This window comes from Pseudoalteromonas sp. CST2 (assembly GCF_028599385.1).
Taxonomy (GTDB): Bacteria; Pseudomonadota; Gammaproteobacteria; order Enterobacterales; family Alteromonadaceae; genus Pseudoalteromonas; species Pseudoalteromonas atlantica.
Genome location: NZ_JAQREO010000015.1, coordinates 1 through 114,810, shown reverse-complemented (window position 1 = coordinate 114,810; position 114,810 = coordinate 1). Strand labels below are relative to the sequence as shown.

The 114,810-nt window shown below is 42.2% G+C and carries 117 protein-coding genes (1 of these 117 only partly in view); 76 read left to right on the top strand and 41 right to left on the bottom strand.

The window, feature by feature from the left end; genetic code table 11:
- The 6 genes from PSH41_RS16890 to PSH41_RS16865 form a co-directional block, all read right to left on the bottom strand.
- Positions 1-487 carry the beginning of a dipeptidase gene (locus PSH41_RS16890; RefSeq protein WP_096740415.1) on the bottom strand. The gene continues 710 nt to the left of window position 1, outside the view, so the window shows 487 of its 1,197 coding nt (coding positions 1-487); it begins with the start codon at positions 485-487; its stop codon lies off the left edge, out of view.
- A gap of 64 nt (positions 488-551) precedes the next feature.
- Positions 552-806 (bottom strand): YheU family protein, encoded by a 255-nt coding sequence (locus tag PSH41_RS16885; protein ID WP_004589625.1) that lies wholly within the window; start codon positions 804-806, stop codon positions 552-554.
- Positions 803-1,795, bottom strand: a complete 993-nt coding sequence (locus tag PSH41_RS16880) for a hydrolase (RefSeq protein ID WP_264390948.1) — start codon at positions 1,793-1,795, stop codon at positions 803-805. The genes PSH41_RS16885 and PSH41_RS16880 overlap by 4 nt, the downstream gene beginning before the upstream one ends.
- Positions 1,796-1,906: 111 nt before the next feature.
- Positions 1,907-2,053, bottom strand: coding sequence for a hypothetical protein (locus PSH41_RS16875; protein ID WP_004589623.1), 147 nt, complete (start codon positions 2,051-2,053; stop codon positions 1,907-1,909).
- A gap of 717 nt (positions 2,054-2,770) precedes the next feature.
- Complete coding sequence (locus tag PSH41_RS16870; RefSeq protein ID WP_273589560.1) at positions 2,771-3,193, bottom strand: TIGR02444 family protein; 423 nt, start codon at positions 3,191-3,193, stop codon at positions 2,771-2,773.
- On the bottom strand, positions 3,177-5,099 hold the full coding sequence (locus tag PSH41_RS16865; RefSeq protein WP_064384660.1) for an ATP-binding cassette domain-containing protein: 1,923 nt from the start codon (positions 5,097-5,099) through the stop codon (positions 3,177-3,179). Before PSH41_RS16865 ends, PSH41_RS16870 begins: the two co-directional genes overlap by 17 nt.
- A 132-nt stretch (positions 5,100-5,231) precedes the next feature.
- Here PSH41_RS16865 and PSH41_RS16860 point away from each other — a divergent pair, with 132 nt between their 5' ends.
- On the top strand, positions 5,232-5,435 hold the full coding sequence (locus tag PSH41_RS16860) for a YheV family putative zinc ribbon protein (protein ID WP_004589620.1): 204 nt from the start codon (positions 5,232-5,234) through the stop codon (positions 5,433-5,435).
- A 345-nt stretch (positions 5,436-5,780) separates the two neighbouring features.
- On the opposite strand, the gene PSH41_RS16855 is transcribed toward PSH41_RS16860, so the two are convergent.
- Positions 5,781-5,993, bottom strand: a complete 213-nt coding sequence (locus tag PSH41_RS16855) for a SlyX family protein (RefSeq protein WP_004589619.1) — start codon at positions 5,991-5,993, stop codon at positions 5,781-5,783.
- Positions 5,980-6,978 carry a WD40 repeat domain-containing protein gene (locus PSH41_RS16850; RefSeq protein ID WP_273589559.1) on the bottom strand — a complete coding sequence of 333 codons (999 nt, stop codon included), beginning with the start codon at positions 6,976-6,978 and terminating at the stop codon, positions 5,980-5,982. The genes PSH41_RS16855 and PSH41_RS16850 overlap by 14 nt, the downstream gene beginning before the upstream one ends.
- A 204-nt stretch (positions 6,979-7,182) precedes the next feature.
- Between PSH41_RS16850 and fkpA the strand changes: the two genes are divergently transcribed.
- Positions 7,183-7,929, top strand: coding sequence for an FKBP-type peptidyl-prolyl cis-trans isomerase (gene fkpA / locus PSH41_RS16845; protein ID WP_004589617.1), 747 nt, complete (start codon positions 7,183-7,185; stop codon positions 7,927-7,929).
- A 58-nt stretch (positions 7,930-7,987) separates the two neighbouring features.
- Here the strand turns inward: fkpA and PSH41_RS16840 are convergent, their stop codons facing one another.
- Positions 7,988-8,458 (bottom strand): Rsd/AlgQ family anti-sigma factor, encoded by a 471-nt coding sequence (locus PSH41_RS16840; protein ID WP_004589394.1) that lies wholly within the window; start codon positions 8,456-8,458, stop codon positions 7,988-7,990.
- 524 nt (positions 8,459-8,982) lie between these two features.
- On the opposite strand from PSH41_RS16840, the gene hemE reads away from it, so the two are divergent.
- Positions 8,983-10,047, top strand: a complete 1,065-nt coding sequence (hemE, locus tag PSH41_RS16835; protein WP_024033935.1) for a uroporphyrinogen decarboxylase — start codon at positions 8,983-8,985, stop codon at positions 10,045-10,047.
- A 68-nt stretch (positions 10,048-10,115) separates the two neighbouring features.
- Here the strand turns inward: hemE and sthA are convergent, their stop codons facing one another.
- Entirely contained in the window at positions 10,116-11,546 is a 1,431-nt protein-coding gene (sthA, locus tag PSH41_RS16830) for a Si-specific NAD(P)(+) transhydrogenase (protein ID WP_273589558.1), read from the bottom strand.
- A 13-nt stretch (positions 11,547-11,559) separates the two neighbouring features.
- On the bottom strand, positions 11,560-12,693 hold the full coding sequence (locus tag PSH41_RS16825; protein ID WP_055255265.1) for an acyl-CoA desaturase: 1,134 nt from the start codon (positions 12,691-12,693) through the stop codon (positions 11,560-11,562).
- A gap of 127 nt (positions 12,694-12,820) precedes the next feature.
- Here PSH41_RS16825 and fabR point away from each other — a divergent pair, with 127 nt between their 5' ends.
- The 5 genes from fabR to leuD all read left to right on the top strand — a co-directional run bounded on the left by fabR (position 12,821) and on the right by leuD (position 18,527).
- Positions 12,821-13,441 (top strand): HTH-type transcriptional repressor FabR, encoded by a 621-nt coding sequence (gene fabR, locus PSH41_RS16820; protein ID WP_004589390.1) that lies wholly within the window; start codon positions 12,821-12,823, stop codon positions 13,439-13,441.
- A 405-nt stretch (positions 13,442-13,846) separates the two neighbouring features.
- Positions 13,847-15,400: a 2-isopropylmalate synthase gene (gene leuA, locus PSH41_RS16815; RefSeq protein ID WP_004589389.1), complete on the top strand. Its 1,554-nt coding sequence runs from the start codon at positions 13,847-13,849 to the stop codon at positions 15,398-15,400.
- On the top strand, positions 15,397-16,473 hold the full coding sequence (leuB, locus tag PSH41_RS16810; RefSeq protein ID WP_004589388.1) for a 3-isopropylmalate dehydrogenase: 1,077 nt from the start codon (positions 15,397-15,399) through the stop codon (positions 16,471-16,473). Before leuA ends, leuB begins: the two co-directional genes overlap by 4 nt.
- Before the next feature lie 54 nt (positions 16,474-16,527).
- The gene (gene leuC, locus PSH41_RS16805) at positions 16,528-17,928 is read left to right on the top strand and encodes a 3-isopropylmalate dehydratase large subunit (RefSeq protein WP_024033932.1); all 1,401 of its coding nucleotides are present in this window, start codon (positions 16,528-16,530) and stop codon (positions 17,926-17,928) included.
- On the top strand, positions 17,928-18,527 hold the full coding sequence (leuD, locus tag PSH41_RS16800; protein ID WP_004589386.1) for a 3-isopropylmalate dehydratase small subunit: 600 nt from the start codon (positions 17,928-17,930) through the stop codon (positions 18,525-18,527). The genes leuC and leuD overlap by 1 nt, the downstream gene beginning before the upstream one ends.
- Before the next feature lie 83 nt (positions 18,528-18,610).
- On the opposite strand, the gene PSH41_RS16795 is transcribed toward leuD, so the two are convergent.
- A complete protein-coding gene (locus PSH41_RS16795) occupies positions 18,611-20,122 on the bottom strand; it encodes a DUF3360 family protein (RefSeq protein WP_273589557.1) in 1,512 nt (503 codons plus the stop codon).
- Positions 20,123-20,462: 340 nt separating this feature from the next.
- On the opposite strand from PSH41_RS16795, the gene PSH41_RS16790 reads away from it, so the two are divergent.
- Together PSH41_RS16790 and PSH41_RS16785 are read left to right on the top strand one after the other, a co-directional pair.
- The gene (locus tag PSH41_RS16790) at positions 20,463-21,449 is read left to right on the top strand and encodes a hypothetical protein (RefSeq protein WP_029773334.1); all 987 of its coding nucleotides are present in this window, start codon (positions 20,463-20,465) and stop codon (positions 21,447-21,449) included.
- 43 nt (positions 21,450-21,492) lie between these two features.
- Positions 21,493-22,086, top strand: a complete 594-nt coding sequence (locus PSH41_RS16785; RefSeq protein ID WP_273589556.1) for a hypothetical protein — start codon at positions 21,493-21,495, stop codon at positions 22,084-22,086.
- A gap of 1 nt (position 22,087) precedes the next feature.
- Here PSH41_RS16785 and PSH41_RS16780 read toward each other — a convergent pair whose 3' ends face one another.
- Positions 22,088-22,462, bottom strand: a complete 375-nt coding sequence (locus PSH41_RS16780; RefSeq protein WP_004589382.1) for a hypothetical protein — start codon at positions 22,460-22,462, stop codon at positions 22,088-22,090.
- Between the two features lie 98 nt (positions 22,463-22,560).
- Between PSH41_RS16780 and PSH41_RS16775 the strand changes: the two genes are divergently transcribed.
- Positions 22,561-23,004, top strand: a complete 444-nt coding sequence (locus tag PSH41_RS16775; RefSeq protein ID WP_024033928.1) for a tellurite resistance TerB family protein — start codon at positions 22,561-22,563, stop codon at positions 23,002-23,004.
- Between the two features lie 3 nt (positions 23,005-23,007).
- Here the strand turns inward: PSH41_RS16775 and PSH41_RS16770 are convergent, their stop codons facing one another.
- Positions 23,008-23,574, bottom strand: coding sequence for an NADPH-dependent FMN reductase (locus PSH41_RS16770; RefSeq protein WP_029773331.1), 567 nt, complete (start codon positions 23,572-23,574; stop codon positions 23,008-23,010).
- A 117-nt stretch (positions 23,575-23,691) separates the two neighbouring features.
- Here PSH41_RS16770 and PSH41_RS16765 point away from each other — a divergent pair, with 117 nt between their 5' ends.
- Positions 23,692-24,591 (top strand): LysR family transcriptional regulator, encoded by a 900-nt coding sequence (locus PSH41_RS16765; RefSeq protein ID WP_024033926.1) that lies wholly within the window; start codon positions 23,692-23,694, stop codon positions 24,589-24,591.
- Here PSH41_RS16765 and norR read toward each other — a convergent pair.
- Positions 24,584-26,140 carry a nitric oxide reductase transcriptional regulator NorR gene (gene norR / locus PSH41_RS16760; protein WP_273589555.1) on the bottom strand — a complete coding sequence of 519 codons (1,557 nt, stop codon included), beginning with the start codon at positions 26,138-26,140 and terminating at the stop codon, positions 24,584-24,586. The genes PSH41_RS16765 and norR overlap by 8 nt on opposite strands.
- Positions 26,141-26,300: 160 nt before the next feature.
- Here norR and PSH41_RS16755 point away from each other — a divergent pair, with 160 nt between their 5' ends.
- The 3 genes from PSH41_RS16755 to hmpA are packed head-to-tail and all read left to right on the top strand — an operon-like array spanning position 26,301 to position 29,004.
- Positions 26,301-26,570: a hypothetical protein gene (locus PSH41_RS16755; protein WP_096740297.1), complete on the top strand. Its 270-nt coding sequence runs from the start codon at positions 26,301-26,303 to the stop codon at positions 26,568-26,570.
- Positions 26,570-27,802 carry an NnrS family protein gene (locus PSH41_RS16750; RefSeq protein WP_273589554.1) on the top strand — a complete coding sequence of 411 codons (1,233 nt, stop codon included), beginning with the start codon at positions 26,570-26,572 and terminating at the stop codon, positions 27,800-27,802. The genes PSH41_RS16755 and PSH41_RS16750 overlap by 1 nt, the downstream gene beginning before the upstream one ends.
- A 20-nt stretch (positions 27,803-27,822) precedes the next feature.
- Positions 27,823-29,004 carry an NO-inducible flavohemoprotein gene (hmpA, locus tag PSH41_RS16745; RefSeq protein WP_337939969.1) on the top strand — a complete coding sequence of 394 codons (1,182 nt, stop codon included), beginning with the start codon at positions 27,823-27,825 and terminating at the stop codon, positions 29,002-29,004.
- 60 nt (positions 29,005-29,064) lie between these two features.
- Here the strand turns inward: hmpA and PSH41_RS16740 are convergent, their stop codons facing one another.
- The 3 genes from PSH41_RS16740 to PSH41_RS16730 all read right to left on the bottom strand — a co-directional run bounded on the left by PSH41_RS16740 (position 29,065) and on the right by PSH41_RS16730 (position 31,820).
- The gene (locus PSH41_RS16740) at positions 29,065-29,433 is read right to left on the bottom strand and encodes a hypothetical protein (RefSeq protein WP_004589374.1); all 369 of its coding nucleotides are present in this window, start codon (positions 29,431-29,433) and stop codon (positions 29,065-29,067) included.
- On the bottom strand, positions 29,433-31,052 hold the full coding sequence (locus PSH41_RS16735; RefSeq protein WP_273589553.1) for a S41 family peptidase: 1,620 nt from the start codon (positions 31,050-31,052) through the stop codon (positions 29,433-29,435). The genes PSH41_RS16740 and PSH41_RS16735 overlap by 1 nt, the downstream gene beginning before the upstream one ends.
- 108 nt (positions 31,053-31,160) lie before the next feature.
- Complete coding sequence (locus PSH41_RS16730) at positions 31,161-31,820, bottom strand: endonuclease (RefSeq protein ID WP_273589552.1); 660 nt, start codon at positions 31,818-31,820, stop codon at positions 31,161-31,163.
- 126 nt (positions 31,821-31,946) lie between these two features.
- Here PSH41_RS16730 and PSH41_RS16725 point away from each other — a divergent pair, with 126 nt between their 5' ends.
- Complete coding sequence (locus PSH41_RS16725; protein WP_054983318.1) at positions 31,947-32,297, top strand: VOC family protein; 351 nt, start codon at positions 31,947-31,949, stop codon at positions 32,295-32,297.
- Here PSH41_RS16725 and PSH41_RS16720 read toward each other — a convergent pair.
- Positions 32,272-32,988, bottom strand: coding sequence for a hypothetical protein (locus PSH41_RS16720; protein ID WP_273589551.1), 717 nt, complete (start codon positions 32,986-32,988; stop codon positions 32,272-32,274). The genes PSH41_RS16725 and PSH41_RS16720 overlap by 26 nt on opposite strands.
- Before the next feature lie 143 nt (positions 32,989-33,131).
- Positions 33,132-33,383, bottom strand: coding sequence for a DUF7218 family protein (locus PSH41_RS16715; RefSeq protein WP_029773325.1), 252 nt, complete (start codon positions 33,381-33,383; stop codon positions 33,132-33,134).
- A 231-nt stretch (positions 33,384-33,614) separates the two neighbouring features.
- Between PSH41_RS16715 and PSH41_RS16710 the strand changes: the two genes are divergently transcribed.
- Positions 33,615-33,995, top strand: coding sequence for a hypothetical protein (locus PSH41_RS16710; RefSeq protein ID WP_273589550.1), 381 nt, complete (start codon positions 33,615-33,617; stop codon positions 33,993-33,995).
- Between the two features lie 10 nt (positions 33,996-34,005).
- Here PSH41_RS16710 and PSH41_RS16705 read toward each other — a convergent pair whose 3' ends face one another.
- Positions 34,006-34,446: a PaaI family thioesterase gene (locus PSH41_RS16705; protein ID WP_004589367.1), complete on the bottom strand. Its 441-nt coding sequence runs from the start codon at positions 34,444-34,446 to the stop codon at positions 34,006-34,008.
- Between the two features lie 177 nt (positions 34,447-34,623).
- On the opposite strand from PSH41_RS16705, the gene lexA reads away from it, so the two are divergent.
- The 5 genes from lexA to PSH41_RS16680 all read left to right on the top strand — a co-directional run bounded on the left by lexA (position 34,624) and on the right by PSH41_RS16680 (position 39,883).
- The gene (gene lexA / locus PSH41_RS16700) at positions 34,624-35,241 is read left to right on the top strand and encodes a transcriptional repressor LexA (protein ID WP_004588213.1); all 618 of its coding nucleotides are present in this window, start codon (positions 34,624-34,626) and stop codon (positions 35,239-35,241) included.
- 472 nt (positions 35,242-35,713) lie between these two features.
- Positions 35,714-36,850: a cytochrome c oxidase subunit II gene (gene coxB, locus PSH41_RS16695; RefSeq protein ID WP_273589549.1), complete on the top strand. Its 1,137-nt coding sequence runs from the start codon at positions 35,714-35,716 to the stop codon at positions 36,848-36,850.
- Entirely contained in the window at positions 36,850-38,442 is a 1,593-nt protein-coding gene (ctaD, locus tag PSH41_RS16690; RefSeq protein WP_273589548.1) for a cytochrome c oxidase subunit I, read from the top strand. Before coxB ends, ctaD begins: the two co-directional genes overlap by 1 nt.
- On the top strand, positions 38,442-38,972 hold the full coding sequence (locus tag PSH41_RS16685; protein ID WP_004588216.1) for a cytochrome c oxidase assembly protein: 531 nt from the start codon (positions 38,442-38,444) through the stop codon (positions 38,970-38,972). Before ctaD ends, PSH41_RS16685 begins: the two co-directional genes overlap by 1 nt.
- 35 nt (positions 38,973-39,007) lie before the next feature.
- Positions 39,008-39,883: a cytochrome c oxidase subunit 3 gene (locus PSH41_RS16680; RefSeq protein ID WP_004588217.1), complete on the top strand. Its 876-nt coding sequence runs from the start codon at positions 39,008-39,010 to the stop codon at positions 39,881-39,883.
- On the opposite strand, the gene PSH41_RS20100 is transcribed toward PSH41_RS16680, so the two are convergent.
- Positions 39,783-40,094: a DUF2909 domain-containing protein gene (locus PSH41_RS20100; RefSeq protein ID WP_337939976.1), complete on the bottom strand. Its 312-nt coding sequence runs from the start codon at positions 40,092-40,094 to the stop codon at positions 39,783-39,785. The two genes, PSH41_RS16680 and PSH41_RS20100, sit on opposite strands and share 101 nt — an antisense overlap.
- Positions 40,095-40,108: 14 nt before the next feature.
- On the opposite strand from PSH41_RS20100, the gene PSH41_RS16670 reads away from it, so the two are divergent.
- The 13 genes from PSH41_RS16670 (at position 40,109) to PSH41_RS16610 (ending at position 52,595) form a co-directional block, all read left to right on the top strand.
- On the top strand, positions 40,109-40,849 hold the full coding sequence (locus PSH41_RS16670; protein WP_273589547.1) for an SURF1 family protein: 741 nt from the start codon (positions 40,109-40,111) through the stop codon (positions 40,847-40,849).
- Entirely contained in the window at positions 40,839-41,333 is a 495-nt protein-coding gene (locus PSH41_RS16665; RefSeq protein ID WP_055255278.1) for a hypothetical protein, read from the top strand. The genes PSH41_RS16670 and PSH41_RS16665 overlap by 11 nt, the downstream gene beginning before the upstream one ends.
- 30 nt (positions 41,334-41,363) lie before the next feature.
- Complete coding sequence (locus tag PSH41_RS16660; protein WP_273589546.1) at positions 41,364-42,353, top strand: COX15/CtaA family protein; 990 nt, start codon at positions 41,364-41,366, stop codon at positions 42,351-42,353.
- Positions 42,354-42,365: 12 nt separating this feature from the next.
- Positions 42,366-43,295: a heme o synthase gene (cyoE, locus tag PSH41_RS16655; RefSeq protein WP_273589545.1), complete on the top strand. Its 930-nt coding sequence runs from the start codon at positions 42,366-42,368 to the stop codon at positions 43,293-43,295.
- Positions 43,292-43,909: an SCO family protein gene (locus tag PSH41_RS16650; protein ID WP_273589544.1), complete on the top strand. Its 618-nt coding sequence runs from the start codon at positions 43,292-43,294 to the stop codon at positions 43,907-43,909. Before cyoE ends, PSH41_RS16650 begins: the two co-directional genes overlap by 4 nt.
- Positions 43,910-44,072: 163 nt before the next feature.
- Positions 44,073-44,345: an STAS domain-containing protein gene (locus tag PSH41_RS16645; RefSeq protein WP_004588224.1), complete on the top strand. Its 273-nt coding sequence runs from the start codon at positions 44,073-44,075 to the stop codon at positions 44,343-44,345.
- Positions 44,346-44,353: 8 nt separating this feature from the next.
- Positions 44,354-44,716 carry a response regulator gene (locus PSH41_RS16640; RefSeq protein ID WP_029773320.1) on the top strand — a complete coding sequence of 121 codons (363 nt, stop codon included), beginning with the start codon at positions 44,354-44,356 and terminating at the stop codon, positions 44,714-44,716.
- Between the two features lie 14 nt (positions 44,717-44,730).
- Complete coding sequence (locus tag PSH41_RS16635; protein ID WP_273589543.1) at positions 44,731-46,818, top strand: chemotaxis protein CheA; 2,088 nt, start codon at positions 44,731-44,733, stop codon at positions 46,816-46,818.
- The gene (locus PSH41_RS16630; RefSeq protein ID WP_004588228.1) at positions 46,815-47,300 is read left to right on the top strand and encodes a chemotaxis protein CheW; all 486 of its coding nucleotides are present in this window, start codon (positions 46,815-46,817) and stop codon (positions 47,298-47,300) included. Before PSH41_RS16635 ends, PSH41_RS16630 begins: the two co-directional genes overlap by 4 nt.
- Positions 47,301-47,348: 48 nt before the next feature.
- Entirely contained in the window at positions 47,349-50,057 is a 2,709-nt protein-coding gene (locus PSH41_RS16625) for a methyl-accepting chemotaxis protein (RefSeq protein WP_273589542.1), read from the top strand.
- A 60-nt stretch (positions 50,058-50,117) separates the two neighbouring features.
- Positions 50,118-50,948, top strand: a complete 831-nt coding sequence (locus PSH41_RS16620; protein ID WP_096740413.1) for a CheR family methyltransferase — start codon at positions 50,118-50,120, stop codon at positions 50,946-50,948.
- The gene (gene cheD, locus PSH41_RS16615; RefSeq protein ID WP_029774194.1) at positions 50,932-51,555 is read left to right on the top strand and encodes a chemoreceptor glutamine deamidase CheD; all 624 of its coding nucleotides are present in this window, start codon (positions 50,932-50,934) and stop codon (positions 51,553-51,555) included. The genes PSH41_RS16620 and cheD overlap by 17 nt, the downstream gene beginning before the upstream one ends.
- An 8-nt stretch (positions 51,556-51,563) precedes the next feature.
- Complete coding sequence (locus tag PSH41_RS16610; protein WP_273589541.1) at positions 51,564-52,595, top strand: protein-glutamate methylesterase/protein-glutamine glutaminase; 1,032 nt, start codon at positions 51,564-51,566, stop codon at positions 52,593-52,595.
- 3 nt (positions 52,596-52,598) lie between these two features.
- Here the strand turns inward: PSH41_RS16610 and PSH41_RS16605 are convergent, their stop codons facing one another.
- On the bottom strand, positions 52,599-53,624 hold the full coding sequence (locus tag PSH41_RS16605) for a polysaccharide deacetylase family protein (protein ID WP_248443676.1): 1,026 nt from the start codon (positions 53,622-53,624) through the stop codon (positions 52,599-52,601).
- Positions 53,625-53,666: 42 nt separating this feature from the next.
- Between PSH41_RS16605 and PSH41_RS16600 the strand changes: the two genes are divergently transcribed.
- A complete protein-coding gene (locus tag PSH41_RS16600) occupies positions 53,667-54,938 on the top strand; it encodes an MATE family efflux transporter (RefSeq protein WP_054983329.1) in 1,272 nt (423 codons plus the stop codon).
- Positions 54,939-54,947: 9 nt separating this feature from the next.
- Here PSH41_RS16600 and PSH41_RS16595 read toward each other — a convergent pair whose 3' ends face one another.
- Together PSH41_RS16595 and nfuA are read right to left on the bottom strand one after the other, a co-directional pair.
- Positions 54,948-55,217 (bottom strand): hypothetical protein, encoded by a 270-nt coding sequence (locus PSH41_RS16595; RefSeq protein WP_029774191.1) that lies wholly within the window; start codon positions 55,215-55,217, stop codon positions 54,948-54,950.
- A gap of 6 nt (positions 55,218-55,223) precedes the next feature.
- Complete coding sequence (gene nfuA, locus PSH41_RS16590) at positions 55,224-55,799, bottom strand: Fe-S biogenesis protein NfuA (protein WP_096042447.1); 576 nt, start codon at positions 55,797-55,799, stop codon at positions 55,224-55,226.
- A gap of 146 nt (positions 55,800-55,945) precedes the next feature.
- Here nfuA and PSH41_RS16585 point away from each other — a divergent pair, with 146 nt between their 5' ends.
- Positions 55,946-58,501, top strand: coding sequence for a M14 metallopeptidase family protein (locus tag PSH41_RS16585; protein ID WP_273589540.1), 2,556 nt, complete (start codon positions 55,946-55,948; stop codon positions 58,499-58,501).
- Between the two features lie 8 nt (positions 58,502-58,509).
- Here the strand turns inward: PSH41_RS16585 and PSH41_RS16580 are convergent, their stop codons facing one another.
- Entirely contained in the window at positions 58,510-59,187 is a 678-nt protein-coding gene (locus PSH41_RS16580; RefSeq protein WP_273589539.1) for a ComF family protein, read from the bottom strand.
- Between the two features lie 73 nt (positions 59,188-59,260).
- Here PSH41_RS16580 and bioH point away from each other — a divergent pair, with 73 nt between their 5' ends.
- The 3 genes from bioH to PSH41_RS16565 all read left to right on the top strand — a co-directional run bounded on the left by bioH (position 59,261) and on the right by PSH41_RS16565 (position 61,262).
- Positions 59,261-59,998: a pimeloyl-ACP methyl ester esterase BioH gene (gene bioH, locus PSH41_RS16575; RefSeq protein ID WP_273589538.1), complete on the top strand. Its 738-nt coding sequence runs from the start codon at positions 59,261-59,263 to the stop codon at positions 59,996-59,998.
- Between the two features lie 89 nt (positions 59,999-60,087).
- A complete protein-coding gene (locus tag PSH41_RS16570) occupies positions 60,088-60,396 on the top strand; it encodes a hypothetical protein (RefSeq protein ID WP_004588240.1) in 309 nt (102 codons plus the stop codon).
- Positions 60,397-60,401: 5 nt separating this feature from the next.
- Complete coding sequence (locus tag PSH41_RS16565) at positions 60,402-61,262, top strand: putative metalloprotease CJM1_0395 family protein (protein ID WP_273589537.1); 861 nt, start codon at positions 60,402-60,404, stop codon at positions 61,260-61,262.
- 83 nt (positions 61,263-61,345) lie between these two features.
- On the opposite strand, the gene PSH41_RS16560 is transcribed toward PSH41_RS16565, so the two are convergent.
- The 4 genes from PSH41_RS16560 to greB all read right to left on the bottom strand — a co-directional run bounded on the left by PSH41_RS16560 (position 61,346) and on the right by greB (position 65,428).
- The gene (locus tag PSH41_RS16560; RefSeq protein WP_248463135.1) at positions 61,346-63,667 is read right to left on the bottom strand and encodes a Tex family protein; all 2,322 of its coding nucleotides are present in this window, start codon (positions 63,665-63,667) and stop codon (positions 61,346-61,348) included.
- A gap of 211 nt (positions 63,668-63,878) precedes the next feature.
- Positions 63,879-64,460 (bottom strand): CBS domain-containing protein, encoded by a 582-nt coding sequence (locus PSH41_RS16555; protein WP_004588243.1) that lies wholly within the window; start codon positions 64,458-64,460, stop codon positions 63,879-63,881.
- A gap of 50 nt (positions 64,461-64,510) precedes the next feature.
- Positions 64,511-64,822, bottom strand: a complete 312-nt coding sequence (locus PSH41_RS16550; protein WP_029774183.1) for a hypothetical protein — start codon at positions 64,820-64,822, stop codon at positions 64,511-64,513.
- Between the two features lie 132 nt (positions 64,823-64,954).
- The gene (gene greB / locus PSH41_RS16545) at positions 64,955-65,428 is read right to left on the bottom strand and encodes a transcription elongation factor GreB (RefSeq protein ID WP_004588245.1); all 474 of its coding nucleotides are present in this window, start codon (positions 65,426-65,428) and stop codon (positions 64,955-64,957) included.
- 450 nt (positions 65,429-65,878) lie between these two features.
- Here greB and ompR point away from each other — a divergent pair, with 450 nt between their 5' ends.
- Positions 65,879-66,598 carry an osmolarity response regulator transcription factor OmpR gene (gene ompR / locus PSH41_RS16540; protein ID WP_004587537.1) on the top strand — a complete coding sequence of 240 codons (720 nt, stop codon included), beginning with the start codon at positions 65,879-65,881 and terminating at the stop codon, positions 66,596-66,598.
- Positions 66,599-66,603: 5 nt separating this feature from the next.
- Positions 66,604-67,920 (top strand): two-component system sensor histidine kinase EnvZ, encoded by a 1,317-nt coding sequence (gene envZ / locus PSH41_RS16535; RefSeq protein ID WP_024033891.1) that lies wholly within the window; start codon positions 66,604-66,606, stop codon positions 67,918-67,920.
- 45 nt (positions 67,921-67,965) lie between these two features.
- Here envZ and PSH41_RS16530 read toward each other — a convergent pair whose 3' ends face one another.
- A complete protein-coding gene (locus tag PSH41_RS16530) occupies positions 67,966-70,008 on the bottom strand; it encodes a glycoside hydrolase family 97 protein (protein WP_273589536.1) in 2,043 nt (680 codons plus the stop codon).
- 159 nt (positions 70,009-70,167) lie between these two features.
- On the opposite strand from PSH41_RS16530, the gene PSH41_RS16525 reads away from it, so the two are divergent.
- Positions 70,168-70,791 carry a methylamine utilization protein gene (locus tag PSH41_RS16525; RefSeq protein ID WP_273589535.1) on the top strand — a complete coding sequence of 208 codons (624 nt, stop codon included), beginning with the start codon at positions 70,168-70,170 and terminating at the stop codon, positions 70,789-70,791.
- Positions 70,781-72,007: a hypothetical protein gene (locus tag PSH41_RS16520; RefSeq protein ID WP_443197756.1), complete on the top strand. Its 1,227-nt coding sequence runs from the start codon at positions 70,781-70,783 to the stop codon at positions 72,005-72,007. Before PSH41_RS16525 ends, PSH41_RS16520 begins: the two co-directional genes overlap by 11 nt.
- Before the next feature lie 54 nt (positions 72,008-72,061).
- On the opposite strand, the gene speE is transcribed toward PSH41_RS16520, so the two are convergent.
- Positions 72,062-72,925 carry a polyamine aminopropyltransferase gene (gene speE / locus PSH41_RS16515; RefSeq protein ID WP_273589534.1) on the bottom strand — a complete coding sequence of 288 codons (864 nt, stop codon included), beginning with the start codon at positions 72,923-72,925 and terminating at the stop codon, positions 72,062-72,064.
- A gap of 197 nt (positions 72,926-73,122) precedes the next feature.
- Between speE and speA the strand changes: the two genes are divergently transcribed.
- From speA to PSH41_RS16495, 4 genes are all read left to right on the top strand, one after another.
- Positions 73,123-75,003 carry a biosynthetic arginine decarboxylase gene (gene speA, locus PSH41_RS16510; RefSeq protein ID WP_273589533.1) on the top strand — a complete coding sequence of 627 codons (1,881 nt, stop codon included), beginning with the start codon at positions 73,123-73,125 and terminating at the stop codon, positions 75,001-75,003.
- Between the two features lie 64 nt (positions 75,004-75,067).
- Complete coding sequence (locus PSH41_RS16505; protein ID WP_064384605.1) at positions 75,068-75,946, top strand: acyltransferase; 879 nt, start codon at positions 75,068-75,070, stop codon at positions 75,944-75,946.
- A 28-nt stretch (positions 75,947-75,974) separates the two neighbouring features.
- Positions 75,975-76,895 (top strand): acetyltransferase, encoded by a 921-nt coding sequence (locus tag PSH41_RS16500; protein WP_273589532.1) that lies wholly within the window; start codon positions 75,975-75,977, stop codon positions 76,893-76,895.
- Complete coding sequence (locus PSH41_RS16495) at positions 76,892-78,148, top strand: mechanosensitive ion channel family protein (protein ID WP_029773670.1); 1,257 nt, start codon at positions 76,892-76,894, stop codon at positions 78,146-78,148. The genes PSH41_RS16500 and PSH41_RS16495 overlap by 4 nt, the downstream gene beginning before the upstream one ends.
- On the opposite strand, the gene chrA is transcribed toward PSH41_RS16495, so the two are convergent.
- Entirely contained in the window at positions 78,108-79,262 is a 1,155-nt protein-coding gene (gene chrA, locus PSH41_RS16490; RefSeq protein WP_273589531.1) for a chromate efflux transporter, read from the bottom strand. The two genes, PSH41_RS16495 and chrA, sit on opposite strands and share 41 nt — an antisense overlap.
- A gap of 215 nt (positions 79,263-79,477) precedes the next feature.
- Here chrA and PSH41_RS16485 point away from each other — a divergent pair, with 215 nt between their 5' ends.
- The gene (locus tag PSH41_RS16485) at positions 79,478-80,110 is read left to right on the top strand and encodes an OmpA family protein (RefSeq protein ID WP_004587548.1); all 633 of its coding nucleotides are present in this window, start codon (positions 79,478-79,480) and stop codon (positions 80,108-80,110) included.
- Here PSH41_RS16485 and PSH41_RS16480 read toward each other — a convergent pair.
- Complete coding sequence (locus PSH41_RS16480) at positions 80,107-81,885, bottom strand: ABC transporter transmembrane domain-containing protein (protein WP_273589530.1); 1,779 nt, start codon at positions 81,883-81,885, stop codon at positions 80,107-80,109. The two genes, PSH41_RS16485 and PSH41_RS16480, sit on opposite strands and share 4 nt — an antisense overlap.
- Before the next feature lie 91 nt (positions 81,886-81,976).
- On the opposite strand from PSH41_RS16480, the gene PSH41_RS16475 reads away from it, so the two are divergent.
- The 5 genes from PSH41_RS16475 (at position 81,977) to pulA (ending at position 90,723) form a co-directional block, all read left to right on the top strand.
- Complete coding sequence (locus PSH41_RS16475) at positions 81,977-82,375, top strand: DUF3224 domain-containing protein (protein ID WP_004587550.1); 399 nt, start codon at positions 81,977-81,979, stop codon at positions 82,373-82,375.
- Between the two features lie 180 nt (positions 82,376-82,555).
- Complete coding sequence (locus PSH41_RS16470) at positions 82,556-82,738, top strand: hypothetical protein (protein WP_126008475.1); 183 nt, start codon at positions 82,556-82,558, stop codon at positions 82,736-82,738.
- Positions 82,739-83,356, top strand: coding sequence for a LysE family translocator (locus PSH41_RS16465; protein ID WP_004589230.1), 618 nt, complete (start codon positions 82,739-82,741; stop codon positions 83,354-83,356).
- 166 nt (positions 83,357-83,522) lie between these two features.
- Positions 83,523-86,396, top strand: coding sequence for a TonB-dependent receptor (locus tag PSH41_RS16460; RefSeq protein WP_273589529.1), 2,874 nt, complete (start codon positions 83,523-83,525; stop codon positions 86,394-86,396).
- A gap of 22 nt (positions 86,397-86,418) precedes the next feature.
- Positions 86,419-90,723 (top strand): pullulanase-type alpha-1,6-glucosidase, encoded by a 4,305-nt coding sequence (pulA, locus tag PSH41_RS16455; RefSeq protein ID WP_273589528.1) that lies wholly within the window; start codon positions 86,419-86,421, stop codon positions 90,721-90,723.
- An 88-nt stretch (positions 90,724-90,811) separates the two neighbouring features.
- Here pulA and PSH41_RS16450 read toward each other — a convergent pair whose 3' ends face one another.
- Complete coding sequence (locus PSH41_RS16450; RefSeq protein WP_273589527.1) at positions 90,812-91,561, bottom strand: MipA/OmpV family protein; 750 nt, start codon at positions 91,559-91,561, stop codon at positions 90,812-90,814.
- Positions 91,562-91,788: 227 nt separating this feature from the next.
- On the opposite strand from PSH41_RS16450, the gene PSH41_RS16445 reads away from it, so the two are divergent.
- Positions 91,789-92,328, top strand: a complete 540-nt coding sequence (locus PSH41_RS16445; protein ID WP_096740265.1) for a PH domain-containing protein — start codon at positions 91,789-91,791, stop codon at positions 92,326-92,328.
- Here the strand turns inward: PSH41_RS16445 and PSH41_RS16440 are convergent.
- The 3 genes from PSH41_RS16440 to PSH41_RS16430 all read right to left on the bottom strand — a co-directional run bounded on the left by PSH41_RS16440 (position 92,325) and on the right by PSH41_RS16430 (position 94,702).
- Entirely contained in the window at positions 92,325-94,103 is a 1,779-nt protein-coding gene (locus PSH41_RS16440; protein ID WP_273589526.1) for an alkaline phosphatase D family protein, read from the bottom strand. The genes PSH41_RS16445 and PSH41_RS16440 overlap by 4 nt on opposite strands.
- A 66-nt stretch (positions 94,104-94,169) precedes the next feature.
- Positions 94,170-94,514: a rhodanese-like domain-containing protein gene (locus PSH41_RS16435; protein WP_004589222.1), complete on the bottom strand. Its 345-nt coding sequence runs from the start codon at positions 94,512-94,514 to the stop codon at positions 94,170-94,172.
- Positions 94,514-94,702 (bottom strand): YgaP family membrane protein, encoded by a 189-nt coding sequence (locus PSH41_RS16430; protein ID WP_004589221.1) that lies wholly within the window; start codon positions 94,700-94,702, stop codon positions 94,514-94,516. Before PSH41_RS16430 ends, PSH41_RS16435 begins: the two co-directional genes overlap by 1 nt.
- A gap of 99 nt (positions 94,703-94,801) precedes the next feature.
- Here PSH41_RS16430 and PSH41_RS16425 point away from each other — a divergent pair, with 99 nt between their 5' ends.
- The gene (locus tag PSH41_RS16425) at positions 94,802-95,110 is read left to right on the top strand and encodes an ArsR/SmtB family transcription factor (RefSeq protein WP_024033876.1); all 309 of its coding nucleotides are present in this window, start codon (positions 94,802-94,804) and stop codon (positions 95,108-95,110) included.
- A 6-nt stretch (positions 95,111-95,116) separates the two neighbouring features.
- On the opposite strand, the gene PSH41_RS16420 is transcribed toward PSH41_RS16425, so the two are convergent.
- Positions 95,117-95,794 carry a nitroreductase family protein gene (locus PSH41_RS16420; protein ID WP_039972480.1) on the bottom strand — a complete coding sequence of 226 codons (678 nt, stop codon included), beginning with the start codon at positions 95,792-95,794 and terminating at the stop codon, positions 95,117-95,119.
- Positions 95,795-95,979: 185 nt separating this feature from the next.
- On the opposite strand from PSH41_RS16420, the gene PSH41_RS16415 reads away from it, so the two are divergent.
- Both PSH41_RS16415 and PSH41_RS16410 read left to right on the top strand, forming a co-directional pair.
- Positions 95,980-96,861 carry an ABC transporter ATP-binding protein gene (locus tag PSH41_RS16415; protein ID WP_029773142.1) on the top strand — a complete coding sequence of 294 codons (882 nt, stop codon included), beginning with the start codon at positions 95,980-95,982 and terminating at the stop codon, positions 96,859-96,861.
- Between the two features lie 9 nt (positions 96,862-96,870).
- Entirely contained in the window at positions 96,871-100,449 is a 3,579-nt protein-coding gene (locus PSH41_RS16410; RefSeq protein WP_273589525.1) for an ABC transporter permease/M1 family aminopeptidase, read from the top strand.
- Positions 100,450-100,728: 279 nt separating this feature from the next.
- On the opposite strand, the gene PSH41_RS16405 is transcribed toward PSH41_RS16410, so the two are convergent.
- Both PSH41_RS16405 and PSH41_RS16400 read right to left on the bottom strand, forming a co-directional pair.
- On the bottom strand, positions 100,729-101,415 hold the full coding sequence (locus PSH41_RS16405; protein ID WP_004589216.1) for a TorF family putative porin: 687 nt from the start codon (positions 101,413-101,415) through the stop codon (positions 100,729-100,731).
- A gap of 277 nt (positions 101,416-101,692) precedes the next feature.
- Complete coding sequence (locus PSH41_RS16400) at positions 101,693-102,856, bottom strand: hypothetical protein (protein WP_029773141.1); 1,164 nt, start codon at positions 102,854-102,856, stop codon at positions 101,693-101,695.
- A gap of 311 nt (positions 102,857-103,167) precedes the next feature.
- On the opposite strand from PSH41_RS16400, the gene PSH41_RS16395 reads away from it, so the two are divergent.
- From PSH41_RS16395 to rplQ, 18 genes are all read left to right on the top strand, one after another.
- Positions 103,168-105,138 (top strand): AsmA family protein, encoded by a 1,971-nt coding sequence (locus PSH41_RS16395; protein ID WP_273589524.1) that lies wholly within the window; start codon positions 103,168-103,170, stop codon positions 105,136-105,138.
- Between the two features lie 276 nt (positions 105,139-105,414).
- Complete coding sequence (rplN, locus tag PSH41_RS16390) at positions 105,415-105,783, top strand: 50S ribosomal protein L14 (RefSeq protein WP_004589211.1); 369 nt, start codon at positions 105,415-105,417, stop codon at positions 105,781-105,783.
- Positions 105,784-105,793: 10 nt separating this feature from the next.
- Complete coding sequence (gene rplX / locus PSH41_RS16385) at positions 105,794-106,108, top strand: 50S ribosomal protein L24 (RefSeq protein WP_004589210.1); 315 nt, start codon at positions 105,794-105,796, stop codon at positions 106,106-106,108.
- 16 nt (positions 106,109-106,124) lie between these two features.
- Positions 106,125-106,664, top strand: coding sequence for a 50S ribosomal protein L5 (gene rplE, locus PSH41_RS16380; RefSeq protein WP_004589209.1), 540 nt, complete (start codon positions 106,125-106,127; stop codon positions 106,662-106,664).
- Positions 106,665-106,674: 10 nt separating this feature from the next.
- Complete coding sequence (gene rpsN, locus PSH41_RS16375) at positions 106,675-106,980, top strand: 30S ribosomal protein S14 (RefSeq protein ID WP_004589208.1); 306 nt, start codon at positions 106,675-106,677, stop codon at positions 106,978-106,980.
- Positions 106,981-107,001: 21 nt separating this feature from the next.
- Positions 107,002-107,394, top strand: coding sequence for a 30S ribosomal protein S8 (gene rpsH / locus PSH41_RS16370; protein WP_004589207.1), 393 nt, complete (start codon positions 107,002-107,004; stop codon positions 107,392-107,394).
- Positions 107,395-107,407: 13 nt separating this feature from the next.
- Complete coding sequence (rplF, locus tag PSH41_RS16365; RefSeq protein ID WP_004589206.1) at positions 107,408-107,941, top strand: 50S ribosomal protein L6; 534 nt, start codon at positions 107,408-107,410, stop codon at positions 107,939-107,941.
- Positions 107,942-107,950: 9 nt separating this feature from the next.
- Positions 107,951-108,301, top strand: a complete 351-nt coding sequence (gene rplR, locus PSH41_RS16360; RefSeq protein ID WP_004589205.1) for a 50S ribosomal protein L18 — start codon at positions 107,951-107,953, stop codon at positions 108,299-108,301.
- A 9-nt stretch (positions 108,302-108,310) separates the two neighbouring features.
- A complete protein-coding gene (rpsE, locus tag PSH41_RS16355) occupies positions 108,311-108,817 on the top strand; it encodes a 30S ribosomal protein S5 (RefSeq protein ID WP_004589204.1) in 507 nt (168 codons plus the stop codon).
- Between the two features lie 2 nt (positions 108,818-108,819).
- Entirely contained in the window at positions 108,820-109,002 is a 183-nt protein-coding gene (gene rpmD / locus PSH41_RS16350) for a 50S ribosomal protein L30 (RefSeq protein WP_004589203.1), read from the top strand.
- 4 nt (positions 109,003-109,006) lie between these two features.
- Positions 109,007-109,441: a 50S ribosomal protein L15 gene (rplO, locus tag PSH41_RS16345; protein WP_004589202.1), complete on the top strand. Its 435-nt coding sequence runs from the start codon at positions 109,007-109,009 to the stop codon at positions 109,439-109,441.
- Between the two features lie 10 nt (positions 109,442-109,451).
- Positions 109,452-110,780, top strand: a complete 1,329-nt coding sequence (gene secY / locus PSH41_RS16340; protein WP_004589201.1) for a preprotein translocase subunit SecY — start codon at positions 109,452-109,454, stop codon at positions 110,778-110,780.
- Between the two features lie 22 nt (positions 110,781-110,802).
- Entirely contained in the window at positions 110,803-110,916 is a 114-nt protein-coding gene (gene rpmJ / locus PSH41_RS16335; protein ID WP_002959476.1) for a 50S ribosomal protein L36, read from the top strand.
- 125 nt (positions 110,917-111,041) lie between these two features.
- Positions 111,042-111,398, top strand: coding sequence for a 30S ribosomal protein S13 (gene rpsM, locus PSH41_RS16330; protein WP_004589200.1), 357 nt, complete (start codon positions 111,042-111,044; stop codon positions 111,396-111,398).
- A 12-nt stretch (positions 111,399-111,410) separates the two neighbouring features.
- Positions 111,411-111,797: a 30S ribosomal protein S11 gene (gene rpsK / locus PSH41_RS16325; RefSeq protein WP_002959471.1), complete on the top strand. Its 387-nt coding sequence runs from the start codon at positions 111,411-111,413 to the stop codon at positions 111,795-111,797.
- Between the two features lie 21 nt (positions 111,798-111,818).
- Positions 111,819-112,439: a 30S ribosomal protein S4 gene (gene rpsD / locus PSH41_RS16320; protein WP_004589199.1), complete on the top strand. Its 621-nt coding sequence runs from the start codon at positions 111,819-111,821 to the stop codon at positions 112,437-112,439.
- Positions 112,440-112,463: 24 nt separating this feature from the next.
- Complete coding sequence (locus tag PSH41_RS16315) at positions 112,464-113,450, top strand: DNA-directed RNA polymerase subunit alpha (RefSeq protein ID WP_004589198.1); 987 nt, start codon at positions 112,464-112,466, stop codon at positions 113,448-113,450.
- A gap of 39 nt (positions 113,451-113,489) precedes the next feature.
- Positions 113,490-113,891: a 50S ribosomal protein L17 gene (gene rplQ / locus PSH41_RS16310; RefSeq protein ID WP_004589197.1), complete on the top strand. Its 402-nt coding sequence runs from the start codon at positions 113,490-113,492 to the stop codon at positions 113,889-113,891.
- Positions 113,892-114,810: the final 919 nt, after the last annotated feature.

Sequence of the window (114,810 nt, the reverse complement as noted above, 5' to 3'; positions counted from 1 at the left end):
GGTCAAAAAAGTGCTGAAGGTTTTCCATTTTTCCTTCAATTGGCGAGCCATTTTCCATGCCCATCGCAATTGACAGTTTACCTTGCTCAAATTGCGCTTCTATATCTGCAGTTGAGCTAGCAATAGCAAATTTTTCAGGGGCGCGCTGTGCAATGGCTTCCATGCTATCAATCATTTGATTGGCTAGCTGGTAGCTTTTACCTTTGCCTTCAAATTCTAAGTGAGCAGGAATATAAATCGACATAAAAGGGGCGTTTAACCCCCCTTGTACTGCGCGAGGGTAGTCAAAGTCGCCGCCTTCGGTGGCTTTAGTTACATCAACCCATTTTTCGTGGATGCGATAAGGTACATCAATATGGGTGTCGATTAAAATAGTGTCTTTTGCTAGTTTTACTGCTTTGTCTGATGGGCTTTTTACTTGCTCTGCAAAGGCTTGTGGTGTTAAAGCTAGTGATATGGCTACCACTAGAGTGCTGAGTTTTATCATGTTTTGGCTCTTTGGGTAAAAAGCCATTGTGTACGTTCAGCTCAAAAGTTACAAGTGTTAGGCGCTAATCAAACGACTGTGCTTCATGCTCTTCGCTTTGCAGTGCTTTAAATTCATTTTTTGAAATAATAGTGACTGACTCATGTAGCTCAGAAAAAAACACCATCGCTTCACCATTTCTAAGCTGCTGATTAACCTGCGCTACTTTACTTTGAATACTCACTTCTTGCTCACCATAATCGGTGCCTTCACGAAGCACGTAGCTTTCAATTAGGTTGTAGAGGGTGTCTTTATCAAGTTGTTCAAAAGGGATAATCATAACTGCTTACTGCTCGCTTTAGTGGGGACGTGCTGGCCAAAATAATGAGGGACGGCTTGTTCAAGCCAAAATATCGGCCTAAACGGATTATTACCGCTAATAAACCCTACGTGGCCGCCTTTTTCAGAGACGCTCAGGGTAACATGCTCACTCACATCTTGCCTACTTGGCACGGCTTTAATCGACAACATTGGGTCGTCTTTGGCATGAATTATTAACGTAGGAATCGCAATATGTTTTAAGTAGGGCATTGCGCTGGCTTGACGATAGTAATCGTGTGCGTTTTCAAAGCCATGCAGTGGAGCGGTTAGTTGATTATCAAACTCTAGCAAATCGTCAATTTTCATTAACTGCTCAGAGGTAATAGGTATTTGCTGCTTAATTTGTGGCAATTTACGCTGCATTGATTTTTTCATTCTATCGAGCAAGTACTTTTGGTAAATTTTGCCTAAGCTTTTACGAATAACATCGCTTGATGATGATAAATCATAAGGAGCCGAAACCACGGCTGCAGCACTTAACGGGCAGTTTTCACGCTCTTCGCCTAGGTATTTAGCCAGTACATTGCCCCCTAACGAAAAACCAACAGCCATAATAGGGCGGCTGGGGAATTGCTCCCTTAAATGATTTATAAAAAAAGCTAAGTCGGCGGTATCACCACTATGATAAGCACGGGGTAAGCGGTTAACTTCGCTTGAGCAGTTTCTAAAGTGCATAAGTACTACGGCATAGCCTTGCTTTTTTAAGGCTTTCATCATGCCTTTGGCATAAAAGCTATTTATGTTGCCTTCAAGGCCATGTAAAACCACAGCAAGGGGAGCGTTTTCGTTATGAGGCAGCGACCATGCAAGTTCAATGAAATCGCCGTCGGGCGTATCAAGTTGCTCAAGTTCGTAGGACGTATTGTGAAATGGACGGAAAAAACGCGGCATTATGGTTTGAACGTGACGATTGGTCATCCACCATGCTGGTTTAAACTTATTGATCATGTTTGTACTACGCACTATGAAAAAAACGAAGCGTTAGTGTACCAAATTTTTCGCTTTATAAAATAAAAAGCGCCTAATCAGTAACCTGAGTAGGCGCTTTGTGCGTCGTGCTTAATGATGCTCGGGAACTTCAGCCTCGCTAATTTTTTTAATAAAGTAAAAAGCGTAAAATAGGCAAAGAGAAATCACTACGCCTAAAATTCCAAAAGACATAAATAAAACAGGGTCGCTAAAAAAGTCTCTAAAGAATACGTTCATGATTAATCTCCTCGTTCAGTTGATGGAGATATCATAAAGTGACTTTGCAAAGCATAATGTGATCGAGATCAAACTATTTCCCCGCGTGGAAAAAGTAACCAAGTAAAGTTGATGTAGATCATGTTTTAGGAGCTATTCAGTTTCTACTGCAGCGCCTATAGGCTTTGAAGAATCAATCGGCTTAAAGATTTTTTGCACAAAGAGAAAAGAATGAGAAGTAAATGAGAAAATATAGCCACAAGCCAGTAGCGGCTAGGCTTATATTTTTAGCAATAATAACTTGGTTTTTATTTTCCTCTAAAAGCGCAGCGCCTCTCCCTCTTTGTGATTAATTGTCTTAAAGATTTTTTGCACAAAGAGAAAAGAATGAGAAGTAAATGAGAAAAGATAACCACGAGCCAACAGCGCCTAGGCTTATATTTCTAGTGATATTAGCTTGGTTTTTATTTTCCTCTAAAAGCGCAGCGTCTCTAATCCTCTTTGTGATTAATTGGCTTAAAGATTTTTTGCACAAAGAGAAAAGAATGAGAAGTAAATGAGAAAGATAGCCACGAGCCAACAGAGGCTAGGCTTATATTTCTAGTGATATTAGCTTGGCTTTTATTTTCCTCTAAAAGCGCAGCGCCTCTTAACCTCTTTGTGAATAAATTACTTAAAGGTTTTTTTGCACAAAGAGAAAAGAATGAACATTTAGAAGAGGGTGTAAAAACTGCCAGCCTAAGAGGCTTTCATATACAGCTCAATATTGTTTGGCTTTACAGCTTCTAAAAAGCTAAGTTTATTTGCTGTATCAATCAGTATTTGCTGTTGTTGCTTTTCAAGCTTTAACTCGGCGCTTAATAGCTCTTGGCGTATTTTTGCATAGTCGCTGATACTTTCTTGATTAGCTTTTAAATACTTGCGCGTTGCACGCAGTGGCTTAAGTGCCTGCGTATCAAACTCATTAATCGACGCTATTAACGCACTGAGCTGCTCGGCATTAATGCTTAGCTTAAGTGAGTCTAAATACAGCAAAAATAAGCACAGATTAACGTTTTTACCTTGCTGGTTTTGAAGTGCCAGCAAGGTTTGTTGTTGCCCTGGCTTTGCGTACAAAGCGCAGGCAAATTGCCAAAAGTCGTTTTTATTGAGCAAGTTCATCGGCAAAGGCCTGCTCTTTTTCTTCCATTTCTTCAAGCGCCATCAGTAGCTCTTCTTCAGTGTCGTTTACTTTAGGGGTAAGCGTGGCTTGCTTAGCAATTAGCTCTTTTAATTGCGCTTTATTGTCGTCGTTGTAGAGTGTGTTGTCGCCAAGGGCTACTTCAACTTCGCTAAGCTCTGCAGTAAATTTATCGAGCTGCTTTTCAAGCTTTTCAATTTGCTTTTTAAGCGGTTGAATGGCTTTTCTAAACTCAGCTTCTAGGCGCTTTTGCTCTTTACGATTAACGCTTGGATTTGCTTTTGGCTCGTCAGGTTGCTGGCTTTTAGCGGCTTCTTTATTGGCATTGAGTAACCATTGGTAATACGCATCTAAGTCGTAACCAAACTGAGTGACTTTGCCATCATCGACTAAATAAAATTCATCGGCGGTGTTTTTAAGCATGTGGCGATCGTGCGATACGGTAACCATGGCGCCTTCAAAGCCTTGCAGTGCCATTACTAGCGCGTGGCGCATTTCTAAATCAAGGTGGTTAGTTGGCTCATCAAGTAGTAGTAAATTGGGTTTTTGATACACTAACATGGCTAGCACTAAGCGGGCTTTTTCACCGCCCGAAAACGGCGCCACGGGTTCAAGTGCTTTATCGCCAATAAATGCAAAACCACCTAAAAAGTCACGCAATGATTGCTCTGTGGCCTGTGGGTTTAAACGTTGAATATGGGTCACTGCGCTTGCTTTTAAATCAAGCGATTCAAGTTGGTGCTGCGCAAAGTAACCAATATTTAAGCCATGGTGCTGAACCACTTTACCTGCTTGCGGCTCAAGCTCGCCCGCTAATAGCTTAATAAGCGTTGATTTACCCGCGCCGTTACGACCGAGTAACGCAATACGACTGCCAGGAACTAGGTTTAGCGCGATATTATTTAAAATAGTAACATCGCCATAACCTGCTTTTGCTTTATCTAGGGTCATTAGCGGGTTAGGCAGGGCTGTTGGCTCGGCAAATTCAAAGTCAAATGGTGAGTCGGCATGTGCAGGTGCCAGCTTTTCCATACGTTCGAGTGCTTTAACACGGCTTTGTGCCTGTTTGGCCTTACTGGCTTTGGCTTTAAAGCGAGTTATAAACTGCTCAAGATGGGCAATTTGCTCTTGTTGTTTTTCAAACATTGCTTGTTGTTGTAACAAGCGCTCTGCTTTTTGGCGTTCAAACTGTGAGTAGTTACCTTTGTACACATTAATAAGCTGTTTATCGACATGCCAAATTTGATCAACCACGGCGTCTAAAAACTCGCGGTCATGAGATATAAGTACCAAGGTGCCTGTGTAGGCGCGTAAAAAGCGCTCAAGCCAGTAAACGGCATCTAAATCAAGGTGGTTGGTAGGTTCATCGAGTAATAGTAAGTCGGCATCGCGAATAAGTGCTTGTGCAAGGTTTAAACGCATACGCCAACCACCAGAAAACGCGCTTACAGGGTTTTCTATTTGGTGATTAGCAAAACCTAAGCCGTGCAGTAATTCGCCCGCTTTTGACTCTATGCTGTAGCCTTTAATATTTTCAAGCTGAATATGTACTTTGGCTTGGGTGTCACCATCGTTTGTTTGCTCAGCTTCACGCAGGGCAATGCGCAACGCATAGTATTCAGGGTGGCCTTGAAGTACATAATCAATGGCGCTTATTTCAAGGGCTGGGGTTTCTTGTTTTACAGAAGCAATAGACCAATCTTTAGGTATATTGCAATCACCCGCATCGAGTTGAAGCTCAGATTTTAATAAACTAAATAAGGTAGATTTACCACAGCCATTAGCGCCAACTAAGCCCACTTTGTGCTGAGGAAATAAAGTAGCCGAGGCATTTTTTAATAAGGCTTTTCCGCCACGAAGTAGTTCTATTTCTGAGATTTGGATCATGAATGCGTTACTTTACTGTGCCCTGGTTAAGTTGGCGCTATCATACCATAGAACGTATTGCTCTTATCAAGCGTATCAACATAGGAAGTTATACGATAAAATATGTGCAGTTCAAACCACAGGAAAAATGTTGTGAGACAAAAGAAGCGATTTATTGCTGGTGCATCGTGCCCTGAGTGTAAAGCCATGGATACCATGATGCTGTACAGAGAACATGATGTTGAAAAAGTAGAGTGTGTAGAGTGCGGCCACAAAATGGCGCAACCCGATAACGCTGTTCAGGCATCTACTCGCCAATTTGAACAAGTAATTGGTGTATTTAAACCGGGCGATTAACCCGGTTTTATTTTGCCGTGTGTTTAGGGCGTGTTGATCTTTGATGGTTGAATTTGCAGCAGTATGTTTGGTTTTTTAGGCAAGGCAGAGCCTATGAAGTGTGGTTGTTCCACATGAATAGGCGATAACGCAGCATAAATGACAAACATGCGCTGCCCTTTAGGTTCTGCCTAGGGGCGTGAGCAGGAGGCGGAAGCTTTGCTCGGTTTTTACTTATTCTTACATGGATGTAAGTCATTAGAATAACGCAGGAGCAGTTATCGAGCCCACTAGGTTACAAGCCTCGCGCCGCGATTTAATAGCCCCTAGATTGAACAAATTTCAATCCGCAAAGGTTAACATGCCCTAGTAATGTGGAGGAGGCGGCTCTTGCATTTGCGACATTAACGACGGCTGCTGCGCTTCTTTAAGTTTTTCTGCTAGTAACTCAGTTTGGCGCTTCATTTTTGCAAGCTGCTGTTGGTGTGCTTTTAGCTCGTCATTTAATATTTCTATTGTTTCGTCTTGAAAAGCAACTTTTGCCTCAAGCTCCATTAAACGATTTTCAATTGTGTTCATTTGCTTCTCGTATTGTAAAGTGCTCTGCAATTCCGCTCGAGCTCTCGGTTAACAACGACTTGCCGTTATCTATAAACGTTACATCTAGCACCACAGCCGATTTAGGCTTACTGCCTTCACGTGGTGTGACTTGCCAAGTTTGAATTTTCTCTCCGCTGGGTAACTGCCATAAGTCAACGCGCTTATTAGGCGAGCCTGTGGCCAGCAATGTGCCTTGTTCGTTAAAGCGCACCGCAGTAAAAATTTTCTGACGCGCAATATACGCCAGTTTACTCACAAGATCACCTGTAGTCAGCTTCCATACATGTGCTTGCTTCATACTATCTGCGGTAAATGCGTAGCGACCTTGTGGGTCTAGGGTTACTTGGGTAACACGAGTCGGGTGATTAAAGCGATGAATTACTTGCCCTGTACGTGTATCCCAAAAATAAGCAACGTAATCGTTTGAGCCGCTTAAGGCGTAGCGCCCATTAGGCGATAAATCAACGGTGTTTACTTTGTCTTGGTGGCCTAAAAACTCAATGCGGCGTCCGGTTTCTAGGTTTAAAAATACCACTACGCCGTCGCTTCTGCCGTATAAAACATTGCGGCCTTGGTTACTTATCGCAATATCGCGAATAGTGGCTTGTTGAATTTTATAATAGCCGCGGTTTTCGCCGCTGCTAATATCCCACACGGCAAAGGTGGTTTTTTCTGCGGTAACGGCCACGCTATTATCAAAGGCAATAGCCACAGCATACACTAGGCCTTCTTGTGATTGCTGTTGAAACCATTGATATTTTAGCACCTGCTGTTGATTATCCCACAGGGCGACCCCATGGTGAATGGAGGAGACTAGGCTGTATTTACCATCGTTAGATACTGCCGAGGAAAACGCACCCTGTGCTGCGTGTTCAAAGCGTTGTGCAGCTTGCTGTTTTTGATCGCTACAAGCTAGGGCTAATAAACAGCTAAAAGCGATTAAAAAAGTACGAAATATCGACATATTACAGGTATTTCCTCTTAACTCTTAGTGACTGAGAGGTTAGACTAGGTCACGTTGAAGGCCTAGGGTGTTTGTCTAATCACTATAATAGGTTAGGTTTTAATTTAGTTAGTTATTAAACAAGCAGCCTATCATGTAGGCCGTTAATCTTTAACTAGTAATAATACAATAAATGACAACTGCAAAGTGTGTCGGAGATTTAAAATGAAAAAGACGATTAGATTGTCATTGATTGCAGCGTCGGTTTTAGCGCTTACAGCTTGTAATCAAGAAGCAAAACAAGAACAAGCTGAAGTTAAATTAGACACTGTAGAGCAGCAACAAGCATACGGTATTGGTGCATCAGTAGGTAACTTTTTAAATAAAGACCTAGCTGATAAATCAGAGATTGGTATTGAACTAGACCAAGCACTATTAATTCGTGGTTTTGAAGACGCGCTTGCTGGTAATGCAAAAATCGATGAAGAAAAAATCCGTGAAGTGCTAACTGAGCTAGATACATCAGTGCGTGCAAAGCAAGAAGCTAAAGCTAAAGTTGAGTCTGAAAAAAGCAAAGAAGCAGGTAAAAAATACCTAGAAGAAAATGCTAAAAAAGAAGGCGTAACAGTAACTGAATCAGGTCTACAGTACGAAGTACTTAGCGAAGGCGAAGGCGAAAAGCCAGCAGCAACAGACGTAGTTAAAGTACATTACAAAGGTACTTTATTAGACGGCACTGAGTTTGATAGCTCTTATGCGCGTAACGAACCAACTACTTTCCCTCTTAACCGTGTAATTGCGGGTTGGACTGAAGGTTTACAGCTTATGTCAGTAGGGTCTAAGTACAAGTTCACTATTCCTTCTGAACTTGCTTACGGCGATCGTGACCTAGGTAAGATTCCAGCTAACTCAACGCTTGTTTTTGAAGTAGAACTACTTGAAATTCAAGATGACGAAGCACCTGCGCAATAAGCGGTAGCTTATAACGCAAAAAGGGACCATAACGGTCCCTTTTTTGTAGGCAATTTTATTAATCTGTGTGGTTAGAAAACAAATTATCTATTAGCTCATCTTCTAGTTCAAAACGTGCTTCTAGCGTTTCGCCAAGGACCGACAAATCGTTATCAAACTCTGCTAATAAGTCCTCTTTATCTACTTCTGCGTATTTATCGTTAAAATCTAAAGCAATATCTGTTGTGCTAGAAATGCGCGGGTAAATTGTATTTGCCAGCTCTTGGCTTTCAAGGCCCTTGCTTTCGCAGGCTTTTGCAATGTCATCGTACACTTCAAAATGGCCGGCAGATAAGTAATCCATTAAAATTTGGCAAAATGATTGAATTTGTTCTGGCTCTGGTAAGGCGTGATCTTTTTTGTCGTATGGCGAAAACCCAGCCATTTTACAATAAAGTACAATTAACTCTTGGCGCTCGTTTAACCATTTATCAATGACAGTATGGCTACCACCCCATTTTTGTTGAGCTTTCTCTACGCGCGTCAGCATTACTGTTCTCCTAAGCTGGGTCACTTTTATGGTTAAATTTAAATTTTCTTATACATCAAGATATATTTTATTTAAGTGTATATCAACAAGTAAAAGGTATGAGCTGGTGCATGTGTGTATTTATTGTAGGTAAATTATTATTTTATTGCAGGCAAGAAAAAACCACCGGTTAAGGTGGCTTAATTTCTTGTTTTGGCCTGTTAATACAAGCTTTCTTATTGTTATAGAAGATTTTTGTTATTTTTATTATAAATATTTTTGTTATTGTTGTTTAAGATTTTTATTATTGTTCTTGTTAACGCGGGACAAACAATACCAAGGTTTTTGTTATGTTGCAAACATATTAACAAAAAGTTTTTATTGTTAGTTCTTTTTGGTTATTTAATGCTCAAATGTGACTAAATAAGCAACAAACTAGGTTCTGTTAGCTGTAACACATGTTTTACGAGCTTAGCGATAGAGAGCCGGAGAATATGGTGGTACAATCTTGAACAATTTCTATAAGCCTCAGGATTATTTACGCTATGAGCGAATTAAAAAACGACCGTTATTTACGTGCACTTGCAAAACAACCCGTTGATGTAACACCGGTATGGATGATGCGCCAAGCAGGACGCTATTTACCAGAGTACCGTGCTACACGTGCACAAGCGGGCGATTTTATGAGCCTGTGCCGTAATGCTGAGCTTGCGTGTGAAGTAACACTACAACCACTTCGCCGTTACCCGTTAGATGCTGCTATTTTATTTAGTGACATTTTAACTATTCCCGATGCTATGGGTTTAGGTTTGTACTTTGAAACCGGTGAAGGCCCTAAATTTGAAAACCCTATTTCGTCACTTGCTGATGTTAAAAAGATTCCTAAGCTAGACCCAACTGACGAGCTTGGCTATGTAATGAACGCAGTAAGTACTATTCGCCGTGAACTTAAAGGCGAAGTGCCACTAATTGGCTTTTCGGGTTCACCGTGGACACTAGCAACTTACATGGTTGAAGGTGGAAGCAGTAAAGTATTTGGTAAAATTAAAAAAATGGCGTTTGCAGAGCCGCAAACACTACACTTACTACTAGATAAGCTAGCTGATTCAGTCATTGATTACTTAAACGCACAAGTAAAAGCTGGTGCGCAATCGTTAATGGTATTTGACTCGTGGGGCGGCGTATTAAGCCCGCGCGATTACAACGAATTCTCACTGCAATACATGCATAAAATTGTTGATGGTTTAATTCGCGAATACGACGGCCGTAAAGTGCCGGTAACGCTATTTACCAAAAATGGTGGTCAGTGGATTGAAGCAATTGCAGCAACAGGCTGTGATGCAGTAGGTCTTGATTGGACTATTAATATTGGCGACGCTAAACGTCGTGTAGGCGATAAAGTTGCATTGCAAGGTAATATGGACCCGTCAATGCTTCACGGTACGCCTGATCGTATCCGCCAGGAAGTAGGCACTATTTTAGAAGACTTTGGCACAGGTGATGGCCACGTATTTAACCTAGGCCACGGTATTACACCAGATGTAGACCCAGAAAACGCCGGTGTATTTATTAATGCAGTACATGAGCTAAGCGCGCAATACCACAAATAACAGCAGTGGTATTAATAGCTATTAAAAAGCCCGCTAATTAGCGGGCTTTTTGCTGTGTAGTAATCGGGTTAAGTAAATAACCTATTTAATCCATTTAACGCCGCAACACGGTAGGCTTCTGCCATCGTTGGGTAGTTAAATGTGGTATTTACAAAGTAGTCAACAGTGTTGCCTGCCCCTTTTTGTTCCATAATGGCTTGGCCAATGTGAACAATTTCTGAGGCACGCTCACCAAAGCAATGCACGCCAAGTACTTCTTTAGTTTCACTGTGAAACAATATTTTTAAACTACCAACTTCTGTGCCCGCAATTTGCGCACGAGCTAAGTGCTTAAACTGAGCACGGCCAACTTCATACGGTACTTTTGCAGCAGTTAGCTGTTGCTCTGTTTTACCTACCGAACTCATTTCAGGAATGGTATAAATACCGGCCGGTATATCTATAATTAGCTTATCTTCGCAATTACCACAGGCAATAGCATCGGCAGCTATACGGCCCTGATCAAACGCAGCACTGGCAAGGCTAGGGTAGCCAATTACATCGCCTACTGCGTAAACGTTGTCTACCTCAGTTTGGTACATTTCGTTGACTTTAAGCTGGCCTCGACCATCGGCTTTTAAACCAATAGCTTCAAGGTTTAGCGTATCGGTATTACCTGTGCGCCCGTTAGCAAATAAAATACAGTCGGCTTTTACACGCTTGCCTGATTTTAAATGCATTACAACGCAATCTGAGCGCGTTTCTATACGGTCAAACTCTTCGTTATGACGAATAACAATACCGCTATTCCAAAAGTGGTAGCTAAGCGCGTCAGAAATTTCTGCATCCATAAAAGCTAATAAGCGGTCGCGCGTGTTTACTAAATCTACCTTAGCGCCTAAGCCCTTAAAGATTGAAGCGTATTCACAGCCAATAACACCCGCACCGTATATAAGTACACGTTGTGGGTCGTGCTCTAGGCCTAAAATAGTATCGCTGTCGTAAATACGTGAATGGCTAAAGTCGACTTCAGGTGGGCGGTATGGGCGTGAGCCGGTAGCAATCACAATAGTTTTAGCGGTAATACGCTCTGCTGAGCCATCAAAGCGCTTAATTTCAACCGTGTGTTTATCTACAAAGCTCGCATCGCCTTGGTACATATGAATGCGGTTACGATCGTAAAAGCTGCTACGTAAGTTTGACTGCTTAGAAATAACAGAACTTGCATGGCTTAAAATATCAGGAAACGTTAAGCGGCTAGGGCGCTCGCCAACATTAAAAAGTGGGTTTGCTTTGTATTCAATATAGCGGCTAACCGAGTGGCGTAATGCTTTTGAAGGAATTGTTCCCCAATGTACACAGCCACCGCCAACAGCTTGTTGGCGCTCAATAACCGCTACTTTTTTATCGTTTTTAGATAGGTTCATGGCGGTGCCTTCACCGCCAGGGCCCGTACCAATAATTATTGCGTCATATTGGTAAACTACGGGTGCTTTTTTTTGTTCTGGTTGTTTGGCCACAGCCACTCCTAAATTAATTAAAAGAGGCTTTTAATAACCTCGCATTAAGTGCTAGCCATGCCTGTTTTTGATTTTCCCAGGCGGCTTCCAGCTCATGGTATTGTGTCATTAATGCTGATTGTTCACACTGCTTTGCCATGTTATTTTTTTTAGCTTCTAACACTTGTTTTTGTAGTGAACAGTAATTTTGCAGCTTTTTCAGCAGTAAATCGTACTCTTGTTGTAATAATGTAAGCTTATCTTGCGCTAAAGGCAATTTTGAAAGGCGCGTTTGCGTTTTACTCATTAGCGTTTCGGCTTTGGCTTTTTCTATGCGCTCAACCGGGGTGCGCTTTAATTTACTGGCTAAACCGAGTGCTGCTAAAGAGCGGATCATCCATTTTGTTGGGTCGTAATGAAACCACTTAATACCGTTACGGTAATCGCTTGCAAAAATATGGTGGAAGTTATGGTAACCCTCGCCATAAGTAAATAACGCTAAAAAGCCATTATCGCGTGCAGTGTTTTTCTCAGTGTATGGGCGTGAGCCCCAAATATGAGCCAATGAATTAATGAAAAAGGTAAAGTGCTGGCTCAATACTAAGCGTAATAAACCTGCAAGTAGCAGCATACCCCACACATCGCCTACTAATAAACCAAGCACAAGCGGTAAACCGACATTCATGGCTATAACAAGCTTTAAGTAGTGTTTATGTTGCCACATAACAATTTTATTGCGCTGTAAATCGCGACAATTACTGTAATCGTTATAACTGTCGCCTTGGTAATCACGTAGCATCCAGCCAATATGGCTGTACCAAAAGCCGTTAGTTGCGGCGTAAGGGTCTTTTACTGGGTCATCTACTTGGCCGTGGTGTATGCGATGATCGCTACTCCAGTGCAACGCACTGTTTTGCAAAGCAAATGCGCCACCAAGAGCAAAAATAAATTCTATTGCAGGGTGTACGTTATAGGCTTTATGCGCCCATAATCGGTGGTATCCGGCAGTGATAGAGAGGCCTGCGTAAAACATACAGCCTACAAATGCAATCCAATGCGCGCTGGTAAATCCGTAATTAATGCCGTACCAAGGTACAAGTGTGACAGCCGCCAAAAAGGTTAGGCTAAAAAATAGGACGTTTGTCCAAATAATCGGTGGTTTATTCATCGTTTTTACTCTCAGCGTACAACTGTAAGCTAAAATAGTGTTTCAATCTCTTGGCGTCAAGTATTAGACTAGACAATTCGGCTAATTATCATTAAAACTTCATATAAAATTACTCAGGGAGCTGTGGATGTCGGGTGTTAGAGCACAACAGAAACAAAAAACACGACAAGCCTTAATTGAGGCGGCATTTAATCAGCTTAGTGCTGATCATAGTTTTTCTAATTTAAGCTTACGCGAAGTTGCCCGCGAAGCCGGTATTGCCCCCACCTCTTTTTATCGCCACTTTAAAGATATGAACGAACTAGGTTTAACCATGGTCGACGAAGCAGGCTTGACCCTTCGCCAACTTATGCGCCAAGCCCGCAGACGTATAGCCAGTGGCGGCAGCGTAATAAATACTTCGGTTGTTACCTTTATGGAGTTTATTGATAACTCAAGCAACCAATTTAGATTACTGCTGCGCGAACGTTCTGGCACCTCAAAAGCCTTTAGAGCCGCCGTAGCGCGTGAGGTAAAACACTTTATTTTAGAACTTGCGCATTATTTAGAAAGCGAAACCAAGTGCGATTCAATCCACGCTTATATTCAGGCCGAAGCCATGGTAACACTGGTATTTAATGCCGGCGCTGAAGCACTCGATATAGAAGGTCAACAACGCGAAGAACTCATTGAGCGGGTAATTTGGCAGCTGCGTTATATTACCCGCGGTGCAGGTCATTATATACGTGAAACAAATAATCAGGTTTAGCTTAAAAAATTAGCAATAAGTTAATCTAAACACGCAAGTTTACTCAACACATTAATTTAAGCTAAAAAGTGTAGCTGTGTGATTTATAAAACCCGAATGTGCTATTTTTAGGTATATAAATTTCTTTAATATAGGGTTTTCATTCCCTTGTTTGGAATATTTATGCTTGCACCAACAGCTTTGTAATGTTAAAAATAGGCCTCACTGAACACACACACAAGAAACAAGATGCAAAATATTCGTTTAATTACACTAAAACTTAACCTCTTACTGCTATGGTCAGTGAGCGGGGATTAGTGTGTTTGCATCGAGTTAAACACTAAAAACCCCGCAATTGCGGGGTTTTTTATTATCTCGCGGCTGGGATAAATTGAAATTTGGGTAACAGAGGAATGAGGGGCAGTTATGCAAGACAAAGATAAAGTATGGATTTTTGATACCACCTTACGTGATGGCGAGCAGGCACTTAAAGCAAGCCTTACAGAAGACGATAAAATTCAGCTAGCGCATACTATTAGCCGCTTGAACGTGGATGTGATGGAAGTGGGTTTTCCGGTTTCGAGCCCCGCTGATTTTCGCTCGGTGCAACGTATTGCAACCGAGGTTAAAGGCCCAATTATTTGTGGTTTAGCACGTTCAGTAGCAAAAGACATTGAAGCCTGTGGTGAGGCACTTCGCACAGCACAGCAAAGCCGTATTCATACTTTTATTGCCACAAGCCCTTTGCACCTTGAACACAAATTACGTATGAGCCTAGACGATGCAACGGCCATGGCGGTTAAATCAATTAAATTAGCGCGTAACTACACTGATGATGTTGAGTTTTCGTGTGAAGATGCAGGGCGTACGCCGCACTGGGATTTATGTAAAATTGTTGAGCAGGCAATTAACGCTGGTGCCTCTACTATTAATTTACCTGATACCGTTGGCTTTGTAACGCCAGACGAATACGCCGCAATGATCCGCCATTTAATGAATAACGTGCCAAATATAGATAAAGCGCGTTTAAGTGTACATTGTCATAACGATTTAGGTTTAGCTGTAGCTAACTCGGTAGCCGCGGTACAAGCCGGTGCTCGCCAAATTGAATGTACAATAAATGGTATTGGTGAGCGTGCGGGTAACTGCTCGCTTGAAGAAGTGGCGATGATCATGAAAATGCGCAAAGACCACCTAAACGTTCACACCGATATTAAAAGCGAAGAAATTTATCGCGCATCTCGCCAAGTGGCAAAAATATGCAATATGCCGGTACAACCAAATAAAGCGATTGTGGGCGAAAACGCCTTTGCACATAGCTCGGGCATTCACCAAGATGGCGTATTAAAAGCGCAAAATACTTATGAGATTATGTCGCCTGAAAGCGTCGGTGTGCCAAATAACCAATTAAATATGACCTCGCGTTCGGGTCGTCATGTTATTGAGCACCGCTTAGAAGAGTTAGGTTATCAAAAAGCTGACTACGATATGGACAGCTTATACGAGAGCTTTTTAGCGTTAGCTGATCAAAAAGGCACCGTATACGATTACGACCTTGAAGCCATGATTTACTTTAATCAAATTAACGACAAAGACGAAAAATACCAATTAGAGTTTGTAAACTCAGCGTCTAACTCACAGTCGGTAGCCAGCTCTACCATTGGAATGTTAATTGATGGCGAAGCAAAACAAGAAGCTGCTACAGGTAATGGCCCTGTTGAAGCCTCATTTGCGGCTATTGAGCGCTTAACTGGTATGAGCGTTGAAATGATTGAATACAATTTAGAAGCCACTGGTCAAGGCGCAAGTTCGCTTGGTCAAGTAAACATTATTGCTAAATACGATGGTCGCCCTTATCACGGTGCGGGTATTGCTGCGGATGTGGTAGAGGCGTCGGTACGCGCCATGATCCGTGTTTACAACTTAATTTATCGTGCACAAAAAGTGTCTGATTTAAAACAACAAAGGAAAGCAGGATGAGTAAAACAAACTACAGCGTTGCCGTATTAGCAGGCGACGGTATTGGCCCAGAAGTAATGGCAGCAGCAGAGCAAGTACTTGATGCTGTAAGCAATAAGTTTGGTTTTACCCTGAACCGTCAGCATCATGCTATTGGTGGCGCAGCCATTGACGAATTTGGTGAAGCATTACCACCAAAAACGCTAAGCGCGTGTGAAAACGCCGATGCCATTTTATTTGGCTCGGTAGGTGGCCCAAAATGGGAAAACCTACCCCCTAACGAGCAACCTGAGCGTGCATCGCTTTTACCGCTTCGTAAGCACTTTGGTTTGTTTTGTAACTTACGTCCAGCACAACTTTTACCAGCGCTTAGCGCAGCATCGCCATTACGTGCAGATATTAGCGAAAAAGGCTTTGATATTTTATGTGTACGCGAACTTACTGGCGGCATTTACTTTGGTGAAAAAGGCCGAAGCGGCGAAGGCGCTGAAGAAGCTGCATTTGATACACAAACTTACTCGCGTAAAGAAATTGAACGCATTGCCCGTTTTGCCTTTGAAGCAGCAAAATTACGTAGTAACCATGTAACGTCGGTTGATAAAGCAAACGTGCTTGCATCAAGCGTATTATGGCGTGAAGTAGTTACCGAAGTAAGCAAAGACTACCCAGAAGTCAGCCTAGATTACATATACGTAGATAACGCAGCTATGCAATTAGTTAAACAGCCTAGCCAGTTTGACGTGCTACTTTGCGATAACTTATTTGGTGATATTTTGTCAGATGAGTGTGCGATGATCACAGGCTCAATGGGCTTATTACCATCGGCCAGCTTGAATCAATCGGGCTTTGGTTTGTACGAACCAGCCGGTGGGTCAGCGCCAGATATTGCTGGCAAAGGGGTTGCAAACCCGATTGCGCAAATTTTAAGTGCTGCACTTATGCTACGTTACTCATTAGGGCAAGACGAAGCTGCGCGCACCATTGAAAAAGCCGTAGCCGAAGCCGTAGAAGCAGGCGTTGGCACGCCAGATATCTACCCACAAGGTGGATACAGCACAAGCGATGTGGCAGCTGCCATCGTTTCACGTATTTAATATATAAATCGCAGCACCGTTATGCTGCGACTTAACAAAGTAGGGAATTAGCAAGTGGCCCAAACGTTATACGACAAAATTTGGCAAGCACATACCGTTGCCAGCATAAACGAGCAAACTGATTTACTTTATATTGACCGTCATTTAGTACACGAGGTGACATCACCACAGGCTTTTGCAGGTCTACGTGAAAAAAACCGTACGGTACGTTGCCCAGAAAAAACCTTTGCAACAATGGATCATAACGTATCGACTAAAAGCCGATCACTTGATGCCGCAAGCGAAGTCTCTAAAAACCAGTTAATGGCACTTGATGCTAACTGTAAAGAGTTTGGCATTGTACTTTACGATTTAAACTCAATTAACCAAGGCATAGTGCATGTAATGGGGCCAGAACAAGGTATTACCTTGCCTGGCACTACCATTGTATGTGGTGATAGCCATACCTCTACGCATGGCGCGTTTGGCGCATTAGCGCACGGTATTGGTACTTCTGAGGTTGAGCATGTATTAGCAACGCAAACGCTACAGCAAAAAAAGGCAAAATCGTTAAAAATTCAAATTAACGGTGTGCTTCGCCCAACTGTAACCTCTAAAGATTTAATTATGGCGGTTATTGGTAAGTTAGGCACAGCTGGCGGTACAGGTTATGTTGCTGAATTTTGTGGTGAAGGCATTGAAGCACTTTCAATGGAAGCCCGTATGACGTTATGTAACATGAGTATTGAAATGGGTGCAAAAGCAGGTTTAATAGCACCAGATCAAATCACGTATGATTACTTAAAAGGTCGCCCATTTGCACCTAAAGGCGCTGACTTTGACGCCGCAGTTGAATACTGGGAAACCTTAAAATCAGATGAAGGCGCTGAGTTTGACTTGAGTGTTGAGCTTGAAGCTGACGACATTCAGCCGCAAATTACGTGGGGTACAAGCCCAGAGCAAGTAATTGGCGTTGATGAGTGCATACCAGATCCTGACCAAGAACCAGATTTAATTAAAGCCGATGCTATACGCAGCGCACTTAGATACATGGACTTAAAAGCCGGCGATAAATTATCAAGCGCAAAAGTAGATACGGTCTTTATTGGCTCATGTACAAATAGCCGTATTGAAGATTTACGTGCAGCGGCAAAAATTGTTGAAGGTAAGCAGGTTGTAGCTGGCATTGAGGCACTTATCGTACCAGGCTCCGGCCTTGTTAAAAAGCAAGCCGAAGACGAAGGCTTAGCCGATATTTTTAAAGCGGCAGGTTTTGAGTGGCGCGAGCCGGGCTGTTCAATGTGTTTAGCAATGAACGATGACCGCTTAGAAGCGGGCAAACGCTGTGCATCTACGTCTAACCGTAACTTTGAAGGCCGCCAAGGCCGTGGCGGGCGTACGCACTTAGTGAGCCCAGCAATGGCAGCGGCTGCTGCAATACATGGTCACTTTGTTGATATAAGAGGAGAAGCCTAATGAGCGTATTTTTTAGTGGCTTAATGGCCCCACTTGATAAAAACAATGTAGATACAGACCAAATTATTCCAAAGCAGTTTTTAACATCAACCAGCCGTGATGGTTTTGATGCAGCATTGTTTTACGATTGGCGTTACCTAGAAAACGGCGAACCAAATCCTGATTTTATTTTAAACCGCCCATGCTACCAAGGCGCGCAAATATTATTAACGCGCGACAACTTTGGTTGTGGCTCATCACGCGAGCATGCACCGTGGGCGCTTAAGCAATATGGTTTTGAAGTAATTTTAGCGGAAAGCTTTGCTGATATTTTCTTTAATAACTGTGGCAACAACCAAATGCTAGCCATTGCGCTACCAGCTGATACGCTTGAGCAATTGTTTGTACTTAGTGAGCAACACGACGATATAAACATTCAAATCGATCTTGAAAATCAAACACTAACAAGCGATAAGTTTGCGCCAATTAGTTTTGATATTCGTAAAGACGTAAAAGAGCGTTTATTAAGTGGCTTAGATTTTATTGGTGTGACCGAAACGCTAAATCCACAAATTGATGCGTTTGAAAAACAACTTGCTGCTGAGCGCCCTTGGCAGTAACGAAAAGCAATTAATTACATATGAAAACAAAGCGCGGCTGAGTATATAAGCCGCGCTTTTTTTATGTTTAAGTTTTCTAATTATTAATGTCTAAAATCTGCCATTAGCGCAGGTATGCCTGGCAGCATACCAACAATAGCCATAACGGTAGTTAAAATAACAAACATAATTAGCGGAATAACCCAACGGCTCATTTTAGTTAAATTAGCACTGCGCTCTTTACAGCCAATTAAGCCTAAGTTATCAAGCAGCATAGTTAGAGACCAACCAAAAGCAGGGTTAACCAAGCTTGACGCAAATACAACAATAGCGGCCGATTGCGTTGTTTTACCTTCGCGTGTCATTTCCATACCCGCCTCAAGCAGCGGAATAAACACACCTACAATAAGCGCAACACACAGCACAGGTTGCCAAATGGCTAAATCCATCGGGTAGCCCCATAAACCCGCAATAATACAAAATACGGCTGTTAAAATGGCGCCTGCTGGAATAGGGCGTTTAGCAATAGCGGCAGGGACAATGTAAGTCCCCCACGATGAGGTAAAGTTAGCACCACCGGCTAGCGAGCCAAAGGTTTGTCTAACCGATGCGCTTAGCATGGTGTCGTCTATGTTCATTTGAACTTTTTCAGTGCGTTGCGGGTAACTAATTTTTTGAAATACTTGATGCCCTAAAAAATCCGGTGACCACATAGCCACAGCCAATACCGCAAACGGCAGCACAACCACAAAGCTTTCAAGCGTAGGTAAGCCAAGCATCCAGCCTGTGTTTTCGCCCCACCAATAAGCTGGGTTCATATTTGGTAAGCCCGGCGCGGTATTAAATTCAAACGGCGCACCGAGTGCAAATGCAACCACACCGCCAATAAGGCAGCTAAGCGGCACAGCTAACCAGCGCTTTTTAAAGTGCTCAAGTAACGCATACAATAAAATGGTCGCCAAAATAACAATAAATGCAATGTGCGCCATATCAATGGCCTCAGCCCATGCAAACAGCTTTTTAACCTGCGAAATTGTGCCAATAAAGCCTAAATATATAAGTAAGCCCCCGCACACGCCTTTACTCGTTAAGCGTGCCAGCAAGCTCCCTCCTTTGGTTATGGCTAAAATAAAGCCAAAGGCACCAATCAGTAAGCCAAACGCCATAGGGTGGCCGCCAGCGGCAACCACAATAGGAATAAGAGGAATAAGTGGCCCATGAGTACCCGCTAAGTTAGCGGTGGGTAAAATAAAGCCCGAAAACAAAATAATAAAAATAGAAACAATCAGTAATTCATAGCGTACGTTTTCTAACACAAACGCATCGCTTAAACCTAGTGGCGCAGCAAAAGTAGCGGCAATAGCACCCACCATAACGACTTTACCAATGGTACCCGCCATGGCAGGAATCGTGTCTTCAAATTCAAAGCGGTAGTCTCTAAATGGTAAATTAGGCCGCCAGCGCTTGGGCTGCATAATTTGCAGCTCGTGCTCTAGGTATTCGTCGCGGGTATTAAACTCTGAACTAGCTTTATGCTTATTTTGATAGCTGTTGGCATCACCTACGTGCGGTGCGCTTGTTTTTTCTGGCTCGTTACCCTTTGGGGTTACTGACATAGTCCCTCCTGTTACTCGTTGCTTATTTATTAATACGGCTTTTGTTAAAGCAAATGAATAGTGAAGGAGCAGAGTAGATCAGCTTTTACTCAGGAATGTATAGGCAAAAGGTCGTGTATGGCTTTATTTTATGCTAAATCATTGTGTTTTTATTCTTAAATGTAAAGTATATTTTGTTTAAAATCAGTGTGTTGATTTGTTTTTTATGTGTTCTAATTTGGTGAAACATTGTAAAAACAAGGCTGTTATCCTTTAGTCTAAGTAGTGGTTTATGTATTTTAATTGAACTGAAATAGCACATCTGCTAGGTTCAATGGTTACTCAAATAATAAGAAATACAATGCAAATTCAATCCCCTAAATCAATTGGTATTCTACTTGGTACGCTTTACGGCATATTTATGCGGCTGTTTGTAGAGCTGCTTGATACTTATAATTTAAGTAGCCTTGTATCTATTTCATTTATGTTTTTAGTGCCCGTTGCAATTGGCTATATTCGTATTCATTTTGAATTTAAAAGCTCAAATACATTAACTAAAAGGCAAATGGTGACAATTGCTTGGCAGCCAATTTTTGTTTTTTTACTTGTAAGCGTTATTACACTGCTTGAAGGCAGTATTTGTGTGGCAATGGCTCTGCCTGCCTTTATGCTCTTTGCAAGTATGGGTGGTTTACTGGCAGGCTTTATTAAAAACCGTCAAACAAAAAACGCTAACAGGCCTTTACTTTCAATAGCTTTGCTTCCTGTATTGCTCTCACCGATTGAGGTAAATTATTTACACTTATCAAAAACGTACGAAGTCACCAACTCTATAGTTATTGAAGCGCCTATAAATCGTGTATGGCAGCAGCTTGCTAATGTAAGCACCATAGAGCCACAAGAATTGCCATTTTCGCTTACCCAATTAATAGGTGTACCTAAACCTTTAGAGGCAAATATGAATGCTACGGGGGTTGGGGCTGTTAGAACCAGTAAATGGCAAAAAGGAGTTGCATTTAAAGAAGTGATTACGGATTGGCAGCCAAATAAACAGATGCTTTATAGATTTGAGATAGACCCTGATGCTATTCCCGATGATGCACTCGATAAACACGTAAAACTAGGCGGCGAATACTTTTCACCTCTTTATGGTGGGTATGCGTTAAGTGAAGATAAAAGCGGCAATACTATTTTAACTTTAAAAACGACTGTGCAAGATAATACAAATTTTGGTGTTTATTCGCGAATATGGGGTGAGGTGATTTTTCAAGACTTCCATTATTCACTTTTAACATTAATGAAAAACAGAGCAGAAAAGCCACTTGTCGCAGCTATTTCCCATTATTAACTTAAACCGCTATGGTATGAAAAAACTATTATAAGAGTACTTTATGAAATTATTTACGGCAGCAACGTTATTACTTGCCTCATCAGCGGCTATTGCGCGCCCTGCGCCTTTGGTATCTATACCAACACACGATGCATTTTTTAATAATATAGCTGCGCATTGTGGTAAAGCGTTTGAGGGCAAAGTAAGCGTAGATAACTCAAAAGGCCCAAGCTCATTTGAGAATAAAAAACTAATCATGCATGTTCGTAAATGTACTGATAGCGAGCTGCAAGTACCATTTCATGTGGGAGATGATGCATCGCGTACATGGATCATTACTAAAACGGGCAGTGGTTTGAGCTTAAAGCACGATCATCGCCATGAAGATGGCAGCGACGATGTTTCAACTATGTATGGCGGTCATACCCTTGATGCGGGTTTTGCACAAATGCAGTCTTTCCCGGCCGACCAATATTCTAAAGAGTTATTTGTAGCACAAGGGATAGCGCAGTCGGCAGGTAATACATGGCAAATGTATATTTATCCTGAGGTTTTTACGTATCGGTTAATTCGCCAAGGGCGCGAGTTTAAGGTGGACTTTGATTTAACTAAACCAATTACTCCACCAGCAGCGCCGTGGGGCTACGAAAAATAAACTATTTTTCTTTTTTCTCGGGTGCGTCACATTGTAGTAAAACGTTTAATGGTGGTTGATAAGCGCGTGGTTTAGTAGGAAAACGTTCGTACTCTTGCACGCCTTCAAGCACTTTTAACATAAAGGTTCTGCCGCGACATAATCTGTCTGCGTGGCGCAGTAAAAACATACTTTGATTAGCAAAGTGTTTGTAGTCGTCTGATTGTATTTCTATTTTATAGTTGTCTTCACCAATTTTGGTTTGGTAGTAATGTACTTTGTTATCAAAGTCGTATGACTTTTCTTTTTCGCCCACTTCTGCAAAGGCGCTCCCTATACCAGAAAAGGCTAGCAATGCAGCGCCAACAACTAAATGCGGTGTGTATAAGCCTTTCATAAAAATGTATCCTTTAATTTGCGAACTTAATACCCATTAATAAAGCATTAAGTGCGATGTATTTAAGTTAAGTCTAACACCCAAAAAGAGAATATGTGATGTTCAAACAAATAAAACAACTGTTTGCCGCTTTTGACGAGCAACAGCCAAGCATAGAGCAGCATGATCTAAAAACAGCGGTTGCTGCGCTGCTTATTGAAGTAATGCGTGCTGATTCTAAGCTCGACCATAATGAACAACACACCCTGACTGTAACCTTAAAAAAATACTTTAATTTAACAGAATCGGAAGTTGATGAGCTCACCAACAATGCCGCTGGTAGCTTAGATGGGGCTATTGATTACTTTCAATTTTCTAAGCAGATTAACGATCACTGCAGTGCGGCGCAGCGCATTGAAATAATTGAGCTATTATGGCGATTGGCGTATGCCGATGGAGAGATAGATCCTCAAGAAGAGTATGTAATACGCAAAGTGGCTGGGCTTTTATATGTAGCGCACACCGATTTTATCGCTGCTAAATTAGCAGCGACACAATCGTAAAAATTAGCTTAATTTACTAGCAACAGAAACGAGCTGCTGCGTTAATACGCTAACTTTTTCTGCTGTGGTTGGGTCGCTAATTTTTCCATCTTCGTCAAATACAGTAAATGCTGATGGGATAGCGAGCTGATCGGCAAGTACTAACGAGCCAATCCCGCTTAAAATATCGCGTACATGGTTTAGGCCGCGCAAACCACCTAAACCACCCGGTGATGTAGCAAATAACGCCACTACTTTGTTGCGAAATGCGGGTACTGCGCCTTGCTCAGTTCGCGATGCCCAATCAATTGCATTTTTAAGTGCAGCAGTAATAGAGCCATTGTATTCAGGGCTTGCTAGTAAAATACCATCAGCATTACGCAGTTTATCTTTCAATAGTTGTGCATCGGTGGGTGTGCCTTGCGCTTCAATGTCTTCGCTAAATAATGGCAAATTTAACTCGGCGAGTGTAATTACTTCCACTTCAGCACCGGTTTGCAGAGCAAAACGAGCTGCTTCGTTAATGAGTTTTTGGTTAAAGCTATCTTTACGCAGACTACCCGCGAGCGCGATAATTTTTGGTGCTGACATAATTTAGACCTTTTATTGGTTGGGTATGACACTAATGTAGCAAATTTTTGCTTGTAGAAAACCCGAATAAACGCAACACTTATGTGCGTATATGCACATAAGTAGAAGGCGGGTAGCGTGGCAATAAAATTTGACGACTGGCAAGACGTAAAAGTTGCCTTTGAAGTGGCAAGGCTAGGTACTTTGACCGCCGCAGCAGAGGCATTGAGTGTGCACCATAGCACAGTGTTGAGGCGCATAAATAACTTAGAGAAAAACTTAAATGTACGGTTATTTCATCGCCATGCGCGCGGATATAAAGTAACCGAAAGCGGGGCAAAATTATTTGAAACCGCACAAGCAATAGATAACTCACTCGAAGGTTTACATAATGCCATTGCCGCAGCCGATAGTGAGCTCAGAGGGAGCTTGTTACTGACTACCGTAAGTGGTTTTATGGATATGCTAAGCAACGTGTGTGAGCAGTTTCAAACATTGCACCCGCAAGTGCAGCTAGAAGTGATTTTAGAGCAAAAGCGCCTAAGGCTTGACCACGGACAAGCTCATATAGCAATACGTGTAGGCCCCAAACCTGATGAAGGCGACTATATAGCGCAGCACTTAGCTAAGCTATCGGCCGGCCTCTATGCTCACAAACGTTATATTGCTAAACACGGCATGCCAAAAACCTTAGATGACTTAAAGCAGCATAATTTTATATCTGGTATTGCGGGATTTAATGCGCGTGTACCGTACTTTAGCTGGGTTGATGAGTTTATTCCTCAGTCGCAAATTAAATTAAGAGTATCAGAAACCTCAGAAGCGGCGCGCGCGGTTATTAAAGGCTTAGGCATAGGGGGGTTGCACCAAAGCGCGATAGAAAATAACCCCGACGTAGTGCCTATATTGCACGACAAATTACATTGGGAGTTTGACTCTTGGTTGGTTACTCACCATTTAGTACACCGCACCGCGAAAGTACAAGCTTTTGCTGGCTTATTAAAAACCTACTTTAGTAACATGCCACACGTTAAATAGTTTTTTTAACTTTAATGCCTAGGCGTTTGGCAAGCCTAACTAGGTTGGCTCTGTCGAGTTCAAGGGTTCGTGCAGTAGCTGCCCAATTATAATTATGCTGTTTTAATTGCTCGGTAATAACCGTAAATTGCAAAGATTCAACGGCCTGTTTTAAGGGCTGATGATGAGCAATGTGGGCGGTAATTGGCGTGCTAACGTGCGCGTTGTTGTTTGGTTGTTGGGCTAAATCGCAGTGCTCGCTAGTAATTGTTATTATTGGGTTTTGCCACTGGCTATGTTTAGCCTTTAATGCGCTGCGGCTAATAACATGTTCAAGCTCGCGTACATTACCAGGCCAACTGTATTGGTTGAGCAATACTTGCGCTTCAGTGCTTAGCTTTAATTGTTTAATACCTAATTTACGGGCAGTTTGTTCAATAAAATAACCAGCCAATAAAGTTATGTCGTGCTCGCGTTTATTAAGTGGCGGCACGGTAATAGGGTAAACACTTAGCCGGTGATATAAATCGGCTCTAAAGCGGCCTTGCGCTACCTCATGTTTTAAATTACGATTAGTGGCTGCTATTACCCTTACATCCACATATTTTGGCGTGTCTTCTCCTACTGTTTGTATTTCACCACTTTGCAACACCCGTAATAGTTTGCTTTGCATAGCCAATGGTAGCTCGCCAATTTCGTCTAAAAATAACGTGCCACCATCAGCTAACTGAAACTTACCTTGGCGGGCATTTTGTGCGCCAGTAAATGAGCCTTTGGCGTGGCCAAAAAACTCACTCTCTGCAAGGTTTTCGGGGAGTGAGGCACAATTTAAGTGAATCAGCGGTTGATCTTTTCGGGCAGAATTTAAGTGAATATTACGCGCTACTAGCTCTTTCCCTACGCCCGTTTCTCCTAACACCAATACACTAAAATTAGAGGCTGCAACGAGTTTTATTTCATTTTTTAGCGTTTGCATTACAGGGCTTTGGCCAATAATTTCGCCGCCATCGCGAGTAAGTGCATCACGCGTTAGCGCTTGTACAAGGGCGTTTGAATGCTGAGCATGGTGTTTGTAATGGGCAAGCTCTAGGGCTGTTTTAAAATGCGCACTGCACAGTGTTTGTAAGGTGCTGAGTGTATCTGCACTAATACTGCTAAAGGCATTTGCGTTTAAGCTGTCGAATGTAAGCACGCCTAGCAAAGTGCTTTTATCGTAAAGGGGTAAGCCTAAGCAAGCATGCACAGGAATATCGCCCGTTTTGGCCAGCAGTAGGCCGTCGTACGGGTCGGGCAGGGGGCAGTCGTGTGCAAACTGTAATGCGTGGCTTGCACTACAAATGGCCGCTAATCGTGGGTGCTCTGCTATTTTAAAGCGCCTACCAAGGCTGTCGGGCATCAGACCTTTGATGGCTAAGGGCTTGAGTTGCTCGCCCTGCACAACAAGTAATGCACTGGCATCACTAGGTATTACACGTTCAACCGTTGCCAATAATTGATCAAAGCTGTGCTCGTGCAGCGTGCTTTGGGCAAGCTCTAAAGCCACTTGGGTAAGGTTGAATTGCTGATTCATGTCAAAATGACCTATTCGTGTTTTTATGATTTAAATTAGAGTGTGTCATAAAGACTCAATTTGTAAAGTTTTTATATTTAACTTGCTGAATATTAATATTTTATTTTATTGGCACACTATGTGTAATAGCTAAGTAACGTTAATGGTTACTGAGGTAGTTATGAACACACTTACACTAAATAATGTAAACAACCAGGTTGAGTTAGGCGTATTTTTTAGAACGCTATTATTTACTGCTAATACAGTATTAGGGCTTAGCGCTATTTGTATGGTTGTGAGCATTTTAATTAGTTACCCGTACGCAGAGCACTTTTCGATGCAGGTACAAATATCAGCGCATATTAGTACGATTGTAGTGGCAGCTATTTTAAAAGTTAGTTATGTGCTGCGTTGTGTTGCTCAACATGGTTTAGGGCAGGAAGTACGCTAATGCGCCCACTAAATTTAACAGAGCCAATGCCTGCACGCGTGGCTATTCATCACGTAACAAAATGGCCGTTATGGATGCTTGCATTTAGACCCTACTTTTTAGCAGGCGGTTTGCTGGCATTTTTATCGATAGGGTATTGGCTACTTATTTTAACGGGCTATGCTAGTTGGCACTTAACCATGCCAGCCACACTTTGGCACGCGCACGAAATGCTATTTGGCTTTGCAGGAGTGGTAGCAGTCGGTTTTTTACTTACGGCGGCACAAACTTGGACGGGCGTTGAAAGTATAAGTGGCAAAGCACTTATGCTACTTACTTTTGTATGGATAAGTGCTCGTTTAGCATTTTTTATAAAGCTGGCTGATTTTGCTAATGCTAATTTATGGCTTGTTACTTTGCTACAGCTAGCATGGTGGCTTGGGGCAATTACGGCACTGGCTAATATGCTATTAACAGCACGCAGTAAAAATAATTACCCGTTTTTAGTTATTTTAAGCGTGTTGTGCGCCCTTAATACTCTTTATTTACTACTTGTTTTAAATAACAACATGCAGCTTGCATTAGCTGTGGTTGACACTGCGGTACTGGTTGTCAGCTTACTGGTCGGCATTGTAGCAGGGCGGGTTATTCCTTTTTTTACAGCTAAAGGCTTAGCGCTTAGCGAGCAAGTACGCACTCCTAATATTGATAAAGCACTGCTGTATTTATCAATATTGGCAATTACTTTATTTTTTATCAGTAAATTATTTTTAAGCTCAATTAGCCCTGCATTCATTGTTGCAATAGTGGCTGTGCTTCACTTAATTCGAGCAAAACTTTGGTGGCATGCAAACGTGCTAAAAGTGCCTTTATTATGGTCTTTGCATTTTTCTTATTTTGCTTTAGGTGTTGGCTTAATGATGATTGCACTGAGCTTTTACATTAGCGAAATACATTTTAAAGATGCGCTCCACCTTATCACTATTGGCACAATAGGGATGATGATTTTAGCCATGATGACCCGTGTATCACTTGGGCATACAGGGCGTACGCTTAATACACCTAAATATATATCTGTTGCTTTTGCGCTTGTGCTGGTGGCAGCTATTACTCGCTCCATACTCCCCTTAATTATTGCGCCACACTTTGCTTGGCAGATCAGTGCCTTGCTGTGGCTAGTGGCTTTTTTGTTATTTTTAATTTACTGCACACCTATATTAACGCGCCGTCGTGTTGATGGGCGCCGTGGTTAGTTTACCTACAGGACTACATTATGTTATCTGATAAAACCATTGAGATTGTTAAAAGCACTGTTCCGTTATTAGCACAGGCTGGCACGGTTGTGACCGATCATTTTTATAAGCGACTATTTAGCCATAACCCAGAGCTTAAAAATATTTTTAATATGACCAACCAAAACACCGGGCGCCAGCAATTTGCTTTGTTTAACGCCTTAGCGGCATACGCCCAAAACATTGATAACTTAGCGGTGTTAAAAGAGGCATTAGCGCGCATTAACCATAAACACACCAGTTTAAATATTTTACCAGAGCACTACCCCATTGTTGGTGCTCACTTAATTGGCACCTTAAAAGAGCTAATACCAGAGCAGTTTACGCCGGATGTAGAATACGCTTGGCGTGAAGCTTACGCACTGCTTGCTGATATTTGTATTACCGAAGAAGCGGCTTTATATGAGCACAGTAAAAATAAACACGGTGGTTGGGCGGGCACGCGCCAATTTGAAATAACCAACAAGCAAGTTGAATCAGCACTCGTAACAAGTTTTACACTAACGCCTATAGATGGCAAAGCGGTGATTACCCATAAACCAGGCCAGTATTTAGGGATTAAAGTTAAACCAGAGGGCGCTGAATATGAAGAAATTCGCCAGTATTCTATTTCACAAAAAGCCAATGGCAAAAACTACCGTATTAGCGTTAAAAAAGAGCTACAGCCAAAACCTGGCATGGTGTCTAATTATTTACACTCACTAGCTCAAGGCGACGTAGTTGAACTATACCCGCCTGCAGGTGATTTCTTTTTACGAAATAGTAAAAACCCAGCGGTACTTATTTCAGCAGGGGTAGGGCAAACCCCAATGCTTGCGATGCTCGAAACGCTATTAAGCGATAACCCTAAGCAAAATATTATGTATTTACATGCGTGCGAAAATGCGCAGCAGCACTCGTTTGCACACTATTTAAATGAATTAAGTACGGCTTATAACAGCTTGCAAACTATTACGTGGTTTAATCAAAGTAGTGAAGGGGCTGATTTTACAGGGTTAATGGACTTAACTGCTATAAAAACACAGTTACCTCTTACAAATGGTAATTTTTACTTATGTGGCCCCGCTGGGTTTATGGCGTTTGTGAAAAGCCAGTTACTGGCACTAGGTGTTAAAAACAAGCATATTCATTACGAAGTGTTTGGTCCGCATCAAGACTTATAAACCAAGTGAAAAACGATAAAGGCACACAGTATTAATGCTGTGTGCCTTTTTAATAGTATTTTATTGTGCTTTACAACTTACGTTTTTAAGCTCAATAGACATATCTTTTTTAGGATAATAAAGCACGCACTGCTTGCCGATTATTTGTAAAACAAACTTTTCTGGCTTGATATTATGCGCGCCCATTATGGGCATACCATTTGAGTCTTTACTATTTCCATGGCTTAATAATAGCTCGCTGCGTTTAGTAAAAACGGTGTCGGCCAGTGTAACTAGTGTGCCGCCCTTTGCTTTTATAATCGCTTGCTGGAGCGTGGCTATAACGCCTGGGTTTACCTCGGTAAGTAGTGCAGGCTTAGCAGTGGCATTACTCATACTGTTACAGCCTCCAATAAATAATAAGGTTAATATTGCCAGTAGTTTAGCCATTACTTATCCTTATTTAACGTAGGCCAGGTTAAATCCATATTGCCACGGTTAACGTTATTAGGTGCGTTTAAAGGTAATAGCTGCTTGCTATCGCCAGCAGCGCTTTGTACTTGCGTTTTAATACTCGCAGCGGCGGTGCTAACAGGGCACGTGCCGTTATTATCAATATGATAAAGCGCAGTAGAGAGTATCCCCTCGTTTGGATCGCCTAATTGATTATCAAAGTCGTCACTGACTACACAGCCTTTTACATCAGCATCAAACTGCGGTGTAGGCGTTGGCGTAAAGCCTGCTGCATATTCACCAAACCCTTTACTGTTAATACCGCTAAATTGAATGGTGTAATAGGTGGTGCCACAGTTATGTGTTGGGGTAAAACCGTATGGTTTACCGCAGGTTGTGTCGCCAATGAGCACTACCTCGGCGTCAATGCCTTTTAAGCCATTAATAAAGGCTTCTGAGGCTGAACACGTACCCGATGTACTAAGCACATACACCTTAGATAGGTTTAAATCGGGGAGGCTTTCGCCAGTGCTAAAAAAAGTTGAGTAATCAATTTCTTCATCTATAAACGGAAAAGGCGACTCTACCGGTTGTTTATCGTTTTGCTGAGTTTGGTAATAAATACGGTTTTGAATGTTGGCGCTGCCCGCCACCATGTAAGCCAGCTGCGAAGAAAGCGCTAATAAACCGCCTCCGTTATATCTAAAGTCGATAACAAGCTCTTCTACGTTATCGGTTTTAAATTTATTAACGGCAGCAATTAAGCCTTCTTGGGCAATACCTATATGGCTATTAAACTGCATGTACCCTACGCTAGTGCCATTTGCAGTGGTAATAGTTTTTACGTTTTGAACCGGTGTTTGCTCTATGTTGCCGGCAGTTACGTTAAAGGTTTTTTCAGTGCCATCGTTACTGCGCACAACGATGGTGTGCGAGTCGCCATTAGTGGGGCTAAATAAGCCTTCGTTTAAGGTATCTACGCCTGCTTGTGTGCTGGTATTAATGCTTACGCCATCAACTTCAAGTACAGTATCGCCACGTTGAAAACCAATTTGGCTTGCTGGTGAGTCGTCTTCTAGGTAGGCAACACGTAAAATTCTATCAGCTGGGTCGCCAATAAATGCCCAATTTATACCATAGCCTGAGGTTACACCTGATTGCGCTTCTTGAAAGTAGTCCTCAGAAGGCTCTGAAAAATGAAAATTATCTTTTTTAGCACCAGAGTCGGTTAGTTCTTCGGTTTTTAGTTGGGCAAAATAATCGGCCACTGTAGCAAAGTTTTCAGGGTCGTTATCGGCTATTTCATCATACCAAAGGTAGGTTTCGTCGCTCCACGAGCGAAGCCAAAGCTTTTCGTAAAGGGCCGAACCGGCTTGGTCTGGGTAAGGCTCATTATTATTAAACGGATCGTTACCTGTGCGTGGGTTTTCGCAAAAGTTTTTTAACTCCTCCGATGGCTCAAATACACCTGCCGTCCAAGTTGGGGCTGTGTTTGCAGGAGGTGTGACGACTGGGTCGGGCGTTTCATTCATGCTGCTACCACCGCCACAGCCCACAAGCGTTAGGCTTGAAAGTGCAGCAATAATAGCGAGTGTTGCTTTATTATTTTTAAACATACAAAACTACTTTTTGTAAATAAGTTGTTTAAAATACTACAACACCCGCTCATTTATTCAACGTATTCGCCCCTAAATTATGTAAATGAGTGTATACACTTAGGTGTGCTACAGCTTACTTGCGCTGCTTTTATCTGCAAATGCTTGTTTTTGCCAGGCATCAAATAGTTTTTGTTGTTTGTCTGATATTTTTAAGCCGTATGTTTTTTGCATATAGGCGTAGGTGTCGGCAATGCGCTTACGGGCATAAAAAGGAGGCTCTACAACGCGTTGTTTAAAGTTAACCTTTACTTGGCAGCGGCCATATTGGGTAGCGTTTTCGCTAAGCATACCAAAGCGATAGTTAGAGCGATCTGCGTTAATTTCGCCAATTGCGGGGGCTAAATTGTTTATATCGGCTTCCATTTTTCTAAATTTAACACTGACCTTGCGACAGTTTTTACGACCACCGTTTTGCCAGCATTGTAACTGGTGACCAAATTCCCACGCCGGCACTATATGCTCCCACTCTATACGCAGTGCACGTACATTAACTTTGCCAGAGGAAGTTAACGTATTACGTGGAATATAACCACAGTTGCTAGGGTCGGGGATTAGCTTTTTACCTTGTTTTTTAATGTCGCAGCCGCAGTAAAGGCTTTTGGCGTTTTCGGGTAGGGTTTTAATTAAGTGCCTTTTAGCCGTTGAAAAACGGGTAAATTCTTCACTCGATGCAGAAAAACAAATACAACAAGCCACAAAGGCCAAAATAAATTTAAGCATATCCATCACATACGTGAACTACAGGAGGCGCTAGTCTAAAGTTTTGCTGCTAAAAGATAAAGCCTGAACAAATTTTAATCCGCAATGCTTAGTACACTCTATACTGATATAAAAAATAGCGAGGAGATGACTATGCTAGGTGCTTTTTCAATAAGTTTAACAGTTAAAGATATTAGAGCCTCAAAAGCGTTTTACGAAAAGTTGGGCTTTAGCGAGTTTGCAGGTGAGATAGAGCAAAACTGGCTAGTGATGAAAAACGGTGAGCATTTAATTGGCTTGTTCTCGGGTATGTTTGATAAAAACATGCTGACCTTCAATCCTGGCTGGGATCAAAACGCACAAACCGTTACAGAGTTTAAGGATGTTGATGCGCTTAGCGAATATTTTCAAAACGCTCATATCCAGGTTGAACCTGTGGGTGATAAAAGTTTTATTATTACCGACCCAGACGGCAACCCTATTTTGATTGACCAACACGTGTAAGTTTTTTTAGCCTAACGTTTTGTATTAATAAAATAATACCGCATAAACAAAATAGTACGCTGGTGGCTGCAAAACTGATGAGAAGCGGGTTGTTAAAATCTTCTCGCTCGTCGTAATCCATTATGTGTAGCATCCAAAAAAAGTCGAATATGCGCCATAGTGTGCTGCGAACGGTGATAACTTTGCCGTTAATTGCATTTAAATACAGCGTGGTATTAAAGGTGTCGTTAAATTGTACTTGCCACACATTTGTTTTGTATCCCACCTCTCGAGTGCCTTGTTTTAAAAGCGTTGTGTTAATTGGCTTAGCGTCGATGAGTAAATGCGCTTGTGCATTAGCGGTAATTTGTATTTTAGTGGGTGCCTGAAAAGGGCGCCCCGTTAAACCATTAAAGCTCTGCTGCTCGTCAGTATTAATAACAGTAATAAGCGGGGTCGTTAAAAAGTGCTCAAATACTATTTGCGTGGGGTTAGGCACTTGGGCAGTAATATTATCGAGTGATGTGGGGTAGTCTGCTTGAGTAAATGGGTTTGAAAGTATGCGCTTAGCAAGGTGCTTACCGTGTACGTATTCAAGTGGTATCGCGCTCATTACTAAGCCGCCTAAAAGCCAAGCTAAAATTTGTAAGGCAAGTAAATAGCCTAGCCACTTATGTAGTTTTCGAGCGCGCTTAAATAGTTGTTTTTTCATTTTGTGCTTCTTATTATTTTTAGCGTTAGTGTATTACAGCAGCCCATGCTTTTACTGCGGCATTTTGTCGCAGTTATTCATAAGCTTACTCTAACTTTATAAAAATAATAAAAAGGAGCGGTAAAAAATCAGTGAGGCTGTGTTTAATGCTCACGTAAGGCATTTATTAGCCCTTGTTTGCTCATTTTTGAGCGGCCACTAATGCCGAGCTCTTTAGCTTTATTGTACAGCTGCTTTTTAGTGCGCTGCTCATACTTTGAGGCTTTGCCGCCTTTAACTGCGGTTTTATGAGTATTGCTATTAGCAATGCGCGCGGCTTTTTGTTTGCTCATGCCTTCATCTCGCAGCGCATCGTACTGATCGTCGTTTTTAATTTGCGGGCCATGATCTACCATAATTGTCCTCCTGAAGCGTTTAATTACACAGAGTGTGTATAACTTTCATACATAAACGGTAAAATTAAGCGTAACTAGCCTAACCCGTTTTATAAGGCAAATTAGGTGCCAATGGCGTTTAAACAGGTATTTTCTATTAATAAAGCCATGTTTAGCGCTTAGTTGATTTGGTATAAAAGTAAAACTGCGTTAAAGTTTGCGATGAAACTATAAGAGGGTAAAAAGCAGACAATGTCGGAAATTCAATTTTTAAATGTAGATCTAGAGCTTGAGTCTAAACAAGATATTAGCGCCCTAGTGGCAGACTTAAAGAAAAACGCGATGGTTTTGCATTATGACAAAGACGAATATCGTCAATTGGCGCGTATTGAAGCCTCAGGTGATATAACCACGCCAGACAAAGCAATCCACCACTTATGTGAATTAATAGAGTCGTGTTCACGTAATGCGCTTAAGCAGTGGCTAAGCTGTTCGCGCAGAACGTTTGATATAGGCTTTGAGTCGGGCACGTCACCTAAGTGTTTTAACCAAGCTCTACATGCAGATACACTGCTACGCATATCTGCCATTGGCGCTGGTATGGAAATAACGATTTACCCTATCGAAAAGTAGCCATAGTTAATTATTTGCGCTCGACAACCGCTGCGGTCATTTTTGATACGCAGCAAAGCTCGCCGCGGCTATTGGTTATTTTTATTTCCCATACAGAACTGCGCTTACCAATATGAAATGCACGAGTAACGGCGGTTAAAGTGCCATTTCGAGAGGCCTTTAAGTGGCTGGCGCTAATTTCCTGTCCAACACAATAAAATTTTGTAAAGTCCACTACAAAGTTAGCGGCGTAGCTTGCTACGGTTTCGGCAAGTACCACATTTGCGCCACCATGTACCATACCAATAGGATTATGATGCTCAGGAATAGCAGGCATGGTAGCCACTAGGTAATCATCTCCTATTTCGGTTATTTCTATGCCCATGGTTTTCATTAGCGTGCCTTGGCCGTTTATTCCCTCATCTAACTGTTTGCAAAGCTCTAATGTGATGGGTTGATGCCAAATACTCATAATTACTCCTTTATATTGAAAGCAAATTTATAGCATTTTAAATACTGAACGTCTGTAATTACCTAAAATTTATCCAAGTGCGGTGTATTTAGCTATTTTAAAGCACAATTTAAATTTGCGATTTTTATTTAACTGTATATACTCACAGTTAAATGTACTGTATGGAAAACCAGTTGTATGCGACCATTAACTAAACGCCAAGCTCAAATACTCGAACTAATAAAAGTTTTTATTAAAGACACTGGTATGCCTCCTACACGTGCCGAAATTGCGCAAACACTCGGTTTTAAAAGTGCCAATGCCGCAGAGGAGCACTTAAAAGCGCTTGCCAAAAAAGGTGTTATTAAAATGAAACCAGGCGCAAGCCGTGGTATTCAATTGGTTGAAGAAGAGGAGCCTGAGCAACTAGGGCTACCATTAATAGGTAGAGTTGCAGCGGGTTCGCCTATTTTGGCGCAAGAACATGTTGAGAGTCACTGTAAAATAGACCCACTTATGTTTAAACCAGCCGCCGACTTTTTACTGCGTGTTAACGGCATGAGTATGAAAGATATAGGTATTATGGATGGCGACTTACTTGCCGTACACCGTACTCAAACAGCTGAAAACGGCCAAGTTGTGGTTGCGCGAGTAGATGAAGACGTTACCGTAAAACGCCTAGAAAAAGCAGGCCGAAAAGTATTATTACACGCCGAAAACGAAGAGTTTACGCCAATTGAAGTAGACCTTGAAAACGAGTCGTTTAATATTGAAGGGTTAGCCGTTGGCGTAATAAGAAATGCCGATTGGATGTAATTTTTAACTATTTTTAAGTAATATCTATAAATGCGCACTTTTTAGTGTGCATTTTTGTTTTAAAAACAAACCTTCCGCCATCTCAAAACGCCCTAAAATTATTTAGACTGTAAACTTTTTTTCACTCATACTTTTATCTTCCTAAGCGTGTTACATCCCTTAATTTTGCTCGTATCTTGGCTGTTAAATAACAATTTAATACGTCGTCATTTAGTCAATTTTAAAATATCACTTGATTGTTTTTTATACTAAAACTTGCTTGTTGTACGTTTTTTAGCTAATCATTAATGTGCTGGACTAACAATAACTCACAGCTTTTTAGTTATGAGAACACACAATATACACAAACCTTTTGTTGTCCTAGCGATACCAATCAAAAATAAGATTGGTTAAAAAATAAAAATAACGAATTGGCGTTTAAGCCGTATGCCTCTTCGCTTTGCATTCGCAATAGCATCAAAGGAGCCGTCACATGGGTAAACTGACCTCTACCTTGTGGCTTGTGTTGATTATGTTCCCGCAGCAAGTGCTGGCTAATAGCCAATACAATATGCGCAAGGGCGTAACCGATATAAGTAATAATGTATATCAGCTACACATGACCATATTTTTAATATGTTGTGTGATTGGGGTGATAGTGTTCGCAATAATGTTTTGGGCACTGATTCATCACCGTAAATCTAAAGGGGCAGTTCCTGCCCAATTTCATGAAAGTACCAAAGTAGAAATTCTTTGGACCGCCATTCCGTTTGTTATTTTAATTGCCATGGCAATCCCTGCCACTAAAACCCTCATTGCGATGGAAGATGCCAGTAAGGCCGACTTAACCATTAAAATTACAGGGTCACAGTGGAAGTGGCATTATGAATATATGGGCGAAGACGTAGAGTTTTACTCTATTTTATCTACCCCTCAAGACGAAATAGCCAACCTTGCTAATAAAAACCCCAATTACTTACTTGAGGTTGATAAACCTTTAGTACTGCCAATTAATCAAAAGGTGCGTTTTTTAATGACCTCTGATGATGTTATTCACTCTTGGTGGGTACCCGATTTTGCCGTTAAAAAAGATGCCAATCCGGGGTTTATCAACGAAACGTGGACCAACATTAACGAAGAAGGTATTTACCGAGGACAGTGTGCAGAGCTGTGCGGTAAAGATCATGGTTTTATGCCCGTGGTGGTTGAAGCTAAATCGCAAGAGGACTTTAACACATGGCTTGCAGATGCTAAGCAAGCTAAGCAAAAAGCCGCACTTGCTGATGCAGCACTGCTTGAGACAACAATTCCTAAGAAAGAGCTAATGACACTTGGTGAGCAAGTGTATATGGCAAGTTGCGCTGCGTGTCATCAACCCACAGGTATGGGCTTACCGGGCGTATTTCCTGCGCTAAAAGGCAGCCCCATTGTTTTGGGTGATATAAAAGATCACATTGATGTAGTGATTCATGGCCGCCCAGGAACTGCAATGCAAGCATTTGCAAAGCAGCTCTCAATTAAACAACTTGCAGCGGTAATTACCTATAAACGTAATGCGTGGGGTAATGAAACGGGTGATGTCATCCAACCTAGTGAAATTCAGGCAGCACTTGATGCGGAGGCGAACTAATGAGTAGCATAGTAGAACAACCTAACGCCAATGACGCTCACCACGGCCACCACCCAGCCAAAGGTTTTAAACGTTGGTTATACACAACAAACCATAAAGATATTGGCAGCCTGTACTTAATTTTTTCGCTGACTATGTTTTTAATTGGCGGTGCAATGGCCATGGTTATTCGGGCTGAGTTATTTCAGCCAGGATTACAATTGGTAGATCCACACTTTTTTAACCAAATGACCACAGTACACGGTTTAATTATGGTGTTTGGTGCTGTAATGCCAGCCTTTACGGGACTTGCTAACTGGATGGTACCGCTCATGATTGGCGCGCCAGATATGGCACTGCCCAGAATGAACAACTGGAGCTTTTGGATTTTACCCTTCGCTTTTTTAATTTTATTGGCATCGTTATTAATGCCTGGAGGCGGCCCCGCATTTGGCTGGACGTTCTATGCGCCGCTTTCAACAACGTACAGTAACGACAACACCGCAATGTTTGTGTTTGCAGTGCACATTATGGGGATTAGCTCAATTATGGGCGCAATAAACGTTATTGTGACCATTGTTAATTTACGTGCCCCAGGCATGACATGGATGAAGCTACCATTATTCGTTTGGACATGGCTAATAACCGCATTTTTATTAATTGCTGTTATGCCCGTACTGGCCGGAGCGGTCACTATGGTGCTCACCGATAAATACTTTGGAACCAGCTTTTTTGATGCGGCAGGTGGCGGCGATCCGGTGATGTTTCAGCACATATTTTGGTTTTTTGGCCATCCCGAAGTGTACATCATGATTTTACCCGCCTTTGGTATTATTTCGACCATAGTGCCTACATTCTCACGTAAAAAACTATTTGGTTATGCCTCAATGGTTTACGCAACCTCCTCTATTGCATTACTGAGCTTTATTGTGTGGGCGCATCATATGTTTACGACCGGTATGCCCGTTGCTGGCGAGCTATTTTTTATGTACGCGACCATGCTGATATCGGTGCCTACAGGGGTAAAAGTATTTAACTGGGTAGCCACTATGTGGCGAGGGTCAATAAGTTTTGAAGTGCCCATGCTATTTAGTATTGCCTTTATTGTGCTGTTTACTTTAGGGGGCTTTTCGGGGCTGATGTTGGCTATAACCCCTGCTGATTTTCAGTATCACGATACTTACTTTGTGGTGGCGCACTTTCATTACGTGTTAGTTACGGGGGCAATATTTTCGATTATGGCGGGGGCTTATTATTGGCTGCCTAAGTGGACGGGCAACATGTACAACATTGCCTTGGCTAAGTGGCACTTTTGGTTGTCGCTGGTAAGCGTAAATGTATTGTTTTTCCCTATGCATTTTGTGGGGCTGGCAGGCATGCCGCGCCGTATTCCCGATTACGCCCTGCAGTTTGCTGATTTTAACGCAATCATAAGCATAGGTGGGTTTGCCTTTGGGTTATCGCAGTTACTCTTTGTGGCGGTGGTAATTAAATGTGCCCGAGGGGGCGATAAAGTCCCTGCAAAAGTATGGGATGGTGCTGAAGGCTTAGAGTGGGAAGTGGACTCTCCTGCGCCGTATCATACTTTTTCTACGCCGCCGGAAATTAAATAATGACACATGCACCGCTATTAAAGCGCCTAATTCTTATTTGTATAGGTATGTTTGCTTTTGCATTTGCCTTAGTGCCCTTATATGACGTGTTTTGCGACATAACTGGGCTTAATGGCAAGCCGTCGCTTGAGCAAGCTAAACAAAGTACACAGGTTGCACAAAACCGAGAAATAGGTGTGAGCTTTACAACCCATGCGCAAAGTGGTGCGCCGTTTATTGTTAAATCTAAAGAATACAGTGTTGATGTGAAACCAGGTGCCATGCGTGAGGTAATGTTTAGCGCAAAAAACACCAGTGATATTGATAAAGTAATGCAAGCGGTACCTTCTGTATCGCCCGGAAAGGCAGCCAAGTACTTACATAAAATAGCGTGCTTTTGCTTTGATCAACAACCCCTAAAAGCGGGTGAAGAACTTGAGTTTAAGCTGCTGTTTTATGTTGATACTGCACTGCCGAGCGATGTAGAAGAGCTAACTTTATCGTACACCGTATTTGATATTAGTGAGCAGCTAGTAGCAAGTAATAACTAGCCTGCATGTCTAGTGTAAAACTAGGAGCAAGTAACATGAATCAAGATTATGAAAACTACTACGTACCCGAGCAAAGTCCTTGGCCCATAGTGGGCGCGGTGGCGTTATTTTTTATTGCAGTGGGTGCGGCTTTAACAGTCATGAACTTAGAAAGTGAAGGGGGGAGCGGTGTGTACCTGCTATATGCAGGCATTGCAGTGCTGCTGTATATGATTTTTAGTTGGTTTAAAAATGTAATTAGCGAGTCTGATCAGGGCTTATATTCAGCGCAAATGGACCGCTCATTTCGACAAGGAATGAGCTGGTTTATATTCTCTGAAGTTATGTTTTTTATGGCCTTTTTTGGCGCATTATTTTACGCCCGCATACTGTCGGTGCCTTGGCTTGGCGGCGCTGGGAATAATGCGATGACCAACGAGGTGCTTTGGCCTACCTTTGAGGCCGTATGGCCACTACTAACCACACCCGCAGGTGAAACCACGCAAGCTATGGGGTGGCAAGGCTTACCCCTTATTAATACGCTTATTTTATTAGCGTCTTCGGTTACTTTGCATTTTGCTCACGTAGCCATTGAAAACAATAAACGTAAACCGCTAAAAGTGATGCTAGGGGCAACCATTTTATTGGGTGTGTGCTTTTTAGCATTGCAGGTAGAAGAATATATTTATGCCTACAACGACTTAAACTTAACACTAGATGCAGGCATTTACGGGAATACATTCTTTTTGCTGACAGGTTTTCATGGCATGCATGTGACCCTTGGCGCCATTATTTTGTTTGTTGTATTTGTGCGTATTTTAAAAGGCCACTTTACGAAAGATAAACATTTTGCGTTTCAAGCAGCGGCTTGGTACTGGCATTTTGTTGATGTGGTGTGGCTGTGTTTATTTGTTTTTGTGTATGTGTTGTAACGGCTAATGGTGAGTGATTAGCCTTTATAAAACCAAGTTTTATAGCGGCTATCACCATCACCAAAACCACCACAGAAAACAGCACGCGACGGCCTAAAAAATGCGACATAGGCCGACCGCCAGATTTATCGGTCACCATAATAAATAGCGCTCTAAACAAGTTGAAAAGTATAAATAGTAACAGCAGCACAATAATAATTTTAATAATCACTGGGTTGACCCTTTATGCAGTTAATTTTAAGGCGTAAACAAAAGCTTAGCTCATTTATCGCACTTTGCGTTGTGGTAGCTGTGGTGCTGGTATGTGTACGTTTAGGGTATTGGCAATTAGCAAGGGCTGAGCAAAAGCAGCAACAGCTAACAGCTATAGCTAACATGCAAACCCAAGGCGTAATGAGCTGGCAGCAATTACAGGCAATGCCTTCAAAGTGGAATAAAACAGGTGTAGTGGTTGAGCTTGTTGGAAAAATAATAAATCAGCAATACTGGCTTTTAGATAACCAAGTTTACCAAGGGCAAGTCGGTTACGATTTATTGGTGTTATTTAAGCCAAGCCAAGCAAGTGACGCTTTACTCGTTAATTTAGGGTGGGTAAAAGCGCCTATTTCACGCAGTGAATTACCTAACATCCAACTTCCTAAACGTAATATTACGCTTAAAGCGCAGATAAAAGAGCAAAATTTAACGAGCTTTAACTTACAAACCAATTCGACAAAACAAGACCTTCAAAAACGAATTCAATCAATAGATTTACAAAAGCTAAGTGAGCAGAGTAATCAATCGTTATTTAATTTTATGGCTTATCGTCAAGGTGCAGGAGATGCGCTAGCTATACCGCATTATAAAGCGGTGGTGATGAGTCCGCAAAAGCACCAAGCGTATGCAGTGCAATGGTTTTTAATAGCCTTAGCCTGTGTAGTGGTGGCCATTTTTGCCAGTAAAAAGAGGACTAACAATGAAAAATAACCCCTTAGTTTTGTTTGTTGTATGTTGCGCTGTACCGCTAGTACTTGCATACGGTGCGCTAAAACTAGACTGGTTGCCGAGCGCAATTACCAATAATGGCGAGTTTTTACAGCGCGAAGTAAAGCTTGAAAACTGGCAGCAGCACAACCCTAAGCAATGGACAATTGCGCTTAATTACTCCAATAAATGTAATGCTTCGTGCAATGAGCAGCTCAATGCGCTTGATAACTTATATATCGCCTTAGGAAAAAATCAGGGCAAGGTTGATATGGCTGTAATGGGGGCGCCTAAAGTTAAAAACATTCCTTGGAAAACCTTTAACGCGCAACAAAATTTGCAGCCCGCTAGCTTATATTTAATCGATCATATGGGGTTAGTGGTGCTTGAGTATCCGTTTAAAGAGCAGCCACAAGAAAACCGTTTAGTGCAAAAAGGTTTATTAAAAGATTTAAAAAAACTGCTTAACTATTCTCGTTCAAGCTAATTAATAGCGCATTGTTAATGGGAGATTCCTATGTATAAAAATTATAAAAACTGGGTACTTGCAACGGGGTTACTTGCGCTGTTAGTAGTAGGGCTAGGTGCTTATACACGTTTAAGTGACGCAGGTCTTGGTTGCCCTGATTGGCCCGGTTGCTATGGCTTTTTAACTGTACCAAAGCATGAAGCCGATATCGCACTGGCTACCCAAAGTTACCCAGATATGATGTTTGAAACCGCCAAAGCGTGGAAAGAAATGATCCACCGTTACTTTGCAGGCGCGCTGGGGTTGCTTATTTTAGCGCTATTTGTGTTGGCTTTTGTAAAGCGCCATTACTCAAACACGCCGGTTAAATTACCGCTAGCCTTATTGTTGTTAGTTATATTTCAGGCTGCGCTGGGTATGTGGACCGTTACAATGAACTTACAACCGCTCATTGTAATGGGGCATTTGCTGGGGGGATTTAGTATTTTATCGCTAATCACTCTTTTATACCTGCGTTTAACTACTAAACCCATAGAGGGTGGAGATAGTAGCGCTAAACGCTATTTTTCATTGAGCTTAGTTGCATTGACTGTGTTGGTTATTCAAATTGCATTAGGAGGATGGCTTGCAGCAAATTATGCAGCGCCACACTGTAATGGCTTACCGCTGTGTAGTTATGCGCAGCCATTTTCACTCAGTAGTGTGTTTCAGCTGCCGCTTGAGCACAGTAATTATGAGTACGGAGTGCTATCGCAACAGGCGCGTATGTCTATTCATTTACTACACAGAATTTGGGCGCTAGTTACATGTATTGTGTTGGCGCTAATTATGTGGCGTATATACAGTCAGGCGCAATCTGCAAAAATAAAACACTGTACTGTCAGCGTGCTTGTTGCGCTACTTTGCCAAATTAGTTTGGGGCTTGCGGTGGTGCATTGGCACTTTCCGCTTGGAGTGGCGCTGGCGCACAATTTAATGGCAGCTATCTTGTTATTGACTATGGTTAGGTTGTGTTACTACCTAAAAGCACGCACTTAAAGGGGAATAATTATGGCACTCACACTCGACAAAAAAGAACTACAGGTTATTAGCGGACACCCTTTTATTCAACGTGCTTATAATTTACTGCAAGATTACTTAGCTATTAGCAAGTTTAAAGTAGTGGCTATGTTGGTACTTACTGCTTGGGTTGGCTTGGCACTGGCGCCTGATGTAGGGCGAGGCATTGCAGTACAATTTATTAGTTTATTAGGCATTGGTTTGCTCTCTGGCGCTGCGGCGGTAATAAATCATGTTGTTGATAGCGAAATAGATACAAAAATGGCGCGTACACGCCACCGCCCTGTAGCCAAAGGCCGGCTTAGTAAAACCCATGCGTTAAGCTTTGCAGGTGTGATAGGGGTTGCTGGTTTTATAATGCTAATGCTTTGGGCAAACACTCTAACGGCCGTACTTACTTTGTTTGCATTAGTTGGGTATGCTTTTATTTATACCTCTTTTTTAAAGCGTGCCACACCGCAAAACATTGTAATTGGTGGCTTAGCTGGCGCAATGCCGCCTTTATTGGGTTGGGTTTCTGAAACCAATCAAATGGCAGCCGCGCCATGGTTACTAGTAATGATTATATTTACGTGGACCCCACCGCATTTTTGGGCACTGGCAATAGCACGCAAAAGCGATTACGAACGCGCTAAAATTCCTATGTTGCCAGTGACTCACGGTATCGATTTTTGCAAAACCTGTGTTGTGGCTTACACCATATTACTGGCGCTTGTATGTGTATTACCTTATTTAATTGGTATGTCGGGCGGTATTTATTTAGTAGGCGCATGTGTGCTCAATGCACTCTTTTTGTATAAAGCGGTTAAGCTTAAATTAGCCCCTAACGATGACACCGCAATGGACTTATTTCGCTTTTCAATTGTGCATTTAATGGTACTCTTCGTGATCTTATTTATAGATAAATGGCTCCCTTTATGAAGCAGTTACGGATTAGCTTAGTTGTAATTTTTTCGTTTTTATTAGTCGCTTGCTCAGAGCAAAATAGTGCACCCGATGTGCAAGCCTTAGTGTATGAGCAAGCCAAGCCTCTTTCTGATTTTACACTTAACGACCAAAACGGTGAGTTAGTCACCAAAGCGCAATTTTTGGGGCAGTGGAACTTAGTGTTTTTAGGCTATACCAGTTGTCCAGATATTTGCCCATTAACGCTTGCTAAACTAAACAGCGTGTATAAAAAGTTACATAACGAATACCCACTGCAAATTTGGTTTATGTCGGTAGACCCTCAACGCGATACGCCGGTAAAACGCAAAGCGTATATTGATTATTTTAACCCTGACTTTTTAGCTGTTTCGGGTGAGCACAAAAACCTATTCCCGGTGGTTAGAGAGCTTGGCCTAATTTATGCCATTAGTGACTCGCAAGAATCAGAATATGCGGTCGATCATAGTGCTTCTGTGGCTTTAGTTGATGAAAATGGAGCGGTAAGAGCCATATTTAAGCCTGAGTTCCAACAAGGAAATGTGCCCCTTATTAATACCACTCAACTCATTAGCGAATTTAAACAAATAACGGATTACTATAAAAACTAGTTTTAAACTTTTCACGCATTTTAAAAGGAGATTAGGCTCCTTTTTAGCTTTTTAGCGCCACTTTTAAAAGTTTTATTAATTTTTTTGAGCCTTTTATGGCAATTTTAATAACTAAGGCTAAGCTTTTGTTATGAATTGAATTGACAGGGAAAGTCCTGAAAAAATGCTAAAACTTCCAAGCGAACTTGCGATTATGCAAGTAGAGACTCTTCACCAAGATTTATTACAAGAACTCAATAGTAACAACGATATTTGTTTAGATGTCAGTGAGGTTGTTTCAGCCGATACCGCGTCAATTCAACTTTTGTGTGCCTTACAAAAACACCTACTTACCATACACCATAAAATTGTATGGGTAGGCAGCAGTGATGCACTTCAAAACGCCATTAATCAACTTGGCTTAAGTCAATATTTAACACTTGAAAGTAAAGGTTAGAGGTTTATATGAAGAAAATTTTAGCGGTTGATGATTCTGCGTCAATGCGTCAAATGGTGAGCTTTACGCTTAAAACCGCAGGGTTTGATGTTACCGAAGCAAAAGATGGCAGCGAAGCCCTCGCGATTGCCAAGCAGCAAAGTTTTGATGCGGTAATTTCAGATGTAAATATGCCCATTATGGATGGCATTACGCTTATCAGAGAGCTCAGAGGCCTTCCTGATTACAAGTTTACGCCGCTACTTATGCTAACCACAGAGTCAGGATTAGATAAAAAAGTAGAAGGTAAAGCAGCTGGCGCAACAGGCTGGATTGTAAAGCCTTTCAACCCGGATCAGTTACTAGCGGTACTTAAAAAAGTAATTCGTTAACTGAGGAGTGCGGCGTGAGTATAGATTTAAGTCAATTTTTTGAAGTGTTCTTTGAAGAAAGTTTTGAAGGCCTAGATACAATGGAGGCCGAGCTATTAAATTTAGAGCCCGGCGAAGAAGACTTAGAAACAATAAATACTATTTTTAGAGCTGCGCACTCAATTAAAGGGGGCAGTGGCACCTTTGGCTTTAACTCTGTGGCTGAGTTTACCCATGTGCTAGAAACCCTACTGGATCAAATACGCCAAGGTGAGCGCGAACTCACCACCGAGCACGTTAATTTATTGCTTAAAGCTGTTGATTGCTTGCGTGGGTTACTCGGTGAGCTGCAAGCAGAGCAAGAGCCTGATTTATCACACGCTACAACCTTAAAAAAACAGTTTGAAATTGTACTGGAAATGCAAGCCGATTCAGCCCCAAGCGAGGCAAGCGAAGTAACGGCTGCTGCTGAGGTAAATACCTTTCAAATTGATTTTAAACCGCATCATCACCTTTTTAAAACAGGCAACGAGCCTTTATTTATGATCAGCGAATTAGCTGAACTCGGCGAGCTTGAAACACAGGCCTTTTTAGACGATATCCCAGATATTAAAGATTTAAGCAGTGACGAGTGCTACTTACACTGGCGCTTTTTTTTAAATACCAGCGAAAAAGAAGCCGCCATTAAAGAGGTATTTGAATGGGTAGAAGATGATGCCGATATAAAAATAGAGCTCTGTGGCGGGTTATTTGATGAAGACACGTCTCACACCGCAAACGCTGATGAAAAGAGCAACGACAGCACAGCTCAAACACCGCCTATTAGCGATGCTAAAAAAGCACCCGACAAACCTAAAAGCAAACCCACAGCCGATAAAAAGCCAACATCAGCACCAGAGTCTACCTCCATAAGAGTAGGAATAGACAAAGTAGACTCGTTAATAAACATGGTCGGTGAGCTGGTGATAACACAAGCCATGTTAAATCAGTTGAGCGAGCAAGAAATTAGCGAATCGACCATTACGTCATTACAAGAAGGTTTGGCACAACTGGCGCACAATACCCGAGACCTGCAAGAAAATGTTATGCGTATTCGTATGTTACCGATTAACTTTGTATTTAGCCGGTTTCCGCGCTTAGTGCGTGATATAGCGCAAAAACTAAATAAACAGGTGGAGTTAAAATTATTAGGCGAGCAAACCGAGCTAGATAAAACGGTAATGGAAAAAATATCTGACCCCATGGTGCACCTAGTCAGAAATTCGCTCGACCATGGCCTTGAAACAATTGAACAGCGGGTTGCCGCAGGTAAAGACCCAGTGGGCACTGTGACCTTAAATGCCTTTCATCAAGGCGGCAATATCGTGATAGAAATAATGGACGATGGGCAAGGCTTAAATACGCAAAAAATTAAAGAAAAAGCCATTGCTAATGAGCTAATCACCGCTGATTGTAATTTAACAGATGATGAAATTAACGAGCTTATTTTTATGCCCGGCTTTTCTACCGCCGATGCGGTTAGCGACTTATCTGGGCGTGGTGTAGGAATGGATGTTGTTAAGCGCAATATTCAATATTTAAATGGCTCGGTTGAGGTTTCATCAGCGCCTGGCGTTGGCTCTACCTTTACAATTAGGCTGCCCCTTACACTTGCCATTTTAGATGGTCAATTAGTTAAAGTTGCCCAGCATACTTATATTATTCCGCTTATTTCTATTGTTGAATCACTACAGATTGATATCACTAAAGTAAGCCGAGTGGGTAAAGACTTAGATGTACTAAGGCTGCGTGACGAATACATTCCTATTTTACGCTTATATCAAATTTTTAATCATCAAAACGCCATAGAGTCATTAGACAAAACCTTGTTGGTGGTTGTTGAAACCGACAACCAAAAAGTGGGTTTGCTGGTAGATGACTTACTTTCGCAGCAGCAGGTAGTCATAAAAAGTTTAGAGGCTAATTACCAAAAAGTAGATGGGGTGTCTGGAGCAACTATTTTAGGTGACGGGCGTGTATCGTTAATTGTTGATATTAGCGGCTTAATAAAATTATCAGGGCTTAAAAAACCAGGTAGCCAAGAGCTAATCATAGAATCTAAAACACCTCTGGAGGCTTCATGATTAGTGAGCAAAGCGAGCTAAACAACAAAATTGATTTAGGGCAACAGCAAGGCGTTAAGCAGTTTTTAACCTTTATTATGGCTGGCGAAGAATACGGCGTAGATATATTAACCGTGCAAGAGATCAGAAGTTGGGAAGAAATTACCGTACTGCCCAACGCGCCGGATTTTGTTAAAGGAGTGATAAACCTTCGCGGCACCATAGTGCCAATAATAGATTTACGCTTACGTTTTGGCCTGCCAAGCACTGAATATGGGCCATTAACGGTTGTTATTGTTGTAAAAGTTATTTTTGAAAACGATTCAAAAATAATGGGCATCGCAGTAGATGCGGTGTCAGATGTTTACAGCATTGCAGAGCAAGACGCCAAGCCCGTCCCCAGCCTGTCTGATTCGAGTAATTGTGAATATGTCGCAGGGTTGGTGAACGTGGGCGAAAAAATGGTCTCGTTAATTGATTTACAAAGAACAATGGATATATAGCCACAGCGCTATGTAGCAACAAAAACAAACATAAAGGTGGTGATGGGCATGGGATGGTTTAGTAATCCGAAGCAGTCAGAATCAAGTAATGACTTAATCGTTAATGCATTAAATAAATCATTAGCGGTTATTGAGTTTGAACCCAGTGGCAGAATAATTACGGCTAATTCAAACTTTTTAAATGCAATGGGATACCGTTTAGAGGAAGTGCAAGGGCAGCACCACTCTATGTTTGTTGAACCAGATGAAGCACAAAGTAGCGAGTATAAAAATTTTTGGCAACGCTTGCGCGGTGGTGAGTTTATTTCTAATGAGTTTAAGCGTCTTGCTAATGGAGGGCGAGAAGTATGGATCCAAGCTACCTATAACCCAATTATTGATAGCCAAGGGCAAGTGCTAAAAGTAATTAAATTTGCTACCGACATTACCGAACAAAAGAAACAGGCCGCTGAAGCGCAAGGCCAACTTGAGGCAATTAGTAAATCTCAGGCGGTGATTGAGTTTAATCTTGATGGCACAATTATTACTGCCAATGATAATTTTTTAAATGGTTTAGGCTATCAACTTAGCGAAATAAAAGGCCAGCATCATAAATTATTTGTCGACCCAGAATACGCTAAAACAAACGAGTATAAACAATTTTGGGATAAGTTAGGACGAGGCGAGTACGACTCGGGCGAGTACATGCGAATAGGCAAACAAGGGCAAGAAATATGGATTCAAGCCTCTTATAACCCTATTTTTGATTTAAACGGCAAGCCTTATAAAGTTATTAAATACGCCAGTGATATCACCGCGCAAAAACAGCTAGAGCGCGAGTCTAAAAAGGCTGCCGATTTAGCAAGTGCGTTAACTGTTTGCCAAGCCAATGTAATGATTGCCGATAAAGATCTAAATATTGTATTTGTAAACGATCAGGTTAAGTTAATGCTCAAAGCGCGAGAAACTGAGTTGCAAGGTGTGCTACCTAGTTTTTCTGTTGATAATTTAATAGGCACGTGTGTTGATGATTTTCATAAGCACCCAGCTCATCAACGCGAACTATTAAAAAACTTAAAACAACCTTATAAAACTGAGTTACGTTTAGCGGGGCTTATTTTTAGTTTAATTGCTACACCGTGGATAAACCATGAAGGTAAGCATTTAGGCACTATTGTTGAGTGGGAAGATATTACCGATAGCGTAGAAAAAGCAGAGCAAGAACGTGCTGAAGCACAAGAAAACTTACGAGTAAAACAAGCGCTTGATACCGTAGCAACAAACACCATGATAGCCGATGCTTCAAATGTAATTGTATACATGAACAACGCGGTTAAATCGATGATGAATATTGCTGAAGATGATTTGAAAAAGGAGTTGCCAAACTTTGATAGCACCAATTTAATGCAGCAAAACATTGATATATTCCATAAAAATCCGGCTCATCAACAAAACCTACTAGCTAAGCTTACAACAACTTACCGAGCCGAAATAAAAGTAGGCGGGCGTACCTTTGGTTTAGTTGCAAACCCTATTTTTACACCAGAACAAGAACGCATAGGCACCGTAGTTGAGTGGGAAGATAGAACGGGCGAAGTTGCAATAGAAAAAGAAATTGCACAATTAGTCAGCGATGCAGGTAATGGCGATTTAGAAACCCGAGTAGATGAAAAAGGTAAAGAAGGCTTTTTCTTACGCTTAGCGCAGGGCTTAAACAGCTTAGTTGAAATTGTGGATGATGCCGTTAGTGATACCGCGCAAATGCTTGATGCAATGGCCAATGGCGACCTATCAAAACGCATAGAAAAAGAGTATCAAGGCTCGTTTGATAAGCTCAAGCAAGATGCTAATACCACAGCAGATAAATTGACCGATGTGATTAACCGAATTAACTCATCGGCCACGTTAGTAGCCAGTGGCGCAGAGGAAATTTCGCAAGGCAACGCTGATTTAAGCCAGCGTACCGAAGAACAAGCTTCATCACTTGAAGAAACCGCGTCAAGTATGGAAGAAATGACCAGTACTGTAAGGCAAAATGCAGATAACGCAAAAGTCGCTAACGATTTAGCCGAAGAAACCTGCGAGAAAGCAATTCAAGGTGGTGAAGTAGTTAATAGAGCTGTAACGAGTATGTCGGCCATTAACGAGTCAAGTAAAAAAATTGCAGACATTATTGGCGTGATTGATGAAATTGCCTTTCAAACTAATTTACTGGCACTTAACGCCGCTGTTGAAGCAGCCAGAGCGGGTGAGCAAGGCCGTGGCTTTGCCGTTGTTGCTGGTGAGGTGCGTAACTTAGCGCAGCGCTCAGCTGGAGCAGCCAAAGAAATTAAAGAGCTTATTAGAGACAGCGTTGCAAAAGTTACCGATGGCTCTGTGCTTGTAAATGAGTCGGGCGAAACACTCAGAGAAATTGTTTCAAGCGTACAACGTGTTACGCAAATGATTTCGGATATTACCGAGGCCTCTGAAGAGCAAAGCGCAGGCATTGAGCAAGTTAATAAAGCGGTTGCCCAAATGGATGAAATGACCCAGCAAAATGCGGCACTTGTAGAAGAAGCGTCTGCGGCGGGCGAGTCAATGGCTGAGCAAGCAAACGAGATGCGTCAGTTATTGCACTTTTTTTCACTCGGGCAGCAACAAGGCATGAACACATTGTCAAATACGCACTTTGAACGCTCAGCGCCCCCTGCGCGCCAACCTAGTGGCTATTTAAAAAATACCCAACCCAAAGGCGAAAACTTTATAGACTCAGCAGATGAATGGGAAGAGTTTTAGTCATTACTGGCTTGCTAGTTAATACCCTAGCAAGCCTGCTTTACAAGGGATGGTATGACAATGAAAGAATTTTTATGTACCGATAAAGATTTTAAAGACATTGCCACTTTAGTTTATAACGCGTGCGGAATTGTACTTGGCGATCATAAACGCGAAATGGTGTATTCCCGCTTAGCAAGAAGGGTAAGAGAGCATAAACTTAAAAACTTTTCTCAATACTTAGAGTACTTAGACAATAATAAAGAAGCTGAGTTTGACGCATTTATTAATGCTATTACCACTAACTTAACCTCCTTTTTTAGAGAGCCCCACCACTTTGAGTTTTTAAAAAACACCATAGTGCCGCAGTTACTTAGCAGTAACAAAGTAACAAAACGAGTACGCGTATGGTCAGCGGGTTGCTCTACAGGCGAAGAGCCTTATAGCTTAGCAATAACCCTTGCCGATTTATTCCCAAGTTCTTGGGATGTAAAAATTTTAGCAACCGATTTAGATTCTAATGTATTAGCCAAAGCACAAGCGGGTATTTATACCGCGGCTAATGTAAATGGCTTAGAAAACAATGTACTTAAAAAGTGGTTTTTAAAAAGCAAAGATGGGCAAACATATAAAGTAAAACCACAGTTAAATAAGCACATTTTTTTTAAACGCCTTAACCTTTTACAAGAATGGCCTATGAAAGGGCAGTTTGACTTAATTTTATGTCGTAACGTGGTTATTTATTTTGATAAAGAAACAAAAGACACCTTGTTTAAACGTTATGCAAATGCACTTAATCGTGACGGTTATTTGTTTTTAGGGCACTCAGAGAGTATGGGAAAAGAGCATTCTGAGTTTAAAAATTTAGGGAAAACCATGTATCAAAAGCAACACAATGCACGCACAGTTTAGGCCGGTGCTCCCAGGGTTTGAACATATAAAACGTTACTGGGATGCAGGGCGCACAAGCGTGGTGGCAAAAATATTACCTGGCGAATTTTATGTCTCAAAAAATGATGAGCTTATTTCTACAGTGCTTGGGTCGTGCATAGCCGCGTGTGTTTACGATGAAAAAGCCGGTATAGGTGGCGTAAATCATTTTATGTTGCCGGTAAAAAAAGGCCTAGAATTAAACAGTGCCCATAGTTTGAGCTGCCGCTACGGAAATTGGGCAATGGAATACCTGATCAACGAAGTACTCAAAGGTGGTGCTGCGCGAAAAAATTTAAAAATAAAACTCTTTGGTGGCGGCAAAATAATTAGCGCAATGACCGACATAGGGATAGGTAATATTAGCTTTGCCAATGCGTATATTCAGGAAGAGTCGCTCAATCTTGTTGCACAAGATATGGGGGGGCCGTGGCCTCGAAAAATTTTTTTTCATCCGCATACGGGCAAAGTCCACGTAAAAAAGCTGAAGAATTTGCACAACAATACAATTGAAAAACGCGAAGTGCGCTACCTGCAAAACCTTAAGCAACAAGATAAAGCCACCGAGACTAACATAGAGCTGTTTTAGGAGCCGTAATGGTTAAAGTTCTGATAATAGATGATTCACCACTGATAAGGCGTTTGCTGAGCGAAATATTATCTCAGGCTAGCGATATCGAGGTTGTTGGCTGTGCTGAAGACCCTTATCAAGCACGAGAAATGATTAAATTGCTCAATCCGGATGTGCTTACCCTCGATGTAGAAATGCCAAAAATGGACGGCATTAGCTTTTTAAGAAACCTAATGCGCTTAAGACCTATGCCCGTTGTGATGATTTCTACACTAACCCAGCAAGGCTCGCCTATCACGTTAGAAGCACTTGAGCTTGGTGCAGTGGATTTTATTGCTAAGCCAACCGTGAATGTTAAGCAGAAAATGAGTCAATATGCATATGTTGTGCAGCAAAAAGTGCGTGTGGCGGCAGGTGCAAGGGTAAGAAGTTTTAAAAAGGTAAGCACAGTGAGCGAGCCTTTACCTAGCAATGCACAATTTTTATTAAACAAGGTAATAGCGATAGGGGCTTCAACAGGGGGCACAGAAGCAATAAAAGAAGTGCTTATAAAAATGCCGACCAATTGCCCTGCGATTGTGATTACCCAGCATATTCCTCCGGTATTTAGTACCTCGTTTGCCCAGCGTATGGACCGCACCTGTGCAATTAACGTAAAAGAAGCGCAGCACGGCGACAAGCTCACTGCGGGATGGGCTTATATAGCCCCAGGTGGTTTGCACTTAAGTATAAAAAAAAGAGGGGCAAGTTTATATTGCGAGCTTGATGATTCTGAGCCTGTTAACCGCCATAAACCGGCGGTAGATGTATTATTTAACTCGTTACTTGAGTGCGGTGCAAAAAACATTGTGGCAGCGCTACTAACCGGTATGGGGAGCGATGGAGCAAAGGGCTTGCTTAGCATTAAACAAGCGGGTGGTTACACCATTGCACAGGATGAGTTTTCTTCTGTGGTGTGGGGAATGCCCAAAGCGGCGGTTGATTTAGGTGCCGCTCACGAAATTGTTGCGCTTGATAAAGTAACCCAACGCTTATTGCATCAGGCTATAAAGGTGTAATTGCTACTGAATAACCCATGGCTGCGAAAACCAATAGTAACTACCAGGGTGCTCAATAGAAGGGGCGGTACAATTAAAGCGTGAACGGCCTTTATTTAGCGCCTTTGGAGAGTCAATTTTTACAGTTGTGTCGTTTATCCAAGTTAACTTAGCCTGCCCCACACTTGAGACATAACACGCAAACTGACTTTTATGAAAATCACCCATTTCAAACTCAATGCTGAGCGTTGGTGGGTTTTGTGAGGTTACACTGTCTTGGTAATCTAGGGTTTTAATACTAAACGCCCGAGAGTTTAATTTTGTAATTAGCGTATCTAATTTACTGTAAAAGCCGGAGGCTGGAAAACGCGGTAAGCGGGTAAAGTTAGCGTTTTTATTTACAGCGCCTGAGTGCTGACCAATGCCAATAAAGCCAAGCTCTTCTACAAGCGCTTGTAGTTTGTTATTAAACTCACCATACGGGTACGCTAGGTATTTATAGTCGTGGCCTATTTCTTCTTTAATACGCTGTTGAGAACGCAAAATATCTTGTTTTATACGTGCTTGCCATTGTGCATCGCTCTCACCTTTTAGCTTAATATGCAGGTAGTCATGCTGGGCAGTGTGATTGGCAATTAACGCCCCTTTGCCTGCGAGCTCTTTTAATTTATCCCACCCCATTACGTAGCCTTTACCTTCATCAATAAGGGTCGGGTTTACAAAAATAGTATAGGGGTAAGCAAATTTTTCTAAAATAGGCGCTGCCTGTTCGTAGTTATTGTTGTAACCATCGTCAAAGGTGATAGCGACTGTTTTCTCAGGTAAGGTTTTGCCTTGTTGTATAGCGCTTATTAGCTCATTTAGTGCAATAACATTAAAATTATGCTCTTTTAAGTAGCTCAAATGCTTGGTAAACGTATTTGCGCTTACACTGGTCACAGCCGGAAGGGTTTCGCTTACATGGTGATACTGTAAAATAACCGCCGCATGAGCACGTACTGATAAACAAATGAGAGTAATTAAAACTAAATGAAACAATTTCTTAAACATAATAAGGCACACCATAAAAGCTTGCTGTTGCTAGCGGGTCCAATGATATTATCAAATATTACTGTCCCACTGTTAGGAATTGTTGATACCGCTGTTATTGGCCACTTAGGTAGCGCACATTACTTAGCGGGCATCGCACTTGGCTCAGCTGTTATTTCTATTTTATTTTGGCTCGCCGGTTTTTTACGTATGAGCACCACAGGGTTAGTGGCCCAAGCATACGGGCAAAATAACTTAACACAGTTAGCAGCGCTTTTAAAACGCAGCTTATTACTTGCCGTGTGTGTGGCGTTAGCGCTTATTGCCTTATCGCCTTTGATAAAACAAGCCATTGCATTTTTATCAGGCGCAAATAGTGAGGTTCTTGCTCAAGCATATCAGTATTTTAGTATTCGTATATTTAGTGCCCCTGCCGCACTTTGTAATTTAGTGCTGCTTGGCTGGATGCTTGGCGTACATTATGGGCGTGGGCCTTTTTACTTGCTGTTAGTGACCAATATTACCAACATAGTGCTCGATATATATTTTGTGGTGTATTTAGACTGGGCAGTAGCGGGAGCAGCGTGGGCGTCGTTAATTGCAGATTACAGCGCGTTGGCTTTTGCGTTGCTACTAGTGATTAAGCTCGCTAAAAAGCAAGGCGTGGAGCTAAGCGTGCCTAACTGGCTCAGTGTTAGCAAAATGGCAGAGCTACTTAGTTTAAATAGAGATATATTTATTCGCTCTTTAATTTTGCAATTATGCTTTAGCTTCATGACCTTTTATGGCGCCCGCATAGGTGAAACAACGCTTGCAGCGAATGCCGTGTTACTTAACTTTTTAATGTTAGTAAGCTTTGCGCTTGATGGAATAGCCTATGCAAGCGAAGCCAAAGTTGGTCAAGCTAAAGGCCAGCGAAGCGTTAATAACATTAGATTATGGGTAAAAATAAGTGTGTTTTGGGGGATGCTTTTTGGCGTGTTATACAGCGTATTTTTTGCTGTATTTGGCAGCGCTATTATTAAGCTTTTAACCAATGTACCCGAGGTAATAGAAGCTGCGACAAATTACTTACCGTGGGTAATAGTATTGCCTATGTTAGCAATGAGCTGCTTTTTGTTTGATGGCGTATTTGTAGGGCTTACACGGGCAAAAAATATGCGTAACAGTATGATTCTTTCTGCTGCTGTTGGCTTTTTTGGGGTGTTTTGGGTGTTTATAGAGTGGCAAAATAATGCGTTATGGCTGGCTATGAGTTGCTTTATGCTTATGCGCGGCGTTACGTTAATTATTAAGTATTTGCAGTTAAAAGCAACTAATCAGCTGCTAGATTAAGCGAACGTGTCATTTCCATAGGTCGGGGTCGTGATCTTTTGGCCCCATATCTTTTAAAACTTGCGAGAAACGATTGGCAAAAATACCGCTATAACCCCATGCAGCAAAAAATAATGCCGGGATTAAAATAACCACACCTATAATTTGTAAACTAAAGTGGGTGTAGTAGCCAAGGGCAATAAATATCACGGCTAGCACAAACAGTGCTAAGCCGCGAAAAAAGCGCGTTAAACTCAACTTAGGGTTGCTCCCTAAGCGATAAATAAGCGGCTTTAACATTATTGCTTAGTAATAAGAGTGATCGCCCGCTTGGTGCTCGGTAATGTCGGCAACACCGGTGATTTCATCAAACTTTGCAATCATTTCTTTCTCGATGCCTTCTTTAAGCGTTACATCGATCATAGAACAGCCATTACAACCACCACCAAATTGAAGTACTGCAATACCTTCAGCGGTTACTTCAACTAGGCTTACTTGGCCACCGTGGTTAGCTAGCTGTGGGTTTACTTCGGTTTCTAGCATGTGTTGAACACGCTCATTTAGCGATGCGTTATCGCCTAGTTTACGTGCCTTTGCATTAGGCGCTTTTAAAGTTAACTGAGTGCCCATTTTGTCGGTAACAAAATCAATTTCAGCTTCTTCTAAAAAAGGAGCGCTTTCTGTATCTACTACGGCATCAAAACCATTAAAGTTAAGACGAATATCGCTGTCTTCTACGGCGTCTTCTGGGCAATAAGAAACACCACATTCCGCTTGTGATGTACCAGGGTTTACAACAAACACACGAATATTAGTTTGTTGTGCTTGATCTGCTAAAAGTTTAGCAAAATGCGCTTGTGCTGTTTCGGAAATAGAAATCATAAAACCGTCTATACTTGACTAAATTACTCGGATACTGCATATCATACTCCGCTCATCGTGTTGCGGCTAGTGTTGGGCGTAAAAAGTTGGCATCTATTTTAAGCAATGCTAGCGTGCAAATAACAAACATTTTTAGAGTGATTTATATGCGCTGGATAGTAACTATAATGGTGGCAATGCTTAGCTTTTCAAGTATGGCAAAACCACTTTCGTATTATTTTGAACAAGATGTAGAGTTTGATAAAACAATACCCACCCCACAAGACGTACTTGGTTACGAAGTAGGTGAGTGGCATGTAAGGCACGACCAACTGGTGCGTTACATGGAAATTCTAGCGCAAAAAAGTAATCGTATAAATTTTGAAGTAATAGGGCGCACACACGAGCAACGTCCGCTTGTGATGCTAAGTATTAGCAGCGCTGAAAAACTAGCTAACTTAGAGCAAATTCGCCAAGCGCACTTAGCCCGTTTAACAAACAGTGAGCAAGCTAAAAACACACAAAATGAGCCTGCTGTAGTTTGGATGGGATACAGTGTGCATGGCAATGAGTCATCAGGCAGCAATGCCGCTTTATTGGTTGCGTATTACCTTGCTGCAGCGCAAGGCCCAGAAATAGAAAAACTATTAAATAATACCGTTATTTTGCTCGACCCTTCACTTAACCCCGATGGCTTGGCTCGCTTTGCTAATTGGGCTAATAGTAATCGGGGGATGAACTTATCAAGCGACCCTAAAACGCGTGAACACGTAGAAAGCTGGCCAAGTAGCCGTACAAATCACTATTGGTTTGATTTAAACCGCGATTGGTTATTACTACAACACCCAGAGTCGCGTGCACGCATTGCTAAGTTTCATCAATGGAAGCCAAATATTCTTACCGATTTTCATGAAATGGGCCCAAATAGCAGTTACTTTTTTCAACCTGGCATTGCCAGTCGCAAGCACCCAATTACCCCAGATGAAAACGTAACGCTTACTAAAGCCATAGCCAATTACCATGCTAAAACTTTAGATAAAAATAATGCCCTTTATTTTACCGAAGAAAGCTTTGACGACTTTTATTACGGCAAGGGTTCAACCTACCCCGATGTAAACGGCGGTATAGGTATTTTATTTGAGCAAGCCAGCTCACGTGGGCATGTACAAGAAACCATAAATGGTACGCTTACGTTTCCTTTTACTATTAAAAATCAGTTATTAACAAGCCTGTCAACCTTTAAAGCAGCGGTAGATAACCACGAGGCGCTATTAACCTATCAGGCTAAATTTTATAACCAAGCAGTTGATTTAGCACATGATGAAAGTTTTGAAGGCTATGTGGTTGAGGGCGCTAAAGACAACACCCGGATTAAACTATTTTTAAACCTGTTAAAGCAGCATCAAATTAACGCCTATCCACTTACAAAAGCGCTAAAAGCCAATGGCAAAAACTTTAGCACTCAGAGCTATTTTGTGCCGTTAGCTCAGCCACAGTTTCGTTTAGTAAAAGCTATTTTTAGTGAGCAAAAAAGTTTTGCCGATAACACATTTTATGATGTGTCAGGCTGGACACTCGCCCATGCTTTTAATTTAGAGTTTGCACAAGTAAAAAGTAGTTGGGGCTTAGAAGTAGCCAGCACTGCGTGGCAAAAAGCAGTTAAACCATCATTTGCTGCGTTAAAGCAAAGTTATGCATTTGGCTTTGCCTGGGACGATTACTTAGCGCCTAAAATGCTAAATAGCTTGCTAAAGCAAGGCATTAAAGCGCGTGTCGCGTTAAGCGCCTTAACAGCTAAAAGCAGCACCACCGAAATAGACTTTGCACCTGGCAGCATTATTGTCCCCGCAGGGCTGCAGACGAACCCTGATTGGGTGGCTATTTTAAACGATGCTCAAACCCAGTTTGGTATTGCGATAAAGCCTATTACCACTGGTCTTACAGGGAAAGGCGCCGATTTAGGCTCGCGCACTATGGCGGTATTAAACGAGCCAAAAGTACTGCTTGTGGGCGGTAAAGGCGTAAGCCAATACGAAGCGGGTGAAGTATGGTATTACCTTGACCGCTTTGTTGGTATTTCTCCGACCATAGTAGAAATGGAGCGTTTAGGTAGCTTAGATTTAAATAATTACAGCCACATTGTACTAGCTAATGGCAATTATTCAGGCTTACCCGATAGTGATAAAGTTGCCATTAAAAGCTGGGTAAGAAAAGGCGGCGTAATTTGGGGCCACAAAGGCGGCGCTAAATTTTTAGCTGATCAGCAATTACTTAAGGCTAATTATTTATCTAGGCAAGATGTAGCCAGCACTTTTAATACTCAAGGGCTAAATTACGCAGATAAAGATCATTTAGCTGGGCGACAACGCATAGCCGGCGCTATTTTTAATACCGATGTAGACACCACGCATCCACTAACGTTTTCGCTTAATCGTGAAACGCTGCCTGTATTTAAAAATAGTACCTGGTTATTAGAAAAATCATCCGCCCCGTTTGTAAACATACTCACTTACCCGCAAAAACCACTATTAGCAGGGTTTACCGATGGCGTAAATGAGCAGCAAATTGCCGGTGCAGCAGCCATGATGGCCCACTCATACGGGCGTGGCAGTGTTATTGCGATGACAGATAACCCTGTATTTAGAGGATACTGGTACGGCACAAGCCGATTACTCAGTAATGCTTTATTTTTTGGCCACACATTTAGAGTGAGAGGTGATTAACTACACCTTTAAAGTGGCGTTAAACATGTAGCAAAAGCCCAGACTTGTTTAGCGCCCGCTTGTTTTAATACTCGGGTAGCCGCGTTGAGCGTGGCGCCTGTGGTCATTACATCATCTACAATAACCACCGTTTTACCGCTCATATCTTGTGTACATACAAAGGCATTTTTTACATTTTTAATCCGCTTGGATCTAGATAATTGTGACTGTGCTTGCGTGGCTTTATTGCGTATTAGCGCATTACTTATACAAATATGTTTTGCCAAACACGGTTGCCACACTTGGCTTACCTGATTAAACCCGCGCGTTAAAAAGCGCCCTCGGTGCAAAGGTAAAATAATAGCTATGTCGGGCTGGGTAGTTAAATTTTCAAAAAACACCGATAGTTGGCGTTTAATTACTTGTTGCAGCGCTTTTTTATAGTGAATTTGATTATTAAATTTGAGCCGTTTAAGCCAATGCTCAAAAGGGGGCTGATAAAAAGCACAGGCTAAGAGCTTATCAAATTCGCAATGCGGAAACATTTCTACAATATCCGGGCGGTGCAATAAATTACTGTGTTTATTTAAATCAAACACGCTTAAATCCGTTAAGCAATAGTCGCACAACCCCTCTTGAGCATTAATAACTTCCTGACATTGCACGCAATAAGAGGGAAATAACCAATTAAAAAATGAGTGTTGCATTGGCTGCTCCTTGCGTTGCTTTCGTCAATGTAAGCGTTATGATGTGGCTAAGTTTGGTTAAGGTTAGGCAAATATGCAAAGCGAGTTAGTTTTATTACATGGTTGGGGCATGAACCAAGGCGTATGGCAATTAGTGCAGCCAGAGTTGACGTTTTTATACAGTGGCTCGGTGCGCAGCATTGACCTGCCTGGCTTTGGCAACAGCAATAGCTGCCCAAGTCCTTATAATTTACACGATGCAGCTGAAATCGTAAGCGAGCAACTTAGCCCTGGCTCTATATTAATGGGCTGGTCGCTAGGAGGATTGTTTGCACTTTTTATTGCTAAACATTGGCCAAATAAAGTATCAAAAGTAATTTTAGTTGCCTCAAGCCCTTTTTTTGCCGAGGCAGATGATTGGCCCGGCATAAAAGCCAGCGTGCTTGAGCAATTTAAAGAGCAATTAGTTAATCAGCGAGAAAAAACCATAGAGCGCTTTTTAGCTATTCAGGCCATGGGTAGTGAGTCGGCACGCGATGATATAAAGCAGCTAAAGCACTTGCTAAATCAGTACAGCGCGCCTAAAAGTGAGGCATTAAGTGCGGGCTTAAATATTTTACAAAATGATGATTTACGCAACGTATTTGCGCATTGCCCAGTGCCTGTAAAAGCGATATTTGGCCGTTTAGATGCGCTGGTACCTTACAAAGCAATTAATAAAATGGCAGCACTAAATACTGAGTTTGAATACGAAGTACTAGACAAAGCCTCCCATGCACCGTTTATTTCTCATAAAAAAGAGTTTTTATCTGCCGTTAAATCAATGCTTTAAAATAGCCTAAAGAAAGGTACTGTTTAAAGCTTTATTTTGCCCATGAAGTGAGCGATAATTAAACAATATTTATTTTTTGGAGGTACAGCATGGCTATTGGTTCAGTATTTAATAGTGGTGTAGAAGGGTTTAATCGTGCAAGCCAAGGTATAGAACGAGCAAGCGCAGAGATAAACCGTGCCACCATTGAAGAGCAAGACGATACGCAACTAGCCCAACAGCGCCAGTTAACAGCTGCGCGACCTGAAGAGGCTGTAACAGCGCCTGTTGCACAACCAGCTCGGGTTGACGAAGCGCTTGTTAATTTAAAAGTTGAAGAGTTTAATGCCAAGGCAAACACGCAATCTATTCAAACTGCAGATGAAGTGCTTGGTACGCTAATCGATATTAAAGTTTAAACGTTATGAATATTGTCACGCCATTTCCGTCTATCAATATAAACACTGCCAATGTTTATACGGAAACCGCTCGGCGTGACAACCAACTGCGCGAAGTTATTCCTGCCCCTGCACCCAATAGCGCCAGTAATACCGAAACCAAAGCGCAAAGCGATGCTGATAAAGCAAAACTGCCAAGCAGTGCAGAAGCCGCCACCTATGATGCAACCGGTAAACTCAGTGATGAGCAAGCTGTTGAGCAGCGCCAGCAAGGCAGCGAAGATTCAGATAGCGAACAGCAACAAAACCAACAAGCAAGCGAAGAGACACCCGAAGAAGAGCAAGAACAGCAACAGCTAGAATTAGAACAGCAGCAAATTGAAGAGCTTAAAGCGCGCGATACTGAAGTGCGTGTGCACGAACAAGCTCATGCATCGGTGGGTGGGCAGTACGCAGGCTCACCAAGTTATGAATACCAACGCGGACCAGATGGCACTAATTACGCTGTTGGCGGTGAGGTACAAATTGATGTATCTGAAATCCCCGGCGATCCGCAAGCCACTATAGATAAAATGCAAACGGTACGTGCAGCCGCACTTGCCCCTGCTGAACCTTCTAGTGCCGATAGAGCCATTGCCGCTGATGCAACCCAAAAAATGGCCGCAGCGCAAGCTGAATTATCAGCCCCTGCTGACGATGAAGCGCAAGCACAAGAGCCACAAGGTGCGTTATCAATAAACGAAACCAGCACCGCTGAGTCTCAAAGCGATACTAATTCCGAGCAAGCACGCGACCCTGAAGTAGACGCACGAGCTGGTCGTATAGCTAATTTTTATCAAATGACTAGCTCACCCCAAAACGAGAGTGGTTTTTCTGCGTTTGGTTAACACCAGCTAAGCATTATTAAAAAAGCCGCTCAATGAGCGGCTTTTTAGTTTAAGGAGTCATCACTTAGTGAAGTAAACGGGTATTATTTTTTTACTTTTGCATTAGCAAATGCATCGGCAAAGGCATTACCCATCATGGCGTTACCGTTATCGCGCTTTGGTTTTGCTGCACGCGGTTGCTGGCCCTGATTACTGCGTTGCTTTTGCGGCGCGGCAGCGGGTTTATTGCTTGTGTCTATTTCATCATCTAAGCGCATAGTAAAGCTAATGCGTTTACGTGGGGCATCTACCTCAACCACTTTTACTTTTACAATGTCACCGGCTTTTACTACTTCGCGCGGATCAGAGATAAACTTATTAGTAATTGCTGAAATATGCACTAGGCCATCTTGGTGAACACCAACATCAACAAACGCACCAAAGTTAGCAACGTTAGAAACCACACCTTCTAAAATCATACCGGGTTTTAGGTCTGTGATTTTTTCTACACCGGCTTTAAATTCAGCAGTTTTAAACTCAGGACGAGGATCGCGCCCAGGCTTATCTAGCTCTTTAATGATGTCGGTAACGGTAGGTAAACCAAACTTCTCGTCGGTGTAGTCATTAGCAACCAGCTTATTTAAAAACTCGCTATTGCCTATTAAGCTATTTACATCAAGGTTGTTACGCTCACAAATAAGTTTAACAACAGGATAAGCCTCAGGGTGAACTGATGAGTTATCAAGTGGGTCTTTACCCTGATTAATACGCAAAAAGCCTGCTGCTTGTTCAAACGCCTTAGGTCCTAAACGCTCAACTTTTTTAAGTTCGCTACGCTTAGTAAACGTGCCGTTAGTGTCGCGGTAATTTACTATATTTTGCGCTAAGGTTTTATTTAACCCCGATACGCGAGTAAGAAGCGGCACCGAGGCCATATTTAAATCAACACCCACTGAGTTTACACAGTCTTCTACCACTGCGGTCAGTGTTTGGCCTAATTGGCTTTGCGATACATCGTGCTGGTATTGGCCTACACCAATTGATTTTGGCTCAATTTTAACAAGCTCGGCAAGTGGGTCCTGCAGGCGACGCGCAATAGATACCGCGCCACGCAAAGACACATCTAAGTTAGGAAATTCATTCGCTGCAAATTCAGACGCAGAGTAAACAGACGCGCCGGCTTCGCTTACCATAATTTTGTTTAATTTAAGCTCAGCATTGGCCTTAATAAGTTCGCCTACTAGCTTGTCAGACTCGCGTGATGCGGTTCCGTTACCAATCGCAATAAGTTCTACTTTATGCTGGCGACATAGTTGCTCTAATGTACGTAACGATTTTTCCCAGTGATTTTGTGGTGCGTGGGGGAAAATAGTTTGGGTTGTAAGCAACTTACCTGTGCCATCAACTACGGCAATTTTACAGCCAGTTCGCAAACCAGGATCTAGACCAAGCGTGGTACGCGGCCCAGCAGGGGCGGCCATAAGTAAGTCTTTTAAGTTTTTAGCAAATACATCTATAGCGCCGGTTTCGGCTTTTTCTCGCATGGCTGCTAAAAATTCATTTTCTAGGTGTAGGCCAAGCTTTATTTTCCATGCCCACTGCACAACACTTAATAGCCATGCGCTAGCTGCTTTATATTTCACATCTAAGCGGTAGTGATCAGCAATCATTTGCGCGCATAGCTGGGCTGAATTTTCGCTGCTTGGCTCTGGGTTAATACTCAGCTGCAAAATACCTTCGTTACGCGCGCGCAACATAGCAAGTGCGCGGTGAGAAGGGACCTTTTTAAGAGGTTCTTGATGGTCAAAGTAGTCGCGGTATTTGCTACCGGCTTGCTCTTGGCCGTCAATAAGTGTGCTTTGTATAGCGCCGTGTTGGCTAATGTGGCTTCTAAATTTAGCTAATAACTTGGCATCTTCTGCAAAGCGTTCCATTAAAATAAATTTAGCGCCATCAAGGGCTGCTTTGGTATCAGCAATGCCTTTGTCGGCATTTATAAACTGCTGCGCTTGTTGCTCTGGCTCTAAGTTTGCGTCGTTAAATAGCGCATCGGCAAGTGGCTCAAGGCCTGCTTCAATGGCTATTTGCCCTTTGGTACGACGCTTAGCTTTATAAGGAAGGTATAAATCTTCAAGCTCAGTTTTACTTTGTGCGCTGGTAATATCGGCACTCAGTGCTGGCGTTAATTTATTTTGCGATTCGATGGTTGATAAAATAAAGCTGCGGCGCTCTTCAAGCTCGCGCAAGTACGACAAACGTTGCTCTAAAAGGCGTAATTGCGTGTCGTCTAATCCACCGGTAATTTCTTTACGGTAACGCGCAATAAAAGGAACCGTTGCGCCTTCATCAAGTAATTTTGTAGCAGCAACAACTTGTTGCTGTTGTGCATTTAGCTCAGTGGCTAAACGTGCAGAGATATCGCTCATGCATAAACCTTTTAATACAAAAAATAAAACCAGAAAATCCCTCTGGTACTGTTATACCCAGCTTATTAAAGTTGCTATTTAATGAGTTTGGTAGGTATTTATTAGTTGAATAATATCACAGCAGGTTGTAATAAAAAGCTCTTAAAGCAAGCAATTTTGCTTGCTTTAAGATGGTTGGCTTGGCTGAGCTTACAAAGCGTAAAAGCGCGCTTTAGTGAGGGTGCTCTACGCTTTCTAAAACATCACTAAACGTGTGAGCAATAGGGGTAATATGCACTGGAATGTGTAACGTTTTAGCTATTTGACGCGCCGAAATTAACCCGCATATTTCGTTATTAGTGGTTGTTGCTAATAAAAACATGCTGCCTTGATGCTCCATTGTTTGTAGTGCATCGCCAATACTTGCATAGCTTAGGCTTTGCATACTTACGCCATTAAGTTGGCTAATAGGTGTCATAATGTAGCGTAAGCTCACTTCATTGCGGCTGGTATTTAAACGCTGTGCAATGGCCGTAATTTTAGCGCTTTGTAGGTCGGCACTTGAAACAATACCAATTAATTTTTGCGCATCATCAGTCACCAATACATAGTCAGAATGCTCTGCTAGTACTTGTTTAAGCGCCTCGCTGATAGGAGTGTCGTATTGAGCGCGAATTGGCGTTTTTTGGGTAAAGTTATTGATTACGGTTAAAGCCGGAGATGTTAAATCAATAGTGGCTTGTTGATCTTCAAACGTGCTTGCAATAACGCCATGAGAAATATTTTGGGTACGTAATTCTTTAAAGTTAGACATAGTAGTCACCTTATTAGTTATAAAATTTAATCAAAAAGTAAAATTGTGAATTAAATTAAATAGCTAGGTGGACCACGTTGATATGCCGTACTAAAAGGACGGTATAGGTTTGTACTTTGGTAAAAAGATGAAACAGCATTAGGTAGCGGTTGAAACAACCTAATAGCAAATGCATTAACATGAGAATCTAAGTCAATGTCGGGGGTTGCTTGGTCAGGAAATTCACAAGCGATAAAATGATTAGATACACTGGCGTTATCTATACTTACTTCGGTGGTATTGGCATGCAGAGTCAAACTCACACTCATTAAAAGTGCAAACAATACGGCATTACTACATATGCGCTGTACTAAGTTTGACATAGCCACTACCTTAAAAATCAGGTTAAAGATAAACCTGCTAAACCAATATATATCCTAATGAGATATATTACACAATAAAAAATTTACCTGATCTGAATCAAAGTAGTTATTTATTAATAATGTTATGGGGGACTATTTTTGATATTCAATACTATTTACATACCATTCTTTTTTACCTTGCGGTGTAGGTACCTCAAAATCATCGTCTACTTGTTTTTTTATCAGGGCGCGCGCCATAGGTGAGTCAATTGATATGTAGTCTTTACGGTCGTATATTTCATCAGGCCCTACAATTCTAAATTTTTTAACCTCGCCTTGCTCGTTTTCTATTTCTACCCATGCGCCAAAAAATACTTTACCGTCTTGCTGCGGCGAGTAATCAATAACTTTTAAATCGGGTAAGCGTTTGCGCAAATACCGAACACGGCGATCAATTTGGCGCAGTAAGCGTTTATTATATTGATAGTCTGCATTTTCTGAGCGATCGCCAAGGCTTGCCGCCCAACTCACTATTTTAGTGACTTCAGGGCGTTTAACGTTCCATAAATGGTCGTGCTCTTGCTGTAATTGTAAGTAACCTTCGCGGGTTATTAAATTTGTTTTCATGGGCTTTTATTCATTAACTCTAATGCTGTGCACGTTATTAAAATTGCTAAAATTTGTCGAGTGTAAACTTTAGGGCGTGTTGTTCTTTGATGGTCGAATTTGCAGCAGTGTGTTTGGTTTTTAGGCAAGGCAGAGCCTATGAAGTGTGGTTATTCCCCATAAATAGGTGATAACGCAGCATAAATGCCAAACATGCGCTGCCCTTCGGGTTCTGCCTAGGGGCGATAAACTCTTTGTTACTCGGTTTTTACTTAGCCCACTAGGTTACAAAGCTCGCGCCGCGATTTAATCGCCCCTAGATTGAACAAATTTCAATCCGCAAAGGTCAACACGCCCTAATAATACAACTTTGAAATGTTCAGTAACAATCTAAGCGCGCAATTAGATTTTGATTATTAAGTTTTTCATTTATATTAACTATTAATTGGAAATAAAAATAAGAAACACGCAATGGGACACGAAACCACAAAAGTATTAGTTGTAGATGACGATATGCGCCTGCGCAGCTTACTAGAGCGTTATTTAGTAGAGCAAGGCTTTATTGTTAGAACCGCCGCAAACTCAGAGCAAATGGATAGACTTATTGAGCGAGAGAACTTTCACTTAATGGTGCTTGATCTAATGCTACCAGGCGAAGATGGTTTATCTATTTGCCGTCGGCTACGCCAAAAAGAAAACGAAATCCCTATTGTGATGCTGACAGCAAAAGGCGATGAGGTCGACCGTATTATAGGCCTTGAACTAGGCGCAGACGACTACATCCCGAAACCGTTTAACCCGCGCGAATTACTGGCTCGCATAAAAGCTATTTTACGCCGCCGCGCCAAAGAAGTACCGGGCGCACCCGCAGCAGAAGAAAACTTAATAGCCTTTGGTCAATTTACGCTTAATTTAGCCACGCGCGAAATGAGCGAGGGCGATAAAACCATTTCACTCACCAGCGGTGAATTTGCCGTACTTAAAGCGCTTGTATCGCACCCGCGCGAGCCACTGAGCCGCGATAAACTAATGAACCTTGCCCGTGGGCGAGATTACAGTGCGCTTGAGCGCAGTATTGATGTGCAAGTATCGCGACTGCGCCGCATGATAGAAGTAGATGCTGCCAACCCGCGCTATATTCAAACTGTATGGGGTTTGGGTTATGTGTTTGTTCCTGACGGTGATAAGTAGTTTATATGGGATTTTTTCCGCGTAGTGCGTTTGGCCAAACTGTATTTTTAGTGGCCGCTTTACTGCTAATTAACCAAATAGTGTCGTATGTAACGGTGAGCTTTTACGTTGTAAAACCAACCATAGAGCAAGTAAATTTAATGCTCGCTAAGCAAATTAAAACGGTATTTATAGACTGGGAAGACGGCGTAGAAATAAACGACGAAGTATCTGAAAAGTTTTTTGAAATTACAGGTATAGAAGTGATGACGCAGCGCGAGGCAATGCGCCAAGGGCTGGGTCAAACCCGAGAATACTCGATGCTGTCGCGTAGTATGTCTGAGCAATTAAATGGTTCTGCTCGGGTGCGTATTAGTCAAACCGACCCGCTGATTTATTGGGTAGAAGCGCCGCAAGCACCCGGTTACTGGGTAAAAGTACCGCTTAGCGGGTATCAAGAAAATAACCTTGAATTTTTAACGTTTTACTTATCAAGTATTGGTTTTTTAAGTGTGTTAGGCGGCTGGCTATTTGCTCGGCACTTAAACCGCCCATTAAAGGCGTTGCAGCAAGCAGCCGTGAAAGTGGGTAAGGGCGATTTTAGTAGTAAGCTTGAAGAAGAAGGCTCCAGTGAAGTAATAGAAGTTACCCGTGCATTTAACCAAATGTCGCGCGGTATTGCTGCTCTTGAAAACGATCGCCGTTTACTCATGGCCGGTGTTTCTCACGATTTACGCACCCCGCTTACTCGTATCCGCCTTGCCACCGAAATGATGAACGATGAAGATGACTACCTTCGCGAAGGCATTATTTACGATATTGAAGATATGAACGGCATTATCGATCAATTTATTGAGTATTTACGCCACCACAAAACAGATGAGCTTGCTTGCGAAGATATAAACGCGCTAGTGACTGAAGTGGTTAATTGTGAGCTTAAACAGCAACGCGTTATTACCTTTAAAGGCAACCCCAGCGTAGGGCTTGTTCCGTTAAGTAGTGTGGCTATTAAGCGTGTAATTACTAACATGATTGAAAACGCGCTGCGCTATTCCGATGGCGATATAGAAGTATTAAGCTACTTTAATTCAAACAAAAAATACGTTGTGATAGCGGTAAACGATAACGGCCCCGGTATACCAGAAAGCGAACTAGAATCGGTGTTTGAGCCTTTTAAACAGGGTGACACTGCGCGTGGTAGTGAGGGGAGTGGTTTAGGCCTTGCCATTATTAAGCGTATTATTGATATGCACGATGGTAAAGTTAAGCTAGAAAACCGCCCAGAAGGCGGCCTAAGTGCACAAATTTATTTACCTATAAAAATACAAAACTCTGCACAGTAAGCTGTGCAGAGTTGGCTATTTCCATAACGTTAATAGTATTAAAACTTAAAGTGCTTTAAAGCGGATTGCTGTACCACCACTTGTTGCTAGTTTTAAAGTTAGCTTATCGTTTGCGCTAACTACGCGCTTTTTGATATCTAAATCGTACGGATTGTTTTTCCATTCAGCGTTTTTACCGTCTTGGTATATGTGCGCTTCAAACTTTTTACCCTTTTCTAAAAAGTCGAGTTTTACCTCAATAGTTCGGGCTTTCTCGTCGGTTACGGCGCCTAAGTACCAATCGTTTCCTGAGTATTTATCGCGTTTGCGCTCTTTACGGGCAAAAACAATAAAGTCGCCCACTTCGCCATCAAGCGCAATACTTTGCTGCCAATCGGTTGGTACGTCTTGAATAAATTGAAATGCATCAGGCTTGGCTAAATAGTTTTTAGGTAAGTCGGCGGCCATTTGAATTGGGCTATACAGCACAACATAAAGTGCAAGTTGCTTGGCAAGTGTTGTTTGCGGGCGGTTTGTATCATCGCCTAAGCCATTAAAGCCCATATCGAAAATGCCAGGGGTAAAGTCCATAGGCCCTGCCAGCATACGGGTAAAAGCCAGCATAGGAATGTGCTCTGGTGGGTTAGGTGGCGTGCCCCATGCATTAAACTCTTGGCCGCGTGCCCCTTCGCGCGCAATCCAGTTTGGGTAGGTACGGCGCAGGCCGGTGTCTTTTATTGGCTCGTGGGTGTTAATACTAATTTTATGTTTAGCAGCCAGCTCTACGTTGTAAAGGTACTCGTTAACCATAAATTGGCCGTCGTGCCACTCATGACGGGCAATGCCGTTTTCGTCTATGCGTTTTATGTGACCGCCATCCGCTACATAGCCCGTTTTAACTTGGCTTACGTTTGATTTTTCGTAAAGGGCAAAGGCATCCTCCATTTGGTCGCGATAGTTACTTACATTACCCGATGTTTCGTGGTGGCCAATTAACTGCACGCCTTTTTGTTTGCCGTATTGAGTAAGGGCCGCTATATCAAAGTCGTCGTAGGGTTGTGTAAAACTAAATACATCGCCATTAAAAAACCAGTCACCGTCCCAGCCTATGTTCCAGCCTTCTACTAGTACGCCATCAAAGCCATATTCTGCGGCAAAATCCATGTAGTACTTAGTGGTTTGTGTTGTGGCACCGTGTTTTTCGCCGCTGCCCCAGGTTTGCGTGTTTATATGCATGCCCCACCAAATACCCACGTATTTGCCAGGTTTTACCCACGACACATCGCCTAGTTTATTAGGCTCGTTTAAATTTAATATTATGTCTGAATTGACTAAGCCCACCGCGCTGTCGGCAATTTGAATAGTGCGCCAAGGGGTATTAAACGCACCTTGTTTTTTAACGGCAATGCCGTCTGACCACGGTGTTAAATCGGCATTAAAAGTGCCTGGGCGACGCTGATTAAGCACCATGCCTGCGTAATCCACTAAGGCTGCTTCATGAATGCTTATATGGGTACCGTCATTGGTTTTTAAGGTAAACGGCGTGTGTGCAAGGGGGACGTCATTTAATGCGGTGGTGTTGTAAACGTATTCGTATCGGTTCCAGCCGCGGGCGGGTATCCACCATGCGGTGGCATTGTTGTTATTGTTAATGGCAAATTCGGTGAGTTCTTTGGTAATGTGTGTTTGCTCAAAGCCTGCTTGTTTTGGTACTTCGTATCTAAACCCAACGCCACTATCAAAAGCTCTAAAGCGCACTGTGTAGGTTGCAGCGTTAGGCTCGCTTTTTGTAAACGTAACCGCAACTTCGTTGTGTTTATCAGTAACCGTTTGTCGCTCGCCCCAAGGTTGTTGCCACTGGGTATTTACGCTTTGCTGCTTAACATGGGTAATTTTAAAACCATCGCTAAATGCGGCTTGGGTTTTAAATTCAAAACCTAGGCGCGATGCGTTTATAGCTGGTTTGTTTTTAAAGCTAATAACGTAGCTTGGTGCGCTATTTTCATCTGAAATAGTCACTTTTATTTGTGAGTTTGGTGATTCAACTACAGCGGTTTGTGCAAAGCTATTGCCAGCAAACGCCAGTAGTAAAAGTGCGGATGTTCTCATTGTGTGTCCTTTGATGAGTCGGTGGTGACCTTTAAGGATAATGGCACTGAGTTGTTAATACGACTGTCTACATACGTATTCAATGTTTTAAAAAATAGAAAGAATTTAACGGTTTAATCGGTCTATAATGTAAACAAATTGATAATAGCGATTAGCCCCATGATAAAACCCTTACTAAGTGTGTTACTGCTATGTATGAGTACTTGCGCAGCAGCAACAACAATAACTATAAAAAATGCCAATAATCAGCCTTTAGCAAATGCGGTAGTGTGGCTAAGCGGGGCATCAATTCAGGCCGGCAATCAAGCAAGTAAAGCCTACGCAATGAGCCAACAAAACCGCGAGTTTACGCCGCGTACGTTAGTTGTTCCGCAAAATGCAAAGGTAGAGTTTCCTAATGCCGACTCTATCATGCACCACGTCTATTCGTTTTCTAAAGCTAAAACCTTTGAGTTGAAACTTTACAAAGAGCAGCCTAAAGCGCCCATAACGTTTGATCAAACAGGGGTGGTTGAGCTTGGCTGTAATATTCATGACTGGATGCTGGGCTATATTGTGGTGGTTGATAGCACCGTTTTTGCAATTACCGACGACAATGGAAGGGTTAGTTTAGCTGCCCCTAATGGGCAATACAGCATGAGTGTATGGCATTCTGGCTTTAGCGATATAAGCAACGTAGAAACCCACAGCGTTAATGTAAGCGATTCACCTATACACTACACCGTAAAGCAGGCCATAGCCGAGCAAATAGACTTTGCTACGGATGAATTTGATGACTATTAAGCGCAAAAATACAGTATTACTTGGCCTATTTTTTATGAGCCTACCGGCTTTTTCGCAAGTTAAAGGGCTTATTCAGGTACGTGCGGTTGCAAGCGATGATACACAAAGCTTTCAAGATGGCGGTATTGGTTTATATCGCCATGGAGATAGCAGTGATAGCATTTTGTTATCGCAAGGAATTATAGACTTTAAGGCCGATTTAAGTAGTGCGTGGAGCGCACATGCCGTTGTTAATGCTAATCAAGAGCCGAAAACCACATTAGGTTTAAGCCAAGCGTATTTACAGTATCAGCCGTTAGTAAACAGCCGTTATAAATGGCATGTAAAGCTCGGTGGGTTTTATCCTAGTATGTCGCTAGAAAACCCCGATATAGGCTGGACCTCGCCTTACAATTATACTAATTCGGCCATAAACAGCTGGCTTGGCGAAGAGCTTCGCACCATAGGTGGTGAGCTTAGCATTAAGCGCCCAGGTAAACGTTTTAATTCTAAGCATAGCTTTAGTGTGAGCGCTGCTATCTATAAAGGGAACGACCCAACAGGGACGCTGCTATCTTGGCGCGGGTTTGCGCTGCACGACAGGCAAACAACTTTTAACGAAAGTGTACAATTTGCACCTATTGCGGCATTAAATAGTGACGAATTACGTTGGCAAGCTAACCAAGTACTGCCTTTTGAAGAAGTAGATGGCCGCTTTGGCTACTATGCCGGTGTGCATTGGGATTATTTAAAACGCTCGCAGTTTAGGTTTTATTATTACGATAATAACGCCGAGCCCAGCATTTTTAATCGCACAACAGGGCAGTATGCTTGGCATACTCGCTTTGGCAGCTTAGCGTGGTTATATAAATTTACAGGTAAAACCCGTTTGATTGCCCAGCTACTCGATGGTAAAACCGAAATGGGGGCTAATAAGCTTATTTATAACCGTTTTTATAGCCATTATTTAATGCTCAGCCATAAAGCGGGTAAGCATAGGTTATCGCTTAGGTATGATTATTTTAAAGTAGACGACGATGACACCACCGCGTTTGACCCTAACGCCAGCCACGGCGAAGGCTTAACAGCTACATGGCGTTACCAATTAACCGATACGCTACAAATAGGTGTTGAAGGCTCGGCGCTGCATAGCTTTGTACAAAATAGACCTGGTAGTGGGTTTGCTCAGCGAATATCGCAGCAGCAACTTATGGCTAACGCTCAATGGCGTTTTTAAAGTACCAAAAAGGGAGCTTTTAAAGCTCCCTTTTAGTTTCAAAAAAAGTGTGAATTATTTTTTATTAAATGCGCGTTTCATAAAGTTTGGTGTAGCAAGTGCGCCGTGATGAATACCGCTGTTGTAGTATTCGCTTTGCTGTGCAACTTGCTCGGCATCGGCTTCTCTAAAGCCATTAAATGCTTGTGATTTACGAGCAAGCGTTACTGACCATAAACCGCTTGGGTAAATTGGCTGTGGAAATGGCAGTGTTTGCAAGTCGTTAAAGCCCACACTTAGCATGGCCTCGCGCATTTCTACTAGCAGTGGCATATGCATTAATGGCGATTCGCTTTGCTGCACTAAAATACCACCAGGGCGTAATGCATTTAAGCAGCTAGTGTAAAACGCGTGGTTAAATAATCCCTCGCCTGGGCCTACAGGGTCTGTACCATCAACAATAACAACATCAATAGACTCGCCCGCAGCGTCACGCATGTATTTTATACCATCATCAAACATAACAGTTGCGCGTGCATCGTTGTTAGACTCACAAAGCTCTGGGAAGTATTTTAACGACATTTGCGTGACTACTTCGTCTATATCTATTTGCGTTACGGTTTCTACACCTGGGTGTTTTAAAACTTCACGTAATGTACCGCAATCGCCGCCGCCAATAATTACCACGTTTTTAGGATTTGGGTGCGCTAAAAGTGCAGGGTGGCTAATCATCTCATGGTAAAAAAAGTTTTCGCGGGTAGTTACCATAGTACAGCCATCGATGATCATTAAATTACCAAAGTCTGTGGTTTCGAACATTTCTACCTTTTGAAAAGGAGACTGTTTTTCATCCAACTTTTTGTTAATACGTAATGAAAATGCGCTGCCATCGCGGTCGCTAATTTCTGTAAACCACTTACTTTGATCTAAATTTGCCATAGTTGCTTTTACACTTTTTAAGTTGAGTATGAAAAAGGGGCAATTCTGCCAGTGCTTCGCGTTTTGCTCAATGAAATTTTAACTGCTTTGCCAATAAAGTTAGCCAGTATCGAGTTAAAGTTCAATTTTTGTTAGCGTAGGGGGTAGTGACGTATTAAAATGCGCCTTTATAGCTAATTGATTAAAGAAGAGTTGCCATGACTTGGGGTTTAGAAACAGCACGCGCTACATATAATGTTGCTCATTGGAGCGATGGCTATTTTGATATTAACGCACAAGGCGAGCTGGTTGCCTACCCAGATGGTGACCAATCTAAAAATGCGATTTCTTTAACGCAGCTCACAGAGCAATTTAAGCAGCAAGGTTTAACATTGCCGGTGTTGGTGCGCTTTACCGATATTTTAAAAAATAGAGTAGATACACTCACCCATGCATTTACCTTAGCGTGCAGCAGCCGCGAGTACCAAGGCAAGTACACGTGTGTATATCCTATAAAAGTTAATCAGCAACGCTCGGTGGTCAGTAAACTATTGGCGCACCCAAGTGGTTTAGTTGGCCTAGAGGCCGGTTCAAAACCTGAGCTTATGGCAATTTTAGGGGTAGCCGATAAACCCATTACTATTGTGTGCAATGGCTATAAAGACAGTGAGTTTTTACGTTTAGCCTGTATTGGTCAAGCCATGGGGCACAGCGTTAAAATAGTCGTCGAAAAACTCTCAGAGCTGACGACCTTACTTGAAGAGATAGATAACCTAGGCATAGAGCCTGCCATTGGTATACGTATTCGCTTAAACTCAGTAGGCAAAGGTAAGTGGCAAAATACCGGCGGCGAAAAAGGCAAATTTGGCTTAACTGCAGGCCAAGTGCTTAGTGCTGTTGAGGTGCTTAAAAAGCATAATAAATTGCATCTAATGCAAATGGTGCATTTTCATATTGGCTCTCAAATTGCCAACATACGCGATATACACCGCGCCCTGCGTGAATGCGCGCGCCACTTTGCTGAACTTACCCAGCTAGGAGTGCCGCTTAATACCGTTGATGTAGGCGGTGGCTTAGGGGTTGACTACGAAGGCTCAGGCTCACGCAGTGCGTGCTCGATGAACTACACCGTTGAAGAATACGCACGTAATGTGGTTAATGCTTTTGCTGAGGTGTGCGACCAACATCAACTTACGCACCCAGCCATTATCACCGAATCAGGGCGTGCTTTAACAGCGCACCACGCGGTGTTAATTACCGATGTGATAGACGTAGAAAAAGCGCCAAATCATCCAAATCCAGAACCGCCACTTAAAAACAGTGCGCTAGTGCTTGATGAAATGTGGCAGTGTTTACAGCGTTTAAACCCGCGTATGGCGCTAGAGATTTACCACGATGCGATGCACTTATTTAGCGAAGCGCACGACCAATACGTGCATGGGTTAGTAAGCATGCTAGAGTGGGCGAAAATAGAACAATTATACTTTACTATTTTGCACCGAGTACGCGCATCACTTAGCAATAACGCGCGTGCGCACCGTGAGGTACTTGACGATTTACACGAAAAGCTAGCCGATAAGCTATTTGTTAACTTTTCACTGTTTCAGTCGTTACCTGATGTATGGGGCATTGAGCAGTTGTTTCCGGTTATGCCTATCGAAAATTTAGATAAACCGCTTACCCAGCGCGCTATTATTCAAGATATTACCTGTGACTCAGATGGGCAAATTCGTGAGTACGTAGAAGGCGCGGGCATAGAAACCAGTTTACCTATACCTGAGTACCAACATGGCGAGCAATACCACATAGCCATGTTTATGGTGGGGGCTTACCAAGAAATTTTAGGTGATTTACATAACTTATTTGGTGACACCGACTCAGTGCATGTAGAGCTTAACGGCGACGGTTATGTATTAACCAATGCCATTAAAGGTGATAGCGTTAAGGATGTATTAAAGTTTGTTGACTATGATAGCGCCATTTTGGCACAAAACTTTGAATTATTGGTCAACAAGCTAGCAGTGTCTGAGCAGTGTAAAGCAGGGTATTTAGCCGAGCTTAATGCCGGGCTTGAAGGTTATACTTACTTCGAAGATTAACCGTACACTCTCAGAATTAAAAGCGTCGCTGTTTGGCGCGCATTGTTTAAAGGAAAGTAAATAAATGTCAGTAATCCGCAGTGTATTAAGTATTATGCTTTATACAATAAACACACTTATTTGGTTTGTGCCTATTTTTGTTTGTGGGCTATTAAAATTAATCCCTATCAAGCCTATGCAAAAGCTTTTAAGCTGGGTTGCTAAACAGTGTGCCACTATTTGGGTGTCGGTTAATAGCATTAACCAACGCTTATTCACGCCAACAAAAATTAACGTTACCGGCCTTGAAGAAACCAAGTTAAAAGACTGGTACTTAGTGATTGCTAATCACCAAAGCTGGGTAGATATATTAGTACTGCAACGTGTATTTAATCGTAAAATACCTTTTTTAAACTTTTTTTTAAAAAAAGAGCTTATTTACGTGCCAATTTTAGGTGTGTGCTGGTGGGCGCTCGACTTTCCGTTTATGACCCGCACCAGCAAAGCGCAGCTAAAAAAGAACCCAAAGCTACGTGGTAAAGACATAGAAACAACCCGCAAAGCCTGTGAAAAATTTAAAGAAATGCCAGTAAGCATTGTTAATTTTGTAGAAGGTACACGTTTTACAACACAAAAACATGCTCGCCAAAATAGCCCTTTTCCGCATTTATTAAAGCCAAAAGCAGGCGGGATCGCATTCGTAATGCAAGCCATGGGTGAGCAAATCTCTAAAGTGGTTAATGTGACCATTCATTACCCCGATGGCATCCCTACGTTTATGGACTTTGCCGGCGGCAAAGTGAAGCAAATTAATGTGCATGTAGACATTCGCCCAGTAAGCGAGGAGTTGATTGGTGATTACACTGGCGACTCTGAGTTTAGAGTTGGCTTTCAAAGTGAATTAAATCGTTTATGGGAAGAAAAAGAGCACACGCTTTTGCAGCTCGAACAAAACCATAAATAATAAGGTAATAAAAAATGGGCTTACGATTATGCTAAAAAAGTGGTTACCAAATTGGCTCAGCGGCTTAATTGTAGGCTGCGTGATTTTTTCAAATGTAATCATTTTTGGCACCTTAGTATTAATGCTAGGGTTAATAAAGCTTGCCCTGCCTTTTTCTATAATTAACACCATACTGCATAGCGTGTACCGAGGCTGGTGTAACGGCAATCGGTTTGGCTTGTGGCTGGGTTGTGCCAACATAAAAGTAAACATAAACGGCGATGTAAATTCAAAAAGTTGGTACTTACTAATTTGTAACCACATGAGCTGGTTAGATATTGTGGTACTTAGCTCAATTAATGTATTACCAGCACCAAAGTTTTTTTTAAAAGACGAATTAAAGTATGTGCCATTTATTGGCTCTGGTGCATGGGCTATGGGCATGCCTTTTATGAAGCGCGTAACTAAAGCGCAGCTTGCTAAAAACCCCAAGCTTAAAGGGCTAGATGTTGAGCGTACCAAGCAAAGCTGTCGTAATTTTAGGAATAATCCCACCACCATAATTAATTTTGTTGAAGGCACCCGCTACACGCACGCAAAGCATGCAAGCCAGCAAAGCCCGTTTAAACATTTACTCAAGCCCAAAGCGGGCGGGATTGCCTTTGCACTTGAGGTACTTGGCGAGCAATTTGACGCCATGCTAAATACCAGTGTGGTGTACAGCGGCAGCACAAGCCATGTTTGTCGTAATATTTTAAAGGGCGAGCTTGATTCAATTTATGTTTCTATTGACGTGGTTGCTATAAACCAGCAAATGTTAGGTAGTTACCAACACGACAAAGCATTTAGAAGCCACTTTCAAAAGTACGTTAATGAGCTATGGGTTGCTAAAGACGCGCAACTTGCCAGCATTTATGCCCAACACGATTTACCTGAGCCACCCATTTGTAAGGAAATAGAAACACTATGACCAATACCCACCTGCAGGAGCTAATCGCTCCTTGGTTTGAAAAAGTACCCGACGCAGATTTTTTAAGTGCAATTACTGCAGCCTCTATTGGTGTGTTTTCGTTGTTAGTAGTGTATTTATTTACACGCCGATTAATGCTGCCAGGCATTCAAAAAGTGGTGACTAAGTTATCTCCAGAGCGCATAGGGTTACTTTCTCCGTTGCTCACAAAACTTAATAAGCGCATAGCCGGTATGCTATGTAGCGTGCTTTTTTTAGCAACCTTCGACAGCGTTTACCCTGTTAATGAGCTCAGTGCCGAAATACTAAAAACCATTGGCCAAGGTATATTAATCATTCATGTAGGCTTTATTTTTAGCAGCATTGTAAGCATTGCCGGCGCTATTTATAACCAGCTAGATTTTGCCCGCGAAGTGCCAATTCAGGGCTTATTACAAGTTGTTAAGCTGATCACCTTTATTGTGTGTGCAATTTTAATAGTCAGCATTGTGCTTGAAAAATCGCCTACCTATATTTTGTCGGGTTTTGGTGCGATAGCCGCTGTTACTTTATTGGTTTTTAAAGACACTATTTTAGGCTTTGTAGCCAGTATTCAAATTGCGGCAAACCGATTAGTTACTTACGGCGATTGGATTCAAGTAGAAAACTACGGCGCCGACGGTGAAGTAATAGACTTAGGGCTAAACACCGTAAAAGTGCGTAACTGGGATAACACCATTACGACTATTCCTACTTATATGCTGGTAGCCGGGTCGTTTAAAAACTGGCGAGGAATGCAAGAGTCTGGCGGCCGACGTATTAAGCGCTCGCTTAATATTGATATGCACAGCATATGCTTAGTAAGTGACGAATTTAGAAAACAAATAGATGCAGCTATACCACTGCACGAATATATACGTGTTGCCTCGTTGCCTGATCCGGTCTCTAACTTAGGCTTGTTTCGCCGCTACGCCGAGGGCTATTTAAAGCAGCATAACAGAATAAATACCTCACTTACGCTTATGGTGCGTGAGCTACAACCAATGAACCACGGATTACCAATTGAGTTTTATTGCTTTAGTGAAGACAAACGCTGGATATCTTACGAGCATTTACAAGCCGAAATTATGGATCACTTATTGGCAGTGTTGCCAGTATTTGGCCTTAGAGCGTATCAAAGTGTTAGCGGGCAATTAAGCCCGCCTAATGCACAGCAAACCGATAAGCCGACCTTTAAAGTAATGGCAAATAGTGCTGAACAAGGCCCACACTAATAAATAAAGCTAATAGCCACCAAATAGGTGGCTTTTTCATTCTTAGCCATGCAAAAGCAGCAATAACCAGTGCAACCTGCCATAGGTTGTGAACGGCCGATGTCCAAATAGGTGAGTACAAAGCCGCCGCTAAAAAGCCAACTACGGCAGCGTTAAGCGCCGCAATAGAGCTTGCAAAGCGAGGTTTACTTGCCAGGTTTAACCAGCTTTTTTGAAACGCCAGCATTAATAAAAAACCCGGTGTAAAAATAAGTAGGGTTGCAGCTATGGCCCCTATTAAGGGTTGCTCTGAAGTAAGTTGCGCGCCTAAGTAAGTGGCTATTGTAAACATGGGGCCAGGGATAGCTTGAGCACTGGCATACGCACTTAAAAATTGATCGTTACTTAGCGCTGGTACGCCAGCTTGCAATACAGGCAATACCACATGCCCGCCTCCAAACACCATAGCGCCCGCTTGGTAAAAAGGAGCAAACAAAGCAAGGTCATCACCTAAAGGTATAAAGCTAACAGCGAGTAGTAATACAAATAAGCCTAAAGGGAGCCACCTAAACGCGCTTTTAGTATCTGCTTTAGGCTCAGTATGGGTGTTGAGTTGTAACAGAGGCCAAATTGCGCCTATAGCAGCGGCACTCACTAAAATAGCTATTTGCGTGCCAAGTAAAGGAAATAGTAATAAAGCCAAGGTACTCATTACTGCGATAAGCTTGAGCGCAGCGCTGGTACAAAAGCTTTTTGCCATAGTGAGTGTTGCATCGGCCACAATAACAACCGCAAACAATTTTAAGCCTGCAATAATAGCAAAGTAAACAGCATCAAACTGATGCGCGCTTACCGCTAGTAACAACATGATTAAAAAAGACGGTAAGGTAAAAGCGATAAATGCGGTAATGCCACCAATAACCCCCGCCCGCTCCACACCAATTGCAAAGCCCACTTGACTTGAACCTGGCCCGGGCAGCGCTTGGCTTAAACTAATAAGCTGCGCGTAGCGGGTATCGCTTAACCAGTTTAATGTGTCTACAAAGTGGCGTTTAAAATAGCCTAAATGGGCAGCAGGGCCACCAAAACTCATGCAGCCAAGTAAAAAAAACTGTCTAAAAATAGCGACTAACATTGAGCTTATATCCTTTTTTAAAGTTCATTAAATTGTCACAAAGGAGTATGACACTTTTATTAAATGCATACATTAATTCGTAATCTACAAATAATACCAATCCACTTAATTAAGTGGATTGGCATAAAGCGAACTGCTTTTAACATGCTCTTCATAGTTTGTTCATACATGTATTTGCATACTCGCTTTATAATTCTTAATGAATAGGACATCACATGACTTTAACTAAATCACTTTTAAGCGTAACCGTAGTAGCTGTATTACTAAGTGGTTGCGAAATGAACAACACCGGCAAGGGCGCCGCAATTGGTGCAGCCGCAGGTGGCGTATTAGGTAAAGCAACGGGTAATCATAAAGACAAGCGCATCTTTATTGGTGCTGCTATTGGCGCACTAGCTGGTGCTGCTGTAGGTGATTACATGGATAAGCAAGAAGAAGCGTTTCGTGATGAGCTAGCAGGCTCAGGGGTTGAAGTTGTACGTGAGGGCGATAACTTACGTTTAGTTATGCCATCTAATATTACCTTTGCGACAGACCAATCTTATATTTCATCAGGTTTTAACGATACTCTAAACGCCATTGCTAAAGTAATGAACAAATACGAAAAAACCTACCTAAGCGTGGAAGGTCACACAGATAGCACAGGTAAAGACAGCTACAATATGAACCTATCGCGTGAGCGCGCGCAAAGCGTTAAAAATTACTTAGTGAACCAGCAAATTATGGCTGCACGTATTAGCACTACAGGCTACGGCGAAACCCGCCCAATAGCCACTAACGATAGCGCAAATGGCCGAGCTCAAAACCGCCGTGTAGAAATTCAAATAGTGCCAAACACAGAAGGTTAGTTTTTGTTGAACTGCAATTCACAAAGACGCTGATACAAAGGGGAGCTTGCTAGCAATTGCTGGTGGCTCCCTGTTGCTTTTATTTCTCCATTTTCCATTACTACAATCACATCGGCATGTTTAACCGTTGCCAGCCTATGGGCAATAATTAACGTTGTTCTATTTTGCATTAAATGCTCAAGCGCGGCTTGTACGTGGTGCTCACTTTGCGCATCGAGTGCACTGGTGGCTTCATCTAAAAGCAGTATTTCTGGGTCTTTTAAAATAGCGCGTGCCAATACAATACGCTGCTTTTGCCCACCCGATAGCCTTACGCCTTGCTCACCTAAAAAGCTGTTATAACCTTGCGGTAATTGCTTAATAAATTCATCGGCATGAGCATGTTTTGCGGCCGCATATACTTGCTCGTCAGTGGCGTTTGGGTTGCCGTAACGAATGTTATGCATTACATCTGAGCTAAATAAAATAGGGTTTTGTGCCACCATGCCCATTTTGTCCCTCAGGGTGGTAAGCGATATGTCTTTAATATTTACATCATGAAACTTAATTGCGCCGTGAGCAGGGTCGTAAAAGCGCTGTAGTAATTCAAATAACGTCGTTTTACCTGCGCCAGAGGGGCCTACAATAGCCACTGTTTTACCTTGCTCTATAGTTAAACTTATTTTGTTAAGTGCGCTTACATCGGGGCGAGATGGGTAATTAAAGCTAATGTTTTCAAGTGCAATGGCGGGGCTGTCAGTCTTTATTAATAGCTTTTCGTCTTGTGGAGTGACAGGGTTTTCTATTTCACTTTTAACGGCCAGTAATTCAAGTAGGCGCGCTGCCGCCCCAGCTGCTCGTTGTAGCTCGCCGTAAACCTCTGCCACGGTAGCCACCGACATGGCCACCATAATGGCGTAAAACACAAATGCACCTAGCTCGCCACCTGTCATGGTGCCTGCCAGTACGTCACTACCGCCTACCCAGAGCATTACGCTAATCGCACTAAAGGTTAAAAATATCACTGCAGCAATTAAAAAAGAGCGTTGTTTAATACGGCTTTTGGCAACGTTAAAGGCTTTTTCGGTTTCAAGTGCAAAGGCGTGTTGCTCACGCTGTTCGTGGCTATAGCTTTGTACTACCTTAATATTTTGAATGATCTCGCCGGCATAGGTGCTTATATCGGCTATTGCATCTTGGCTAGAACTTGCAAGTTTGCGAACCTTTTTGCCAAATACCATCATCGGCACTAATACTAGCGGCACACACGCAACCACTACGAGCGTAAGCTTTAAGTTAGTCACTAACAGCATTACCAAGCCACCCACTAACATTAATGCACTGCGCAGCGCCATAGAAAAGGAAGAGCCAATAATCGATTGCAGCAAGGTGGTGTCGGTTGTTAAACGCGACATAAGCTCTCCACTGCGGTTTTCTTCAAAGTAACTTGGGTGCAAGGTAACAATGCGATTAAACACCGCTTTGCGAATATCATTACTGACTCGTTCGCCAATCCACGACATTAAATAAAAGCGGCTAAAGGTGCCCACGGCCAATAAACTAATTAAACCAATAAGCACTAATACAGCTTGTTGTAGCTGCGCTTGGGAGCCAGCAATAAAGCCATGATCTATGACAAACTTAACCCCTTGCCCTAATGATAAGTTAACACCAGCGGTGACTAAAAGGGCGCCAAGTGCGGCCACTACCATCCATTTATACGGTTTAATAAACGCAAAAATAGGTAATAAACTACTAAAAGCGGCTTTTTCGGGCTTAGGGCTTGTTTTTGACATAGTGGATTCTTTTTAAAGGTTAAGGTATAGATATGGCACTAAGATAATAAAAATCAATACTTTTAAACATTAGCATCAATAAGGAAACGTTATGACTACTGCAACTGTAAGTGGAGAATTTAATGTAAATTTGGCCCCAATAGAAGGCTACGCAAGCGGCCAAAACGGCGTTAATTTAGGGCGTATGTCGATAGATAAAACATTTAAAGGCAGCTTAAATGCCACCAGTCAAGGCGAAATGCTAAGTGCCATGACTCCTACACAAGGCAGTGCCGGTTATGTTGCCATAGAGCAAGTAATAGGCGAGCTTGAAGGTAAAAAAGGCAGCTTTGTATTACAGCATTTTGGTACTATGGATAAAGGCCAAGACAGCCTAATTTTAAATGTAATTCCCGATTCAGGCACTCATGAGCTAGAAGGGTTAACGGGCAGTATGAAAATACGTATTGAGCAAGGGATTCACTACTACGATTTTGAATACACCTTATAATACCAATCCGCAATATTACTTAATCATTTTGCGGGCCTAAACGTGTCGCTACCTGCGTTAAAAAATTCTAATTTAGAACAACTAAATAGCGAATTTTTTGCCTAGCTATCAACACGTTTTTCCGTCCTCAAAAAAGATCACTTAAATAAGCGAATTGGTATAAGATACACAAGGATTAAAATGCAAAAAGTAATCGAATTTAGAAAGACCCGTTTTTTGGGTGGCGTAGATATAGCCGCATTGAATGACCGCATACAGGAATTAAATCAAGATGGCTGGAAAGTAATAAACGCAGTGCCATTGACAGGTTTTTATGGCCAAGTGCACGGTTATACATTACTTATTGAAACTGACGAGCTTTAAATGACATTTACAGTATGGTTAAGCCTAGCGGCTATTTGTATGATGGGGGCAATGTCGCCAGGGCCAAGTTTAGCGGTGGTTTTAAAGCACTCACTTAACGGCAGTATGAAAAACGGAATGCTTGCTGCGCTCAGCCATGGTACCGGTGTGGGGTTATACGCAGGTGCATCGTTATTAGGGCTAGGCGCTTTAATGATGCAGTTTCCGACTGTTTATCAAATACTGGTGTATTTAGGCGCAGCCTATTTGGCGTATTTAGGTATAAAAATATTGCTAGCAAAACCGAGCAATAACGAACTTGAAGTACAAAAAAGTGAAGTAAGTGCTGGCCAAGCTTTACAAGATGGCTTTGCTATTGCCTTTTTGAACCCCAAGCTCGCTATTTTCTTTTTAGCCTTGTTCTCGCAGTTTATTGACCCTCAGCTACTTACTTTAAGTGTGGGTATAATTATGTGTTTAACCGTGTTTGTAATTGATACCGGCTGGTATTTGCTGGTGGCGTTGCTGACAGAGGTTTCAAAAAATCGCTTTGGCTTTACCAAGCAAAGTCCGTGGCTTGATAAAATACTGGGAGTCGTATTTATTGCCCTTGCGATAAAAGTGGTGCTAAGTCTTTAAATCGCGTTCCCGATGCAGGGGCGCGTGCCTATATGCCCCTGCAGCCTAACCCTCATGCCCTGCATACGTATTCATCACATTAATTTTACCTTTTAGTTACAATTTGTTGGTTGTGTTTTAAACAACACAGCAACACCTGACAACAATAACTCAAAGGTTCACACACATGGACAAGTTTAAACTAAGTGCACTTATGCTGGCTTTATTTGCCGCTAATAGTGCATTGGCTGCAAACGAAGACTCAACAAATCAATCACCCAGCACACAAGCTGAAGATTTAGAAATTATTGAAGTGCGAGGCTTTAGTCGCAGTTTAATTCAATCTTTAAATCATAAGCGTTTTAGCGATACGGTGTCAGAACAAATTTCTGCCGATGATTTAGGGGCACTGCCTGATATTTCAATGGCCGATGCACTTACACGATTACCTGGTATTTCAGCGGTGCGAACGGGTGGGCAAGCGGCGCAAATTAATATACGCGGGCTGTCGGGCGGGTTTGTATTTTCAACACTTAATGGCCGCGAGCAAGTATCTACAAGTGGCAGCCGCAGTATTGAGTTTGACCAATATCCGTCAGAATTAATTAGCTCTGCGGCGGTATACAAATCGCCAAAGGCATCGCTTATTGAAGGTGGCGTGGCCGGTACGGTAGAGCTTGAAACCGCCAGCCCACTTAATAATGATCAAACGCATAAATTTGTAGCTAATGTGCGCGGTATGTATAACGACCGCGCCTCAGAGGTATCGGATGCCACTGAATTTGGCGACCGAATTAGTTTTTCGTATCAAGGCAAATACCTAGACGACACATTAGGCGTAGCGCTGGGCTATGCGCGTTTGTTTCAGCCAAGTGTAGCAACGCAGTTTATTGGCCTTGCGTACAACGACACAAAAGACGTTGATGGCGCAGCTAACGACACCAATGGCCCTTTAGCTAATCCAGAAAACGAATACATTAGCGAAGGCTTTGAACTACAGCATTTAGGCGGCGAAGAAACCCGTAATGGTTACTTAGCAGCTATAGAGTGGGCGCCGGTAGATAACTTTAAATTAAAAGGTGATGCGTTTTTATCGCGCTTTGATAAAGAGTCATTTGCCCGCGGTCTGAGGGTTAAATTAGGCGGGCCAACAGCTGCATATGCTAACGCTCAGCTTGATGGTAATGCCGTAATAGGCGCAGCGGTTAACCGCACTTCGCAAAGTTATACCCGCGTTGAAATAGTGAACGACGACAACCAAGATTTTGACGAAGTAGACAGCTTTGGCGTGAATGCCGATTGGCAGGTAACCGATAGACTAAACGTAAATGCCGATGTGTCGCTTTCTCGCGCAAAAAGTAATTTTAGAAATGGCTTGCTGTGGAGCTTAGTAGCAGAAGATGCCAATGCAGAAACGCCAGTATTTGATAACAACGTAGCAATTAACTATCAATTAAATGGCTTAAATTTACCTGACGTTGGGTTTAATCAGGCGGCCGCCTTTAGTGATATAGACCGTGTAATGGTCAGTAAATACGGAATTTACCCAGATCAAACAGAAGATGAAGTAACGGCATTTAGGCTCGACTTTAAATACGAGCTAGAAAGCGACATATTTAGCTCAGTAGAGTTTGGTGCGCGCTACTCAGATAGAGAATACAGCCGTAAACGCTCGGTATTTGAGTACGGTAATGACGGGGCGTTTTCAGCAACGCAACCCCCTTTGCGTTTAACCGATGATATGGCGTCAGTGGTTGACTGGCAGGGCGAGTTTAGTTACTTCCCGTCGTATTTAGCCATTGATTTAGACAAAGCACTTAACGCATGGTTTCCAGATGGCACGCCAAAACCCGTTCAAACATGGGGCAACGCCGATGGTGTAGACGACGCGCAAGGTTATACAACGAACTATTCGTGGTCAGTGCTGCAAAGCGGCTCGGTGTTTGAAGATGTGCTAGCCGCGTACGTTATGGTAAACATTAACACGCAAATTGCCGGCCTTGACCTATCAGGTAATGTGGGTGTGCGCCGTATCGAAACCGACCAATCAGCAACCGTACTTGAAAATGTAGCGGGCGATGCTCGCTTAGGTGCGCAAAATATTGTTGATGAGAACGGCATTGTAAATAATTTATACGCACCTAATGTATTAGGCACTAAATACACCGACTACTTACCATCATTAAATTTAAACCTGCAACTTAACGACAATTCACTTGTACGCTTTGCTGCGGCTAAAGTAATGTCGCGTGCGCCAATTAACCGCTTAGCGGGCGATGCCAGCGCAAACGTAAGTGATGATGGTGTTATTAACGGTTCAAGTAATAACAACCCATTTTTAAAACCCTTCTATGCTGACCAGTACGACTTATCTTACGAATATTATTTTGAAGAAGGTAACGGCACTGTCGCTGCGGCGTTATTTTATAAAAATATAGACTCGTTTGTTGAAATCTTATCAATCGAAAACTTCGACTTTAAAGGCAATGGCTTTAATGTCCCTGACTTTATAGAAGACCCTGTCAGTAGCGAGCAAGTTGCCACAACTAACGGTATTTACACCACGGCAGTTAATAACGGTGAAGGTGGCTACATTAGAGGGCTAGAGCTTGCGTATACGCAAGTGTTTACCTTTTTACCTTCGCCATTTAATGGCTTAGGCGCTAACGCAAGTTACTCATACACCGAAAGTGAAATTGAATCGATTACCAGTTTAGGGGGCGATACATTAGCGCAATCTTTACCTGGGCTCTCTAATAACGTGCTTAATGCCACGGTGTTTTACTCAATGGATGATTTTGAAACCCGCCTTAATGTGCGTTACCGCGATGAATTTGTATCGGAGCAGGTTGCCATTAACGAGCAAGTAGTTAATTTTGATGCCGAAACCGTAGTCGACTTTCAAACCTCTTATCGCTTTAGCGACTCGCTAACAATGCTTTTGCAAGTTAATAACTTAACCGATGAACCAACCCAAAGTTACTTTGGCTCAGAGCAACGAACAGGGACGACTCAGTACTTTGGTCGTCAGTTCTACCTTGGTTTTACATACAGTCATTAATTAGCAAACGGAGCGTTTAAAAATGAAAATTATAACAATGTCTAAATATTTGCTAATAGCCTTAGGGTTAATGATATTAGCAGGATGTGGTGGGACAGATGAAGTTGAGTCGGGGCAGCAGCTTTTAACCTGTAATGTGCCACAAGTACCAAACGAAGCAGGCTCGCAATGTGTGGACCCTGAGCCTATAACGTGTGCAGCGCCTACTGTACCGGATGATAAAAACGAAAGCTGTGTAGTGGGCGCCGACCCAACATTGCCTGATCCTATTGTATTTGCTGGTGAAGGTGAGGCAGTTTTATTTTATAACCGTTTAGCCGACGATAACTACGAAGGTTACCGATTACATTCGTGGAATAACGATGTGTGTGATGCTTACGCACCTCCGTTTGACACGAGCGATTGGGCTAACGGCCATGAATACGATGGGATTGACCCAAACTACGGTGCCTACTGGATAATTGACCTCAAAGAAGGTTATAACGAGTGTGCTAACTTTATTGTGCACATTGGCACAGAAGGATCGGGTAAAGCGTTTGGTGATGTTGATTTAACCATGCCGCTTATGCAAGACGATGAAAAGTTTCAGCGTATGAACTTTACCATTCATGGTGAGCCTTCGGTGTTTGAATACCCTATTTTAAGCTTGGGCGAACGTCCGGTGGCGATAGATGGTGCATCAGCACATTGGATTGATTTAAATACAGTATTGTATAAGCCAAGTAATGAGCTTACACAAATCATTAAGTTACATTCTTCAGCAGCCGCTGACTTGGTGGTTGATTTAGACACTGGGCTAAATGGTGAAACCGTTGAGCTGACTGCAAGTGAGTTAACTGATGAGCAAGCGGCAAAAGTACTGCATTTAACCACTTGGAACGCATACGAAGGAAGTTGGGATACAAACACGGCTAAAGCGCTTATAAAATCGCAGCTTGTTATTGCCGGTTACGATAGTGAAGGTAAGCTGCTAGAAGCAAGCTATGTGCAAACCGCTAAAGCACTCGATGCCCTTTACACACAAGGCGAAGACGACGCTAACGAAGCTGTACTTGGCGTAACTTATGGCAATAACGCGATTGATGTAACTGTGTGGGCACCCACTGCTAATAACATGGTGCTAAACGTGTTTGATGATGCAAAAACACAAGTGCACTCTATACCAATGACATTAAATACACAGACAGGTATTTGGCAAGCAAGTTTAGATATGCAATACGACCGCCACTACTACCGCTTTAATTTTGATGTTTACCACCCACTGACTCAGCAAATAGAGTCGCTTTGGAGTACAGACCCTTACTCACTCAATGTATCTACCAATGGTTTATACAGCCAGCTGATTAATTTAGCCGATGATGACACTAAACCAGAAGGCTGGGATGAGCGTATCGTGCCTACTATTACTAACCCAGAAGATGCGGTTATTTATGAAGGTCATGTACGTGATTTTAGTGTGCGTGATCAGTCAGTAAGCGAAGCAAACCGCGGTAAATACCTTGCATTCACTGAGCTTGAAAGCGTGCCAATGCAGCACCTTAAGCAATTAGCAGATAAAGGCTTAACACACTTTCATTTACTGCCAGTGACTGATATTGGCACTATTGAAGAGGATGCCTCGCAGCGTGTGGAAATTACAGACACCTTAGGTAAATTATGTGAGCGTATTAACGATGAAGCTGATGCATGTAAAATCGAAGATAAAAACAGCACGATTGTCGATATTATGCAAAGTTACCTCCCTGGCTCAGACGATGCACAAGCATTAGCCAGTGCGATGCGTGATTTAGACGGCTTTAACTGGGGTTACGATCCGCATTACTTTATAGCGCCTGAAGGCTCGTATGCCTCAAGTCCAGAGGGCATTGCCCGCGTTAAAGAAACCCGCGCCATGGTGCAATCATTGCAAGAAGTAGGACTTCGTGTTGTACTGGATGTGGTTTATAACCACACAACATCATCGGGTATTTGGGATAAGTCGGTATTTGACAAGCTAGTACCGGGTTATTACCACCGTTATAACGAAGTAAGTGGTGAAATAGAGCGCTCAACGTGTTGTGAAAATACAGCTACAGAGCATGTAATGATGGATAAGTTTGTTACTGATTCATTGGTTATTTTAGCGCGTGAATTTGGCTACGACAGTTTTAGATTTGATGTAATGGGGCATATGCCTAAATCATCAATATTAGCTGCGCGTGAAGCCGTGCAAGCAGTTGACCCAGATAACTATTTTTACGGTGAAGGCTGGGATTTTGGTGAAGTAGCTAACAATCGTTTATTCACACAAGCTAAACAGGCTGATATGGCAGGCTCAGAGGTGGGTACATTTAACGACCGTATTCGTGAAGCCGTGCGTGGTGGTGCAATGTTTAGCAATAACCCGACAGATGGCAACCTAGCCGAACAAGACACGTTACGGTTATCGCTGGCGGGCAACTTACAAAATTACATTCTTAAAGACTTTAAAGGTAATTCATCTAAAGGTAATAGCTTTACTTGGAATACTCAGCCAACGGCGTATGCACTAGACCCTGCCGATAGCATTCATTACGTATCAAAACACGATAACGAAACACTGTGGGATCAGTTGCAATACAAACATGCATCAAGCATGAGTATTGAGCAACGTGTGCGCGCGCACAACATGGCATTATCTATTCCACTTATGAGCCAAGGCATTCCTTTTATGCAATTAGGCGCTGATTTACTGCGTTCTAAGTCAATGGATCGTGATAGCTATAATGCCGGTGATTGGTTTAATGCTGTTGATTTAACCAAAGAGAATAATAACTGGAACATTGGTTTACCAAACGCAGAGAAGAACCAAGAAAAATGGTCTGAAATTATGCCTATCTCTGCTAATCCAGATGCAGAGGCAATGCCGCAAGACATAGCTTATGCAGGTGATGTATTTAACGAGTTTTTACAAATACGTAGCAGCAGCCCACTATTTAGATTAACCACAGAGCAAGATGTCATTGAGCGAGTGGGTTTTCATAACGTAGGTAAAGCGCAGCAACATGGCTTAATTGTAATGAGCATTGATGATGGCGAAGGACTCACAGACTTAGACCCAGCATTTGACGCGCTTGTAGTGATGATTAACGCAACCGAGCAAACCCTTAGCCATACTATTGCCACTGCAGCGGGTTTTGAATTACACGACGTATTAAAAAACAGTGTTGATGCAAGCATGGCCAGCGCCAATTTTGCCCAAGGCGATAACGAAGGCACATTTACTGTACCGCCTTACACATTAGCTGTTTTTACTAAAAACCAAGGTGAGAGCCAAGGTGTTGGTTTAAGTGCAAATGCAACCGTAGGCGCGCCTGATGTAGTACCTTATGGCAGCACCGCTGTGTTTGTGCGCGGAACTTTAAACGACTGGGGCACACGCGATGCATTTGAATATATTGGCGAGGGAGAATACCGTATAGCAATTGCACTAAGCGCTGGCGATTACGAATTTAAAATTGCCTCAGAAGATTGGTCTACGGTTGATTTTGGTGCGCTTACTGACGCTGATAAAGATGTAGTTGAAAATCAAAGTGAGCCATTAACGCGCTCAGGTGCAAACATGACCTTTAGCGCTGCTATTGATGCAACCTATGTATTTTCGCTTGATGCTTCAAACCCTGAAAATCCAACGCTTACTTTATACAACGAAGAGCCATTTGTAGGCACCGCTATTTATGTGCGCGGTACGCTTAATGATTGGGGAGTAACCGATGAGCTAAGTTATAAAGGTAAAGGCATTTACACCTTTACTAAAACACTGAGCGCTGCAAGCTATGAATTTAAAATCGCATCAGAAGACTGGAGCACGGTTGATTATGGCTCGGCTGAGGGTGATGCCAGTGTAATGGTTGGCACCGCTGAGCAGTTGTCGGTTGCGGGCGCGAATATGACCATAGACATTGCCGAGCAAGGTGAATACCAGTTTATATTTGACGCCAGTGATTTAAATAACGTATCGCTAAAAGTGCTCAACGGCGAAATGTTTGCACAAACACCGGTATTTATTCGCGGCAGCTTAAATGACTGGAGTACTGATAACCCGCTTATGTACGAGGGTGATGCAATTTACTCTGCTTCTATTGAATTAGAGGTGGGTGACTACGAATTTAAAGTAGCGTCTGAAGATTGGAGCACAGTGGATTACGGTGGAGCAGGCGATACGCCGGTAGTGGTAATTAATGAACTAACACCACTTGAAGCGGTAGGCGCCAATATAGCACTGAATATTACCGAACAAGGTACCTACACGTTTAATGTAATAGGCCCAGATAGAGAAAATGTAAGCATACTTATCAACAAGCAGTAGCAGTTATATTTTCCCAAACCTAAGCCGAGCATAGCCCTGTATGCTCGGCTTTTTTAATGCCTAATTAATACCCAACAAAAGGGGGGGGTTAAAAACGATAGTTAACCGACATCATCACAGTCGTGGTGTTATCGGTATCAATAATGGGTGAGTCTTCAATATCAGAATCGAGCTGCTTATAGTTAACCATGGCATTTACGTTCCAGTTTCTATTAATGTAATACATTAAAAATAAACCCGCATTGTAGTTAACCGTAGAACCAAGTTCGTAAGGCGCATAGGTGGTAGATTCGCCCTGTGCTACACCATAATAATAGTTAGATACATCACTGCTATTTAGCTCAACGCCTACAGAAGGAACGAGCATTAGTTGTTTAGATAACTTAATAGGGTAACTGTAATTGGTTTTAAATTTAGCGCCATCGCCGTGGCCTATTACATCATGAGTAGCACTGGCGCTTATTTTACCAAAGCTTGCAGTGTAGCTAACCTGAGTGCCTGCGTAGAGTGATAGCTTTCTATCGTCTAAGGCTTTTATGGCTGCAAGGTCTGAATCTGAGGTATCAAAGTTATCACCTGGCTCTAAAACTAATGACCAGTTAAAACCTTGCTCTTCCACTAATTTATAATCAAGCGACAAACCTTTAAAACTAAGCCTTTCGCCTTCGTAAGTAATGATAGGTAAAAATAGCGTTTCACCGTCGGTACCTGCATAAGGTGAGCTGGTAGAAATGACACCGCCCCCTAATGAAAACTGCGACTCAGCTTGAGCAGTAATACTGCCAAGTGCAAGTGTGCCAACTAATAACCGTAGTGAGTTTTGTATATAAGTGTTCATGGGAGCCTTGGTGTTAAGTAAAAAGTGAAAATTGTTTGCGATAAGTAAAGTGTGCCGCAACGCTATTAGGCTTTAGTGTAGCTATATTTTTGATTGGCGTTTGTAAGAGAGTGTATGAAAGTTTATCTGAATGTAAGTGGCTAAATTGCATTGAAGACGTTGATCACATAAGTTGAATAAAGGCATACGTTTGATTAGATTAATAAAATGGGAATGAGGATAAACCAATGAGCAACCCTATTTTAAAAAGTGCCAGCTTTGATCCCAAAGTGAAGCAATACTGGATGACCATGGCATGCTTTTTTAGTGCCGTTGCACTAGTGACCATTCCACTTATACCTGTGGTGTTATTTGTTGTATGGCTGGTGGCGGGTAAAATATTGGCCGCTATGTCGGCGCAATTACTCACGCAAAAGCTGGTGGTTAAACGCGGCATTTTATTTAAAGAAGAAAAATCTATACCGCTTGAAAAAATAACCGATGTGGGGCTGAACCAAGGGCCGCTTATGCGCTTTTTTGGGTTATACCGCTTAAGCTTTGAAACTGCAGGGCAGTCGGGTCATGGCGCATTGGTGTCATTACTTGGTGTTGAAAATGCCAGTGAGTTTAGAGAGGCCATACTTGAGCAAAAAGATAACTTAGCTGCGCAAGCCCCTAAAACACAGGAACTTGCTGAAGATCACCTCAACCAAGCATTACTTGCTCGCTTAGTTGAGGTAGTAGAGCGCATAGATACGCGTTTGGCAGCTTTAGAGGCGAAGCGTTAAGCGTTTTGTAATTGAGCCTGACCTGCCAGCATACTTAGCTCTTTGGTACGGCTTTCAACAACCTGATATTCGCGCGCTTTAATTGTGCTTATATAATTCCACTTAGCACTGGCTTTTGCAGGTGTAAATGTAACGGTTAAATAGCCGCGCTCTACTAAATTATTATAAGCAAGGTCATCAACTAATAAGGCAATTACTTGCTCTATTTGCGCTACGGTTTGTGCATCTTGTGTGTTTAGCGCTAAATATTCTTCAAGCCCTGGTGATGAAACCGATGCCGTTGCAAATTCCACCCCAGCATTTTGTGAGGCTGCAATAGGGTTACTGGCATCAGTTTTAAGCTGTCCCGCCCAGCCGTTATGAGTATCTCCGGCTAAAACTACTAAGTTTTTTTGTGCTGCAATAGCGGTGCCTAATAATACTTCTCGCTCGTAGGCATAGCCATCCCACGCATCAAGGTTATACGGTATGGTGGTTTGAACACGGGCAAGCTCTGCCTCGGTTACACTTGGGTCGCCCGCTAATACACGGCCTTTAATTTGCGCCAGCTCTGCAAATAATACATTGGCCTGTGCGAGCAATTCACTTGGATCGCCTCCGTTTGCCTGTGCACTTTGTAAGCTAGCAAGTAGTAACATGACCTCTACTGGTAAGTGCATTTTTGTCATTAGTACTTGTTGCCCTAGCACTTGCCACTGTGTGCTTGAGGTAGTGATGGCATCACTAAGCCATGTAAGTTGTTCACTGCCTAATAATGCACGGTCTGTTGCGCCTATTGCTGCAGCAAATGCGCTTTGCCCGGCAAGGGAGGTAAGGTCAAAATCACTGTAGTTAAGCTGCTCATCACGGGCTAATACACGGGTATCTAGCATGTATAAAGAGACTAAATTACCAAACTCAAAGCGTCGGTAAATACGTTCTTTGTCGGCTACATTACGAATTGGCATCCACTCAAAGTAGGCTTGTAGTGCATTGAGTTTACGTTGGCTAAATTCGCCTTCACCTTCGTTATGATTTTCTGCGCCTTCGCGCCATGTGTCGTTGGTGATTTCGTGGTCGTCCCACACTGTTATAAATGCACAGTGGCTATGGGCTGCTTGTAAGTCGGCATCGAGGCGATAATTTGCATAGCGTTTTCTATAATCGGTCAGTGCGATAATTTCGCTGCTGTTATCTAAGGGCAGCAGTCGGTCTAACTGTGCGGCGTCTTCGGTTGCATAACCCGTATTGCTGTATTCGTATATGTAATCACCTAAGTGCAGTACCGCATCTAAATCGCTTTGCTTAGCAATTTCGCCATACACATGAAAATACCCGGCAGGGTAATTTGCGCACGATACAACGGCTAATTTCACCTGATCAACCGCACCGACAGGAAGCGTTTTTCCTTGTCCGATAGGGGAGGTTTTTCCGTGTGCGTTGAAGCGATAGTAATAAATGGTGTTGGCATCAAGCCCTTGTAAATCAACTTTAAGAGTAAAGTCGGTGGTATCACTGATATGTGTTTCACCATCGTGAACAATATTTGTAAAGCTTTGGTCGGTGGCGGCTTGCCATTGTACTTTTAACGATTTAGTTGTTACATCGAGTGGGGTTACACGGGTCCAAATAATTAAGCTATCGCTTAGCGGGTCGCCGCTGGCAACGCCGTGGTCAAAGCTAACGGGAGTGTCGTCATCATCGTCAAAACGACAGCCTGTTAAACCAAGTGATAATACGGCAGCGCCAAATCCTGCTGCCGATGCTTTTAAAAAACTTCTCCGTGTAAATGCCATTGCTTTGTACCTGTAAAGTGTAAAAAGCAAAGTGTAGGCAATTTAGGTTACTTTTTTGTGAAGCAATTAAAAAACTTCACTTACTTGCGTTGCATTACACGTAATAACGGTAACGTTTTCGTAGCCTACGCGGGTTAGCGCTTCTGCACCTAAAGTGGCGCGGGCACCGCTGGCACAATGTAAGTAAATAGGGCGTGCAGCGTCTTTTTCTATTTCCATTAGCTTCATTTCGAGTAATCCGCGTGGAATATTTATTGCCCCTACCGCAGCTACATTGGCATGCTCAGCGGGTTCGCGTACATCAATAAGTAAACCTTTATTTTGTTCTAACTCTTGCTTAGCTTGCGCTGCATCAATACGGCGTTGGTTAGGTGTGATAATTTTTAGTAAATCAGGAATTGAAGTAAGCATTAGTCTGTAAATCCTCTTTTGCGCAAAAAAGTCATTAATGGGCACCATTTAGTGTAGGCGGATTGCACTAAGTTAATACCAATAAATAACGTTAAAAATTGAAAGTTACTATCAACAAAGTAGCTTAAAAGCACAGAAATTGTAACGGCACTTCCGCCAATTAAGAGGATGGCGTCACTTATTTTCATGAATTGACCTCAATATTAGTTTTTTCTAATGTTAATTATATTAGAACTTGCTAATGTAAAAGTCTATAATTAAAACACGCAAAATAATTAAGTATCACTATGAATATTGAACAACTTGCAGAAAACGCTCAGCAGGCAGAGCAATTTTTAAAATTAATGGCAAATAAAAACCGTTTAATGATTTTATGTAGTTTATTGCAAGGTGAACAAAGTGTAGGTGAGTTAAATCAAAATGTTCCGTTGGCGCAGTCTGCTTTGTCTCAGCATTTGGCGAGTTTACGTAAAGCCCAGCTAGTGGCAACTCGCCGTGAGGGACACACAATTTATTATTCGTTAATCGACCCAAAGGTTGAGTCGATTATTACGTTACTTTACGAATGGTTTTGTAAGCAAAGTACGGCTGAGTAATTTGCTTTAAATAAAAGTGGCAATCTCATCAAGCGACTTTTTATCAAGTGCATGGGCAGGTACAGTTGCATCGTCACTTGGGTAGCCCGCAATAAGTAACATGTAAGGACGTTCGTTGTCTTTGTCGCGCTTACAAATGTCGGTTAAAAAACTCATTGGTTTAGGTGTATGGGTAAGCGTAGCTAAGCCACAGCGGTGCAGGGCTTGTATTAAAAACCCAGTAGCCAGCCCTACTGATTCGTGCACATAATAATTGGTGTTTTTATCATCCGTATTCACACCGCCTTTTTTTTGACTAAACACTGCAATAAGCCAAGGCGCATGTTCTAAATAGGGTTTATTGGCGTCGGTACCTAATGGTTTTAGCGCATCAAGCCACTCTTCTCCTGCTCTGCCTTCATAAAAAGAGCGCTCTAGTTTTTCGGCGGCCTCTCTTATTTGTTTTTTTACATCGCTACTGTTTATAGCTACAAAATGCCACGGCTGATGATTCGCTCCACTTGGCGCGGTACCTGCTGCTTTAATACAGGCTTCAATTATATTTTTAGGCACAGGTCGGTCGCTAAAGCTGCGAATACTATGGCGGCGCTGGCTGGTTTGTAAAAATTCGTTTGCGCGTTTTAGCATTTCATCGTGAGGGTATTCTATAAAATCGTTTAGTGGTTGGCTTTGATGTTTTTGCATGGCTTTACGCTTCTTATAAAGTGTGTGTGTGGTTTTTATACCGACTGAATAAATGCGAGGCAAGTATTATTACCTGTTGTGTTTATTTATTGTTACAAAATTAACCATGGTGTAACTTATGTTCCTTTTTTTAATGTGGTATAAAAAGCGCAATAAAAAAACTATTAAAATTCAAGGAAGTAAAAATGCTATCAATAACAGGGTTATCTAAAACCTACGATAATGGCGTACATGCACTACAAGGTGTTGATTTATCTATAGGAAAAGGAATGTTTGGGCTGCTTGGGCCAAATGGGGCCGGTAAATCATCACTAATGCGTACTATTTCTACGTTGCAATCTGCCGATTCGGGTTCAATTACTTTTGATGGTATTGATGTTTTTAAAGACCCACAGGCTCTGCGCCAACGTTTAGGTTACCTACCGCAAGATTTTGGTGTATACCCACGTGTTAGTGCTTACGACTTGCTAGACCATATGGCTGTTTTAAAGGGCATTCATAATAAAGGCGAGCGTAAAGAGTCGGTAGAAGGCTTGCTTGCACATACTAATTTATATCAACATCGCTCAAAAGCGGTAAGTGGCTTTTCGGGCGGTATGCGCCAGCGTTTTGGTATTGCACAAGCCTTACTAGGTGACCCTGATTTACTAATTGTTGATGAACCAACAGCAGGGTTAGATCCTGAGGAGCGAAATCGTTTTCATAACTTGCTAGTAAGCTTAGGCGAGCAAAAAGTCGTTATATTATCGACCCACATTGTTGAAGATGTGGCAGAGCTGTGCCCAAACATGGCCGTACTGGCAGGCGGAAAAATACTATTAGAGGGTAACCCCATTGCCCTTACCGATAAACTCCAAGGCCAAATTTGGCGCAAAGCCATGAGCCAAGAAGAAGCACTAGAGCTTGAGCCGCAACTGCCTGTTATTTCAAAACGCTTATTTGCTGGGCAAACCATATTACATGTATTAGCCAATGAAGCCCCTGAAGGTTTTGAGCTCAGCAGTGCAAACCTAGAAGATGTATATTTTTCTACGTTGCTTAATCATCGTAACAGCCAAGTAGCATAAGGGGGCGCTATGTTTTTTAATATGCTCGCGTTTGAGCTGCGCTATTTTGTGCGCCAGCCTTCGTTTTATGTGACCTCATTAATATTCTTTTTTATGGCGTTTTTTATAAGCTCCAGTAGTAAGTTTCCGCTAGGTGGGGCTAATGTTCATATGAATTCGCCTTATACCATTATGGTTTTAACGGTTACCTTTTGTACGCTTGCTATGTTTTTAGTGGTTAACTTTGTTGCAAGCTCAGCGATTCGCAACAGCGAGACCAAAATGGATGAGCTGGTGTTTAGTAAGCCCGTTAACCCGCTTGCTTATCAATCAGGGCGTTTTTTTGGTTCTTACTTAGTTGTACTTATCGTGTTTTTAAGCGTGCCACTAGGCGTGTTTTTGGGAACTCAATTTGGCTTGTTGGTTGGCTGGCTTGATAGTGAGCTAGTAGGCCCTAATAAGTTTATATATTACGCTGCGCCTTTTTTATATTTAGCGGTGCCAAGCTTATTGGTGCTCAGTGCTATTTTTAATAGTGTGGCGGTTTATTTTAAAACCATGATGGCGGTATATGTAACGGCCGTGGTGATCTATATAAGCTACCAATTGGCGAGTATCTATTTTGACGATTTAGCGTTTAGAAATATTGTTGTTTACGCAGACCCATTTGGCACTGGGTCGTTAATTGACTTAACCCGTTACTGGACTGTAAGTGATAAAAATACTGAAGTGTTAACACTTTCGGGCGATTTTTTAATTAACCGTATTTTATGGGTAGCAATAAGTTTAGCGATGTTTTTTGGCCTCGGAAAGTTAGGTAATCGCGTAGTCACTAAAAAGCAGAAAAAGCAATTTGCTGTTTCTACGTTTGTAAAAAACAAACAAGCAGCACTTATTAGCAGCGCTAAAAATTACAAGTCAAAAGGGGTCAATACGCAATCGCAATTAGTAATGCGCAGCTTATTTGAGCTTAAGCAGGTTATATTAAGTGCTCCTTTTATGATTTTAGCGGGTGTCAGTATTATTACGTTACTCGCACCACTTTTTGCGCCTATTGGCGCATATGGCACAACAGATTGGCCGCTCACACAAAACATGGTGGGCATTATTCAAAACGCCTCCGCTATATTTATGTTTATTATTATTGCTTATTACAGCGCAGAGCTGGTTTGGCGAGAACGCCACAGTGGTATGGGCGATATTGTTGACAGCTACCCGGTGCATAACAGTGTGTTTTGGGTATCTAAAATTATTGCGCTAATCACTGCGGTTTGTGGCCTTTATTTAGTAGGCATGATGTTTACCATTGCGGTGCAACTATTTAAGGGGCAATTTAACCTAGAGCTTGGCCAGTACTTATTTAGGTTGGGTTACCTTACATTATTGCCTTTAATTATGATGGCTATTTTGGCGTTCTTTTTACAAATAATTAGCCCTAACAAATACATAGGTATGGGTTTATTTATTCTGTATTACATTGCTCAAATGGTAATGGGTGCTTACGGGTTTGAGCATCATATGTATCATTTTTCACAAAGCAGCAGCGTACCGTATTCAGACATAAACGGTTACGGGCATTTTTTACAAGGCGCGCATTGGTATACCCTATATTGGGGCGCATTGAGTGTGTTTTTAGCTATTGTAGGGTTTGCTTTATGGCATCGTGGTCCATCGCAAACATTGCGTACGCGTTTATCTTTAGTGCGTTACAACATGTCTTTAAAAGGCCAGATTGCAGCCGTTATAAGTTTATTGGTATTTGTGGGCGCGGGTTATAACATTTATTACAACACCCGTGTAATCAATGAGTTTGTAACAAGTGATGATAACGAAGCGCTACAAGTAAGGTATGAGCAAGAGTTCTCACAATACAAAGACTTGCCACTGCCTATAATAACTGATGTTGATTTACACATTGATATTTATCCTAAAAAACGTGCTTTAAATGCCGTGGCTAAAATTAAGTTTACCAATACCGCAAACGAGCCAATAACCCGTGTGTTAATTAACGAGCCTAGCCAATCTAAAAGCTGGGATGTAAAAATGGCGGGCGGAAAAATAGTTGAGCGTTTAACCGATTTTGGCATGGTATGGTTTGAGTTTGAACAACCGCTAATGCCTAATGAAGTACGCGAAGGTGAGCTTTCTGTTACTCGTGAACACGACGGTTTTGTTGATAGAGGCTCTGATACTCAACTCGTGCACAATGGTACATTTGTAAATAATGGAGAATTATTACCAAATTTTGGTTATCAAAAGTATTTTCAAATTGCGGATAAGTATGAGCGCCGTAAGCACGATTTACCCGAGCTTGAACGTGCACATAAACTAGAAGACAGCCGCTATTATACGCAAAATGAGTTTGGGCCTGCTAATGGCTTTATAAACTACAAGGCAACGGTGACCACCGATGAGTCACAATTTGCTATTACACCCGGTTACTTAAAAAGTGAGAGTGTAAAAGACGGACGACGTACTTTTGTTTATGAAATGGATTCCCCTATTATAAACTTTTATTCTGTTCTTTCGGCGGAGCTTGAAAGCAAAAAGGTTGAACATAACGGTGTAAATATTGAGGTGTACTACCACAAAGATCATGCATGGAATGTTGACCGTATGATTGAGTCGGTACAAGACTCAATAGATTACTACACGCAAGCCTTTGGGCCATATCAGCATAAGCAGTTACGTATTATTGAGTTTCCTAAGTATCGCTCGTTTGCGCAAAGTTTTGCCAATACGGTACCTTACTCAGAAAGTATTGGCTTTATTACAGACTTAAGAGATGAGAGTAAAGTTGACCTACCTTACTATATAACCGCACATGAAGTTGCACACCAATGGTGGGGGCATCAAGTATCTGGGGCTAATGTAGAAGGCAGTGCCGTTATTTCTGAATCGCTCTCCCAATACAGTGCGCTTATGGTGCTAAAAAAACGCTTTGGCGCCGAGAAGCTTCGTAAATTCTTAAAGTACGAGTTAGATAAATACTTAATGGGCCGCACAGGCGAAGCCTTTGAAGAAATGCCGCTGTATAAAACGCAGTCTCAACAATATCTTCATTACAATAAAGGCTCAGTTGCGATGATGGCGATTTATGACCGATTAGGGGAAGAGCGCTTAAATGCAGCACTTAAAGCGTTTTTGAATGAGTTTAAATACCAGTCAACGCCATACCCAACTACGCTTGATTTACTTAGCTATTTAAAACAAGACGCAACGCAAGCGGAGCAACGTTTTATTGAGGATCAGTTTAAATATATAACGCTTTATGAGCTTGAAATGAAAGCAGTTTCGGTTACAGATGATGTTGATAGCGAAGGTTTTTATACAGTAACACTGAGCGTTGAAGCAACTAAGCAGCATGCCGATGGACAAGGTGAAGAAACCGAGCAACCACTCGATGAGCTAATTGATATTGCATTATTTAGCGATGATCCTGAAAACCTTCTCGCTGAAGACTTTGTTATTTACTCGCAAAAGCATCAAATAGTCTCTGGTACTAATGCTATTGAGCTAAAAGTAAAAGAAAAGCCAGTGTACGCAGGGGTAGACCCGTACATTAAGCTTGTAGATAAAGACAGTAAAAACAACCTAGCTAAGTTTTAACGATTAACGATTAGTAATTAACTGAAAGGCCGCCTTTAATGCGGCCTTTTTTGTTTTAGCGAATTACTAATACCAATGCGCAATAAAGCTTAATAAAGCGAATTAGCATATTGGTAAAAAGAGGTAATAGCAGCGAGGAGCTCGGCGGTTAACTGAAGTGGGTTTTATAGTAAGGTGCTTTAGTCGCTAAAATTAAAAGGCGCTGTGAATATTTAGGGTGTCCTAAACGAGAAAAGGGCCAAAAGGCCCTTAGTGTTGCAGCAAGTAACACATTTTGTTTTAAAGCGTAAAGTCTACAGCGTAGCCTACGTAAACTTTAACATCTGACTCATCCATGTCGGTGTCAGATACGCCAAAAGTAAAACCATCTTTTGATACAGAGATACCGTAATCAATAATATTATCATCGCCTATAAAGTCGCCAGAGTAGTGACCTAAGTGCAGCGCAACCTCAGTACCATTGCTGCCAACAGCAAAGCTGTAATCGGCATTTAGGTATAATGAATCGCCAAAGTCGGTGCCATCGCCATCTGCCGCTGAAGTGGCAAGGATTGCAGCGCCAAAGGTGAAACCTTCTGCGCTGATGCTACCGTAAATTTCAGAGAAATCAGCATCTGCCTCAGAAGCTGCATCCGGGTAAGCGTAATAAATGTAACCTACATCGTAGCTAAATGTGTCGTTAATATCGCCACCAAAACCCGCGTAAACATCAAGCTCGTAAGTCATTTCATCGGCCCATGAAGCATTTGATGCCCAAGTACCTACATAAAAGCCTGACTCGTCAGCGTAATCAATACCGCCAGAAATAGCAGCATCGCCCCCAGTTTGCTCTTGACCACGCCATAAGTAGTTAGACGTAGCCGCTGCGTTTGCTGTTACTTCTGCATGTACGGCTGTTGATGTTAAAGATGTAGCACCTAATAAAGCTATTGCGCTAATTGCGATGGTTTTTTTTAGTTTTAGCATGTCCATTTCCCGTTATATGATTTTTATCGCCTAGGTTTTTATTCTCTTATTGGCAACCCTTTGACTGGCGGTGTTTTATTGTTTAACTGGGAATGCAATTGCACTGTATGTGCCAGCTTAAAATAATTTCTATAAAACTGGTTTTTTACTTTTATAAAACAATATGTTGAGAAGTTTTAGAAGAGGGGATGATTGAGGTGGTTAATTAAAAAACGCACACTGCTGGTGCATAAATTAACCTAACTGCACCAGAAAAATACAGTTAGGTTAGGTAAATTTAGCCAAATATAGTGCGCATAAGACTAATTGTTTCGTTTACTCCGCGGCCTTTTTGTACTTCGCTAATAATAGAGTCGCGTTTGCTACGAATATGCTCGGGAATGTCATCGGCTGCAAGTGCACGGTCTACAAGTATTTCGGCTGACTCTTTACCTCTGCGCTGTGGTTTTCCCGCACTTGTTGTGCTGCGTTTAGGTTTATTTAATAGCTTAATATAATTTGAGTTGTCGGCCGTGCTGGCATCTGCATAGTAAAAAAAGCACGGTAATAATGCTTTTATACTAACTAGTTGCTCTTCTAGTTCATTGCTGCCATTAGCCATTTTAAACCACGACATAGCATGAATGCTTTGTACTATATCTTGCCAGTAGCGCTCAAAGTCGCGATTGTTTAATTTTGTAATACCTAAAGCTGCGCATAATGCATCAAGACGGCTATTGCTAATTGGCGTAAACACATCTGGGCGGCGCATTGCTAATAAACGTGTAGCAGGGGCAAGGGTTGGTTTTTCATCGCTACCGTTAAAGGCAAGTAAATAAGCAACAACAAACTGTTGGTAATCAGCTTCGCTCACATCACCTTCAAGCGGGATGTTAGCAAGTGCATCGTCAAACGCGCCAGGCAAGTCGGCTAGCATTTGATGAAAACCCTTTGCACTTTTTGTTGATGCGAACCATTCAACATCAAAGTTATAGGTGCTTGGGTCGAGCGTGGCAGTGTGTTTACCACTAAATGCCAGTAAATCCTCTGGGATCATATCTTTTAGTGCTTGCTCACGAATGCTTTGCAAATACGTAGTAAGGCGAAGCTGTTCGTCCAGTGCAATAAGTTCTTTGTGTTGCTCTACAAACATACTAATAACAGGCCAAGGTGCTACACGTAGTGTTTTAAGCTGTAAAAAGCTAATTGCTGAGGTTAGCTGGTCGTGCAGCTTTTTTAAAACTGGCAGTTGTTGTGGCTCTAGTAAATCGTAATTTATACGGTCTTTACTTGCACTTAGCAGCTCATAACACCAGCCTAAAAAATCCTCTGGGTGGTTTTCTACTTTCACGGCCATTAGGTTTAGGCTTAGTTCTGAAGCTTGCTTCAAGATGTTTTGGTAAATTTGACTTTCTTGTTCGCCTAGCGCCATTTTTGACGGTGAAATTAGCAGTTTTTTCATGCCTTGTAGAGTCTCCAAGTAGATACATTTTTTAGCTGCTTTATTTTAGCGCAAATACGCCAATAGCAACAGGGCCGTGCATCATACCTAACAATTCAAGGGATGCAATGTTGTAGGGTTTAATACTTGGTTAGATTTAAACTTGATGAGCTTTACTTTTAGTCACCAATTTCGCAACGTTTACTTTTAAGCATAAATTCATTTCAAATTAAATAAATTACAATAAAGTGCTTTTTTGTCACAACGACAATGATTTTAAAGCTAACACTCGCTATGATAAGAACATTATTTGCACGTTTGAAAGGATGATCATGAAGACCTTACTCAAAATTGTTGGTGTAATACTCTTACTTTGTATTGCGTTAATTATTGCCGCTCCGTTTTTAATCCCAACCGATACTATTTTTAATAAAGTATCTGAACAGGTTGAAAAAACAACAGGGCGCACACTTACTATTAAAGGTGATAAAACGCTTAGTGTATTTCCTGCATTAAAGTTAGAGCTTAACGATGTACACTTTGCAAACATGCAGACAGGCTCGCGCGACGACATGGCAAGTATGGAGCAATTAGCTGTGCATATACCATGGTTATCGTTATTTGGCGGCGAATTCAAACTTGATAAGTTTGTTATTAACGAGCCCAATATTTTATTAGAAACTGATAAAAACGGTAAAGCTAACTGGCAGTTGTTTGATGCTGTAGCAGAGCAGCCGCAAGAGCAAACTCAATCAGGTGAGGCTGTTAAACTACCAGAGAACTTTGATATAGAGTTAGGTGAAGTGGCTATTTACGGTGGTACGTTTACTTACCTAGATGGGCAAACAGGCGCTAAACAACAAATTAGTGACTTGGAATTGGCTATTTTACTTCCTTCACTACGTAAAACACTAGAGATCAAAGGCGGCATTACATATATGCAAGAGCGCTTTGAGCTTGATGTAAAACTTGATACGCCGGCAAAGGCAATTGAAGGGGCGACGTTTGAGGTTACTCAAAGCGTAGACTCTCGCTTGGTCGATCTTACTTTTAACGGCAGTATTGCTCGCCAAGGTAAAGATATAAAAGGCGAGTTAGCGCTAAGTGGCGACTCTGTTAAGGAGCTAGCAACTTGGCAAGGGGTAGACTTAAACGCTAAAGAAAATGCATTTAATGCGTTTAGTGTAAACGGTAAAATGCATCTTATAGATGATACGTTTAACTTAGAAGAGCTGATCGCTACCCTAGATGAATTAGAGATTAAAGGAAAAAGTGAAGTAAACTTAGGAAATAAACTAGCGGTTAATGCTGATATAGACCTAGGTATGCTTGATTTGAATCCCTACTTACCGGAGGTAGTCGCTAAGCAGCAAGCGCCGCAAAGCGAAGAACCTAAAGCCGCGCAGCCGATTGTTTGGGACGATACTAAAATTGATTTAAGCGCATTAAATGCACTTAATGCTAATGTAGTTATTCGCTCAAGCGGTTTAAAAGCTAACGATATTGAGCTAGGTGCTAATCAATTTACAGTCGATTTAAACAACAGCGTTGCTAAATTAAGCTTAGATAGCTTTAAAGCATATGAGGGCACTGGTAAAGGGGTTATCAACATAAATGCGCAGCAAACGCCGTATAAAATAAGCACAAATTTTGATTTAGCCGACATAGACGCACAACCGTTACTCACTGATGCAGCTGGCTTTGATAAGCTTATGGGTAAAGGGTCATTAAATTGGAATTTAACCACAACTGGGCAAAGTCAAAAAACCTTCATTAATGCATTAAATGGCAAGGTTAGCTTTGAATTTGCCGATGGTGCTGTTAAAGGCGCAAACGTGGCTGAGATGGTTCGCAAAGGCAAAGAGCTTATTACGGGTAATCTTGGGGCTGTGAGTGAAGGGCTTGATACAGGCTTTGAAGAATCAGAGCAAACAGATTTTTCTGCGCTCACCGGTAGCTTTAACTTTACTAATGGCGTGGGCCGTAATAACGACCTATCGCTGATGAGCCCACTTATTCGTATTACAGGTGAGGGCGATGTAGATTTGCCTAAAACCAATGTTGATTATCGCTTAGTGACCGGCATTGTTGATTCGATTGAAGGGCAAGGCACTACAGATGATAGTACAGGCTTTAAAATCCCACTGCGTATAGAAGGCCCATTTCATGACGTTGGCTTTAAGCTAGATGTAAGCAACGCGCTTAAAGATGAAGCAAAACAAAAGCTCGATGACGCCAAAGAGAAAGCAAAAGAAAAAGCCAAGGACAAAGTTAAAGATAAACTAAAAGGTTTATTTGGCTAACTATTAAACCCCACAAATAAATAATTAAGGCGCTATTTGCGCCTTGATTGTTTTATAACCACTTGTAAAATAGCTACATAGCGGTTTTTACTCAGTTTTAATCTGTCCTCCCCTTAAATTAATTAAAAAATAACCTACCACTCACTAGCCAATGCTGGTACAATTGCCCGCCCTTAAGAGACAACTCTGTTGTTTTTTGAGTGGGATTTAATCGAAGTGCCTTGATTTTAAACAAATTTAAGGCAAGTTGTAATTACTACACCGGAGGTCATTAACATGATCCAAATGCAAACTCAGCTGGAAGTTGCTGATAACAGCGGCGCTCGCAAAGTGCAGTGTATAAAAGTCCTTGGTGGTTCACACCGTCGCTATGCGGCAGTTGGCGATATCATTAAAGTTTCTGTGAAAGAAGCTATTCCTCGCGGTAAAGTGAAGAAAGGTGATGTTAAAAACGCGGTAGTTGTGCGTACCAAAAAAGGCGTTCGTCGTCCGGACGGTTCTCTGATCCGTTTCGATAGCAATGCGGCTGTTATCTTAAATGATAACTTGCAGCCAATTGGTACTCGTATCTTCGGCCCTGTGACTCGTGAACTTCGTAATGATAAGTTCATGAAAATTGTTTCACTAGCCCCAGAAGTACTGTAAGGAGTCTATCATGGCAGCAAAAATCCGTCGTGATGACGAAGTAATCGTACTAGCAGGTAAAGACAAAGGTAAGCGCGGCAAAGTGCTTTCAGTTGTTACCGAGTCTGGTCGAGTATTTGTCGAAGGCATTAACTTAATCAAGAAACACCAAAAGCCGGTTCCACAATTGAACCAAGCTGGCGGCATTGTTGAGAAAGAAGCGTCTATCGACGTATCAAACGTTGCGATCTACAACTCGGAAACGAGTAAAGCAGATCGTGTAGGTTTCAAGATTGAAGATGGTAAGAAATTACGTATCTTTAAATCTACTGGTAAAACTATCTAATAGTTGGAGTAGAATGATGGCGAAACTGCATGAAGTATATAAAGACAAAGTAGTTGCTGAGCTTCAAGAGAAGTTTGGTTTCAGCTCTGTCATGCAAGTCCCTCAGATCGAAAAGATCACATTAAATATGGGCGTGGGCGAAGCCCTAGCTGACAAGAAGATTTTAGATAACGCTGTTGCGGATCTAGAAGCTATCGCTGGTCAGAAACCTTTAATCACTAAAGCACGCAAATCTGTTGCTGGCTTCAAAGTGCGTGAAGGCTACCCAATAGGCTGTAAAGTAACCTTACGCGGCGAGCGTATGTGGGACTTTTTTGAGCGTTTGGTATCAATCGCTATCCCACGTATCCGTGACTTCCGTGGTGTGAGTGCTAAGTCTTTTGATGGACGTGGTAACTACAGCATGGGCGTACGTGAACAAATCATCTTCCCAGAAATTGATTACGATAAAGTAGACCGTGTACGCGGTATGGATATCACAATCACAACTTCTGCGAAATCTGATGAGGAAGGCCGTGCGTTGTTAGAAGCGTTTAACTTCCCATTCAAGAAATAAGGGTAGGGTTATGGCAAAGAATTCTATGAAAGCGCGCGAAGCAAAGCGCACTAAACTAGTTGCTCAGTACGCTGAAAAGCGTGCAGCACTAAAAGCTATCATCAGCGATGTTAACGCATCTGAAGATGATCGTTGGGACGCGGTACTTAAGCTTCAAGCTTTACCACGTGATTCTAGCCCTGCACGTCAACGTAATCGTTGTAACATTACGGGCCGCCCACATGGTTTCCTTCGCAAATTCGGCATGAGCCGTATTAAAGTTCGCGAAGCAGCTATGCGCGGTGAAATTCCTGGCCTTAAAAAGGCTAGCTGGTAATAGTATCACGGGAGTAAGACTATGAGCTTGCAAGATCCTATCGCGGATTTGTTTACACGTATCCGTAACGGTCAATCAGCGAAGAAAGTATCTGTAACGATGCCAACTTCAAAGCTGAAAGTAGCAGTAGCTAAAGTATTAAAAGACGAAGGTTACATCGCAGATTTCGCTGTAAACAGCGAAGCGAAACCTGAGCTTTCTATCGAGTTGAAATACTTCGAAGGCAAAGCTGTAATTGAAAATATCCAGCGTGTTAGCCGCCCTGGTCTACGTATCTATAAGAAACGTGACGAATTACCGAAGGTAATGGGTGGTCTTGGTATCGCTATCGTATCAACTTCTAAAGGCCTAATGACAGACCGCGCAGCACGTAGTGCTGGTGTTGGTGGTGAAATCATTGGCTTTGTAGCTTAATCGGAGGGGAACTATGTCTCGCATAGCAAAGGCACCAATCAATGTTCCTGCCGGTGTAGAAGTTACATTAAAAGGCCAGGACATCACAGTTAAAGGCAAAAACGGTGAACTTACTCGTACTATCAACAACGCTGTTGAAGTACAAGTTAACGACAACGTTATTACAACTTTACCTCGTGAAGGCGTAGCTAATGCATGGGCTCAAGCAGGTACTGCTCGCGCTCTAATCAACAACATGGTTGTTGGTACGCATGAAGGTTACGAGAAGAAACTTCAGTTAGTAGGTGTTGGTTACCGTGCTGCAGCTAAGGGTAAAGTTTTAGACTTAACACTTGGTTTCTCGCACCCAGTTAATTTCGAAGTTCCTGAGGGAATTACGATTGAAACTCCAAGCCAAACAGAAGTTCTAGTTAAGGGCGTAGATAAGCAGTTAGTTGGTCAAACAGCTGCTAACATTCGTGCATACCGTAAACCTGAGCCTTATAAAGGTAAAGGTGTTCGTTATTCAGATGAGAATGTACGCCGTAAAGAGGCTAAGAAGAAGTAAGGTAAGACGATGGATAAAAAAACAGCTCGTCTACGTCGTGCTAAACGCACTCGTAGAAATTATATTGAACAAGGCACAACGCGTCTTGTTATCCACCGCACGCCACGTCACATTTACGCTCAAGTAGTTAATGCTGAGGGTACTGTACTGGCTGCTGCTTCTACTGTTGAGAAAGCTATTAGCGAAACAGTTAAAGGCACAGGCAACGTTTCAGCTGCACAAGCAGTTGGTAAAGCGGTTGCAGAACGTGCGGCTGACAAAGGCATCGAAAAGATTGCTTTTGATCGCAGTGGCTTTAAATATCACGGCCGTGTGAAGGCGCTAGCTGATGCTGCGCGTGAAGCCGGTTTGCAATTCTAGGAGTAGACAATGGCTAACGTAGAAGCAAAGCAACAACAGCCTGATTTAGCTGAAAAGCTAATCGCGGTAAACCGTGTGTCTAAAGTAGTTAAAGGTGGTCGTATCTTTAGCTTCACTGCACTAACTGTAGTTGGTGATGGCGCAGGTAAAGTAGGTTTTGGTTATGGTAAAGCTCGTGAAGTTCCAGCTGCTATTCAAAAAGCAATGGAAAAAGCACGTCGCAACATGATCAATGTAGACCTAAATGGCAACACATTACAGCATCCTGTTAAAGGACGTCATGCTGGCTCACAAGTGTTCATGAAACCAGCATCTGAAGGTACTGGTATCATCGCAGGTGGTGCTATGCGTGCAGTACTAGAAGTTACTGGTGTGCAGAACGTACTTTCTAAATGTTACGGTTCTACCAACCCGATCAACGTAGTACGTGCAACGATTCAAGCTCTAGAGAACATGAACTCTCCTGAGTCAATCGCTGCTAAACGTGGTCTGCGCGTAGACGAAATTCTGGGGTAACCATGGCAAATAAAACTGTAAAAGTAACACAAGTAAAGAGCTCTATCGGTCGTTTACCGAAGCATAAAGCTACATTACGCGGTCTTGGTTTACGTCGTATCAACCACACTGTTGAGTTAGAAGACACAGCATGTGTACGTGGTATGATCAACCGAGTTTCTTACATGGTTAAGGTAGAGGGTTAATTTCATGCATTTGAATACACTTTCACCTGCTGCAGGTTCTAAAACTGCTCCAAAACGTGTTGGTCGTGGTATCGGTTCTGGTCTTGGTAAGACTGGTGGCCGTGGTCACAAAGGTCAAAAATCACGTTCTGGCGGTAAAGTACGCGTTGGTTTTGAAGGCGGTCAAATGCCTATGCAACGTCGTCTACCTAAATTTGGTTTCACTTCACGCAAATCGTTAGTATCTGCAGAAGTAAACCTTTTTGAAATCGCTAAAGTTGAAGGCGATGTGGTAGACCTAAACGCGTTACAAGCAGCTGGTCTAGTTAAAAAGAACGTTCTGTTCGTTAAAGTTGTTAAATCTGGCGAAGTTTCACGCGCTGTTACCGTTAAAGGCCTTAAGGCTTCTAAAGGTGCTCGCGAAGCTATTGAAGCTGCCGGAGGCAAGGTAGAAGACTAAGGAAGTACTAATGGCTAAACCAGGTCAAGATACACAAAGTGCACAAAGTGGACTTTCGGAATTGAAGCGTCGATTACTATTTGTTTTAGGTGCTATCATTATTTACCGTCTAGGTTCATTTGTGCCAATCCCTGGGATTGACGCCGCTGTACTTGCCGATTTCTTCGAGCAACAAAAGGGCACCATTGTTGAGATGTTCAACATGTTTAGCGGTGGTGCGCTTGAGCGAGCTTCAGTGTTAGCACTGGGTATTATGCCGTATATCTCGGCTTCGATTATTACGCAACTATTAACGCATATGTATCCTCCGTTTATAGAGCTTAAGAAAGAAGGTGAGCAAGGGCGTAAAAAAATTAGCCAGTACACACGCTACGGCACGCTTGTGCTTGCTACTATCCAATCAATCGGTATTGCAACTAGCTTACCGGGCATGATGGAAGGGTTAGTTGTTAACCCGGGTCTCGGTTTCTATTTCACCGCAGTGGTGAGTTTAGTAACTGGTACTATGTTCCTAATGTGGTTGGGCGAACAAATAACAGAGCGCGGTATCGGTAACGGTATCTCAGTTCTAATATTTGTTGGTATTGTAGCTAACCTGCCGTCTGCTATTGGTTCGACAGCCGAAATGGCGCGCCAAGGTGATTTGAATGTTTTTGTACTGTTGATGGTTGCGGTTATAGTATTCGCTGTTACTTATCTTGTAGTGTTTTTCGAACGTGGACAACGTCGTATCGTTGTTAACTACGCTAAACGCCAACAAGGTCGTCAAGTATTTGCTGCTCAAAGCACGCATTTACCACTAAAAGTAAACATGGCGGGTGTTATTCCACCAATCTTCGCTAGCAGTATAATTCTGTTCCCTGGTACAATTGCAAGCTGGTTCGGCCAGGGTGAAGGTCCGGTCGCTGATGTGCTACAAGCTATTGCAACAACGTTGACTCCAGGTCAGCCTTTGTATGCGATGGTGCTAGCAGCAGCTATCATCTTCTTCTGCTTTTTCTACACAGCGTTGGTTTTTAACCCGCGTGAGACAGCAGACAACCTGAAGAAATCTGGCGCATTTATCCCAGGTATTCGTCCAGGTGAGCAGACATCTAAATACATTGATAAAGTGATGACACGCCTGACATTGGCAGGTGCTTTGTATATAACCTTTATCTGTCTGGTGCCCGAATTCATGACTATGGCATGGCAAACGCCATTCTATTTCGGCGGTACATCAATTTTGATTATCGTTGTAGTAATCATGGACTTTATGGCACAAGTACAGACTCACCTGATGTCACATCAGTATGATTCTGTGCTGAAAAAAGCGAACCTTAAAGGCTACGGCCGATAAGGTCAGTTTACGGAGTTGAGCAATGAAAGTACGTGCTTCCGTTAAGAAAATATGCCGTAACTGTAAAGTTATTAAACGTGCTGGTGTAGTACGCGTAATTTGCAGTGAGCCTAAGCATAAGCAAAGGCAAGGCTAAGTAAACAGTCGTGCAGGCTGAGATTTCTCGGCCTGTGTTTTTAGTTGTGATTTGGTCTTCGTTTGAGTATCCTTACGGGCTTTTCAAACTTTTGATTACCAAATTCAAATATAGGAGATGTGTTAGTGGCCCGTATCGCTGGCATTAACGTCCCTGATCATAAACATGCAGTTATTGGTTTAACAGCTATTTATGGCATAGGTAAGACTCGCTCTAAGGCTATCTTAGAAGCGACTGGTATCGCCGAGACCACAAAAATCGGTGAACTTTCAGACGAAACTCTTGACGTACTGCGTGATGCAGTTGGCAAGTACACTGTAGAAGGTGACCTTCGTCGTGAAGTTACTCTAAATATCAAGCGCCTTATGGACCTTGGTTGTTTCCGTGGCCTACGTCACCGTCGCTCTTTACCACTACGTGGTCAAAGAACAAAGACTAACGCGCGTACCCGTAAGGGTCCTCGTAAGCCTATTAAGCGATAAGGGGATAGTATTATGGCTAAGACACCAATTCGTCGTAAAAAGGTTAAAAAGCAAGTTGCTGATGGTATGGCTCATGTTCATGCGTCTTTCAACAACACTATTGTAACAATTACCGACCGTCAAGGTAATGCACTATCATGGGCTACTGCCGGTGGTTCAGGTTTCCGTGGTTCACGTAAATCTACACCATTTGCTGCTCAGGTTGCTGCAGAGCGTGCAGGTACTGCTGCTCAAGAATACGGTTTAAAAAATCTAGAAGTTTTCATTAAAGGTCCAGGTCCAGGTCGTGAATCTGCTGTACGTGCTTTGAATGCTGCTGGTTACCGTATCACCAACATTACTGACGTGACGCCAATACCACACAATGGTTGTCGTCCACCGAAGAAACGTCGCGTTTAACAATAGGTTAGGAGAAATAACATGGCAAGATATTTGGGCCCTAAGCTCAAGCTGAGTCGTCGTGAAGGTACTGACCTGTTCCTTAAGAGCGGCGTAAGAGCTATCGACTCTAAGTGTAAACTTGAGACTGCACCTGGTCAGCACGGCGCTCGTAAAGGTCGCTTATCTGATTACGGTTTACAATTACGTGAAAAGCAAAAAGTACGTCGTATCTACGGTGTATTAGAAAAGCAATTCCGTAATTACTACAAAGAAGCTGCTCGCCTTAAAGGTAATACAGGTGAAAACTTGTTACAGCTTTTAGAGCAACGTTTAGACAATGTTGTATATCGCATGGGTTTTGCTAGCACACGCGCTGAAGCACGTCAGTTAGTAAGCCACAAAGCGATTTTAGTTAATGGTCGTGTTGTGAACATTCCTTCATACGTAATTGCTCCAGAAGATACTGTAGTAATCCGTGAGAAGTCTAAAACACAAGCACGTATCATCGCTGCTCTAGAGTTGGCTGAGCAACGTGAAAAGCCGACTTGGGTTGAAGTTGACGGTAAGAAATTGGAAGGTAGCTTTAAGCGCCTACCTGAGCGTTCAGATCTGTCTGCGGACATTAATGAACAACTAATCGTCGAACTTTACTCTAAGTAAAGTTAAGAGTTAAGAGAGGATAAAATGCAGGGTTCTGTTACAGAATTTCTAAAACCAAGGTTAGTCGATATCGACGCTATCAACCCAACGCGTTCTAAAGTAGTTTTAGAACCACTAGAGCGTGGCTTTGGCCATACTCTGGGTAATGCCTTACGCCGTATACTGTTATCATCTATGCCTGGATGTGCAGTAACTGAAGTTGAAATCGACGGTGTATTGCATGAGTACAGCGCGAAAGAAGGCGTACAAGAAGACATCATTGAAATACTACTAAACCTAAAAGGTCTAGCAGTAACGTTAGAAGGCAAAGATGAAGTTTTTCTGACCCTGACTAAATCTGGTGTAGGCCCTGTGACTGCGGCTGATATTCAGCACGATGGCGATGTAACAATTGCTAATCCAGATCACGTTATTTGTCATTTAACGACAGATAGCAGCGAGATCAGCATGCGTATTCGTGTTGAGCGTGGTCGTGGTTATGTGCCGGCATCTAGTCGTTTATCCTCTGATGACGATGAGCGTCCAATTGGTCGATTGCTGCTTGATGCATCATTCAGCCCAGTTGAACGTATTGCGTACTCGGTTGAATCAGCCCGTGTTGAGCAACGTACAGACTTAGACAAGTTAATCATTGATATGGAAACAAACGGCACTTTAGATCCTGAAGAAGCGATCCGCCGTGCGTCTACTATCTTAGCTGAGCAATTAGATGCATTCGTAGATTTACGTGATGTAACTGAGCCAGAAGAGAAAGAAGAGAAGCCAGAATTCGATCCTATTCTACTTCGTCCAGTTGATGATCTTGAACTAACAGTACGTTCAGCAAACTGTTTGAAAGCCGAGCAAATTCAATATATCGGTGATTTAGTTCAGCGCACTGAAGTTGAGCTTCTTAAAACGCCTAACCTAGGCAAGAAGTCTCTAACTGAAATAAAAGACGTGCTAGCTTCACGTGGTCTTTCTCTAGGCATGCGCCTAGAAAATTGGCCGCCTGCAAGCCTAGCTGAATAATCTAAATCACTATATTAGTTTAGTTAGAAGGATAGGGTCATGCGCCATCGTAAGAGTGGTCGTCAATTAAACCGTAACAGTAGCCATCGTAAAGCGATGTTCAGCAATATGGCAGGTTCTTTGGTGAAACATGAAATCATCAAAACTACTTTGCCTAAAGCGAAAGAGTTACGCCGTGTAATTGAACCTTTAATCACACTGGCTAAGACTGACAGTGTAGCAAATCGCCGTTTAGCGTTTGCTCGCACGCGTGATAATGAAGTAGTTGGTAAGTTGTTCAGCGAAATCGGTCCTCGTAATACAGACCGTCCAGGTGGTTACACTCGTATTCTTAAGTGTGGCTTCCGTGCTGGTGATAATGCACCAATGGCTTATATTGAACTAGTAGGTCGCCCAGCGACTAACGAAGAAGTTCAAGAAGACGCGCAGTCTGCAGAGTAAGTCTTTAAAGAGACACCAAAAAGCCGAGCTTAATGCTCGGCTTTTTAATGCCTAAAATTTGACATCCCTCCAAATAGTTACTTGATAATTACCTATTACCTATTACCTATTACCTATTACCTATTACCTATTACCTATTACCTATTACCTATTACCTATTACCTATTACCTATTACCTTCATTCTGTTAAACCGACTTAGTTAAACCAATGTAGTTATAAAGCCTGCATTCTCAAAAAGCTTAATTATGCGGTAACCCTATAAGTCGAGTGTATAAGGTTTATAAAACATACCCCAGGCTGTAAATGTACAGTGTAATTAGGATAGTGATAAAGCAATTTGGCCAACCAAACAGAGATATTTAATTTTAACTCGCTAATTTAGTGGGCTTAAGGCTACTTTTAGTAGAGTTTTTGAGCGTTTAGCTCAAATACTCAGCGAACAGTCATTTATTTCAAGTTTTCTTCAAAAAAGGGTTGATCTGTTTTCGGATCTCCCTATAATGCGACCCCACTGAGACGGCAGACAGCAACGCTTAGCGAGGCAAGAGTCAATCAGTGAGTTGAGTAAAACTTAGTTTTAAAAACTTTCAAGTTTAACAAAATTAAGTGTTGACAAAAAAATAGGAAAGCGTAAGATGCGCAGCCCTAGCGAGATAAAGTTTAACGCTTTAATCGCAACGTTCTTTAACAATATAAAGCAATCATCTGTGTGGGCACTCGTACAGATTGAGTTCTAACAGCCAAGCTTAGTTTACTAAGTGAGGCAAACAAATTTAGAGTCTCAATTGAAACTGAGTGACCAACAGCAATAACTTACTTAGGTTTTACTTAAGGAAAGAATTGCAGCACAGTCAATTCAATATCGAAAGATATTAAATAAATTCAGAATTCATTGAGCTGTCGAAAGACAAAAAACTT

Coding starts and splice junctions, on each gene's coding strand:
- PSH41_RS16885 (WP_004589625.1), bottom strand. CDS start 806: ATGATTATCCCTTTTGAACAACTTGATAAAGACACCCTCTACAACCTA.
- PSH41_RS16880 (WP_264390948.1), bottom strand. CDS start 1,795: ATGATCAATAAGTTTAAACCAGCATGGTGGATGACCAATCGTCACGTT.
- PSH41_RS16875 (WP_004589623.1), bottom strand. CDS start 2,053: ATGAACGTATTCTTTAGAGACTTTTTTAGCGACCCTGTTTTATTTATG.
- PSH41_RS16870 (WP_273589560.1), bottom strand. CDS start 3,193: ATGAACTTGCTCAATAAAAACGACTTTTGGCAATTTGCCTGCGCTTTG.
- PSH41_RS16865 (WP_064384660.1), bottom strand. CDS start 5,099: ATGATCCAAATCTCAGAAATAGAACTACTTCGTGGCGGAAAAGCCTTA.
- PSH41_RS16855 (WP_004589619.1), bottom strand. CDS start 5,993: ATGAACACAATTGAAAATCGTTTAATGGAGCTTGAGGCAAAAGTTGCT.
- PSH41_RS16850 (WP_273589559.1), bottom strand. CDS start 6,978: ATGTCGATATTTCGTACTTTTTTAATCGCTTTTAGCTGTTTATTAGCC.
- fkpA (WP_004589617.1), top strand. CDS start 7,183: ATGAAAAAGACGATTAGATTGTCATTGATTGCAGCGTCGGTTTTAGCG.
- PSH41_RS16840 (WP_004589394.1), bottom strand. CDS start 8,458: ATGCTGACGCGCGTAGAGAAAGCTCAACAAAAATGGGGTGGTAGCCAT.
- hemE (WP_024033935.1), top strand. CDS start 8,983: ATGAGCGAATTAAAAAACGACCGTTATTTACGTGCACTTGCAAAACAA.
- PSH41_RS16825 (WP_055255265.1), bottom strand. CDS start 12,693: ATGAATAAACCACCGATTATTTGGACAAACGTCCTATTTTTTAGCCTA.
- fabR (WP_004589390.1), top strand. CDS start 12,821: ATGTCGGGTGTTAGAGCACAACAGAAACAAAAAACACGACAAGCCTTA.
- leuA (WP_004589389.1), top strand. CDS start 13,847: ATGCAAGACAAAGATAAAGTATGGATTTTTGATACCACCTTACGTGAT.
- leuB (WP_004589388.1), top strand. CDS start 15,397: ATGAGTAAAACAAACTACAGCGTTGCCGTATTAGCAGGCGACGGTATT.
- leuD (WP_004589386.1), top strand. CDS start 17,928: ATGAGCGTATTTTTTAGTGGCTTAATGGCCCCACTTGATAAAAACAAT.
- PSH41_RS16795 (WP_273589557.1), bottom strand. CDS start 20,122: ATGTCAGTAACCCCAAAGGGTAACGAGCCAGAAAAAACAAGCGCACCG.
- PSH41_RS16790 (WP_029773334.1), top strand. CDS start 20,463: ATGCAAATTCAATCCCCTAAATCAATTGGTATTCTACTTGGTACGCTT.
- PSH41_RS16785 (WP_273589556.1), top strand. CDS start 21,493: ATGAAATTATTTACGGCAGCAACGTTATTACTTGCCTCATCAGCGGCT.
- PSH41_RS16780 (WP_004589382.1), bottom strand. CDS start 22,462: ATGAAAGGCTTATACACACCGCATTTAGTTGTTGGCGCTGCATTGCTA.
- PSH41_RS16775 (WP_024033928.1), top strand. CDS start 22,561: ATGTTCAAACAAATAAAACAACTGTTTGCCGCTTTTGACGAGCAACAG.
- PSH41_RS16770 (WP_029773331.1), bottom strand. CDS start 23,574: ATGTCAGCACCAAAAATTATCGCGCTCGCGGGTAGTCTGCGTAAAGAT.
- norR (WP_273589555.1), bottom strand. CDS start 26,140: ATGAATCAGCAATTCAACCTTACCCAAGTGGCTTTAGAGCTTGCCCAA.
- PSH41_RS16755 (WP_096740297.1), top strand. CDS start 26,301: ATGAACACACTTACACTAAATAATGTAAACAACCAGGTTGAGTTAGGC.
- PSH41_RS16750 (WP_273589554.1), top strand. CDS start 26,570: ATGCGCCCACTAAATTTAACAGAGCCAATGCCTGCACGCGTGGCTATT.
- hmpA (WP_337939969.1), top strand. CDS start 27,823: ATGTTATCTGATAAAACCATTGAGATTGTTAAAAGCACTGTTCCGTTA.
- PSH41_RS16740 (WP_004589374.1), bottom strand. CDS start 29,433: ATGGCTAAACTACTGGCAATATTAACCTTATTATTTATTGGAGGCTGT.
- PSH41_RS16735 (WP_273589553.1), bottom strand. CDS start 31,052: ATGTTTAAAAATAATAAAGCAACACTCGCTATTATTGCTGCACTTTCA.
- PSH41_RS16730 (WP_273589552.1), bottom strand. CDS start 31,820: ATGGATATGCTTAAATTTATTTTGGCCTTTGTGGCTTGTTGTATTTGT.
- PSH41_RS16725 (WP_054983318.1), top strand. CDS start 31,947: ATGCTAGGTGCTTTTTCAATAAGTTTAACAGTTAAAGATATTAGAGCC.
- PSH41_RS16720 (WP_273589551.1), bottom strand. CDS start 32,988: ATGAAAAAACAACTATTTAAGCGCGCTCGAAAACTACATAAGTGGCTA.
- PSH41_RS16715 (WP_029773325.1), bottom strand. CDS start 33,383: ATGGTAGATCATGGCCCGCAAATTAAAAACGACGATCAGTACGATGCG.
- PSH41_RS16710 (WP_273589550.1), top strand. CDS start 33,615: ATGTCGGAAATTCAATTTTTAAATGTAGATCTAGAGCTTGAGTCTAAA.
- PSH41_RS16705 (WP_004589367.1), bottom strand. CDS start 34,446: ATGAGTATTTGGCATCAACCCATCACATTAGAGCTTTGCAAACAGTTA.
- lexA (WP_004588213.1), top strand. CDS start 34,624: ATGCGACCATTAACTAAACGCCAAGCTCAAATACTCGAACTAATAAAA.
- coxB (WP_273589549.1), top strand. CDS start 35,714: ATGGGTAAACTGACCTCTACCTTGTGGCTTGTGTTGATTATGTTCCCG.
- ctaD (WP_273589548.1), top strand. CDS start 36,850: ATGAGTAGCATAGTAGAACAACCTAACGCCAATGACGCTCACCACGGC.
- PSH41_RS16685 (WP_004588216.1), top strand. CDS start 38,442: ATGACACATGCACCGCTATTAAAGCGCCTAATTCTTATTTGTATAGGT.
- PSH41_RS16680 (WP_004588217.1), top strand. CDS start 39,008: ATGAATCAAGATTATGAAAACTACTACGTACCCGAGCAAAGTCCTTGG.
- PSH41_RS16670 (WP_273589547.1), top strand. CDS start 40,109: ATGCAGTTAATTTTAAGGCGTAAACAAAAGCTTAGCTCATTTATCGCA.
- PSH41_RS16665 (WP_055255278.1), top strand. CDS start 40,839: ATGAAAAATAACCCCTTAGTTTTGTTTGTTGTATGTTGCGCTGTACCG.
- PSH41_RS16660 (WP_273589546.1), top strand. CDS start 41,364: ATGTATAAAAATTATAAAAACTGGGTACTTGCAACGGGGTTACTTGCG.
- cyoE (WP_273589545.1), top strand. CDS start 42,366: ATGGCACTCACACTCGACAAAAAAGAACTACAGGTTATTAGCGGACAC.
- PSH41_RS16650 (WP_273589544.1), top strand. CDS start 43,292: ATGAAGCAGTTACGGATTAGCTTAGTTGTAATTTTTTCGTTTTTATTA.
- PSH41_RS16645 (WP_004588224.1), top strand. CDS start 44,073: ATGCTAAAACTTCCAAGCGAACTTGCGATTATGCAAGTAGAGACTCTT.
- PSH41_RS16640 (WP_029773320.1), top strand. CDS start 44,354: ATGAAGAAAATTTTAGCGGTTGATGATTCTGCGTCAATGCGTCAAATG.
- PSH41_RS16630 (WP_004588228.1), top strand. CDS start 46,815: ATGATTAGTGAGCAAAGCGAGCTAAACAACAAAATTGATTTAGGGCAA.
- PSH41_RS16625 (WP_273589542.1), top strand. CDS start 47,349: ATGGGATGGTTTAGTAATCCGAAGCAGTCAGAATCAAGTAATGACTTA.
- PSH41_RS16620 (WP_096740413.1), top strand. CDS start 50,118: ATGAAAGAATTTTTATGTACCGATAAAGATTTTAAAGACATTGCCACT.
- cheD (WP_029774194.1), top strand. CDS start 50,932: ATGCACGCACAGTTTAGGCCGGTGCTCCCAGGGTTTGAACATATAAAA.
- PSH41_RS16610 (WP_273589541.1), top strand. CDS start 51,564: ATGGTTAAAGTTCTGATAATAGATGATTCACCACTGATAAGGCGTTTG.
- PSH41_RS16605 (WP_248443676.1), bottom strand. CDS start 53,624: ATGTTTAAGAAATTGTTTCATTTAGTTTTAATTACTCTCATTTGTTTA.
- PSH41_RS16600 (WP_054983329.1), top strand. CDS start 53,667: ATGATATTATCAAATATTACTGTCCCACTGTTAGGAATTGTTGATACC.
- PSH41_RS16595 (WP_029774191.1), bottom strand. CDS start 55,217: ATGTTAAAGCCGCTTATTTATCGCTTAGGGAGCAACCCTAAGTTGAGT.
- nfuA (WP_096042447.1), bottom strand. CDS start 55,799: ATGATTTCTATTTCCGAAACAGCACAAGCGCATTTTGCTAAACTTTTA.
- PSH41_RS16585 (WP_273589540.1), top strand. CDS start 55,946: ATGCGCTGGATAGTAACTATAATGGTGGCAATGCTTAGCTTTTCAAGT.
- PSH41_RS16580 (WP_273589539.1), bottom strand. CDS start 59,187: ATGCAACACTCATTTTTTAATTGGTTATTTCCCTCTTATTGCGTGCAA.
- bioH (WP_273589538.1), top strand. CDS start 59,261: ATGCAAAGCGAGTTAGTTTTATTACATGGTTGGGGCATGAACCAAGGC.
- PSH41_RS16570 (WP_004588240.1), top strand. CDS start 60,088: ATGGCTATTGGTTCAGTATTTAATAGTGGTGTAGAAGGGTTTAATCGT.
- PSH41_RS16565 (WP_273589537.1), top strand. CDS start 60,402: ATGAATATTGTCACGCCATTTCCGTCTATCAATATAAACACTGCCAAT.
- PSH41_RS16560 (WP_248463135.1), bottom strand. CDS start 63,667: ATGAGCGATATCTCTGCACGTTTAGCCACTGAGCTAAATGCACAACAG.
- PSH41_RS16555 (WP_004588243.1), bottom strand. CDS start 64,460: ATGTCTAACTTTAAAGAATTACGTACCCAAAATATTTCTCATGGCGTT.
- PSH41_RS16550 (WP_029774183.1), bottom strand. CDS start 64,822: ATGTCAAACTTAGTACAGCGCATATGTAGTAATGCCGTATTGTTTGCA.
- greB (WP_004588245.1), bottom strand. CDS start 65,428: ATGAAAACAAATTTAATAACCCGCGAAGGTTACTTACAATTACAGCAA.
- ompR (WP_004587537.1), top strand. CDS start 65,879: ATGGGACACGAAACCACAAAAGTATTAGTTGTAGATGACGATATGCGC.
- envZ (WP_024033891.1), top strand. CDS start 66,604: ATGGGATTTTTTCCGCGTAGTGCGTTTGGCCAAACTGTATTTTTAGTG.
- PSH41_RS16530 (WP_273589536.1), bottom strand. CDS start 70,008: ATGAGAACATCCGCACTTTTACTACTGGCGTTTGCTGGCAATAGCTTT.
- PSH41_RS16525 (WP_273589535.1), top strand. CDS start 70,168: ATGATAAAACCCTTACTAAGTGTGTTACTGCTATGTATGAGTACTTGC.
- PSH41_RS16520 (WP_443197756.1), top strand. CDS start 70,781: ATGACTATTAAGCGCAAAAATACAGTATTACTTGGCCTATTTTTTATG.
- speE (WP_273589534.1), bottom strand. CDS start 72,925: ATGGCAAATTTAGATCAAAGTAAGTGGTTTACAGAAATTAGCGACCGC.
- speA (WP_273589533.1), top strand. CDS start 73,123: ATGACTTGGGGTTTAGAAACAGCACGCGCTACATATAATGTTGCTCAT.
- PSH41_RS16505 (WP_064384605.1), top strand. CDS start 75,068: ATGTCAGTAATCCGCAGTGTATTAAGTATTATGCTTTATACAATAAAC.
- PSH41_RS16500 (WP_273589532.1), top strand. CDS start 75,975: ATGCTAAAAAAGTGGTTACCAAATTGGCTCAGCGGCTTAATTGTAGGC.
- PSH41_RS16495 (WP_029773670.1), top strand. CDS start 76,892: ATGACCAATACCCACCTGCAGGAGCTAATCGCTCCTTGGTTTGAAAAA.
- chrA (WP_273589531.1), bottom strand. CDS start 79,262: ATGTTAGTCGCTATTTTTAGACAGTTTTTTTTACTTGGCTGCATGAGT.
- PSH41_RS16485 (WP_004587548.1), top strand. CDS start 79,478: ATGACTTTAACTAAATCACTTTTAAGCGTAACCGTAGTAGCTGTATTA.
- PSH41_RS16480 (WP_273589530.1), bottom strand. CDS start 81,885: ATGTCAAAAACAAGCCCTAAGCCCGAAAAAGCCGCTTTTAGTAGTTTA.
- PSH41_RS16475 (WP_004587550.1), top strand. CDS start 81,977: ATGACTACTGCAACTGTAAGTGGAGAATTTAATGTAAATTTGGCCCCA.
- PSH41_RS16470 (WP_126008475.1), top strand. CDS start 82,556: ATGCAAAAAGTAATCGAATTTAGAAAGACCCGTTTTTTGGGTGGCGTA.
- PSH41_RS16465 (WP_004589230.1), top strand. CDS start 82,739: ATGACATTTACAGTATGGTTAAGCCTAGCGGCTATTTGTATGATGGGG.
- PSH41_RS16460 (WP_273589529.1), top strand. CDS start 83,523: ATGGACAAGTTTAAACTAAGTGCACTTATGCTGGCTTTATTTGCCGCT.
- pulA (WP_273589528.1), top strand. CDS start 86,419: ATGAAAATTATAACAATGTCTAAATATTTGCTAATAGCCTTAGGGTTA.
- PSH41_RS16450 (WP_273589527.1), bottom strand. CDS start 91,561: ATGAACACTTATATACAAAACTCACTACGGTTATTAGTTGGCACACTT.
- PSH41_RS16445 (WP_096740265.1), top strand. CDS start 91,789: ATGAGCAACCCTATTTTAAAAAGTGCCAGCTTTGATCCCAAAGTGAAG.
- PSH41_RS16440 (WP_273589526.1), bottom strand. CDS start 94,103: ATGGCATTTACACGGAGAAGTTTTTTAAAAGCATCGGCAGCAGGATTT.
- PSH41_RS16435 (WP_004589222.1), bottom strand. CDS start 94,514: ATGCTTACTTCAATTCCTGATTTACTAAAAATTATCACACCTAACCAA.
- PSH41_RS16430 (WP_004589221.1), bottom strand. CDS start 94,702: ATGAAAATAAGTGACGCCATCCTCTTAATTGGCGGAAGTGCCGTTACA.
- PSH41_RS16425 (WP_024033876.1), top strand. CDS start 94,802: ATGAATATTGAACAACTTGCAGAAAACGCTCAGCAGGCAGAGCAATTT.
- PSH41_RS16420 (WP_039972480.1), bottom strand. CDS start 95,794: ATGCAAAAACATCAAAGCCAACCACTAAACGATTTTATAGAATACCCT.
- PSH41_RS16415 (WP_029773142.1), top strand. CDS start 95,980: ATGCTATCAATAACAGGGTTATCTAAAACCTACGATAATGGCGTACAT.
- PSH41_RS16410 (WP_273589525.1), top strand. CDS start 96,871: ATGTTTTTTAATATGCTCGCGTTTGAGCTGCGCTATTTTGTGCGCCAG.
- PSH41_RS16405 (WP_004589216.1), bottom strand. CDS start 101,415: ATGCTAAAACTAAAAAAAACCATCGCAATTAGCGCAATAGCTTTATTA.
- PSH41_RS16400 (WP_029773141.1), bottom strand. CDS start 102,856: ATGAAAAAACTGCTAATTTCACCGTCAAAAATGGCGCTAGGCGAACAA.
- PSH41_RS16395 (WP_273589524.1), top strand. CDS start 103,168: ATGAAGACCTTACTCAAAATTGTTGGTGTAATACTCTTACTTTGTATT.
- rplN (WP_004589211.1), top strand. CDS start 105,415: ATGATCCAAATGCAAACTCAGCTGGAAGTTGCTGATAACAGCGGCGCT.
- rplX (WP_004589210.1), top strand. CDS start 105,794: ATGGCAGCAAAAATCCGTCGTGATGACGAAGTAATCGTACTAGCAGGT.
- rplE (WP_004589209.1), top strand. CDS start 106,125: ATGGCGAAACTGCATGAAGTATATAAAGACAAAGTAGTTGCTGAGCTT.
- rpsN (WP_004589208.1), top strand. CDS start 106,675: ATGGCAAAGAATTCTATGAAAGCGCGCGAAGCAAAGCGCACTAAACTA.
- rpsH (WP_004589207.1), top strand. CDS start 107,002: ATGAGCTTGCAAGATCCTATCGCGGATTTGTTTACACGTATCCGTAAC.
- rplF (WP_004589206.1), top strand. CDS start 107,408: ATGTCTCGCATAGCAAAGGCACCAATCAATGTTCCTGCCGGTGTAGAA.
- rplR (WP_004589205.1), top strand. CDS start 107,951: ATGGATAAAAAAACAGCTCGTCTACGTCGTGCTAAACGCACTCGTAGA.
- rpsE (WP_004589204.1), top strand. CDS start 108,311: ATGGCTAACGTAGAAGCAAAGCAACAACAGCCTGATTTAGCTGAAAAG.
- rpmD (WP_004589203.1), top strand. CDS start 108,820: ATGGCAAATAAAACTGTAAAAGTAACACAAGTAAAGAGCTCTATCGGT.
- rplO (WP_004589202.1), top strand. CDS start 109,007: ATGCATTTGAATACACTTTCACCTGCTGCAGGTTCTAAAACTGCTCCA.
- secY (WP_004589201.1), top strand. CDS start 109,452: ATGGCTAAACCAGGTCAAGATACACAAAGTGCACAAAGTGGACTTTCG.
- rpmJ (WP_002959476.1), top strand. CDS start 110,803: ATGAAAGTACGTGCTTCCGTTAAGAAAATATGCCGTAACTGTAAAGTT.
- rpsK (WP_002959471.1), top strand. CDS start 111,411: ATGGCTAAGACACCAATTCGTCGTAAAAAGGTTAAAAAGCAAGTTGCT.
- rpsD (WP_004589199.1), top strand. CDS start 111,819: ATGGCAAGATATTTGGGCCCTAAGCTCAAGCTGAGTCGTCGTGAAGGT.
- PSH41_RS16315 (WP_004589198.1), top strand. CDS start 112,464: ATGCAGGGTTCTGTTACAGAATTTCTAAAACCAAGGTTAGTCGATATC.
- rplQ (WP_004589197.1), top strand. CDS start 113,490: ATGCGCCATCGTAAGAGTGGTCGTCAATTAAACCGTAACAGTAGCCAT.